We start from the raw sequence: 89,949 nt of genomic DNA, 5'->3' as shown, positions 1-89,949 counted from the left end.
CAGCTAAGGATAAGACAGACGCTAATACTTGGGTAGCATCCTTCACAAATCTTCCACAATACGAAGCTGGTAAAGAAATCACTTACTCTATCAAGGAAGTAGATGTACCAGCTGGATACAAAGCCTCTGTGACTGGTCAAGTGGTGACAAACACCCATGACATAGAAACAGTCGTTCTTTCAGGAACTAAGGTTTGGAAAGATAACAACAACCAAGACGGCAAACGTACTAAATCTGTGAAAGTTCAAATTCTTAATGGCGACAAAGTCGTTCAAGAAATTGAAGTATCAGAAGCAACTGGTTGGAAGTTCGAATCAAAACCACTTCCTAAGTATGAAAATGGTAAACTAATCGAGTACAAAGTCAAAGAAGTGGTTGTCAAAGGATATACTTCAACAATCACCACAGAAAAAGAAGGTAAGTACACCATTACCAATGAATATACACCAGAAAAAATTGCTGTAAGTGGACAAAAGACTTGGATTGACAATAACGACCAAGATCGTATCCGTCCAGCATCTATCACAGTGAAGCTACTTGCGAATGGTAAAGAAACTGGCCAAGAAGCTACAGCCACAGCGGAAACAGGCTGGAAGTATGAATTTACTAATCTGGACCGTTACCAAAATGGTAAGCCAATCGAGTACACAGTCAAAGAAGTTGGTGTTCCTACAGGTTACACAGCTACTGAAACTGGTATGAATGTGACCAACGCTCATACACCAGAGAAAACATCTGTAAAAGGTAAGAAGATCTGGAAAGGTGATGAAAACCATAAAGATGCTCGTCCATCTTCTATCACTGTGAAACTTCTTGCGGATGGTAAAGAAACTGGTAAAGAAGCTACAGTTTCAGAAGCAACTGGCTGGACTTATGAGTTTACAGGACTTGATCGCTACAAAGATCAAGGTACAGAAATTAAATACTCTGTAGTAGAAGTTCCGGTTAAAGGTTACACATCTAAAGTAGAAGGCTTCAATATTACAAATACATACATTCCAGAAAAACCAACACCAGGTAAACCAAATGAACCAGGAAAACCAGGGCCAAAACCTCAACTTCCTAACACTGGTGAAAAAGCATCTAACGCAACAGTAGTTGCAGGACTTGCTTTGATGGCAGTGACCGGTGGATTGTACTTTGTAAGCCGTAAAAATAAATAATCTCTAGATGAGAGATGATTTTCAGTTAGTTCTTAGGAAGTAATTGGAAAGGAAATAGTCCAGAACATTTGTTCTGGACTATTTTTTTATCTTGAGAAATAAGGAAGGTTTTTCAATCGTTCGAGTAGGGGACGGCTAATGAAACTAATGGCAATAATCTTACCAAGATCAGGGAGGATAAAAGGAAAGACGCCAACAGCGAGTGCCTTGTCAAGGGACATACCAGCAAGGAAGTGGAGGCTGAGAATACCTCCGACAAAGACGAGTGAATCACCCAGGAGGTTGGCTAGGAAAATGCGGATATAGCCACTATTTTGATGGATGAGATAAGATGTAAGTCCAGCATAGACAAGGTCGAACCAAAGATAGCCTGAACTTGGACCGACTAAAACGTGAAATCCTGCACCTCCCCCTGCAAAGACAGGTAAACCAATGGCACCCAGCAGGAGATAGAGAGCTACAGATAGGACGGCTTCCCTAGGTCTAAAAACAGTAGCCATCAGACCGATCGCAAAGTTTTGTAGAGTGAAGGGTACAGGACCGATAGGGAGACTGATTTGTGCCAATACGGCGATGAGAGCAGCACCGATAGCGGGGATAGCATAGATATGAGCTTTTTTCAAAACTGTTAACCTCTTTTCAAAATTATAGTAACTATTATACTAATTCAGAAAGAAAAGTCAACCTATTTTTAAAAACAAGGTAACAATTTTGTAACAGCCGATTTTGCAAGTAAAAAGAGACCTCTTGAGGTCTCTTGCGATAATTAGCGCATGGTTACAAATTCTTCTGAAGCGGTTGGGTGGATAGCTACTGTAGCATCAAAGTCCGCCTTGGTTGCCCCCATCTTGATGGCAACAGCGAATCCTTGAATCATCTCATCCACTCCATAACCAAGTCCGTGTAGGCCAATAACTTTTTCGTCTGCACCGGCAGTGATGAGTTTGAAGCGAGATTCTTGACGATGGTTTGTAACGGCTGAGTACATAGATGCAAAGCTTGACTTGTAGACTTTGATGTTATCTTGGCCGTATTCTTTGATAGCTTGATCTTCAGTTAAACCGACTGTTCCGATTGCTGGGTGAGAGAAGACAACAGTAGGGATAGTTGTGTAGTCCATCTTGGCATTTGTTTTTCCGTTGAAAAGGCGTTCAGATAAGGTGCGTCCTGCCTTGATGGCTACTGGGGTTAGTTCCTTCTCACCAGTAACGTCTCCAAGGGCATAGATACCATCTACAACAGTATTTTGATACTCATCCACTTGGATAAATCCACGTTCGTTGAGTGTAACGCCGGCCTTTTCTAACTCAAGACCATCTACATTTGGACGGCGACCGGTAGCCCAGATAACTTGGCTTGCAGTGTGACTAGAACCATCTTCGAAATGAATGGCAATACCTTGCTCAGTTTCTTCGAGCTTGACGGGTACCTTGTGTGTGTGCAAAGGTAGACCTGTTTTTTCCATTTCATTGACAAGACCTTCAACGATGTAGCTGTCAAAAGTGCGCAAGGGACGATCGCGGCGGACAAACAAATCAGTTTTTACTCCGAGTGAGTGGAGAACACCTGCTAATTCAACTGCGATATAGCCAGCTCCAAGAATCGCAACGGATTCAGGAAGTTGCTCCCAAGCAAAGACATCGTCTGAGCTACCACCGAGTTCAGCTCCAGGAATAGTTGGGATGCTTGGGCGAGCACCAGTCGCAATCACGATATGCTTGGCCCGAATCAATTCACCATTAATACTGACGGTGTGGGAATCAACAAAATGAGCACGCCCCTCAATCAAATCAACACCGTTGCGCTTGAAACTTCCATCATAAGATGAGCGAGCGCGATCGATGTAGGCTTCACGGTTTTGACGAAGTTTTGCGAAATCAAATTGAACATCAGAACTTGTAAAACCATAGTCAGGACCGTAGTGGTGGAAGCTTTCAGCGATTTGAGCTCCATACCACATGATTTTCTTAGGAACACAGCCGACATTGACGCAGGTTCCACCTAATTTTTTCTCCTCGATAACAGCTGCTTTAGCACCGTGTTCGCCAGCGCGGTTCATAGTGGCGATACCGCCGCTTCCTCCACCGATGGCGATGATATCATATTCTCTCATAGAAAACTCCTTATAGCTTTGATAGTCATATTCTATCGTTTTTATTTTTTGAATGCAAAAATCTGCTACGATAAAAAAATTATAAAAACGCTTGCCAAATTCAAAAAGATATTGTATTATATATCTAGCACAATAATCCAAAAAACGAATACCGAACGAAATAATGGTCCTGAATTGTCATTGTTTCCATCTGAACTGTCATTGTTTGGGCTTGGTATTTCTGATATAATGGTTTTTGTAAGGCAAAAGAATAAAGGAGCTTAAAAATGAAAAGAAATAAGAAGGCAAAAAAATGGCAATTATACACAGCGATTGGTGTTGCCAGTGCTATTGTTATCGGTGCTGCGGGGATTTTGATTTTTAGACAACCTTCCCAGTCAGCAGTCAAGGATGAAACCTCTCATATCGTTACTGCTAAGGAAGGTTCTGTTGCTTCATCGGTTCTCTTGTCAGGTACGGTTACAGCAAAAAATGAACAATACGTTTATTTTGATGCTAGTAAGGGAGATTTAGATGAAATCCTTGTTTCGGTTGGTGACAAGGTCGAAGAAGGGCAAGCGTTGGTCAAATACAGCAGTGTGGACGCTCAAGCTGCCTACGATGCAGCCGATCGTGCAGTTGCAAAGGCAGACCGTCACATCGAGGAGTTAAACAAAGCTCGTGAAAATGCATCAGTTGCACCAGCTTCTCCACAAGTTCCAACAGAAGCTGGACTCCCAGAACAAGCGCAAGCAGCGACTTCTTCAGTATCCTCTATTGATTCTCAAATCAGTGATGCCAAGGATAACCGTGCAGATGCCGTAGCTCAGCTCAACAAGGCTCAAGCTCAGCTAGATGCTGCAACAGTCCTTAGTACACTAGAAGGGACTGTAGTTGAAGTTAATCGTAATGTTTCCAAATCGCCAACAGGTAATAGCCAAGTGGTAGTACATGTCGTAAGTAATGAAAACTTGCAGGTCAAAGGGGAGTTGTCTGAATACAACCTTGCTAACCTTTCTGTAGGCCAAGAAGTTACCTTTACTTCGAAGGTTTACCAAGATAAGAGCTGGACAGGAAAAATCAGCTATATTTCTGATTATCCTAAAAACAATGGAGAAGCAGCAAATGCAGCCCTTGGAGGGAATACTGGATCTAAGTACCCTTATACTGTTGATGTGACTAGCGATATCAGTGAGTTGAAACAAGGCTTCTCAGTCAGTGTTGAAGTCAAAAACAAAAGTAAAGCCATCCTTGTTCCTTTGACAAGTGTTGTTACCGAAAATGACAAAAACTATGTCTGGCTTTTAGACGACCAGAAAAAAGCGAAGAAGGTAGAAGTTACTCTGGGGAATGCGGACGCAGACAACCAAGAAATTACTTCAGGTTTGACAAACGGTGCCAAGGTCATCAGTAATCCAACATCTTCCTTGGAAGAAGGAAAAGAGGTGAAGGCTGATGAAGAAACTAATTAGTCTCAAAAATATCTGCAGGAGCTATCGAAATGGTGACCAAGAACTGCAGGTCCTTAAAAATATCAATCTAGAAGTTCATGAAGGTGAGTTTGTTGCCATTATGGGACCATCTGGTTCTGGTAAGTCTACGTTGATGAATACCATCGGAATGTTGGATACACCGACCAGTGGAGAGTACTATCTTGAAGGTCAAGAAGTTGCAGGCCTTGGAGAGAAACAACTGGCCAAAGTCCGCAACCAGCAAATCGGCTTTGTCTTTCAGCAGTTCTTTCTCTTGTCCAAGCTCAATGCACTTCAAAACGTCGAATTGCCCTTGATTTACGCTGGAGTTTCGGCTTCAAAACGTCGGAAATTGGCTGAGGAATTTCTGGAAAAGGTTGAGCTGACGGAGCGCAGTCATCATTTGCCGTCTGAGTTATCAGGTGGTCAAAAGCAACGTGTAGCTATTGCGCGTGCCTTGGTAAACAATCCCTCTATCATCCTAGCAGACGAACCCACAGGAGCCTTGGATACCAAGACAGGAAATCAAATCATGCAACTGTTGGTGGAGTTAAACAAGGAAGGGAAGACCATTATCATGGTCACGCATGAGCCTGAGATTGCCGCCTATGCCAAACGCCAAATTGTCATTCGTGATGGGGTTATCTCATCAGACAGTGCTCAGGTAGAAAAGGAGGAAAACTAGATGCAGAATCTGAAATTTGCCTTTTCATCCATTATGGCTCACAAGATGCGTTCTTTCCTGACCATGATCGGGATTATCATCGGAGTTTCGTCTGTCGTAGTTATCATGGCTCTGGGAGACTCCATGTCTCGTCAGGTCAATAAAAACATGACCAAATCACAGAAGGATATCCATGTCTTTTTCTCTCCTATCAAGAGCAAGGATGGCTCCTTTACTCAGCGCCAGTCAGCTTTGACAGTCAGTGGGAAAGAAGAGGATGTTCATGTTGAACCACCAAAACCACTCGAATCTTGGGTCAAGGAGGCTGCCAAACTCAAAGGAGTGGACAGTTACTATGTCACTAACTCGACCAACGTTACCCTATCTTATAAGGATAAGAAGGTTGAACGAGCGACTCTGACAGGCGGAAATAGCACCTACATGAACGCAGTTGAAAATGAAATCGTTGCGGGTAGAAGTCTAAGACCGCAAGACTACAAGGAATTTGCCAGTGTGATTTTGCTGGACGAAGAACTAGCCAAGAGTTTGTTTGATAGTCCAGAAGCTGCGGTTAATCAAGTCATCTCTGTCAATGAATTTAGTTACCGTGTGATTGGCGTTTATACTAGCAATGAAGCTAAAACTGCTAAAGCCTTTGGGATTGGTGGTCTTCCAATTACGACTAATATCTCCCTCGCAGCCAATTTTAATACTGATGAAATTTCGAACATCGTCTTTCGTGTCAATGATACTAGTCTAACGCAGACCTTGGGACCAGAGTTGGCTCGAAAATTGACTGAGATTGCTGGTCTTCAGCAAGGGGAGTACCAAGTTGCGGATGCAACTGCCGCCTTCCAAGAGGTACAACAACTATTTGGTTTTATGACCACTGTTATCAGTGCCATTGCAGGTATCTCTCTTTTTGTTGGAGGAACAGGTGTCATGAATATCATGTTGGTCTCGGTGACAGAACGTACGCGTGAGATTGGTCTGCGGAAGGCTCTTGGAGCAACACGGGCTAATATCTTAGTTCAGTTTTTGATTGAGTCCATGATCTTGACCTTGCTAGGTGGTGTTATCGGCCTTGGGATTGCTGCTGGAATGACCATGTTAGCTGGAGTATTGCTTCAAAACATGATTGCAGGTATCGAAGTTGGGGTTTCCCTCCCAATTGCTCTCTTTAGCTTGGCTGTATCAGCCAGCGTTGGTATGATATTTGGTGTCTTACCAGCCAATAAAGCCTCTAAGCTTGATCCGATTGAAGCCCTTCGTTATGAATAAGATATAGAACAGAAAAAAACAAGATGGACATTTGTCTGTCTTGTTTTTGTATGAATTTCTCTATCGAAAATCACTAAAAATATGATATAATGAAGTGTTAGAAAAACAGGTTTCATTAGCCTGGAAAGGAAAAATTATGTCTGAAAAGAATTTTTATATTACAACACCGATTTACTATCCATCTGGTAAACTTCATATCGGTTCTGCCTACACAACTATCGCATGTGATGTCTTAGCACGTTACAAACGCCTCATGGGCTACGATGTCTTTTATCTGACTGGACTTGACGAGCATGGTCAAAAGATTCAACAAAAAGCAGAAGAAGCTGGGATTACACCACAAGCCTATGTTGATGGCATGGCGGTTGGAGTTAAAGAACTTTGGAAATTATTAGATATCTCATACGATAAATTTATCCGTACAACTGATGACTACCATGAAAAAGTAGTGGCTCAGATCTTTGAACGCTTGCTTGCTCAAGATGATATCTACTTGGGTGAATACTCTGGTTGGTATTCAGTCTCAGATGAGGAATTCTTTACAGAAAGCCAGCTGGCAGAAGTTTTCCGTGACGAAGCTGGAAATGTAACTGGTGGTATCGCTCCATCAGGTCACGAGGTTGAATGGGTTTCTGAAGAGTCATATTTCCTTCGCCTCAGCAAATACCAAGACCGTTTGGTCGAATTTTTCAAATCGCACCCTGACTTCATTACTCCAGATGGTCGCCTTAATGAAATGCTTCGCAACTTCATCGAGCCAGGTTTGGAAGACTTGGCGGTTTCTCGTACAACCTTTACATGGGGAGTACCAGTCCCATCAAATCCAAAACACGTTGTCTACGTTTGGATCGATGCCCTTCTCAACTATGCGACTGCTCTTGGTTACGGTCAAGAGGATCATGCTAACTATGATAAGTTCTGGAACGGAACAGTCTTCCAAATGGTCGGAAAAGACATCCTTCGTTTCCACTCAATCTACTGGCCAATCCTTCTTATGATGTTGGATGTTAAATTACCTGACCGCTTGATTGCCCATGGTTGGTTTGTCATGAAAGACGGCAAGATGTCTAAGTCTAAAGGGAATGTCGTTTACCCTGAAATGTTAGTAGAACGTTATGGACTGGATCCACTTCGTTACTATCTCATGCGTAGCCTTCCGGTTGGTTCAGACGGGACTTTTACTCCAGAGGACTACGTCGGCCGTATCAACTATGAATTAGCAAATGACCTCGGAAACCTCCTCAACCGTACGGTTTCCATGATTAACAAGTACTTTGATGGACAAATTCCTGCCTATGTAGAAGGTGTGACAGAGTTTGACAATGCTCTTGCTCAAGTAGCAGAGCAATCTATCTCTGACTACCATACACACATGGAAGCAGTTGACTACCCACGTGCCCTTGAAGCAGTATGGACTCTTATCTCACGTACCAACAAATACATCGATGAGACAGCTCCATGGGTCTTGGCTAAGGATGAAGCCCTTCGTGACCAGTTGGCAAGTGTCATGAGCCATTTGGCAGCCAGCCTTCGTGTCGTAGCTCACTTGATTGAACCATTTATGATGGAAACTAGTCGCGCTGTATTGGCACAACTTGGTCTAGCAGAAGTTTCTAGCCTAGAAAACTTGAGCTTGGCAGATTTCCCTGCAGGTGTGACTGTTGTTGCCAAAGGAACACCAATCTTCCCACGTCTGGACATGGAAGAAGAGATTGCCTATATCAAGGAACAAATGGAAAGCAACAAACCAGCAGTCGAAAAAGAATGGAATCCAGATGAAGTCGAACTCGAACTAAACAAGGATGAAATCAGGTTTGAAGACTTTGATAAGGTTGAAATCCGTGTCGCAGAAGTCAAAGAAGTGTCTAAAGTAGAAGGTTCTGATAAGTTGCTCCAATTCCGCCTGGATGCTGGTGATGGCGAAGACCGTCAAATCCTCTCAGGAATTGCCAAATACTATCCAAATGAGCAAGAATTGGTCGGCAAGAAGGTCCAAATCGTTGCTAACCTCAAACCTCGCAAGATGATGAAAAAATATGTCAGTCAAGGAATGATCCTCTCAGCTGAACATGATGGACAATTAACCCTTCTCACAGTTGATCCAGCTGTACCAAACGGAAGTGTGATTGGGTAAAAGCAAAAAACCAACGTTAGGCACGTTGGTTTTTCTTGTTATTTACGAGATTTTCTAAGAAGTGGTCCATCTCCTTTTGCGACTTGAGGACAATTACTTTCTCTAGATAGGTTTCTTGAACCTGCTGATAGCGTTCTTTGGCATGTTTTGTACGCCCATCCCAGAGAATCCATCTGATAAAGTCCCAGTCAAAGCGTTCAGGGCAACCTGCAGCCATACTTTCTCGGACCTTGCCTCGGTATGTAAGATACCGTTTAAAGGCTCGAAAGAGACAAGTCCATGGTGAAAAATTGAGAAAGATAATTTGGTCAGCTTCCAGCATTCTTTCTTCATAGCAACACCAAGAGTAGTTGCCGTCGATGACCCAAGCTTCATGCTTTGTGAGAAAGTTTTTCATCTCGGTCAACATCCATTCGCGGTCACTGTCTTGCCAACCAGGTTGAAATTGGAGGGTGTCCATATGCAGTTTGGGTATGGAGTAGTAGCTTGATAATTTTTCAGCTAGGGTTGACTTACCAGCTCCAGAATATCCTATGATTGATATTTTCATTTTCTACCTTTTCTGATTAGAGGACAAAAAAACAGCCTCTATGGACTGTTTCTTATTTAGCAAGTTTAGCTGAAAGACGAGCTTTATCGCGGCTTGCTTTGTTTTTATGAATCAAACCTTTAGTTTCTGCTTTGTCGATAGCTGAGCTAGCAGCACGGAAAAGTTCTTCAGAAGGGTTTGCTTCGAAAGCTTTGATAGCAGTACGCATAGCTGATTTTTGAGCTGAGTTTTTTTCGTTTTGTTTAACGTTCAATTCAGCGCGTTTGATAGCTGATTTAATGTTTGCCAATGTTCTTACCTCCATATTTACTAACTATACCATTATATATGAAAACTTAGGTTTTGACAAGGGGAAATTATTTTTTTAGGTAAATTTCATCGATTTCGTGGTTTTTAGTCTTGTGGAGAATGACCTCGGCGCGATTCCTTGTCGGTTCGATGTAGTTTTGTAGATTTGTGAGATTAATGCTGGTCCAAACCTGATGTGCAAAGGCTTCAACTTCTCCAATCGGCATTTGCGTAAAGCGGTGGTAGTAGCTGTTGGGATCATTTTGGGCAAAGCTGAGGAGTTTTAAGAAACGATCCAGATACCAACTTTCAATGTCCTCGACAGCAGCATCTACATAGATGGAGAAATCAAAGAAATCAGTGATGTAAAGGCGCTCATTTTGAGGGTTTTGAAAGACATTGATGCCTTCGACAATAACAAAGTCAGCAGCTTTGACACGTTGTTTCTCTCCAGGAACGATGTCATACACTTCATGAGAATAGACAGGAATATCGACATCTTGTCCATTCTTTAGGCGATCAAGAAAATCCAGTAAAGCTTCCATATCATAACTTTCAGGAAAACCTTTGCGATTTAATATATCTTGGTCCATCAAGGTTTGATTGGGATAGAGAAAGCCGTCAGTTGTCACCAATTCTACAGTAGCATCAGTAACTGTACGAGAGAGAAGGATTTGCAGAAGTCGGCTAGTTGTTGATTTTCCTACAGCTACACTTCCTGAAACTCCAATAATGAAGGGTTGAGATTTACTCTCTCTTTGGAGAAAAATCCCCTTAGAAAAGGCTAAATCCTCTTTGGTGCGTTTGTAAATTTGGATGAGATGAGCTAAAGGTAAATAAATATCTGTCACATCTTGCAGGCTAATCTGGTCATTGAAACTCTTGATGGATTCTAACTCTTCCTCTGTCAAGGGAGGGGTTGTTTTGCGATGCAATGATTGCCAATTCTGGCGACTGATTTTTTCAAAATGTAAAAATTCGTTGGTCATTTGTTTTCCCCTAGATATTTTGTTTATCATACCATAAAAAGCTAAAAAAATAAAGCGGTTTCTTGATGGTAGTAAGTCAATATCGTATAATAGAGATGGAGGTTGAATAGTTTAATGATTAGATAGGGAATTGTTTTTGATGACTTATCAGTTATTAAAAGTGGGCTTTTTAGTTCGCAACTTATAGGGGGTATACTATGAAAATCTTGAGATGTTACATATTGGAACTCTGTTTTATTTTAAGTTTTACACTACCTTTTATAAGGGGAGCGAATGCGGATAATGGTAGACGCTTTGTAGAAACCTATTACGGTTTTACCTTCTTAATGGATCATCTCCTTGTAACAGCTGTCTTTATCTGTTCGCTCTTGATTGCCTGGCTAGTAAAAAAGCAGTGGACGAAATGGCTTGCTGCTGGTAGTTATCTATTTTTGATTTTGTGGATTGCTACAGAAGGATATCTATTCCGTATGTCACTAGAAGATTTGATACGACTTTGGACAAGTTTGGAAATCTTGACACAAACTTATCAGTTGGGTTTTTATCTAAACATCATATTGGGAATCTTGTTGATAATAAAGTATTTTAAGGTTAAGAAATAGTGATAAAAATGCGCCTGATTGCAGACGAACTGTTTTTTCCTGACTATGATAATTTGTAGTTCCCGATAGATTGTAATGTATTTCTAATCATTGAAAGAGATTGAAGAAAAGGTTTTACTTACTAGCTTTCTTCAGTCTTTTTCGTTTTATCATCAATTTGTAAACGATTTACAATTCAAGCCAAATTATGGTAAAATAGTTTTATGAGTAAAATGTATTATGCAGAAAATCCTGATGCTGCTCACGACATTCATGAGTTGAGAGTGGAGTTGTTGGGAGAAAATATGACCTTTTTAACAGATGCGGGTGTTTTTAGCAAGAAAATGGTTGACTTTGGGAGTCAACTTTTATTGAAGTGTTTGGAGGTTAACAAAGGAGAAACGGTCCTTGATGTAGGCTGTGGTTATGGGCCATTGGGTTTGTCCTTGGCCAAGGCTTATGGAGCTCTGGTAACCATGGTTGATATCAATAATCGTGCCTTGGACTTAGCGCGACAAAATGCTGAACGTAATAAAGTAGAAGTAACGATTTTCCAATCCAATATCTATGAACAAGTTGAAGGGAAATTTGACCATGTTATTTCCAATCCGCCTATTCGAGCGGGGAAACAAGTTGTTCATGAGATTATCGAAAAGAGCAGAGATTTCTTGAAAGATGGAGGTGATTTAACCATTGTCATTCAGAAAAAGCAAGGTGCTCCGAGCGCCAAAAGCAAGATGGAAGATGTTTTTGAAAATTGTGAAATCGTAAAGAAAGATAAGGGATACTATATCCTTAGAAGTGTGAAAGAATGAGAGCAGTTGATTTAATTCAAAAGAAACGAGATGGTCAAAAACTGACTTCAAATGAAATCAAGTGGCTAGTAGAGGGCTATGTAGCGGGAACTGTTCCAGACTATCAGATGTCTGCTTTTGCTATGGCTGTTTATTTTAAAGGAATGACCACACGTGAGATTTCTGATCTAACGATGAATATGGTCAAGACAGGTCAGGAGTTTGATTTGTCAGCTATTGAGGGGGTTAAAGTTGATAAGCATTCGACTGGTGGTGTAGGTGATAAGGTGACCTTGATTTTAGCTCCCCTTGTTGCTAGCTTTGGTGTGCCTGTGGCAAAAATGAGTGGTCGTGGACTAGGGCATACTGGCGGAACCCTAGATAAGTTGGAAGCAATCAAGGGTTACCAAGTGGAGCGCAGTCAAGAAGATTTCATTCGTCAGGTACAGGACATTGGTGTATCTGTTATTGGGCAGTCAGATCAGCTGGTTAAAGCAGACAAACTTCTCTATGCCCTCCGAGATGTGACAGCAACTGTCGACACGATTCCTTTGATTGCTAGTTCGGTGATGAGCAAGAAAATTGCTGCTGGGGCGGATGCTATTTTGCTAGATGTAACAGTCGGTGAGGGTGCCTTCATGAAGACGGTTGATGAGGCGCGTGAATTGGCTCAAACCATGGTCGATTTGGGTAAGGCCGTTGGTCGAAAGACAGTAGCGGTTATTACCGATATGAGCCAGCCCTTGGGACGAGCCATTGGCAATCGTCTCGAAATCCTAGAAGCAATTGAAATTCTTCAAGGAAAGGGTCGAGAAGATATCAGTCACTTTATTTGTGAACTAGCTCAGATTATGCTTGGTTTGGCAAATGTCGAGAAGACGGTTGAAGAAGTCCGTCAACACCTTGAAAACGGCCAAGCGCTGGCTAAGTTTGAAGAAATGGTAGCAGCTCAAGGCGGTGATTTAGAAGATCTCTATCGTCCAGTAAATGTTACGCATGTGGTGGAAATCCCAGCTCAAGAGTCAGGTGTCATTTCAGCCCTTCCAGCGATGGAATTTGGTCTCTATGCCATGAGATTGGGAGCTGGTCGTGCAGTCAAGTCTGATGCTTTAGACTATGAAACTGGAATCGTTTTTGAGAAGAAGGTTGGTGACTCCGTTCAAAAGGGAGAAATTGTCGCAAAAGTTTATACAAATGGAAAAATTTCCCCTCAACTAGTTACAGAATTCCAAAAATATGTTAAAATAAATGATAGTGTGAAACGTTTGCAGGAAATAATTGAAATCATCTCATGAAAAAGAGAGGAATCCGAATATGAAATTAAACAAATACATTGATCATACGCTTTTAAAACAAGATGCAAGTCAAGAACAAATTGATCGTTTGCTATCTGAAGCGCGTGAGTATGACTTTGCCAGCGTTTGTGTTAATCCCACATGGGTTAAACATGCGAAAACAGGACTTGAAGACTCAGATGTAAAGGTTTGTACAGTAGTTGGTTTCCCCTTGGGAGCGACAACTTCAGCTGTAAAAGCTTTTGAAACCAAGGAAGCCATCCAAAATGGTGCAGATGAGATTGATATGGTTATCAATGTTGGTGCTCTCAAATCAGGTAATCTTGATTTGGTTGAATCGGACATCCGTGCTGTCGTAGAAGCAAGTGGTGACAAGTTGGTTAAGGTCATTATTGAAGCTTGCTTGTTGACAGACGATGAAAAGGTGGTGGCTTGCCAATTATCCCAGAAAGCAGGCGCTGACTTTGTCAAAACATCAACTGGATTTTCAACTGGTGGTGCCACTATAGAGGATGTTAAGTTGATGCGTAAAACGGTCGGACCAGATATGGGAGTTAAGGCTGCTGGTGGAACTCGCTCATATGCAGACGCTCTTGCCTTTGTGGAAGCAGGCGCTACTCGTATTGGAACATCAGCTGGTGTGGCAATTTTAAAAGGAGAATTAGCAGATGGCGACTACTGAGTTGATTGACTTAGCAATTGAAACCAGCAAGCAAGCCTATGTACCCTATTCTCACTTTCCTGTTAGTGCTGTTCTAGTGGCGAAAGATGGTAACGTTTATACAGGTGTTAATATTGAGAATGCTAGCTATTCTTTGACAAACTGTGGAGAGCGTACAGCGATTTTTAAAGCAGTTTCCGAAGGCCAAAGAGAGTTTTCAGAGTTGATTGTCTATGGACAGACTGAAAAACCTATATCACCATGTGGCGCTTGTCGCCAAGTGATGGCTGAATTTTTTGAAAAAGATCTAAAAGTGACACTTGTCGCAAAAGATAAATCGACGGTCGAGATGACGGTCGGGGAGTTACTTCCATACTCTTTTACAGACTTAAACTAGTCTGAGTCACTCTTTGAGTGACGCGGTCCTTGTGGCCAACCAATCCATACTTGCAACATCGTTGCACATCTTATTTAGGAGGTTCAGTAATGAACAAGAAACAATGGCTAGGCCTTGGTCTAGTTGCAGTAGCAGCAGTTGGACTTGCTGCATGTGGTAACCGCTCTTCTCGTAACGCAGCTTCATCTTCATCAGAAATGAAGACCAAAGCAGCGATCGTAACAGATACTGGTGGTGTTGATGATAAATCATTTAACCAATCAGCTTGGGAAGGTTTGCAAGACTGGGGTAAAGAACACAACCTTTCTAAAGATAACGGTTACACTTACTTCCAATCAACAAGTGAAGCAGACTATGCGAACCACTTGCAACAAGCGGCTGGAAGTTACAACCTGATCTTCGGTGTTGGTTTTGCCCTTCACAATGCAGTTGAAGAGGCAGCAAAAGACCACTCTGACTTAAACTATGTCTTGATTGATGATGTGATCAAAGATCAAAAGAATGTTGCGAGCGTAACATTTGCTGACAACGAAGCAGCTTACCTTGCTGGGGTTGCGGCAGCTAAAACAACTAAAACAAAACAAGTTGGTTTTGTAGGTGGTATCGAATCTGAAGTTATTTCACGTTTCGCTGCTGGATTTAAGGCTGGTGTTGAGTCAGTAGACCCATCTATCAAAGTACAAGTTGACTACGCTGGTTCATTTGGTGATGCTGCCAAAGGTAAAACAATTGCAGCAGCTCAATATGCTGCAGGTGCAGACGTTGTTTACCAAGCAGCTGGTGGTACAGGTGCTGGTGTCTTTGCTGAAGCAAAATCTTTGAACGAAAGCAAAAATGAAGACGAAAAAGTTTGGGTTATTGGTGTAGACCGTGACCAAGCAGCAGAAGGTAAATACACTTCTAAAGATGGTAAAGAATCAAACTTCGTTCTTGTATCTACATTGAAACAAGTTGGTACAACTGTAAAAGATATTGCTAACAAGGCAGAAAAAGGTGAATTCCCTGGCGGACAAGTTATTGTCTACTCATTGAAAGATAAAGGGGTTGACTTGGCAGTGACAAACCTTTCAGAAGAAGGTAAAAAAGCTGTTGAAGACGCAAAAGCTAAAATCCTTGACGGAAGCGTAAAAGTTCCTGAAAAATAATGGATAAAAGTCATTTCTTAGGAAGCGACCATCGGTCGCTTCTTTAAGAATTGAGGCAATTTTTGTCTCAATAGAACTTGTTAACACGATTAGCAGGTTTTATTGAAACAAAATAAATCTCGGAAAGGAAAAGCATATGGCACACGAAAATGTCATTGAGATGCGGGATATTACCAAGGTGTTTGGTGAATTTGTAGCAAACGACAAGATCAACTTGCAACTGCGAAAAGGTGAAATCCATGCACTTTTAGGAGAAAATGGAGCGGGTAAATCCACTCTGATGAATATGCTGGCAGGACTTCTCGAGCCAACTAGTGGTGAAATTGCGGTGAATGGTCAAGTTGTCAAACTAGATTCACCTTCTAAAGCTGCTAGTCTAGGAATTGGGATGGTTCACCAACATTTTATGTTGGTTGAGGCTTTTACAGTAGCTGAAAATATCATTTTGGGGAGTGAAATCACTAAAAATGGTGTGCTAGATATAGCTGAAGCTACTAAAGAAATCAAGGCTCTTTCTGAACGTTATGGTTTGGCAGTGGATCCTGCTGCCAAGGTGGCAGATATTTCCGTTGGTGCTCAACAACGTGTAGAAATCTTGAAGACACTTTATCGTGGTGCTGATATCCTCATCTTTGACGAACCGACAGCCGTATTGACTCCTTCAGAGATTGATGAGTTGATGGCTATCATGAAAAACCTTGTCAAAGAAGGAAAATCCATTATTTTGATTACCCATAAATTGGATGAAATTCGTGCGGTATCCAATCGAGTGACGGTTATTCGTCGTGGGAAATCAATCCAGACGGTTGAGATTGCAGGGGCAACCAATGCAGACTTGGCAGAGATGATGGTAGGACGTTCTGTCTCCTTCAAAACGGAGAAACAGGCCCCACAACCAAAAGAAGTAGTCTTGTCTATCAAAGACTTGGTTGTCAATGAAAACCGCGGTGTACCAGCTGTGAAGAATCTTTCTTTGGATGTTCGTGCTGGTGAAATTGTCGGTATTGCAGGTATTGATGGCAATGGCCAATCTGAACTCATTCAAGCCATTACGGGTCTTCGTAAGGTTGAGTCAGGTAGCGTTGAATTAAAAGGCAAATCAATCGTGGGGATGCATCCTCGACAAATTACAGAACTAAGCGTGGGACACGTTCCTGAAGACCGCCACCGTGATGGTTTGATTTTGGAGATGATGATTTCAGAAAATATCGCTCTTCAAACCTACTACAAAGAGCCACTCAGCAAGAATGGTATCTTAAACTATGCCAATATCACTTCACATGCCAAGAAATTGATGAAAGAATTTGACGTCCGTGCGGCGAGCGAGTTTGTTCCAGCAGCAGCTCTTTCAGGAGGAAATCAACAAAAAGCGATTATCGCTCGTGAGATTGATCGTGATCCTGATCTCCTTATCGTCAGCCAACCAACTCGTGGTTTGGATGTCGGTGCCATTGAATATATCCACAAACGTTTGATTGAAGAACGTGATAACGGGAAAGCTGTGCTTGTTGTCAGCTTTGAATTGGATGAGATTTTAAATGTTTCAGACCGAATTGCTGTTATTCATGATGGTAAGATTCAAGGTATTGTGTCTCCAGAAACGACTAACAAACAAGAACTTGGTATCTTGATGGCAGGTGGAAACTTGGGAAAGGAGAAGGATGATGTCTAAAAAGTTACAACAAATTTCGGTTCCCTTGATTTCCGTATTCTTAGGAATCTTACTCGGAGCCATCGTCATGTGGATTTTCGGCTACGATGCTATCTGGGGTTATGAGGAGTTGTTCTATACAGCTTTTGGTAGTCTTCGTGGAATTGGTGAGATTTTCCGTGCCATGGGTCCTCTTGTTTTGATTGGTCTGGGGTTTGCAGTTGCCAGCCGTGCAGGTTTCTTTAACGTTGGACTTCCCGGTCAGGCACTAGCAGGTTGGATTCTTAGTGGTTGGTTTGCTTTGTCGCATCCGGACATGCCGCGCCCAATGTTGATTTTAGCGACCGTAGTAATTGCTTTGATTGCAGGTGGGATTGTAGGTGCTATTCCAGGTATTCTCAGAGCCTATTTAGGTACATCAGAGGTTATTGTAACCATCATGATGAACTACATTGTTTTGTACGTAGGGAACGCCTTTATTCATTCTTTTCCGAAAGACTTTATGCAAAGCACGGACTCAACGATTCGTGTGAGTGCCAATGCCACTTATCAGACACCATGGTTATCTGAGTTGACTGGTAATTCTCGTATGAATATCGGGATCTTCTTTGCCATCATTGCTGTTGGCGTGATTTGGTTCTTGCTCAAGAAAACGACTCTCGGTTTTGAAATCCGTGCAGTTGGACTCAATCCCCATGCCTCAGAGTACGCTGGTATTTCAGCAAAACGTACAATCATTCTATCGATGATCATCTCTGGTGCCTTAGCTGGTCTCGGTGGAGCGGTCGAAGGGCTTGGAACCTTCCAAAACGTTTACGTTCAGGGATCATCATTGGCTATCGGATTTAACGGGATGGCAGTTAGTTTGCTTGCTGGAAACTCACCAATTGGAATTCTCTTTGCAGCCTTCTTATTTGGAGTTTTGCAAGTTGGTGCGCCGGGTATGAACGCTGCGCAAGTTCCGTCTGAGCTTGTCAGCATTGTAACAGCGTCCATTATCTTCTTTGTCAGTGTTCACTATATTATCGAGCATTTTGTCAAACCAAAAAAACAAGTTAAAGGAGGTAAGTAAGGATGTCTATTACAACATTACTCACCCTCTTGGTCTCTTCTATGCTGATTTACTCAGCACCACTTATTTTTACGAGTATCGGAGGAGTCTTCTCTGAACGTGGTGGTGTCGTTAACGTCGGTCTTGAAGGAATTATGGTTATGGGAGCCTTTTCTGGGGTTGTCTTTAACCTTGAGTTTGCAGAACAACTTGGAGCAGCGACCCCTTGGATTTCCTTGTTAGTTGCCGGTGTCGTGGGAGCCATTTTCTCCCTCATCCATGCCGTCGCAACGGTTCATTTCCGTGCCGATCATGTTGTTAGTGGTACAGTATTGAACTTGATGGCTCCTGCCCTAGCAGTTTTCTTGGTTAAAGTTCTTTATAACAAAGGGCAAACGGATAACTTAAGCCAGACTTTTGGACGTTTTGATTTCCCAGTTTTGGCTAATATCCCAGTGATTGGAGATATCTTCTTCAAGTCTACCAGTCTACTAGGTTATATCGCAATTACCTTCTCATTCTTTGCTTGGTTTATTCTCTTTAAGACACGCTTTGGTCTTCGCCTTCGCTCTGTCGGTGAACACCCTCAAGCAGCGGATACCTTGGGAATCAATGTCTACAAAATGAGATATCTTGGGGTTATCATTTCAGGTTTCTTAGGGGGGATTGGTGGAGCGATTTATGCTCAATCCATTTCTGTCAACTTCTCAGTGACAACTATTGTCGGTCCTGGATTTATCGCTCTTGCTGCGATGATCTTTGGTAAATGGAACCCAATCGGTGCTATGCTTTCCAGTCTTTTCTTTGGACTTTCACAAAGTTTGGCAGTTATCGGTTCTCAATTGCCTTTCCTACAAGGAGTGCCAGCGGTTTACCTTCAAATCGCCCCTTATGTCTTGACCATCCTTGTCTTGGCAGCCTTCTTTGGAAAAGCAGTTGCGCCTAAGGCAGACGGTATCAACTACATCAAATCAAAATAAGCATGCAAAAAAACGTCAGTTTCAAACTGGCGTTTTATTTGTTAGGATTTTGATGGGTTAGGTTCAATCCCCAAGGGACAAGATTTTCAGTTTTATTTTTGATACGTGTGATATTATCCTTGTGACGAATGATAATCAAGCTAGCAAGTGCTAGGATAATCAAAATGAAGAGAGGGTCATAGCTGTTTAGGATAAATCCAAATAGTGGAAATAGGAGAACTCCGATAACGGCTGCGATAGAAGCGGCAACGCTAGACAAGGAAATCATACTACCAAGATAGAGGGTTCCAAAGAATACGACTGCTAGGTAGAGACAGAAGATAGGCGCGAATCCGAAAACAACCCCAGCACTAGTTGCGACAGCCTTACCACCTTTAAAGCCTGCAAAGATAGGGAAGGTATGTCCAACGACAGCCAAAAGTCCAAAGACAAGAGGTGATACACCTTGTAGGTGGAAAAGAATTGGAAGCAGAGTGGCCAAGGTTCCTTTGAAAAAGTCAATTACAAAGGTTGCCATACCTGCTTTCTTACCCAAAATGCGAAAAGTATTGGTTGTTCCAGTATTTCCAGAACCATGTTCACGCAGATTTGTTTGAAAGAAAATTTGTCCGATCCAAAGACCAGACGGAATCGAACCAAGCAGATAAGCTAAAATTAATAATACAAATGTCATCATATACCCATTATACCATGAAATGGTGTAGAAATGATGAGATATCCTTTAAAATTGTGACAGCTGAACGGGAAAAACTTTGCAAAATCCCTAGAAAACCTGTAAAATAGAAAAGATGAACAAATAGGAGGTTCCTTGTGTCAAAAAAGGAAATCAATATTAATAACTACAATGATGACGCCATTCAGGTGCTAGAAGGGTTGGATGCGGTTCGTAAACGTCCGGGGATGTATATCGGTTCGACCGACGGTGCAGGTCTCCATCACCTAGTCTGGGAAATAGTGGACAATGCAGTCGATGAGGCCTTATCTGGATTTGGTGACCGCATTGATGTGACTATCAATAAAGACGGAAGTCTAACAGTAGAGGACCATGGTCGTGGGATGCCGACTGGTATGCATGCCATGGGAATTCCAACCGTAGAGGTTATCTTTACCATTCTCCATGCCGGAGGGAAATTCGGTCAAGGGGGTTATAAGACATCTGGAGGTCTCCACGGGGTGGGGTCTTCTGTTGTTAATGCCCTTTCTAGTTGGCTAGAAGTAGAAATCACTCGTGATGGTGCTGTTTATAAGCAACGCTTTGAAAATGGTGGAAAACCTGCCACGACTTTGAAGAAAATTGGTACAGCACCCAAGACTAAGACAGGTACCAAAGTCACCTTCATGCCTGACGCGACAATCTTCTCTACGACTGACTTCAAGTACAATACCATTTCAGAACGACTCAATGAGTCAGCCTTTCTCTTAAAAAATGTGACCTTGTCTCTGACAGACAAACGAACAGATGAAGCGATTGAATACCATTATGAAAATGGAGTTCAGGACTTTGTTTCCTATTTGAACGAAGACAAGGAAACCTTGACACCAGTTCTGTACTTTGAAGGGGAAGACAATGGTTTCCAAGTGGAAGTAGCCCTTCAGTACAATGATGGATTCTCAGATAACATTCTATCCTTTGTCAATAATGTTCGTACTAAAGATGGTGGAACACATGAGACAGGACTCAAGTCAGCCATTACCAAGGTCATGAATGACTACGCTCGTAAGACGGGACTTCTCAAGGAAAAAGATAAAAACCTAGAAGGTTCAGATTATCGTGAGGGACTAGCAGCCGTTCTTTCTATCCTAGTTCCGGAAGAACACCTCCAATTTGAAGGTCAGACCAAGGATAAACTGGGGAGTCCACTAGCTCGTCCAGTTGTAGATGGGATTGTGGCTGATAAGTTGACTTTCTTCCTTATGGAAAATGGAGAACTAGCTTCCAATCTCATTCGCAAGGCTATCAAGGCTCGTGACGCTCGTGAAGCAGCACGTAAGGCGCGTGATGAGAGCCGAAATGGGAAGAAAAATAAAAAAGATAAGGGCTTGCTTTCTGGGAAATTGACTCCAGCCCAGTCTAAAAATCCAGCTAAGAACGAACTCTATCTGGTCGAGGGAGACTCTGCCGGTGGTTCGGCTAAACAAGGTCGTGACCGTAAGTTCCAGGCTATTTTGCCTCTTCGTGGTAAGGTCATCAATACAGCCAAGGCCAAGATGGCGGATATCCTTAAAAATGAGGAAATCAACACCATGATTTATACCATTGGTGCTGGTGTCGGAGCAGACTTCTCTATTGAAGATGCCAACTATGACAAGATCATTATCATGACCGATGCGGACACCGATGGTGCCCACATTCAAACCCTTCTCTTAACCTTCTTTTATCGCTACATGCGTCCACTAGTTGAGGCAGGCCATGTCTATATCGCCCTTCCGCCTCTTTACAAGATGTCCAAAGGTAAAGGCAAGAAAGAAGAAGTGGCTTATGCTTGGACGGATGGTGAGCTAGAGGAACTCCGTAAGCAGTTTGGCAAAGGCGCAACACTTCAACGCTATAAAGGTCTTGGTGAGATGAATGCGGACCAACTCTGGGAAACAACCATGAACCCAGAAACTCGCACTCTCATCCGTGTCACGATCGAAGATCTAGCACGCGCTGAACGCCGTGTCAATGTCCTCATGGGAGACAAGGTCGAACCACGCCGTAAGTGGATTGAGGATAATGTCAAGTTTACGCTGGAAGAAGTGACAGTGTTTTAGTATAGTATAGGGAATATTATGGCGAGACAGAATTATTTTGATATTTTGAACCGGATGGAGTTTGATCCACAGAGAGAGTTGAAAAATTTGATGGATTTACTGGAAATGGAGAGAAATTTCAAGAGGAGCTATTATGAAACAAGTTTAAATAGTGCCATTTCTAATAATTTCTTAGATTATCCTAATCGTTCAACATTCACCAGTTATTCACAAATGATAGAATTTGTTGGATCGAATATCTATAATACAACTGAACAACTATTTGTTTTCTCTGAGTTATTAGTTGACATTTTTTGTAATCTTGCAGAAAAATTTACAAAGGAAGAGAGTAGCTTTATTCAAGTTATATTTGATAATATTAAAAGGTTTTTAGAATTATCAAATCATGAATTGATTACATTGGATAATGGTAACAAAATCATTGTTGAAAAGAATGTATATGCCTCAGAAGCTTCTCAGATTGTATCTGAAACTAGTATTGAAGAGGCGATAAAGGTCTTAGAATATAATCATTTTTCAAATAAGGGAAATATTCAGCGTAAGAAAGAAATACTTATTGCTTTAGCGAACTACCTTGAACCGTTTAGAAGAGAACTAAATTATTCTGAAGAATTAAAAGATATTATGAAAGTTAACAATCAAAAGGTTATCGCGTTTGAAAAACTTTTTGAAATGTATAATAATTTTGGTTTAAGGCACAATAATTCAAATCAATATCATCTTGATTTGGCTGATGATGAATTGGAACAATGGTACGATGACATCTATACTTCGACTTTATTTGTTATTTTAAGCATGGATGAATCTAGAATTTTGTCGAAATTAAAAACTTTGAGAGAAGGATAGCTAAATCTGTTATAATTGATTAACTAATCTAACTTGAGAAATAGTATGCTAATAGACAGTAATATCAAATAAAGAACAGGTGTTAATATGAGAACTGAACCCGAAATGCTTGATTTAATTTTACAAACCGCAAAAACTCTAAAAGTCGATGCTGTGGCTCTATCTGGTTCAAGAACAGATGCTCAAGCGCCAAAAGATGAGTTTCAAGATTACGACGTGGTCTATATTGTGGATGATTTTGCTAATCTGACAAGTGACCTTTCTTGGTTGAATCAGTTTGGCAAGCGCATTATTGAGCAGCATAACGTACTTGAACATCGCCATCTGTATCTCATGCTCTTTGAAGATGGCAATCGGATTGATTTGACTCTATGTCCTAAAGAGTATATCAAGGAGTGGGTAGAAAGCGAAGCGGATTTCACGGTGCTAGAGGACACTAAGGGTTTGTTTGCCCCTTATTCACCAAGTCCTCAACGTTACTGGACAAGTCCAGCTAGTCAGACAGATTTTGAAAAAGCCTGCAATGAATTTTGGTGGGTGTCAGCCTACGTAGTCAAAGGAATCTGTCGTAAACAACTACTCTATGCCACTGATCATCTTTATGGTATTTGTCAACAAGAACTCTTGAAGGTCTTGGCTTGGCAGGTAGTAAGCGATAGGGGGAAGGTCAATATCGGCAAGAACTACAAGCATCTCTTTAACTATTTACCTGCTGAGAAAGAGAAGGAATTCTCAAATCTGCTTGATTTCTCAAGTTTAGAAAAAATCACTCAGTCTTTATTTGCAACAATGAAACTTTTCCACCAAGAGGCTCAATCTCTTGCTAACAAGATGGGCTTTGACTATGATAAGGAAGTGGCGGAAAGGATGATTGAGTATGCTGAGGAGAGACTTTCAAATCACTAACTAAATAAAGTATATAATTTAAAAGATTAAACTACAGAAAAGATAGTTTAGTTATATATAGTAACTGAACACGGGACTAATTTCTTAGGAAAAAAGATAAATCGCCTTAGGTTCATCGAACCCTACATCAATTTCCTATTTTTCTACAGAAATTTTCGGCAGGCCGAAATGTCCCTTTGTATCTTAACTGAACATATTTTCTATAAAAACCTACTCTACATTCTTTGAAAGGAGTTGAACACGCCCTAAATGCTGGGTGAAAAAGATAAATTCTCTTGTGAGCATCGCTCACTGCAATAATTTCCTATTTTCACTTTGCATTTTACGGGCTTTGTATCCTATATGAGTAATATTCAAAACATGTCCCTTGAGGACATCATGGGAGAGCGCTTTGGTCGCTACTCCAAGTACATTATTCAAGACCGCGCTTTGCCAGACATTCGGGATGGATTGAAGCCGGTTCAACGCCGTATTCTTTATTCTATGAATAAGGATGGCAATACTTTTGACAAGAGCTACCGCAAGTCGGCCAAGTCTGTCGGGAACATCATGGGGAATTTCCACCCACACGGGGATTCTTCTATCTATGATGCCATGGTTCGTATGTCTCAGGATTGGAAAAACCGTGAGATTCTAGTTGAAATGCACGGTAATAACGGTTCTATGGACGGAGATCCGCCTGCGGCAATGCGTTATACTGAAGCGCGCTTGTCTGAGATTGCTGGTTATCTTCTTCAAGATATCGAGAAAAAGACAGTTCCCTTTGCTTGGAACTTTGACGATACCGAGAAAGAGCCGACGGTTTTGCCAGCAGCCTTTCCAAACCTCTTGGTCAATGGTTCGACTGGGATTTCGGCTGGATATGCCACAGATATTCCACCGCATAATTTGGCTGAGGTTATCGATGCGACGGTTTACATGATTGACCACCCAACAGCCAAGGTGGACAAACTCATGGAATTCTTGCCTGGACCTGACTTCCCTACAGGGGCTATCATCCAAGGGCGTGACGAAATCAAGAAGGCCTATGAAACTGGGAAAGGGCGCGTGGTCGTTCGCTCTAAAACTGAGATTGAAAAGTTAAAAGGTGGTAAGGAGCAAATCGTTATCACTGAGATTCCTTATGAAATCAATAAGGCTAATCTAGTCAAGAAAATCGATGATGTTCGTGTTAATAACAAGGTGGCAGGTATTGCTGAGATTCGTGATGAGTCTGACCGTGACGGTCTTCGTATTGCTATTGAGCTTAAGAAAGATGCTAATACAGAGCTCGTTCTTAACTATCTCTTCAAATACACTGACCTACAAATCAACTACAACTTCAACATGGTGGCGATTGACAATTTCACGCCTCGTCAGGTCGGGATTGTTCCAATCCTGTCTAGCTACATTGCCCACCGTCGTGAAGTGATTTTGGCACGTTCCCGTTTTGACAAGGAGAAGGCTGAAAAACGTCTCCATATCGTCGAAGGTTTGATTCGCGTGATTTCGATTTTGGACGAAGTCATTGCTCTTATCCGTGCTTCTGAGAACAAGGCTGACGCTAAGGAAAACCTCAAGGTCAGCTATGATTTTACAGAAGAGCAGGCCGAAGCTATCGTTACCTTGCAACTTTACCGTTTGACCAATACAGACGTGGTTGTCTTGCAGGAAGAAGAAGCAGAACTTCGTGAGAAGATTGCAATGCTCGCGGCTATCATCGGTGATGAACGAACTATGTACAATCTCATGAAGAAAGAACTTCGTGAGGTCAAGAAAAAATTTGCGACTCCACGTTTGAGTAGTCTAGAAGACACTGCGAAAGTGATCGAGATTGATACAGCTAGTCTTATCGCTGAGGAAGATACCTATGTCAGCGTGACTAAGGCAGGCTATATCAAGCGTACTAGCCCACGTTCCTTTGCGGCTTCCACTCTGGAAGAAATTGGCAAACGTGATGATGATCGTCTGATCTTTGTGCAAGATGCCAAGACAACCCAGCACCTCTTGATGTTCACTACTCTTGGAAATGTCATTTATCGACCAATCCATGAGTTAGCAGATATTCGCTGGAAGGACATCGGAGAGCACTTGAGTCAGACCATTACAAACTTTGAAACTAACGAAGAAATCCTTTATGTAGAAGTCGTGGATCAGTTTGATGATGCGACCACCTACTTTGCAGCTACTCGTCTCGGTCAAATCAAGCGTGTAGAACGCAAAGAGTTCTCTCCATGGCGGACCTACAAGTCTAAATCTGTCAAGTACGCTAAACTTAAAGACGAGACAGACCAGATTATAGCGGTGGCTCCAATTAAACTGGATGATGTTCTTTTGATTAGTCAAAACGGTTATGCCCTTCGTTTCAATATCGAAGAGGTTCCAGTTGTTGGTGCCAAGGCGGTAGGGGTCAAGGCTATGAACCTGAAAGCAGATGATGCACTTCAGGCTGCCTTCATCTGTAATACCTCATCCTTCTACCTCTTGACCCAACGTGGAAGTTTGAAACGCGTTTCCATTGAGGAAATTCCAGCGACCAGCCGTGCTAAACGAGGCCTACAAGTCTTGCGTGAGTTGAAAAACAAACCGCACCGTGTCTTTTTAGCAGGAGCAGTTGCAGAGCGAGGATTCGTTGGTGATCTCTTTAGTACAGAAATGGAAGAAAACGACCAAACGCTGCTTGTCCAATCTAACAAGGGAACAATCTATGAGAGTTGCTTGCAAGACTTGAACCTGTCAGAACGCACTAGCAATGGGAGCTTTATCTCAGATACCATTTCAGATGAGGAAGTTTTTGATGCTTACATCAAAGAAGTCTTTAAAGAGGACAAAACAAATTCGTAAAAAGAATCAGTCCAGAGGGCTGATTTCTTTATGTTGAAAAAATTTTCAGAAAATTACAAATAATACTTGAAATTTTACTAGAAAAGTGTAGAATAGAACACATAGTTTGAATAGTATAAAGGAGAAACACATGACAGTTGCAATTGATTGGGAAAATCTTGGATTTTCTTATATGAAATTACCTTATCGCTATATCGCTCACTACAAAAATGGTCAATGGGATCAAGGAGAATTGACAGAGGATGCGACCTTGCATATTTCAGAGTCTTCTCCAAGTCTTCACTATGGACAGCAAGCATTTGAGGGATTGAAAGCCTATCGTACGAAGGATGGTAGTATTCAACTTTTCCGTCCTGATGAAAATGCCAAGCGTCTGCAACGTACCTGCGACCGTCTCTTGATGCCCCAAGTACCAACAGAAATGTTCGTAGAAGCTTGTAAAGCAGTTGCCCGTGCAAATGAAGAATACGTACCACCATATGGAACAGGTGGAACCCTTTATCTTCGTCCTCTCTTGATTGGTGTCGGAGATATCATCGGGGTAAAACCAGCAGAAGAGTACATTTTCACTATCTTTGCTATGCCAGTTGGAAATTACTTTAAGGGTGGATTGGTTCCAACCAATTTCTTGATTCAGGATGAATACGACCGTGCAGCTCCACATGGTACGGGTGCGGCTAAGGTTGGAGGAAACTATGCTGCGAGTCTTTTGCCAGGGAAGTTGGCCAAATCACGCCATTTCTCAGATGTTATCTACCTAGACCCATCTACACATACAAAGATTGAGGAAGTCGGTTCAGCTAACTTCTTTGGAATCACGGCAGACAATGAATTTGTTACGCCATTGAGTCCATCCATCTTACCATCTATTACCAAGTACTCTTTGCTTTACTTGGCAGAACACCGCTTGAGCTTAACACCGATTGAAGGTGATGTCCCAATCGATAATTTGGATCGTTTTGTAGAGGCAGGTGCTTGTGGTACAGCAGCGGTCATTTCTCCAATTGGGGGGATCCAACATGGCGATGATTTCCATGTTTTCTATAGTGAAACAGAAGTAGGTCCTGTTACACGTAAACTCTACGATGAATTGACGGGTATCCAATTTGGTGATGTAGAAGCACCAGAGGGATGGATTGTCAAAGTGGACTAAAAGACACGAAGTAAAGAAGAACTCCATAGCAGTTGTAATGGCTGAAATGGAGTTTTTTCTTGCTAGTTTGAGTATTTTCTTGTACAATAGAAAAAGTGAAAAGAGGTACAGTATGAGTAAAAAAGATAAGAAAATTGAAATTCAATTAACAGATGCTAAAGTGACTGTTGGAAAAGACAGTTATGAAGGATACGTTTTGACAATCGGGAAAAAGGTCATTGGCGAAATTGCCGAATTAGATAACCAATTTGCCATCATAAAGAATGGAAATGTCGATAGTTTTTATAAAAAACTTGAAAAAGCTGTGGAAATTTTGATTGAAAACTATAATTTGACAAAATAATACTTGTTTTATTGAAAATTTCATGATATAATAGTCTTCGTTGAACATTGGAGAGATAGCGAAGAGGCTAAACGCGGCGGACTGTAAATCCGCTCCTTCGGGTTCGGGGGTTCGAATCCCTCTCTCTCCATTCATCATTGGGGTATAGCCAAGCGGTAAGGCAAGGGACTTTGACTCCCTCATGCGTTGGTTCGAATCCAGCTACCCCAGTTCTTAGGTAATAAGTTCAAGATAAAAAGAAAAATATCTTAGGGTATTTTATTTTTATAATTGAAAGGCGTGAACGATGTGAACATGTCTTTGCGGGTGCTTAGGAAAAAAATTATAAGTATGTCAAGTTTGGAAAGACTTGATTGTTGGAGGATTTTTTAGATGAACGAATTTGAAGATTTGCTAAATAGCGTTAGCCAAGTTGAGCCTGGTGATGTTGTTAGTGCTGAAGTATTGACAGTTGATGCGACTCAAGCTAACGTTGCAATCTCTGGGACTGGTGTTGAAGGTGTCTTGACTCTTCGAGAATTGACAAACGATCGCGATGCAGATATCAATGACTTTGTGAAAGTAGGAGAAGTATTGGATGTTCTTGTACTTCGTCAAGTAGTTGGTAAAGATACTGATACAGTTACATACCTTGTATCTAAAAAACGCCTTGAAGCTCGCAAAGCATGGGACAAACTTGTAGGACGCGAAGAAGAAGTTGTTACTGTTAAAGGAACTCGTGCCGTTAAAGGTGGACTTTCAGTAGAATTTGAAGGTGTTCGTGGATTCATTCCAGCTTCAATGTTGGATACTCGTTTCGTACGTAACACTGATCGTTTCGTAGGTCAAGAATTTGATGCTAAAATCAAAGAAGTTGACCCTAAAGAAAACCGCTTCATCCTTTCACGTCGTGAAGTTGTTGAAGCAGCTACTGCAGCAGCTCGTGCTGAAGTATTCAGTAAATTAGCTGTTGGTGATGTCGTAACTGGTAAAGTTGCTCGTATCACTAGCTTTGGTGCTTTCATCGATCTCGGTGGTGTTGACGGATTGGTTCACTTGACTGAATTGTCACACGAACGTAACGTATCACCTAAATCAGTTGTAACTGTTGGTGAAGAAATCGAGGTTAAAGTCCTTGATCTTAATGAAGAAGAAGGACGCGTATCCCTTTCACTTAAAGCAACAACACCTGGACCATGGGATGGCGTTGAGCAAAAATTGGCTAAAGGTGATGTAGTAGAAGGAACAGTTAAACGTTTGACTGACTTCGGTGCATTTGTTGAAGTATTGCCAGGTATCGATGGACTTGTTCACGTATCACAAATTTCACACAAACGTATCGAAAATCCAAAAGAAGCTCTTACTGTTGGTCAAGAAGTTACTGTTAAAGTTCTTGATGTTAACGCTGACGCAGAACGCGTATCTCTTTCTATCAAAGCTCTTGAAGAACGTCCAGCTCAAGAAGAAGGACAAAAAGAAGAAAAACGTGCTGCTCGTCCACGTCGTCCAAAACGTCAAGAAAAACGTGATTTCGAACTTCCAGAGACACAAACAGGATTCTCAATGGCTGACTTGTTCGGTGATATCGAACTTTAATCAAATTGATAATCACAAAATCCTTTGTTTAAAACAAGGGATTTTTCTTTTGTCTCTTTCCCATTTTTGATATAATAGTTCTATGTTAGATTCAGAAAAACAATCACAATATCAATTGTTAAATGAGGAACTCTCTTATTTACTTGAAGGTGAGAGCAATGTTCTTGCCAATCTTTCGAATGCTAGTGCCCTCCTAAAATCGCGCTTCCCCAATACTGTATTTGCAGGTTTTTATCTGTTTGATGGTAGCGAGTTGGTTTTAGGGCCTTTTCAGGGTGGTGTTTCTTGTATTCGCATTCCGCTTGGAAAAGGCGTGTGTGGAGAAGCTGCTGAGTTTCAAGAGACTGTTTTGGTTGGCGATGTGAGCACCTATCCAAACTACATTTCTTGTGATAGTATGGCCAAGAGTGAAATCGTGGTCCCCATGCTCAAGAATGGTCAATTGCTGGGTGTCTTAGACCTGGATTCTTCAGTTATTGATGATTACAATGCCGTTGACCGTGATTACTTGGAACAATTTGTCGCTATTTTGCTTGAGAAGACAGAATGGGACTTTACGATGTTTGAGGAGAAAGCCTAATGTATCAAGCACTTTATCGAAAATATAGAAGCCAAACTTTTTCACAATTGGTCGGACAAGAAGTTGTGGCTAAAACCCTAAAACAAGCGGTCGAGCAGGAAAAGATTAGTCATGCCTATCTTTTCTCAGGCCCTCGTGGAACTGGGAAAACAAGTGTAGCCAAGATTTTTGCCAAGGCCATGAACTGCCCAAATCAAGTGGATGGAGAACCATGTAATCACTGCTATATCTGTCAGGCAGTGACAGAAGGTAGCCTAGAAGATGTTATTGAAATGGATGCGGCTTCAAATAATGGAGTTGATGAAATCCGTGAAATTCGTGACAAATCTACCTATGCACCTAGCTTGGCACGTTACAAGGTCTATATCATAGACGAGGTTCATATGCTGTCTACGGGAGCCTTTAATGCGCTTTTGAAGACTCTTGAGGAGCCAACTCAAAATGTTGTCTTTATCTTGGCGACCACTGAATTGCATAAGATTCCAGCAACCATTTTATCGCGTGTTCAACGTTTTGAGTTCAAATCGATTAAAACTCAAGATATCAAGGAGCATATTTATCATATTCTAGAAAAAGAAAATATCAGTTCTGAACCGGAGGCTGTGGAAATCATTGCCAGACGAGCTGAAGGTGGAATGCGGGATGCCTTGTCTATTCTGGACCAAGCCTTGAGCTTGACACAGGGAAATGAGCTCACGACTGCTATCTCTGAGGAGATTACAGGCACCATTAGTCTATCAGCACTAGATGACTATGTAGCCGCCTTGTCTCAGCAGGATGTTTCAAAAGCGCTTGATTCTTTGAATCTTTTATTTGAAAATGGTAAGAGTATGACTCGTTTTGTGACGGATCTTTTACAGTATTTGCGTGATCTACTAGTTGTTCAGACAGGTGGCGAAAATACTCATCATAGTCCAGTTTTTATGGACAATCTAGCTCTTTCTCAGGAAAGTCTCTTTGAAATGATTCGAATAGCGACTGTGAGCTTGGCAGATATGAAAGCAAGCCTGCAACCTAAGATTTATGCTGAGATGATGACCATTCGTTTAGCTGAGATTAAGCCTGAGCCAGTGCTTTCAGAAGCTGTCGAAGGAGAAATTTCTGCACTGAGACAGGAAGTTGCTCGTCTCAAACAAGAACTTGCTAATGTTGGAACAGCTCCTAAACAAGTGGCGCCAGTCTCTAGCCGTCCAGCCACTTCCAAGACAGTCTATCGAGTAGACCGTAATAAAGTTCAGGCTATCCTACAAGAAGCTGTTGAAAATCCTGAATTGGCACGGCAAAACTTGATTCGCCTCCAGAATGCATGGGGAGAAGTAATCGAAAGCTTAGCTGGTCCTGATAAGGCTCTGCTTGTTGGTTCTCAGCCAGTTGCGGCAAACGAACACCATGCTATTTTAGCTTTTGAGTCTAATTTCAATGCTGGGCAAACCATGAAACGGGATAATCTTAACACCATGTTTGGCAACATCCTCAGTCAGGCAGCAGGTTTTTCACCTGAGATTTTAGCCATTTCCATGGAGGAATGGAAAGAGGTTCGAGCAGCATTTTCAGCTAAAAACAAGTCTTCTCAAACCAATCAAGAGGTGGAAGAAGAGAGTTTGATTCCAGAAGGATTTGAATTTTTGGCTGATAAAGTGAAGGTAGAGGAAGACTAAAGAAAGATTTCATGATACAATAAGTTTATGAATAGACAACAATTTATTATGATAGCGTTATTTACGGCTGCTGAGACTTATTTTTTCAATGAAGCCTGGATGACCGGGCGTTATTTCATGGCAGCCTTTTGGGCCATTCTACTCTTTCGAAATTTTAGGTTAAGTTACGTGATGGGAAAAATTGTAGACACCATTGATCAGCACCTAAATCGCAAGGACTAGCTCCAAGCTTCTAGACAAAATCAAAGCCTTTTAGGCTTTTTTTTGTTATACTAGTAGAGTATATTTATGGACCTTTTCTTGTATTTTTAGAGAAATGTAAGTAATTTTGCTAAGGATAAAGGAAATAGGCCTGAAAAAGAAAGGAATTATCATGTCAGTATTAGAGATCAAAGATCTTCACGTTGAGATTGAAGGAAAAGAAATTTTGAAAGGAGTCAATCTGACTCTGAAAACAGGAGAAATCGCTGCTATCATGGGACCAAATGGTACTGGTAAATCGACTCTTTCTGCCGCTATCATGGGAAATCCAAACTATGAAGTTACCAAAGGTGAGGTCTTGTTTGATGGCGTAAATATCCTTGAGTTGGAAGTGGACGAACGCGCGCGTATGGGACTTTTCCTTGCTATGCAATATCCATCAGAAATTCCTGGAATTACTAACGCTGAGTTTCTTCGTGCAGCTATGAATGCTGGTAAAGAAGATGATGAAAAGATTTCAATTCGTGAGTTCATCACTAAACTAGACGAGAAAATGGAATTGCTCAACATGAAAGAAGAAATGGCAGAGCGTTACCTCAACGAAGGTTTCTCTGGTGGTGAGAAAAAACGTAATGAAATTCTTCAACTCTTGATGTTGGAACCAACTTTTGCCCTTTTAGATGAGATTGACTCAGGTCTTGATATTGACGCCCTTAAAGTCGTATCGAAAGGTGTCAATGCTATGCGCGGCGAAGGCTTTGGTGCTATGATCATCACTCACTACCAACGTCTCTTGAACTACATCACACCAGACGTGGTACACGTGATGATGGAAGGTCGTGTGGTCCTTTCTGGTGGTCCAGAATTGGCTGCCCGTTTGGAACGTGAAGGATACGCAAAACTAGCTGAAGAACTTGGCTACGACTACAAGGAAGAATTGTAATTCCCTCGTATCTTTTAGGAGAAGTAAATGACTAAAGAAACTATTAAACTTTTTTCAGAAATGCACGCTGAACCAAGCTGGTTGGCTGACCTCCGTCAAAAAGCTTTTGATAAGATTGAGAGTTTGGAATTACCAGTCATTGAGTGTGTCAAATTTCACCGTTGGAATCTGGGGGATGGAACCATTACAGAAAGTGAACCATCAGCAAATGTTCCGGATTTCACAGCTCTAGACAATCACTTGAAATTGGTTCAAGTAGGAACCCAAACTGTTTTTGAACAAATTCCAGTTGAATTGGCTGAACAAGGGGTAGTCTTTACAGACTTCCACTCAGCTTTAGAAGAAATTCCAGAGCTTATCGAGGAATTCTTCATGTCGTCTGTAAAATATGACGATGACAAGTTGGCAGCTTACCATACAGCTTACTTTAACAGTGGTGCTGTTCTCTATATTCCTGATAATGTTGAGATTAAAGAGCCAATCGAAGGGATTTTCTACCAAGACAGCGATAGCGATGTGCCATTTAACAAGCATATCCTTATCATTGCTGGTAAAAACTCTAAGATTAGTTACCTAGAACGTCTAGAGTCACGAGGTGGAGGTAGTGCAAAAGCAACTGCCAATATTACTGTAGAAGTGATTGCTCGTTCTGGTGCGCAAGTGAAATTTGCTGCTATTGACCGTTTAGGTGAAAATGTCACTGCCTACATTAGCCGTCGTGGTAAACTTGGCAACGATGCAAGCATTGACTGGGCAATCGGTGTCATGAACGAGGGAAATGTCGTTGCGGACTTTGATAGCGACTTGATTGGGAATGGTAGCCATGCTGATCTTAAGGTTGTCGCCTTATCAAGTGGCCGTCAGATTCAAGGGATTGATACTCGAGTGACTAACTACGGATGTAACTCAATCGGAAATATCCTCCAACATGGGGTTATCCTTGAAAAAGCAACTTTAACTTTCAACGGTATCGGCCACATTATCAAGGGTGCCAAGGGAGCAGATGCCCAACAAGAAAGTCGTGTTCTCATGCTTTCAGACCAAGCGCGTTCAGATGCTAATCCAATTCTTTTGATTGATGAAAATGACGTAACTGCTGGTCACGCGGCTTCTATCGGGCAAGTAGATCCAGAAGACATGTACTATCTCATGAGTCGTGGCTTGGACAAGGCAACTGCAGAACGTTTAGTTGTCCGCGGTTTCCTTGGATCCGTTATCGTTGAGATTCCAGTCAAAGAAGTTCGCGATGAAATGATTGCAACTATCGAAGAAAAATTGTCAAAACGCTAAGGGGAAGCCTATGTTAGATGTAGAAGCGATTCGCAAGGATTTTCCAATTTTAGACCAGATTGTTAATGATGAACCGTTGGTCTATCTGGACAATGCTGCGACGACACAAAAACCACTAGCAGTACTGGAAACAATCAACCGCTACTATGAGCATGATAATGCCAATGTTCACCGTGGTGTTCATACCTTAGCGGAACGGGCAACAGCTTCTTATGAAGCTGCTCGTGAAACTATTCGTAAGTTTATCAATGCAAGCTCTACAAAGGAAGTTCTCTTCACCAGAGGAACGACAACCAGTCTTAACTGGGTAGCACGTTATGCTGAAGAAGTGTTGACTGAGGGAGATCAGGTCTTGATTTCCGTCATGGAACACCATTCCAATATCATTCCTTGGCAGGAGGCCTGCCGCAAGACTGGAGCGGAGCTCGTCTATGTTTATCTCAAGGACGGATCTCTGGATATGGCTGACTTGCAGGTGAAATTAACTGACAAGGTCAAATTTGTTTCACTAGCTCACGCCTCCAATGTTCTGGGTGTGGTCAATCCTATTAAAGAAATCACGCAAATGGCTCACCAAGTTGGAGCCATCATGGTGGTGGATGGTGCTCAGTCTACGCCTCATATGAAGATTGATGTACAGGACTTGGATGTGGACTTCTTTGCCTTTTCAGGTCATAAGATGGCTGGTCCAACTGGTATTGGTGTTCTTTACGGTAAAGAAAAATATCTCAATCAAATGTCACCAGTAGAATTTGGTGGCGAAATGATTGATTTCGTTTATGAGCAATCTGCTAGTTGGAAGGAATTGCCTTGGAAATTCGAGGCTGGAACTCCAAATATGGCAGGTGCTATCGGACTTGCTGCTGCAGTGGATTACCTAGAAAAGATTGGTATGGATGCTATTGAAGCTCATGAACAAGAACTAATTGCATATGTCTATCCAAAACTGCAGGCAATTGAAGGACTGACTATTTATGGTTCACAAGACTTGGCGCAACGATCGGGTGTTATTGCCTTTAATCTAGGCGAACTCCATCCTCACGATCTTGCGACTGCTTTGGATTATGAAGGAGTAGCCGTTCGTGCGGGTCACCACTGTGCCCAACCCTTGCTCCAGTATTTAGAAGTCCCAGCAACAGCTCGTGCAAGTTTTTATATCTACAACACCAAGGCAGATTGCGACAAGTTGGTCGATGCCTTACAAAAGACAAAGGAGTTTTTCAATGGCACTTTCTAAACTAGATAGCCTTTATATGGCAGTGGTAGCGGACCATTCGAAAAATCCCCATCACCAAGGAAAGTTAGAAGACGCTGAGCAAATCAGTCTCAATAATCCAACCTGTGGGGATGTCATCAACCTCTCTGTCAAGTTTGACGCAGAGGACCGTTTGGAGGATATCGCTTTTCTAAACTCGGGTTGTACCATCTCAACTGCCTCTGCTAGTATGATGACAGATGCCGTTTTAGGAAAAACCAAACAAGAAATTTTAGAACTTGCGACTATTTTTTCTGAAATGGTTCAAGGGCAAAAAGATGAGCGTCAAGACCAACTTGGAGACGCGGCTTTCTTATCAGGTGTTGCCAAATTCCCTCAACGAATCAAGTGTGCAACCCTAGCTTGGAACGCTCTTAAGAAGACAATTGAAAATCAAGATAACAGATAAGACAAGTTTCTTTTGTCTTATAAATCATTAGAAATGAAGAAAGAAAGGATATTATGGCTGAAGAAAGAGTAGAACCAAAACCAATTGATCTTGGTGAATATAAATTTGGTTTCCATGATGATGTAGAGCCTGTCCTATCGACAGGAAAAGGACTCAACGAAGGTGTTATTCGTGAATTATCTGCTGCCAAGGGTGAGCCAGAGTGGATGTTAGAATTCCGTTTGAAGTCTTATGAAACCTTCAAAAAAATGCCTATGCAAACCTGGGGAGCAGACTTGTCAGAGATTGACTTTGATGACTTGATCTATTACCAAAAACCATCTGATAAACCAGCCCGTTCTTGGGATGAAGTTCCTGAAAAGATCAAAGAAACCTTTGAACGTATCGGGATTCCAGAAGCTGAACGTGCTTATCTAGCAGGTGCTTCTGCCCAGTACGAGTCAGAAGTGGTTTACCACAACATGAAAGAAGAGTTCCAGAAATTAGGTATTATCTTTACAGATACAGATTCTGCCCTCAAGGAATACCCAGACTTGTTTAAACAATACTTTGCGAAGTTGGTACCGCCGACTGATAACAAGTTGGCAGCCCTCAACTCAGCAGTATGGTCAGGTGGAACCTTTATCTACGTACCAAAAGGTGTCAAGGTAGATATTCCACTTCAAACCTACTTCCGTATCAACAACGAAAATACAGGTCAGTTCGAACGTACCTTGATTATTGTTGATGAAGGAGCAAGCGTCCACTACGTAGAAGGATGTACAGCACCAACTTATTCAAGCAATAGCTTGCACGCTGCCATTGTAGAAATTTTTGCTTTAGACGGAGCTTATATGCGTTATACAACCATCCAAAACTGGTCTGATAATGTCTATAACTTGGTAACAAAACGTGCCAAAGCTTTGAAAGATGCGACTGTTGAGTGGATTGATGGTAACTTGGGTGCCAAAACAACCATGAAATACCCATCTGTTTACCTAGATGGAGAAGGGGCCCGTGGTACCATGCTTTCGATCGCCTTTGCCAATGCTGGTCAACACCAAGATACGGGTGCCAAGATGATTCACAACGCTCCACATACAAGCTCATCTATCGTGTCTAAATCCATCGCTAAAGGCGGAGGAAAGGTGGACTATCGTGGACAAGTAACCTTTAACAAGAACTCTAAGAAATCTGTTTCTCACATCGAGTGTGATACCATTATCATGGATGACTTATCAGCATCAGATACCATTCCGTTTAATGAAATTCACAACTCGCAAGTTGCATTGGAACACGAAGCCAAGGTATCTAAGATTTCAGAGGAACAACTCTATTACCTCATGAGCCGTGGTTTGTCAGAATCTGAGGCAACTGAGATGATTGTCATGGGATTTGTCGAACCCTTCACCAAAGAACTTCCAATGGAATATGCAGTTGAGCTGAACCGCTTGATTAGCTATGAAATGGAAGGTTCAGTCGGATAAGAATATGCAAAATCTGAACAGGAACTCTTCCTGTTCAGATTTTTTTCAAAAAGGACCTAATAAATATTCACAAAAATGCTTTTATATGGTAAAATAAAACAATTACATTTAGTGGAGATGAAGTATGAATATTTTTAGAACCAAGGATGTCAGTCTGAGACAGGCAGAGATGCGTCGCCATTTGAAATTGTGGGATTTGATTCTATTGGGAATCGGTGCCATGGTAGGAACTGGGATTTTTACCATTACAGGAACTGCAGCAGCAACACTTGCCGGTCCATCACTAGTGGTTTCCATCGTGATTTCTGCCCTGTGTGTTTCTCTATCAGCTCTCTTTTTTGCAGAATTTGCCTCTCGTGTACCTGCAACTGGGGGTGCTTATAGTTATCTCTATGCGATTTTGGGAGAATTGCCAGCCTGGATTGCTGGCTGGTTGACCATCATGGAATTCATGACGGCTGTTTCAGGTGTGGCGTCTGGCTGGGCAGCTTACTTTAAGGGCTTACTCAGTGATTATGGTATTTCCATGCCCCAAGCCTTGAATGGAACCTTTAATCCTGAACAGGGAACCTATATCGATCTTCTACCTATTCTAGTACTTACCTTGGTAACGGGATTGGTTTTATTAAATTCCAAGGCAGCCTTACGCTTTAATTCGCTTCTAGTAATCTTGAAATTTTCTGCTCTAGCCTTATTTATCCTAGTTGGTATTTGGTACATCAAGCCTGAAAATTGGTCGAATTTTGCTCCTTTTGGCTTTGGCCAGATTTATGGAGGAAGCACTGGGATTATGGCAGGTGCATCTTTGATGTTCTTTGGATTTCTCGGATTTGAGTCTATTTCCATGGCAGTTGATGAAATCCAAAGCCCGCAAAAAAATATTCCTCGCGGAATTGTCCTTTCTCTGACAATCGTCACTATTCTCTATGCTTTGGTGACCTTAGTATTGACAGGGATTGTTCACTATAGTAAGCTCAATGTGGACGATGCAGTAGCATTTTCATTACGGAGTATTGGTATCGGTTGGGCAGCCAACTATGTTTCGCTTGTAGCCATTCTCACCCTGATAACGGTATGTATTTCCATGACTTATGCTTTGTCTCGAATGATTTATAGCTTAGCACGTGATGGACTTTTACCTCAAAGTTTTAAACGATTAAGCAAGACTAGTCGCGTTCCTAAAAATGCGACTCTCTTAACAGGAGTTGCTTCAGCTATTGCTGCAGGAGTGTTTCCTCTAGCCAGTATTGCAGCCTTCTTAAATATCTGTACCTTAGCTTATCTCATTTTACTAGCCTACGGAATAATAAAACTCAGAAAAGATAAGGGTATGCCCAAAAAAGGAGAGTTTAAAACTCCTTTGGTACCACTTTTGCCAATCCTTTCCATCCTTATCTGTGTTTCCTTTATGCTTCAATATAGTCTAGATACCTGGATTGCCTTTGGCATTGCTCTTGTAGTTGGTCTAGTCATTTACTTTACTTATGGGTTCCGCCATTCAACTCTCGCAGAAGAAAAATAAAAGCTGGGAAATCCCAGCTTTTTAATCTTTCACATAAGTAAAGCCTTCACCCAGAATTTCATGGGCCTCTGTGATGGTGATAAAGGCTTGAGGATCGACTTGGTGAATCATATCCTTCATTTTGACGATTTCGTTCCGACCGACGATACAGTAAATAATTTTTAAATCTTTCTTACTGTAATAACCTTGACCAGATATAAAGGTCACACCACGTCCAAGCTCCTCATTAATCTTATCAGCCAGTTGGTCAGGATATTGAGTAATAATCATAAATCCTTTACCAGCGTATCCCCCTTCGCCAATCAGGTCAATAACGCGAGCGATGATGAAGTCAAACAAGAGAGTATAGGTCACAAGACGGAGATCTTGGAAAATAAGCAGAATTAACATTAAAATGAAAAAGTCAATTCCAAAAAGCAATTTCCCAATCGAAAGATTGGTGTATTTGTTAAGGATGCGGGCAACGATATCAGAGCCACCAGTGGTCCCACCAGCATTAAAGATAATTCCTAAACCAACTCCCAGTAAAACCCCTGAGACTAAAGCAACGATGATGAGGTCCCCTTGTAAGTCAAATTGCAAGGGGATACGCTCAAAGATTGCGAGCCAAATAGAGAGAGAAATAGAACCCAGAAGGCTGGAGTAGAGGGTCTTGGGACCAAATATCTTCCAAGCCAAAATAAATAAAGGAATGTTGATTAAGAGATTCATCAATGAGACAGGGATTTTAAAAAGATAGTAGGTAATCAAGGTGATACCTGTCGCCCCTCCTTCAAATAGATGATAAGGAACAACAAAGTAGGTGAGACCAAAGGCATAGATAGCTGCTCCAAATATAATTGTAATAATCGGTTGGACTTTTCGAATCATAGCTGTTCCTCGCTTTTCTATAGATAGATTATACCAAAAATTCAGTTGTTTTAATTGGATTACTTATGATTTTTTATCATTTTTTTGATATAATAAGAGTGAAAAATCCCAATCCTATTGAGAAGAATAGAAAGATTGAACTTATGACACAAGTAAAAATTGTAACGGACTCTTCTGTTACTATCGAACCAGAAGTAGTTAAAGAATTAAATATCACTATTGTCCCCTTATCAGTTATGATTGATGGCGTACTCTACTCAGATGCTGATCTAAAAGAGGGGGAATTCCTTCATCTCATGCAACAAAGCAAGAATCTCCCTAAAACGAGTCAACCTCCAGTAGGAGTGTTTGCTGAAGTCTTTGAAGAGCTGGGAAAAGATGGCAGTCAGGTTGTTGCTATTCATATGTCTCATGCCTTGTCTGGGACTGTTGAAGCTGCACGCCAAGGTGCAAGTCTCTCAAGTTCTGATGTGACGGTTATTGATAGTTCCTTTACAGATCAGGCTATGAAGTTTCAAGTAGTTGAAGCCGCAAAACTTGCTAAAGAGGGTAAAGACTTAGAAACGATCTTAGCTCATGTAGAGGACGTCAAAAATCATACAGAACTCTATATCGGTGTTTCGACACTAGAAAACTTGGTTAAGGGTGGTCGTATTGGACGTGTGACAGGATTACTAAGCTCACTCTTGAATATTCGTGTAGTAATGCAGATGAAGAACCACGAACTCCAACCTATCGCCAAAGGACGTGGAGCGAAAACTTTCAAAAAGTGGCTTGAGGAATTAACCAATACTCTTTCCCAAAAATCAGTTGCAGAAATTGGAATTTCCTATGCTGGAACGAATGAATGGGCAAATGAGATGAAGAGTTTATTGCAAGCCTATGTTGAGAAACCAATCTCTGTACTGGAAACTGGCTCTATTATTCAAACTCATACTGGAGAGAATGCTTGGGCAATTCTAATCCGCTATAATTCCTAAAAAATAGAGAAAAATGTTTGAAATGGCGTTTTTGACTTGACCTATGGGCAATTTTAGGATATGATTATATTTGTTAATCAGAAATTATTTGGAGGATTTGTTAACATGGCAAACAAACAAGATTTGATCGCTAAAGTGGCAGAAGCTACAGAATTGACTAAGAAAGATTCAGCAGCAGCAGTTGATGCTGTATTTGCAGCAGTAACTGAATACCTTGCAGCTGGTGAAAAAGTTCAATTGATTGGTTTTGGTAACTTTGAAGTTCGTGAACGTGCTGCACGTAAAGGTCGCAACCCACAAACTGGTAAAGAAATCGAAATCGCAGCTTCTAAAGTTCCAGCATTCAAAGCTGGTAAAGCTCTTAAAGACGCTGTTAAATAATGAATTTTCAAAAAGCCTGTCATATCAAGCATTTGAGCTTGTGTGACAGGCTTTTTTGTGTATAGGGGGCAAAAAGGGGGCAAAGACGAATACTTTTCCATGACATCTGCAACGGTTGATTTCATTTCTTTAGTTATATATGTATAAATTTAGGTGTTTTTCCAACCGAGTATTTGATATGATATATAACTTCTGAGATAAGTAGTCTTTTGAAAAATAGGGTTTAAGCCTTTACAGTAAAAGAAAAAAGGTTCCCATGTTTGGGAACCTTCTTTTCATTAGTTTTTAGAAGCTGCTTGGAATTCAGGGTTTTTCCATGCTTCATCAATGATAGCTTGCAATTCTTTAGCAGATGCTTGCATTTTTTGAGTTTCTGCGTCGTTCAATGGGATGTTTACTGGACGAACGATACCGTGTGCACCAACAACAGCTGGTTGACCGATAAAGACATTCTTAACACCGTATTGACCTTCTTGGAAGACTGAAAGTGGAAGCACTGCATTTTCGTCATCAAGGATTGCTTTTGTGATACGAGCAAGTGCTACTGCGATACCGTAGTATGTAGCTCCTTTTTTGTTAATGATTGTGTAAGCAGCGTCACGAACACCTTCGAACAATTCAATCAATTCAGCTTCTTGAACGTTTTGAGTATCTTTAAGGAATTCTTCTAGGTTTACACCAGCGATGTTAGCGTGTGACCAAACAGCAAATTCAGAATCTCCGTGTTCACCCATGATGTAGGCGTGAACGGAACGAGCATCAACATCCAATTTTTCAGCAAGTGCTTGACGGAAACGTGCTGAGTCAAGTGAAGTACCTGAACCGATAACACGTTCTTTAGGGAATCCAGAGAATTTCCAAGTTGAGTAAGTCAAAACGTCAACTGGGTTAGCTGCAACAAGGAAGATACCATCGAAACCTGATTCAACAACTTGTGTTACGATTGATTTGTTGATAGCCAAGTTTTTACCTACAAGGTCAAGACGAGTTTCACCTGGTTTTTGAGGAGCACCTGCAGTGATAACAACAAGATCAGCGTCTGCACAGTCAGAGTATTGAGCAGCGTAGATTTTTTTAGGTGAAGTGAAGGCAAGGGCGTGGCTAAGGTCAAGCGCATCACCAACAGCTTTTTCGTGTAATTGTGGAATTTCGATAATTCCAAGCTCTTGTGCAATTCCTTGGTTAACAAGTGCAAAAGCGTAAGATGAACCTACGGCACCGTCACCAACAAGGATCACTTTTTTGTGTTGTTTAGTTGAAGTCATTATCTAAACATCTCCTTCATTTTTTTTAGGGGAATCCCCAGACACTTTCATTCTATCACTTTTAAAAAACTTTGTCACGAATATTCTATTCGGTTATCGATGTAAACGTTTTAGTGGTTTTCAAAGACTGAAATGAAGGACAAATTATGGTATAATATATCTAATTACTAATAGTGAAATGAGGCATTTATGAATGCAGGATAGAAATTTAGTGAATGTCAATCTGACAAAGGAGATGAAGACCAGCTTTATCGACTACGCCATGAGCGTTATCGTCGCGCGGGCCCTTCCTGATGTTCGAGATGGCTTAAAACCTGTTCACCGTCGTATTCTTTACGGAATGAATGAACTAGGTGTTACACCAGACAAACCTCATAAAAAATCAGCCCGTATTACAGGGGATGTTATGGGTAAATACCACCCACACGGTGATTCCTCAATTTACGAAGCCATGGTTCGTATGGCTCAATGGTGGAGCTACCGTTACATGCTTGTTGATGGGCATGGAAACTTTGGTTCTATGGACGGGGACGGTGCTGCCGCGCAGAGGTACACTGAGGCACGTATGAGCAAGATTGCTCTGGAAATGCTTCGTGATATCAATAAAAACACCGTTGATTTCGTAGATAACTACGATGCTAACGAACGTGAACCCTTGGTTTTGCCAGCTCGTTTTCCAAACCTTTTGGTCAATGGAGCAACGGGTATCGCCGTTGGGATGGCAACCAATATTCCACCTCACAACTTGGGTGAAACCATTGATGCAGTGAAGTTGGTTATGGACAATCCTGAAGTGACGACTAAGGACTTGATGGAAGTCTTGCCTGGCCCAGATTTTCCAACTGGTGCTCTTGTTATGGGGAAATCAGGGATCCACAAAGCTTATGAGACTGGGAAAGGTTCGATTGTTCTTCGTTCTCGTACAGAGATTGAAACCACTAAGACGGGTCGTGAGCGCATCGTTGTAACGGAATTCCCTTATATGGTTAACAAAACCAAGGTGCATGAGCATATTGTTCGCTTGGTTCAGGAAAAACGAATTGAGGGCATTACAGCCGTACGTGATGAGTCCAACCGTGAAGGCGTTCGCTTTGTAATCGAGGTTAAACGCGACGCGTCTGCCAACGTTATCCTTAACAATCTTTTCAAGATGACCCAGATGCAAACCAACTTTGGTTTCAATATGCTTGCTATTCAAAATGGCGTACCAAAAATCTTATCTCTTCGCCAAATTTTGGATGCTTATATTGAACACCAAAAAGAAGTGGTTGTTCGTCGTACTCGTTTTGACAAGGAAAAGGCAGAAGCGCGTGCGCACATCTTAGAAGGCCTTTTAATCGCGCTAGACCATATCGACGAAGTGATCCGTATCATCCGTGCTAGTGAAACGGATGCGGAAGCACAAGCTGAGTTGATGAGCAAGTTTAAGCTTTCTGAACGTCAAAGTCAGGCCATCCTTGATATGCGTCTTCGTCGTTTGACAGGATTGGAACGCGATAAGATTCAGTCTGAATATGATGACTTGATTGCCTTGATTGCAGACCTAACCGATATTCTTGCTAAACCAGAACGCGTAGTGCAAATCATAAAAGATGAATTAGATGAAGTAAAACGTAAATTTGGTGACAAACGTCGTACCGAGTTGATGGTTGGAGAAGTCTTAACCCTTGAAGATGAAGACTTGATTGAGGAGTCAGATGTCTTAATCACTCTTTCTAACAAGGGCTATATCAAACGTTTGGACCAAGGTGAATTTACTGCTCAAAAACGTGGTGGTCGTGGAGTCCAAGGTACAGGAGTTAAGGATGATGACTTTGTGCGTGAGTTGGTTTCAACCAGCACCCATGATCACTTGCTCTTCTTTACCAATAAAGGTCGCGTATACCGACTAAAAGGTTATGAAATTCCTGAATACGGTCGCACGGCTAAGGGATTGCCGGTTGTCAATCTTTTGAAGCTGGATGAAGGGGAGAGCATACAAACCATCATTAATGTTAAATCTGAACGTAGTGATGACGCTTATCTCTTCTTTACAACTCGTCACGGTGTCGTGAAGAGAACCAGTGTCAAAGAATTTGCTAACATTCGTCAAAATGGACTTAAGGCCTTGAATCTCAAGGATGAAGATGAACTGATTAATGTCTTGCTGACAGAAGAAGATACAGATATCATCATTGGTACCAAATTTGGTTATGCCGTTCGCTTTAATCAATCAGCCGTTCGTGGTATGAGCCGTATCGCGACAGGTGTCCGAGGTGTTAACCTTCGTGATGGAGACACTGTAGTTGGTGCTAGTGTCATCACTGACCAGGACGAGGTCCTTATCATCACTGAAAAAGGGTATGGTAAACGTACTCTTGCAACTGAATATCCAACAAAAGGTCGTGGTGGTAAAGGAATGAAGACAGCCAATGTTGCTGAGAAAAATGGCCCTCTTGCAGGTCTCCTCACTGTTAAAGGAGATGAAGACCTGATGATTATCACGGATACAGGTGTTATGATTCGAACAAATGTTGCCAATATTTCACAAACAGGACGCTCAACTATGGGAGTTAAGGTGATGCGTCTAGACCAAGATGCCAAGATTGTGACCTTTACAACGGTTGATGCGGTAGAAAAAGAAGAAGTTGGGACTGAAAACGAAACAGAAGGTAAAGCATAATGTCTCATAAAAAAACGAAAAGTAAGAAGAATAAGCGTAGGAATCTATTTCTCAATATTTTAGCGGTTTTCTTAATTCTTTTATCCTTAGCTTTGATTTTTAATTCAAAGATTCGAGATCTCTTTATGGTATGGAATACCAATAAATACCAAGTCAATCAGGTTACTAAAGAAAATATAGATGAAAATCTCAAAACAGAAGGAAATTTTGATTTTGATTCGGTTAAATCTATCTCATCTGAAGCAGTTCTAGCCGCTCAGTGGGACGCTCAGAAGCTTCCTGTTATTGGAGGAATTGCTATTCCCGAAGTGGAGATTAACCTTCCTATTTTCAAAGGGTTGGATAATGTAAACTTGTTTTACGGAGCAGGGACCATGAAACCAGACCAAAAAATGGGAGAGGGCAACTATTCTCTAGCGAGTCACCATATCTTTACTGCTGAAAATGCCAGTCAAATGCTCTTCTCACCTTTAGTTAACGCTAAAGCGGGTATGAAAATTTACCTGACCGATAAGGATAAGGTTTATACTTATGAGATTACGGAAGTTAAACACGTTACTCCGGACCGAGTAGATGAAATCGAAGATCGTGAAGGAGTTAAGGAGATTACGCTGGTAACTTGTGTGGACTATAATGCGACAGAGCGGATTATTGTTAAAGGTGATTTTAAAGAAGTTAAAGCTTATTCTGAAACATCTGATGATATCCTAAGCGCCTTTAATAAGCCATATAGACAACGTTATTAACCTCAAAAACCAGTGAAGAAGCAATTTCACTGGTTTTTTGTCAAATTGAGACATCAGTCAAAGGAGAATGATGCATGTTCGAATATTTTTTGTTTGGAATGAAAACGATGTGGGAAAGTCCTGTCTTTAGTTTTGCCTTTTACTTATTAGCCTCTATTCTTTTACTAATCTTTTGGCGACGTTTTATAATTGTCCGTCGTAGTGGTGGTGATTTTTTTGCCCCGTTTCACATTTCCAATGGGAGATTTTATATTCACAATGCTTTTGTATTTGTGAAGAGAATCATTCCGCTGAATAACATCAGAAGGATTGAAGTCAAATATATTCGAAGTGTCAAATTGAATGGGGCAAGTTATCATTTGTGTATCGAAAGAAAAGATGGAAAAGCTGTCAGTTTTTTCTTCGGACAATCAAAACAGAATGATCTCCTTGTGAAGAATCTAAAGAATGAAACTAAAAACTATCATATTAGAATTGTAATAGATGGATAAGTGTTTAGTTTAAGAAAGGAATGATCATGGATAAGCTACAAGAAGTCAGAGAAAATGAACAGTTAAGGACCTTACTGATGACTGAATGTGATATTTATTTTTATGACAAGATAAGTGAAGTCCAGTTTTCAGGGAACAATGAGGAGTACTCTCTTGCCTGTAAGGCTTTTGCTCAAGATGGTAGTGGGGGAGAATATGTTTTTCTCGAAGATAACAGCATAGGCTTTATCGGAAGTGAGGGCCAAGTGGGGAGAGTAGCAGGAAGTCTGGATGACTTACTGACATTCCTACTTCACGCAGGTTGTATTTCAGATTTTAGCTGTCAGTATCTTTATCAGAATACAGACTTATTGAAAACATTTTGTAGGGGCTATGTGTCTAAAATACGAGAAAGCTATCAGGCTAAGCAGGAAAATTGGGATCAGATACGAGGAAATATGGCTCAAAAACTATCACTTGATTTCAATCCCAAAAAACTAGAAAAAGTAGCCATGGCATTTTATCAAGCGGCGACAAGAAAGCCTGTCTTTTCCTGTAAGTATGTAGACGGTGAAGAAGAGTATACCTGCGATTCAGTCTTGTCTGATGTTGTAGGCTTGTGGACGACAGAACTTGTAGGTATGAGTAGAGAAGAAATCGAAAACTGTAAAATTTGATAATGTTTGATGCTTGCAAGATGATCATTCAACTTTAATGGTATCTTTTCAATGTGAAAGGAAACTGGTCAGTAGGTTGAAAGGTTTATCGTAAGTAACCGAAGGATGTCTAGTATAAGAGAGGATAGATAATGAGTCAGTTAAGAGAAAAGTCTTTAGTTAGGCTCAAAGAAGACATAACAAGTAGTTTTCCATTTGACAAGGTTCTTCCTATGATATTCTTGGGAGGAATTGCCAATATGGCTGGACACTGAATCTTCATAGGAAAATCGGGGGAAGTGTTATTTTGGATATCATATTTCACATTTTAGAGAATTAAGTGAAGATGAGATATAGGACTTTCGCAGTAGGAAAAATAGATGAGGAGTTGAGAATGAATAATCAGATTGACTTGGCATTTCCGAACCTATACGCAGAATTCTTGAGTAGAATTGACAAGGCAGGAGAGTTTGTAATAGAGAATACAGGTATCACCTTATATTCGAGGTTAGATTTGCTAGAAAGAAACTTCACCTACCAAATAGAAGAGTGGGAACCTGATTTTTTCCTGATTGGGCAAGATGGGGATGTCGCTTTTTTTATAAAGAAAGATTCTGACGACACTATTTATATGAATGATTTGGGGGCATTAGGTTCACTGGGAATGAAACCCATATCTTTGAATATTTTCGAGTTTGTGCAACAAGCGAGTGAACATTATGATGATATCTTCTAATCATTGCAAGTGTTGTTATTTTATCGTACGCGTGTGTGGAAGACATTTTTATGAAATCATTTGAACATTTTGATTAATGTTAATAAATTTTTAGTAAATGATAATGATTTGGAGAGTGAACAATGAATTTTGATGAGAGTTTACAGCAATACACTTATGAGCATGAGGGAGTGATCTTTGTTTGGGACGAAGAGCCTGATTGTGACTTTATAGATAAAGTTGAACTGTTATCAAAAAATTATCAGGAAAATCTCAATAGAATTATAAACTTTATGCTAGCTGATCTTAAGGAAATGTATGGAGAAGTCAGCGAGGAAGATGTGAAGAACAAGCTGGGGAAACCTATCATTGACTACAATCAAGGAACAGTTAGTTATTGTGAGCAAACCTTCGATGACTGGCACCTATTTGAGTTTGAATTTTTGGATGATCAATTTGAAATATTGAAATGTTTTTCTGTTAATGGGTAAAGGAGAGATTTATGGAATTCCCCAATGCCTTGATTTTCTTTGTAGAAAACGTATACAAGAAAGGCTTTTCAAAATGCGTGCTTTATGTTATAATATTCACAAATAAAAGTTTAGGAGTTTTTTATGGTCTCTTCAGAATTTATTTCAAAGATTGAATTTGCTTGCAAGAAGAAAGAAAGTCTTTATAGCCAAAGCAAGTTTAAGTATGCGATTCGTTCCATGTTTGCAGGTGCTTTTCTGACATTTAGTACGGCTGCGGGTGCAGTTGGGGCTGACTTGATTAATAAAATCGCACCTGGTAGTGGTCGCTTCCTTTTCCCATTCGTTTTTGCTTGGGGATTGGCCTACATTGTTTTCTTGAATGCTGAGCTGGTAACTTCAAATATGATGTTTTTGACAGCTGGTAGTTTCTTGAAAAAAATTTCATGGAGAAAAACAGCTGAGATTTTACTTTACTGTACCTTGTTCAACCTTATCGGAGCTTTGATAGCAGGTTGGGGCTTTGCCCACTCAGCAGCCTATGCAAATCTAACACATGATAGCTTCATTTCAGGGGTTGTAGAGATGAAGTTAGGCCGTTCCAATGAGCTAGTCTTACTTGAAGGTATTTTAGCCAATATCTTTGTAAACATTGCTATTCTTTCCTTTGTTTTGGTGAAAGACGGTGGGGCCAAACTTTGGCTTGTCTTATCAGCAATTTACATGTTTGTATTCTTAACAAACGAACACATTGCTGCGAACTTTGCTTCTTTTGCGATTGTTAAGTTTAGTGTTGCAGCAGATTCAATTGCTAACTTTGACATACCTAATATTCTTCGTCACTGGGGTGTAACCTTTGTCGGGAACTTTATCGGAGGAGGCCTCTTGATGGGCTTGCCATACGCCTTCCTCAATAAAAATGAAGATACTTATGTCGATTAAAGAAATGAGCACGAGTTAATCGTGCTTTTTTGTTTGATGTGTAAGACTAGTCATAGTTGTTCCTTATATCAAAATATAGAAAAACGGTATTGGAAAAGACTAGCACAAGATGATACAATATCCCTAATGAAGCTATTTGGAGGTCGTCTTATGACTCGTGATTTTAAATTTGAAACCCTACAATTACATGCTGGGCAAGTAGTTGATCCAGCGACTAAATCCCGTGCAGTACCGATTTATCAAACAACATCCTTCGTTTTTGATGACACGCAAGAAGGTGCCGATCTGTTTGCCTTGAGAAAACCAGGGAACATTTATACTCGTATTACCAACCCTACAACAGCGGCATTTGAAGAAAGAATAGCTGCTCTTGAAGGTGGTGTTGGAGCGCTAGCGACAGCATCAGGTATGGCTGCTGTAACCTACACTATTTTGGCGCTTGCTCACGCAGGTGACCATGTGGTGGCTGCGTCAACTATTTACGGTGGGACCTTCAACCTCTTGAAGGAAACGCTTCCTCGTTATGGGATCACAACAACCTTTGTGGATGTGGATAATTTGGAAGAAGTGGAAGCAGCTATCAATGACAATACCAAGCTTGTCTTGATTGAAACCTTGGGGAATCCCTTAATTAACATTCCTGACTTGGAGAAATTGGCCGAGATTGCTCATAAACACCAGATTCCTCTCGTTTCGGACAACACTTTTGCCACACCATATTTGATTAACGTCTTCTCTCACGGTGTAGATATTGCCATTCACTCAGCAACTAAGTTTATCGGTGGACATGGTACGACTATTGGAGGAGTGATTGTTGATAGCGGTCGTTTTGACTGGGCAGCTTCAGGGAAATTCCCTCAATTTGTTGAGGAAGATCCAAGTTACCATAACTTGAGTTATACTCGGGATGTTGGTGCAGCAGCCTTTATTATCGCTGTTCGTGTTCAATTGCTTCGTGATACAGGTGCTGCCTTGTCGCCATTTAATGCCTTTCTCTTGCTCCAAGGGCTTGAAACTCTCTCTCTTCGTGTTGAACGTCATGTGCAAAATGCAGAGAAAATTGTTGATTTCCTTGTCAACCATCCTAAGGTAGAGAAGGTAAATTATCCAAAACTAGCTGACAGTCCTTATCATGCCTTGGCTGAGAAATATTTGCCAAAAGGTGTTGGTTCAATCTTTACCTTCCATGTTAAAGGCGGAGAGGCAGAAGCTCGCAAGGTAATTGATAATTTGGAAATCTTCTCTGACCTTGCAAACGTGGCAGATGCCAAATCTCTTGTTGTCCATCCTGCGACAACCACTCACGGTCAGTTGTCAGAAAAAGACCTAGAAGCAGCAGGTGTTACACCAAACCAAATTCGCTTGTCTATCGGTCTTGAAAATGTAGAGGATTTGATTGAAGATTTGCGCTTAGCCTTGGAAAAAATTTAAAGTAACAGATATAAACAGTGGGTTTCGACTCACTGTTTTTGATTTTCCCTCAGGCATGATATAATGGTTACAGAAGTCTAGAAAGAGGAAAGTTATGAACGAAATCAAATGTCCCAACTGTGGGGAAGTCTTTACAGTAAATGAGAGTCAGTATGCCGAACTCTTATCCCAAGTGAGAACGGCTGAGTTTGATAAGGAATTGCACGAGCGAATGAAGCAGGAGCTGGCCTTGGCTGAGCAGAAGGCTATGAATGAGCAACAGACTAAACTGGCTCAAAAAGATCAAGAAATTGCGCAACTGCAGAGTCAAATCCAAAAGTTTGATACAGAGAAGGAATTGGCCAAGAAAGAAGTTGAACAGACTAGCCATGAGGCTTTATTGGCCAAGGACAAGGAAGTACTTGCCTTGGAAAACCAACTGGCTACCTTGCGTTTGGAGCATGAAAATCAACTGCAAAAGACCCTTTCTGACATAGAAAAAGAACGCGATCAAGTCAAAAATCAGCTCCTCTTGCAAGAAAAGGAAAATGAGTTATCTTTGGCTTCTGTTAAGCAAAATTACGAAGCTCAGCTTAAGGCAGCTAGTGAACAAGTCGAGTTCTACAAGAATTTCAAAGCCCAACAATCCACAAAAGCTATCGGTGAAAGTTTGGAACAGTATGCAGAGAGTGAGTTTAACAAGGTACGCAGTTTTGCCTTTCCAAATGCCTACTTTGAGAAGGATAACAAGGTTTCTGCGCGTGGGTCTAAAGGCGACTTTATCTTCCGTGAATGTGATGAAAATGGAGTGGAAATCATTTCCATCATGTTTGAGATGAAAAATGAAGCGGATGGAACAGAGAAGAAGCATAAGAATGCGGACTTCTACAAGGAATTGGACAAGGACCGTCGGGAGAAGAACTGTGAGTATGCCGTTTTGGTGACTATGTTAGAAGCAGATAACGACTACTTTAACACAGGGATTGTTGACGTCAGTCACGAGTATGAAAAGATGTATGTGGTTCGTCCCCAGTTCTTTATCCAGTTGATTGGTCTCTTGCGAAATGCGGCGCTTAATTCTTTGAAATATAAGCAAGAGTTGGCACTTGTCCGTGAACAAAACATTGATATCACTCACTTTGAGGAAGATTTGGATGCCTTTAAACTAGCCTTTGCCAAGAACTATAACTCCGCTTCGACCAACTTTGGTAAAGCTATTGATGAAATCGACAAGGCCATCAAACGCATGGAAGAGGTCAAGAAGTTCCTAACCACATCTGAAAACCAACTCCGCCTCGCTAATAACAAATTGGAAGATGTTTCTGTTAAAAAATTGACTCGAAAAAATCCAACTATGAAAGCGAAGTTTGAAGCGCTGAAGGGGGGGTGAGGAAGCAGTGGAAAATGAATTATTAGTATTGGGTACTGAAGAAGTAGATGAGTCTAAAAATATAAACTATGACGAATTAGAAGAACTATTGGAACAGCAATTTACAATGGAGTTTTCTAATCTCGAAAAATTAGAACTAGAATGTAAAGAGATTAGTTCACCAGATAAATTAGGAGATGTTATTTTAGATGAAATCTGGGATCGATTTGCGAATCAAATTGGTTTAGATATGACAAGTGACACGCTTCTTAAGCAGTATAACGATAAACATCCTAATGGTTATACAAAAGAAGAGGGTGCTAAAATAATGAAAGATAAAAGGTATACTGATGCAAAGAATGCTATGAAAGAAAAGCAAAAATCTGGAAATTTAAAGGATGAATATACTGGAAAAACTTTAAAATTAAATGAAAACGCAAATTTGGATCACGTTGTAGCACGTAAACAAATTTTTGAAAATTCTTGGAGAAAGATTGCTGATATAGATACTGCAGATTTAGCAAACAAAAAGGAAAATTTAGCAGCAACTAATGAATCGCTTAATAAAAGTAAAGGTGCAGAATCTAATAGCGAGTATATAAAGGACAGAGAAGTAAGAGAAAAAAATCTAAAAGAACAAGTTGAAAGAGCTAATAAAAAAATTGACAAGAAGGATATTTCAGATTTCGAAAAACGAAATCTGAAAGCTATAAACGAAAAAAGATTAAATGATAAATACATTTTGCATGATTCTGCAAAAGAAACATTTAAAAAATATTTAGAATTACATAGTAACAATCCTGAAAATAAAAATGCAAATGGGCGATTTGCAAGAAATGTATTTGATAGGATAGCACGTTCTAGCGCACGTGTAAAAAAATGCTACAAAGTCAAATTGAGCAATTGCGCGATGATTTTGAGCGTGAACGTACTCAACTAGTGGATCAAATCGATCAAAAAGACAAGCAGATTGCTGACATGATCGGAATCTATCATTTAGAGGTAAAAGTAATGGAGGGAATTTAAATGGGATTTAGGATATTCATGCTAATCGTAGTTTTACTTATTCCGTTAACTATGCTTTTATTTGGCTGGCTATTTTTTAGGAGAACACCGAAAGAAATCAATTATGTATTCGGATACCGAACAAAAAGGTCCATGAGGAATGAAGAAACATGGAAGTTTGCGAATCAATATTTTGGGAAAGTATGGTATCTTTGCGGACTACTTTCAGCACCTCTCTCCGTGATTGCCATGGCCATTGTTTTTGAAAAGGGAACGGAGACAATGAGTACTGTTGGCTTTATTATCACGATGATTCAGACAATCCCTTTAGTTGGCGCGATGATTTCAACAGAGATTGCATTGAAGAAAAACTTTGATGAAAACGGGAGAAGGAAATAAACGAGGTATATCCATCACTAGAAGAAAAGCAGCAAATCTTTTGTTACAAAAGATAATTACATTACAATTCTTGAAGAAGATATTTCATGAATGAAATCAGAAAGCAACACATGAACGGTATTATCAACTTAAAAAAAGAAGCGGGGATGACCTCGCATGATGCGGTTTTTAAACTGCGTAAGATTTTGGGAACCAAGAAAATTGGTCATGGTGGGACCTTAGATCCTGATGTAGTAGGTGTTTTACCTATTGCGGTTGGTAAGGCGACACGCATGGTCGAATTTATGCAGGATGAGGGCAAGGTCTATGAGGGAGAGATTACTCTGGGATATTCAACGACGACCGAGGATGCTAGTGGGGAAGTGGTTGCAGAGACCCCTGTTTTGTCGCCCTTGGATGAAACCATTGTCGATGAAGCGATTGCGAGTCTGACTGGGCCTATTACTCAGATTCCGCCTATGTACTCGGCTGTCAAGGTCAATGGCCGTAAGCTCTATGAGTATGCGCGTGCAGATCAGGAAGTGGAGCGTCCAGAACGTCAGGTCACTATTTATCAATTTGAGCGAACAAGTCCGATTTCTTATGAGGACGAACTTGCACTTTTTACCTTTCGTGTGAAATGTAGTAAGGGGACTTATATCCGTACCTTGTCTGTTGACTTGGGAGAGAAGCTGGGTTATGCGGCCCATATGTCCCATTTGACACGGACTAGTGCTGCAGGGTTACAACTGGAGGATGCTCTTACCTTGGACGAAATTGCTGAAAAAGTGGAGGTCGGGCAACTGGACTTTCTCCATCCTCTTGAAATTGGAACAGGGGACCTTGTCAAAGTTTTCCTAACTCCAGAAGAGGCTACAGAAGTGCGCTTTGGTCGTTTTATCGAGCTAGACCAAACAGAACAAGAATTGGCTGCTTTTGAGGGAGATACATTGCTTGCCATTTTAGAAAAAAGGGACAATTTCTACAAACCAAGAAAGGTTTTTAGCTAGTTTAACTGGAGTGTGGGGATAGATTTGTGTTTCCCCTAGACTATCCAAATCAGACTATAAATTTTGCAAAAAATGTGATAGAATAGACGACGGATAAAAAAACGGAGGATAGCATGCAAAATAGACCAATCATTATCGGAGTGACAGGTGGTTCTGGTGGTGGCAAGACCAGTGTTTCAAGAGCCATTTTATCGCATTTTCCTGATGAAAAGATTTCCATGATTGAGCATGATTCATACTACAAGGATCAGTCTCACTTGACTTTTGAAGAGCGTGTCAAAACCAACTACGACCATCCATTTGCCTTTGATACAGATTTGATGATTGAGCAGATTAAGGAATTGTTGGCAGGGTGCCCGGTGGACATCCCGACTTATGACTATACAGAGCACACACGGAGTAGCAAGACCTATCGTCAGGAGCCTCAGGATGTCTTTATCGTTGAGGGGATTCTGGTCTTGGAGGACAAGCGCTTGCGCGATTTGATGGACATCAAGATTTTTGTGGATACGGATGATGATGTGCGCATTATTCGTCGTATCAAGCGTGATATGGAAGAGCGTGGTCGTAGTCTGGATAGTGTGATTGACCAATATCTTGGTGTGGTAAAACCTATGTACCACCAGTTTATCGAGCCGACCAAACGGTATGCCGATATCGTCATTCCTGAGGGAGTCAGCAATACCGTTGCTATCGACCTTTTGACCACCAAAATTGCAAAGATTTTGGAAGAAGCACGAAACAGCAAATAATCAGATGAGGAGGCCATGCCTCCTTTTTCTATTTTTCCTTTGGTTTCAGTATGCAAAAGGAGATTTTTAATCATCTTTTTGGTATAATAATACCCATGGAAAAGCAAGAAAATGAATAGTAGGTGGAGATGGAAAAGTATTTATCGGTAACAACTTTGACCAAGTATCTGAAAATGAAATTCGATAAAGACCCTTACTTGGAACGGGTCTATTTAACTGGTCAAGTTTCCAACTTTCGTAAACGACCTACTCACCAATATTTCTCCTTAAAAGATGATCATGCAGTCATTCAAGCGACCATCTGGTCTGGGATTTATCAAAAATTAGGTTTCGACTTGGAAGAGGGAATGAAAATCAATGTGATTGGGCGTGTGCAGGTCTATGAACCCAGCGGGAGCTACTCTATCATCATTGAAAAGGCTGAGCCTGATGGGGTCGGGGCTCTCGCGATTCAGTTTGAACAACTCAAGAAGAAACTGACGGAAGAAGGCCTGTTTCAAGAACGTTTCAAACAACCTCTTCCCCAATTTGCTAAGCGAATCGGTGTGGTAACCAGTCGCAGTGGAGCTGTTATTCGAGATATCATCACGACTGTCAGCAGGCGCTTTCCAGGTGTTGATATCCTTCTCTATCCGACCAAGGTACAAGGTGATGGAGCTGCGGAGGAAATTGCTCGAAATATTGCGCGTGCCAATCAACGTGAGGACCTAGATGTTCTCATCATTGGTCGTGGTGGGGGTTCCATCGAGGATCTCTGGGCCTTTAACGAAGAGATCGTGGTACGGGCTATTTTTGAATCCCGTTTGCCCATCATCTCTAGTGTTGGTCATGAGACGGATGTGACCTTGGCGGATTTTGTGGCAGATAGACGGGCTGCGACGCCAACAGCTGCGGCTGAATTGGCAACGCCTGTGACCAAGTTGGATCTCTTGAGCCATTTGCAAAATCAAGAAAAACGAATGGCAACAGCAGTCCGAAATGTCATATCTAAGAAACAAGAAGCTCTGAAAAAATGCAGTCAGTCAGTCATCTTTAGACAGCCAGAGCGCTTGTATGATGGCTATTTGCAACGCTTGGACCAACTACAACTGCGCTTAAAACAAAGTTTGCGAACACGGATTTCTGATAACAAGCAATTAGTCCAAGCAAGGACGCATCAATTGGTCCAAATATCACCTATTACCAAAATCCAACGCTATCAAGACCGGCTTGGTCAGTTGGATAGGCTCTTACGTAGCCAAATGGCTCTTGTTTATGATGCTAAAGTTGCTGAAGTGAAGCGACTTTCAGAAGCTCTGCTGATGTTGGATACCAGTCGAATCGTGGCGCGTGGTTATGCTATTGTCAAAAAGGAAGAGTCCGTAGTAGACTCGGTTGAGAGTTTGAAGAAAAAAGATCAAGTAACGCTTTTGATGCGAGATGGTCAAGTAGAATTAGAGGTTAAAGATGTCAAAACAAAAGAAATTTGAGGAAAATCTAGCAGAACTGGAAACCATTGTCCAAAGTTTGGAAAATGGTGAAATTGCTTTGGAAGATGCGATTGCTGCCTTTCAAAAGGGAATGGTCTTGTCAAAAGAGCTCCAAGCGACGCTGGACAAGGCTGAAAAGACCTTGGTTAAGGTCATGCAAGAAGACGGAACAGAAAGTGATTTTGAATGAAGAAGCAAGAAAAATTATCTCTTGTCGAGTCTGCCTTGGAAGATTTTTATGGAGACCAGCAGTTTGCCTCTAGTTTGCGAGAGTCTGTTCTCTATTCCATTCATGCTGGTGGCAAGCGTATTCGGCCTTTTCTCTTGTTAGAAGTTTTGGAATCCCTGAGAGTGGTTATCCAACCAGCTCACGCGCAGGTGGCTGCGGCTTTGGAAATGATTCATACAGGAAGCTTGATTCATGATGATCTTCCTGCCATGGATGATGATGATTATCGTCGGGGGCGTTTGACCAATCATAAGAAATTTGGCGAAGCTATGGCAATATTGGCAGGTGATGCCTTGTTCCTAGATCCCTATGCCTTGATAGCGCAGGCAGATTTGCCAAGTCAGATCAAGGTGGATTTGATTGCCAACTTATCCCTTGCTTCAGGGAGTCTAGGTATGGTTGCAGGGCAGGTTTTAGATATGGAAGGCGAACACCAGCATTTGTCCTTGGAAGAACTCCAGACCATTCATGCCAATAAGACTGGAAAATTGCTAGCTTATCCCTTTCAAGCAGCTGCTATCATAGCTGAATTAGCACCAGAAATCCAAACAAAATTGAAAACGGTTGGTGAATTGATTGGGCTGGCCTTTCAAGTTCGAGATGATGTGCTGGATGTGACAGCTAGTTTTGAGGAAATCGGCAAGACTCCGCAAAAGGATTTACAAGCTGAAAAATCAACCTATCCTGCCTTACTGGGCTTGGAAGAGGCGACTGCCTTTTGTAACCAAACTCTTGATCAAGCCGAGGCTAAATTAGAAGAAATTGCCCAGCAAGTCAGCTTTGAAACAGCGCCGATTGTGAAAGTAGTAGAAAGTTTGAGAATCAATGGCTAAGGAAAGAGTGGATGTACTAGCTTATAAACAGGGCTTGTTTGAAACACGAGAACAGGCTAAACGCGGTGTCATGGCTGGACTTGTCGTAGCAGTCCTTAATGGAGAAAGATTTGACAAGCCAGGAGAGAAAATCCCAGATGATACTGAACTAAAACTCAAGGGTGAAAAACTCAAGTATGTCAGTCGAGGTGGTCTAAAACTGGAAAAGGCTTTGCAGGTCTTTGATTTATCAGTGGATGGCGCAACCACGATTGATATTGGGGCCTCCACTGGAGGATTTACTGACGTCATGTTGCAAAATGGTGCTGAGTTGGTCTTTGCAGTCGATGTCGGTACCAATCAGTTGGCTTGGAAATTGCGCCAAGACCCACGAGTTGTCAGCATGGAGCAGTTTAATTTTCGTTATGCTGAAAAGACTGATTTTGAGCAGGAACCAAGCTTTGCCAGTATTGATGTGAGTTTCATTTCCCTCAGTCTAATCCTACCTGCCTTGCATCGTGTCTTGGCTGATCAAGGGCAGGTGGTGGCTCTGGTTAAACCCCAGTTTGAAGCAGGTCGTGAGCAGATTGGAAAGAATGGAATCATTCGAGATGCCAAGGTTCATCAAACTGTCCTTGAATCGGTTACTGCTATGGCAGTTGAACAAGGTTTTTCAGTATTTGGATTAGACTATTCACCAATCCAAGGTGGACATGGAAACATCGAATTTCTGGCATATTTGAAAAAGGAAGAGGGAGCAAGTAACCAAGTTGCTCCTGAAATAGAAAAAGTTGTAGAGAGAGCACATAGAGAATTTAAAGATGAATAAAAAAGAGAGACTTGAAAAAATTAGAAGATTTGTTACGGATTATCAGATTGGGACTCAGGAAGAAATTGTTGAGTACTTGAGGGAAGCAGGTATTTCTGCTACTCAAGCCACTGTCTCAAGGGACATCAAGGAGCTTGGTATTGTTAAAATTCCTTTGAAAAACAACACTTATATCTATGAATTGCCAAAATCAATTGTTAAGAGTTTGCAGTTGGCTGAGGACAATATTGTGAGTTCTGAGTTAATGGGAAATATGATCAACCTTTCTGTCATTCCTGGAAATACTATTTTTGTGAAGAGTCAGTTGGTCGAAGCATTTCCTGAACAGATTTTTAGCTGTCTAGCTGATGATGATTCTATCTTAATTGTAGCTAGAACAGCAGAGGCAGCTGAAGAAATTGTTGAACAAGTTAAAAAATGGTAGGTCAGTATGTTACTTGAAATTTCAATAAAAAACTTTGCCATTATTGAGGCGATTTCGCTCAATTTTGAAAAGGGTATGACTGTTTTGACTGGGGAAACGGGTGCCGGAAAGTCTATCATTATCGACGCTATGAATCTCATGTTGGGGGCTCGTGCAACGACAGACGTTATTCGTCACGGTGCTCCTAAGGCAGAGATAGAGGGGCTTTTCTCGGTTGAAAATAGTCGCCTTTTACAGGAACTTTTTGATGAGCAAGGTTTGGAAATGGGTGATGAAATCATCATCCGCCGTGAAATTCTTCAAAATGGGCGAAGTGTTAGTCGCGTCAATGGCCAGATGGTCAATCTTTCTGTCTTGCGTGCAATCGGCCAGCATCTTGTCGATATTCATGGGCAACATGACCAAGAAGAGTTGATGCGTCCTCAACTGCACATCCAGATGTTGGATGAGTTTGGTGATGCAGCTTTCTTGGAGTTGAAGGAGACCTATCAGACGAGTTTTGATGCCTATCGCAAAATGCGTAAACAAGTTCTTGAAGTCAAGAAAAACCAGCAGGAACACAAGTCTCGCATTGAGATGTTGGAATTTCAAATGGCAGAGATTGAGGCAGCGAACTTGCAGGCTGGTGAAGACTTGGCTCTCAACCAAGAACGAGATAAACTCCTCAATCATAAAAATATTGCGGATACGCTAACCAATGCCTATAGCATGTTGGACAATGAGGAGTTTTCTAGCCTAGCTAATGTTCGTTCAGCCATGAATGACATGGAAAGTGTTGAAGAATACGATCCTGAATACCGTGAAATTTCAAGTTCTCTATCAGAAATCTACTATGTTTTAGAAGATATTAGCAAGCGTTTGGAAGATATTATTGAAGACTTGGATTTTGATGGCAATCGCCTCATGCAGGTCGAAAATCGTTTAGACCTTCTGAATACTATTACCCGCAAGTATGGTGGGACTGTAGACGATGTCTTGCTTTATTTTGCTAAGATTACAGATGAGTATAATCTCTTGACGGGTAATAATCTTTCTTCCGAAGACATGGAAGCAGAGCTCAAGAAATTGGAAATTAATCTTGTTGGTTTGGCAGGTCAGCTTGCATCTGCTCGCCATGACTTGGCCCAGCAGCTTGAAGCAGAGATTAAACAAGAACTGCAAGACCTCTATATGGAGAAGGCGCAGTTCCAGGTTCGTTTTAGCAAGGGTAAATTTAGTCGTGAGGGGAATGAAACGGTCGAGTTTTTCATTTCTACCAACCCAGGTGAAGACTTTAAACCCTTGGTCAAAGTTGCGTCCGGTGGGGAACTATCTCGCCTTATGTTGGCTATCAAGTCAGCCTTTTCTCGTAAGGAAGGGAAGACTAGTATTGTCTTTGATGAGGTGGATACGGGAGTTTCAGGTCGTGTGGCCCAAGCCATTGCTCAAAAGATTCATAAGATTGGTCAGCATGGTCAGGTTCTTGCTATTTCTCACCTTCCACAAGTGATTGCCATCGCGGATTATCAATTCTTTATTGAGAAGATTAGTGATGAGCAATCAACGGTGTCGACGGTTCGCCTTTTGACTTTAGAAGAGCGAGTAGAGGAAGTCGCTAAGATGTTGGCAGGAGAGAATGTAACCCAAGCAGCCCTTACCCAAGCGAGAGAATTATTGCAAACGAGGGAGAAATAAATGACAGACTATTATGTAATTGGAGATGTCCATGGAAAAGCGGGTATGCTGGAAGACCTTCTCAAAACATGGGATGGTCACACCCAGTTGCTTTTTCTAGGGGATTTGATTGACCGAGGTGAAGATAGTCGCCGTGTTCTAGAAATGGTCAAGGACTTGGTGGACAATCAAGGGGCTATCTGTCTATCAGGAAACCACGAGTATATGTTTTTGACTTGGTTGGACAATCCTGAAGAAAGCTATGACCACTATCGTCGCAATGGTGGTGATACAACCATTAACTCAATCCTAGGTCGTCCCTTGGATGCACCTGTGGATGCTGTTGAAGACGCTAAACGCGTCGAGACGGAAGCAACCGATTTAGTCGATCTTATTCGTCAAATGCCTTTTGTTGTTGAGACAGACAAGTATATCTTTGTTCATGCTGGTATTGATTTGACCTTGGATGATTGGCATGAAACCACAGATTACAAGAAAGTCTGGCTCAGAAAACCATTCCACGAAGCGGCCAATCATACTGGGAAAACTATTGTCTTTGGGCATACACCGGTTTATGGTTTGCTCAAGCAAGACCGAGGTACAGCTGAGCTTTGGATAACAGATGATGGCAAGATTGGTATGGATGGAGGAGCTGTCTATGGTGGTGTCCTTCATGGAATCGTCTTTACTGACCAAGGAATGACAGAACACCACTTTATTGAAAATGATGGCTTTATTGCCGAAGATTAGTACTCCTAGCAGGGTATGGTCTTGTCAAAATGTTAAAAACAATTTATAATTAATAGATACCCTGAAAGGAAGAGCAGCATGAACTTAGAAGAATTAAAGAAACGACAGGAGAAGATTAGAAACTTCTCTATTATCGCCCATATTGACCATGGGAAGTCAACGCTTGCAGACCGAATTTTGGAAAAGACAGAGACGGTTTCAAGCCGTGAAATGCAGGCCCAGCTTCTGGATAGCATGGATCTAGAACGGGAACGTGGGATTACCATTAAACTCAATGCTATCGAGCTCAATTACACTGCAAAAGATGGCGAGACCTATATTTTCCACTTGATTGACACGCCAGGGCACGTGGACTTTACCTATGAAGTGTCGCGTTCGCTAGCTGCCTGTGAAGGAGCGATCTTGGTGGTTGATGCGGCCCAAGGGATTGAGGCTCAAACACTTGCCAACGTTTATCTAGCCTTGGATAATGATTTGGAAATTCTGCCCGTCATTAACAAGATTGACCTACCAGCAGCTGATCCAGAGCGTGTTCGTACAGAGATTGAGGATGTCATTGGACTGGATGCCAGCGAAGCGGTCTTAGCTTCTGCTAAGGCTGGTATTGGGATCGAAGAAATTCTCGAACAAATCGTAGAAAAAGTGCCAGCGCCAACGGGTGATGTGACGGCGCCACTCAAAGCCTTAATTTTTGACTCAGTTTATGATGCCTATCGTGGGGTTATCCTCCAAGTGCGTGTTATGGACGGAGTTGTCAAACCTGGCGATAAGATTCAGCTTATGAGCAATGGCAAGACCTTTGATGTGACGGAAGTTGGTATTTTCACGCCGAAAGCAGTAGGGCGTGATTTCCTAGCGACAGGTGACGTTGGTTATATTGCGGCTTCTATCAAGACAGTTCAAGACACTCGTGTGGGTGATACAGTTACCTTGGCAACCAATCCTGCGGCAGAGCCATTACATGGCTACAAGCAGATGAATCCTATGGTCTTTGCAGGTCTTTATCCAATCGAATCAAACAAGTACAATGACCTTCGTGAAGCCCTTGAAAAATTGCAGCTCAACGATGCCAGTCTGCAGTTTGAACCAGAAACATCGCAGGCGCTGGGATTTGGTTTCCGTTGTGGATTCCTTGGGCTTCTCCATATGGATGTTATCCAAGAGCGTTTAGAACGTGAGTTTAACATCGACCTCATCATGACAGCTCCGTCTGTTATCTATAAGGTTAACCAAACTGATGGTGAGTCTATGGATGTGTCTAACCCCTCTGAATTTCCAGACCCAACTAAGATTGCGACTATTGAAGAGCCATATGTCAAGGCGCAAATCATGGTACCGCAGGAGTTTGTTGGAGCGGTGATGGAACTGGCTCAGCGCAAACGTGGGGATTTTGTGACCATGGACTATATTGATGACAATCGTGTCAATGTTATCTATCAAATTCCACTTGCTGAAATCGTCTTTGACTTTTTTGATAAGCTCAAGTCTTCGACGCGTGGATATGCAAGCTTTGACTACGAATTGTCAGAGTACCGTTCATCTAAGCTGGTCAAAATGGATATCCTTCTCAATGGAGACAAGGTTGATGCCCTTAGCTTTATCGTTCACAAGGACTTTGCCTACGAACGTGGAAAACTCATCGTTGATAAGCTTAAGAAAATCATCCCTCGTCAACAATTTGAGGTTCCAATTCAAGCAGCAATTGGGCACAAGATTGTGGCCCGTACTGATATCAAAGCCCTTCGTAAGAACGTACTTGCCAAGTGTTACGGTGGTGACGTTTCTCGTAAACGCAAACTCCTTGAAAAACAAAAGGCAGGTAAGAAACGGATGAAAGCTATCGGATCAGTAGAAGTCCCACAAGAAGCCTTCCTTAGCGTCTTAAGCATGGATGAAGAATAGAAATAAAACTCTTGAAGATTATTCAAGAGTTTTTACTTTAAATGTGAGCTATAAAACCGTAAACTGACAAAATAGATCAGGTTAGAATTTGACAGAAGTTCTTATTTTTCTTATAATGCAGATGGAAAGGTGGTAGGATGAAAAAATTATTAATTTTAGGAACTGTTGTTACTGCTAGTGTTTTTCTAGCTTCATGCTCTAATAAATCGCAAACAGCAACCGAAGAAAGTTCGACTGCGGCTGTTAGTTCTTCTAGCAGTCAGGAAACGAGTAGCTCTAGCTCTACTGTTTCTGAAGCGAAAAAGGAAGAGACGCAAATCATCGGTTCGAATGAATATGGTTTTGTCAAGGTACCCAAATCATGGGTTCGATTCCATGAAGTAGAAGGTGGAAATGATATACAGTATTGCGATGGAACAGATATCAACATTGTTACGCTGAATACCTTCAAGGCTGAGCAGTTTAATATCAGCGAAGAAGAATATGCTAAACTGGATGTTGTGACTGTCTCATCTAGTATTTTAACTTCCAAAGAACAAAGCTCTGATTTCAGTAAGGTTTGGGGCTCCAAATCGACCATTGGAGGTTATGAAGCCTATGTTGTCAATGCAATTGCTAAGTCAGGGAAATACCTCGTTACTTGGGTTTTCCGATCAAATGATGGTAAAATCCGCTATGTTTCACTTGAAGGGGATGGGGAAACTTTAAAAACAATCTTACCGATGGTTGAAAGTGGCTGGTCAACTACTAAATCTGAATAAATGAAAAAAAGAAGATCCTTGGTCTTCTTTTTATTTTTTTACGAATAGATAGATGAGTAGAAAAAGAAATGGAGTTGTATATGAAGATCACAAACTATGAGATTTACAAATTGAGAAAAGCTGGGCTGACAAATCAACAAATTTTAACTGTTCTTGAATACGATGAGACTGTAGATCAGGAGCTCTTGCTAGGTGATATTGCAGAACTATCGGGGTGTCGTAATCCTGCTGTCTTTATGGAACGCTATTTCCAGATAGATGATGCACAGTTGGAGAAGGAGTTCCAAAAATTTCCATCCTTCTCGATTCTTGATGACTGTTATCCTTGGGATTTGAGTGAGATTTATGATGCTCCAGCACTCTTGTTTTATAAAGGGAATCTAGACTTGCTGAAGTTTCCAAAGGTTGCTGTTGTAGGGAGTCGTTCATGTTCTAGTCAAGGAGCAAAGTCTGTTCAGAGGGTCATTCAAGGTTTGGAAAACGAGTTAATCGTGGTCAGTGGTTTAGCCAAAGGGATTGATACGGCTGCTCATATGGCTGCACTCCAAAATGGTGGAAAAACCATTGCAGTGATTGGAACAGGTTTGGATGTGTTTTATCCTAAAGCCAATAAACGTTTGCAAGACTACATTGGCAATGACCATCTGGTTCTCAGTGAATATGGACCTGGCGAGCAACCTCTGAAATTTCATTTTCCAGCTCGAAATCGTATCATAGCAGGACTGTGTCGTGGGGTTATTGTAGCAGAGGCAAGGATGCGTTCGGGCAGTCTCATCACCTGTGAGCGTGCTATGGAGGAAGGGCGCGATGTCTTTGCCATTCCAGGGAACATTTTAGATGGCCATTCAGATGGCTGTCACCACCTGATCCAAGAGGGAGCAAAACTGATTGCCAGTGGTCAGGATGTGCTGGCTGAGTTTGAATTTTAAGGAGAAATTGTTCCCTCAGATAAACTTTTCTTCTTATATATAAGACTTAGGTCTTGACAGCTATAGAAAAATGGTTTACACTTTATAAAGTTTATTACTTTGAAAAGGTGTGATAGTGTGGCTACGGCAACAAAGAAGAAAAAATCAACAGTTAAAAAAAATCTAGTCATCGTAGAGTCGCCTGCTAAGGCGAAAACGATTGAAAAATATCTAGGCAGAAATTATAAGGTTTTAGCCAGTGTCGGGCATATCCGTGATTTGAAAAAATCCAGTATGTCAGTTGACATTGAAAATAACTATGAACCGCAGTATATCAATATCCGTGGAAAAGGTCCTCTCATCAATGACTTAAAAAAAGAAGCCAAAAAAGCTAATAAAGTCTTTCTGGCGAGTGACCCGGACCGTGAAGGAGAAGCAATTTCCTGGCATTTGGCTCATATCCTTGATCTGGATGAGAATGATGCCAACCGTGTGGTTTTTAATGAAATCACCAAAGACGCAGTAAAAAATGCCTTTAAAGAACCTCGCAAGATTGATATGGACTTGGTCGATGCCCAACAAGCTCGTCGTGTCTTGGACCGCTTGGTAGGCTATTCGATTTCGCCAATTTTGTGGAAAAAGGTCAAGAAAGGCTTATCAGCAGGGCGCGTGCAGTCTGTTGCCCTTAAGCTCATCATTGACCGTGAAAATGAGATCAATGCCTTCCAACCAGAAGAATACTGGACAATTGATGGTGTCTTTAAGAAGGGAACCAAGCAATTTCAGGCTTCTTTCTATGGTATGAATGGCAAAAAGATGAAATTGACCACCAATGAAGAGGTCAAAGAAGTCTTGTCCCATCTGACTAGCAAAGATTTCACAGTAGACCAGGTAGATAAGAAAGAACGCAAACGCAATGCGCCCCTACCTTATACGACCTCAACCATGCAGATGGATGCTGCCAACAAAATCAATTTCCGTACTCGTAAGACCATGATGGTTGCCCAACAGCTCTATGAAGGAATCAATATCGGATCAGGCGTGCAAGGTTTGATTACCTATATGCGTACAGACTCGACCCGTATCAGCCCTGTGGCTCAGAATGAAGCGGCAAGCTACATTAACGACCGTTTTGGTAGCAAGTATTCCAAGCATGGTAGCAAGGTCAAGAATGCCTCAGGTGCTCAAGATGCCCACGAAGCCATTCGTCCATCAAGCGTCTTTAATACACCAGAGAGCATCGCTAAGTACTTGGACAAAGACCAGCTCAAACTCTATACCCTTATCTGGAACCGTTTTGTAGCGAGCCAGATGACGGGAGCTATCTTTGATACCATGGCTGTCAAGCTCTCTCAAAATGGAGTTCAGTTCGCAGCAAATGGTAGCCAAGTTAAGTTTGATGGTTATTTAGCAATTTACAATGACTCTGACAAAAACAAGATGTTGCCAGATATGGCTGTTGGAGATGTAGTCAAGCAGGTGAATAGCAAGCCAGAACAACATTTCACTCAACCGCCAGCTCGCTATTCGGAAGCGACCCTTATCAAGACCTTGGAGGAAAATGGTGTTGGACGTCCTTCAACTTACGCTCCGACTATTGAAACTATCCAAAAACGCTACTACGTTCGTCTGGCAGCCAAACGTTTTGAACCAACAGAATTGGGAGAAATTGTTAACAAGCTCATCGTTGAATATTTCCCAGACATCGTAAACGTGACCTTTACAGCTGAAATGGAAGGAAAACTGGATGATGTCGAAGTTGGAAAAGAGCAGTGGCAACGCGTTATTGATGAATTTTATAAACCATTCTCCAAAGAAGTAGCCAAGGCTGAAGAGGAAATGGAAAAAATCCAGATCAAGGATGAGCCAGCTGGATTTGACTGTGAGGTTTGTGGCAGTCCGATGGTGATTAAGCTCGGTCGTTTTGGTAAATTCTATGCTTGTAGCAATTTCCCAGACTGCCGTCATACGCAAGCGATTGTCAAAGAGATTGGAGTCGAGTGTCCAAGCTGTCATCAAGGACAAATCATCGAACGCAAAACCAAGCGCAATCGTATCTTCTATGGTTGCAATCGCTATCCTGAATGTGAGTTTACTTCTTGGGACAAACCAATTGGCCGTGATTGTCCAAAATGCGGACACTTCCTTGTGGAGAAAAAAGTCCGTGGTGGTGGCAAGCAGGTTGTATGTAGTAATGGCGACTACGAAGAAGAGAAAATTAAATAAAATGAAGAGTCCTGAAAATGAATTTCAGGCTCTTTTTTGTTGATGCTTGACAAATTTCCCCCTTGTATGCGAAACTAGAGGAAGAGTAATTTATCTAGGAGAAATCATGCGTATTATTTATCTCTGTATTGGCTTTATTTCACTGGCTTTAGCTGTTATTGGAGTTGTCCTACCACTTTTGCCAACAACACCCTTTCTTTTGTTAGCTATCGCTTGCTTTTCAAAATCTTCTAAGCGTTTTGAAGACTGGCTTTATCATACAAAGCTTTATCAGACCTATGTGGCTGATTTTCGGGAAACCAAGTCTATAGCGCGTGAACGCAAGAAAAAAATCATCGTATCTATCTATATCTTGATGGGAATTTCTATTTATTTTGCCCCTCTTTTGCCAGTCAAAATCGGTCTGGGAGCCCTGACTGTCTTTATCACCTATTATCTCTTTAAAGTCATTCCTGACAAAGAATAGATAAAAATAGTAGTTATTTGCCTTGATAAAAATGAAAGCCTATTTAAAATAATATGATATAATAAATTCAAAGAAAACATCAAGGAGAATCAAATGATTTACGAATTTTGTGCTGAAAATGTGACCTTGCTAGAAAAAGCGATGCAGTCTGGAGCTCGTCGAATCGAACTTTGTGACAATCTAGCAGTGGGTGGAACAACACCTAGCTATGGAGTGACCAAGGCAGCGGTTGAACTGGCAGCTAACTACGACACGACCATTATGACCATGATTCGTCCCCGTGGTGGCGACTTTGTCTATACTGATCTTGAAATAGCGATCATGCTAGAAGACATTCGTTTGACTGCTCAGGCTGGAAGTCAAGGTGTTGTATTTGGTGCTTTAACTGCTGATAAGAAGTTGGATAAGGCTAATCTTGAAAAGCTGATTGCCGCATCTAAAGGAATGGAAATTGTCTATCACATGGCCTTTGATGAATTGAGTGATGAAGACCAGTTGGAAGCCATTGACTGGCTCAGCCAAGCCGGAGTCACTCGTATCTTAACTCGTGCTGGTGTGTCTGGAGACTCGCTAGAGAAACGTTTCGCTCATTATCACAGAATTTTGAAACATGCAGCTGGTAAAATTGAAATTCTACCAGGTGGGGGGATTGACTTGGACAACCGTCAAACCTTTATCGACCAGCTGGGTGTGACACAATTGCATGGAACTAAGGTTGTCTTTTAAAAAATAGAAAGGAACTGCTAGCTTTTGGTAGCAGTTTTCACTTATGTTTGAAATTTTTAAATCCTATCAGTTTAATAAAGAAAAAGCCCATGCCTATGGTTTTGTAGAAGATGAGCAAGTTTGGACTTATAGTTGCCAGATTTTGCAAGGTGACTTTTCCATGACAGTCTCTATCACTCCTGATAATGTGAGCTTTCAGGTTTTTGACCAGGAAACGGGTGACCTCTATCCTCAAGTACATATGGAAAGTATGCGGGGAAGTTTTGTCGGAAGTGTTCGTGAGGCTTGTTTGGAGATTCTCTACCAGATTCGGAAGGATTGCTTTGATGTGCAGGATTTTATCTGTCCTCAGACTAAGCGAATCATGTCTAAAGTTCAGGAAAAGTATGGTAATCAGTTGGAGTATCTGTGGGAAAAGTCGCCTGATACAGCAGTGTTAAGACATGAAGGAAATAAGAAGTGGTATGCTGTTATGATGAGAATCCCATGGGATAAGCTGGAAAAGGGCAGAGAAGGGCTAGTCGAAGCAGTCAATATCAAACACGATCAAGTGGCTGACTTGCTTTCAAAAAAAGGCATTTATCCAGCCTTTCATATGAACAAACGCTACTGGATTAGTCTGGCGCTTGATGATAGTTTGCTAGATGAAGAAGTGTTAGAACTCATCGAAAGAAGTTGGAATTTGACTGTGAAAAAATAAGGAAAGTTACTTGAGTTTTCAAATACTTTCAATTAGCAAAATATTCTTTACTGAAGAAATTTTCAGAAAATAATGGATTTTTTCTTGACAAGTGTTTTTAGCTATGCTAAAATACTAAACAAGATATCAAACGAAGGAGAAAGTCAAACATGAAACCAGCTAAGTTTAATCAATTTGCTTTGTTGTTGAGGTACTCGGGCTAGTGCAGAAGCATTAGTCCTGTTTGGCTTACCAAGCGGGAGTAAATCAACATCTCGCTTGGGTTCCCGAGCGAGATGTTTTTTCTATACTGAAATTTTGAAGGGGGAATTCTTATGCGTAGAGTTGAGTTTCTAGACACCAGTCTCCGTGATGGTGAGCAGACACCAGGTGTTAATTTTTCAATCAAGGAAAAGGTTGCCATCGCAAGACAGCTGGAGAAATGGGGTATTTCAGCCATCGAAGCTGGTTTTCCGGCAGCGAGTCCAGATTCATTTTTGGCAGTTCAGGAAATTGCCAAGGTCTTAAAGAAAACTGCTGTAACTGGTTTGGCACGTTCGGTCAAGTCTGATATAGATGCTTGTTACGAGGCGCTTAAGGATGCCAAGTATCCACAGGTTCATGTCTTTATCGCTACCAGTCCGATTCACCGCAAGTATAAGCTAAATAAGAGCAAGGAAGAGATTTTAGAAGCTATTAAGGAGCATGTTTCTTACGCACGTTCTAAGTTTGAAATTGTCGAATTTTCTCCAGAGGATGCGACCAGGACAGAGTTGGATTTCCTCTTGCAAGTCGTTCAAACAGCAGTTGATGCAGGTGCGTCTTATATCAATATCCCTGACACGGTTGGATTTACCACGCCAGAAGAGTACGGAGCTATTTTCAAACACTTGATTGAGAATGTCAAGACGAATCGTCAGATTATCTATTCACCTCACTGTCATGATGACCTCGGAATGGCAGTGGCTAACAGCCTTTCTGCTGTCAAGAATGGTGCAGGACGAGTCGAAGGGACCATCAATGGTATCGGGGAGCGAGCCGGTAATGCAGCCCTTGAAGAAATAGCAGTGGCCCTCAATATTCGCCAAGATTACTACCAAGCAGAAACAAGTATTGTCCTAAATGAAACCATTAATACGTCAGAAATGGTTTCTCGCTTCTCTGGTATTCCAGTTCCTAAAAACAAAGCGGTGGTTGGTGGAAATGCCTTCTCTCACGAGTCTGGTATTCACCAAGATGGAGTTCTTAAAAATCCTCTTACCTATGAAATCATCACACCTGAATTGGTTGGTGTTAAGAGTAATAGTCTTCCGCTTGGAAAATTGTCAGGTCGCCATGCTTTTGTTGAGAAACTAAGAGAATTGGCTCTAGACTTTGCAGAAGAGGATATCAAACCACTCTTTGCTAAGTTCAAGGCGTTAGCGGACAAGAAACAAGAAATCACAGATGCAGATATTCGAGCTCTGGTAGCTGGAACCATGGTTGAAAATCCAGAAGGCTTCCACTTTGATGATTTACAACTTCAAACTCATGCAGATAATGACATTGAAGCACTTGTTAGCCTAGCCAATATGGATGGTGAAAAAGTCGAATTTAATGCAACAGGGCAAGGTTCCGTTGAAGCAATCTTTAACGCTATCGATAAGTTCTTCAACCAATCTGTCCGCTTGGTGTCCTATACCATTGATGCTGTGACAGATGGGATCGATGCCCAGGCTCGGGTTTTGGTTACTGTTGAAAACAGAGATACAGAAACCATTTTTAACGCAGCAGGGCTTGATTTCGATGTACTGAAGGCTTCGGCTATTGCCTACATCAATGCCAATACCTTTGTTCAAAAGGAGAATGCTGGTGAGATGGGGCATAGTGTTTCCTACCGCGATATGCCTAGTGTGTAAAGGAGAAGGCTATGACAAAGAAAATAGTGGTCCTAGCAGGGGACGGAATCGGTCCAGAAATCATGGAAGCTGGTTTGGAAGTTTTGGAGGCCCTAGCTGAAAAAACAGGCTTTGACTATGAGATAGAAAGGCGACCTTTTGGTGGTGCTGGGATTGATGCTACGGGGCATCCCCTACCTGATAAAACCCTCAAGGCATGTAGGGAAGCAGATGCTATCCTTCTGGCGGCTATCGGTAGTCCCCAGTATGATGGGGCAGCGATTCGGCCTGAACAAGGACTGCTGGCGCTTCGTAAGGAACTCAATCTCTATGCTAATATTCGCCCCGTAAAAATCTTTGACAGTCTCAAGCATTTGTCACCTCTCAAACCGGAACGAATTGCTGGTGTAGACTTTGTCGTGGTGCGTGAGTTGACAGGTGGTATCTACTTTGGGGATCATATCCTTGAAGAGCGAAAAGCGCGTGATATCAACGACTACAGCTATGAGGAAGAGGAGCGAATTCTTCGCAAGGCATTTGAAATCGCAAGAAGTCGCAGAAAAATCGTTACTAGTATCGATAAGCAAAATGTTCTAGCCACATCAAAACTCTGGCGCAGAGTGGCGGAGGAAGTCGCACAGGATTTTCCAGATGTGATCTTGGAACACCAGTTGGTGGACTCAGCTGCCATGCTCATGATTACCAATCCTGCTAAGTTTGATGTCATCGTGACAGAAAATCTTTTCGGAGATATCTTATCTGATGAATCAAGCGTTCTATCTGGCACACTTGGGGTTATGCCATCAGCCAGTCATTCTGAAAATGGCCCAAGTCTCTATGAACCCATTCACGGTTCAGCACCTGATATTGCAGGTCAAGGAATTGCCAATCCTATTTCCATGATTTTATCAGTGGCCATGATGCTGAGAGATAGTTTTGGACGTTTTGAGGATGCGGAGCGTATCGAACATGCAGTAGAAGCCAGTTTGGCAGCAGGAATTTTAACGCAAGATATAGGAGGTCAGGCTTCGACCAAGGAAATGACGGAAGCTATTATTGCAAGGTTATGAAGTTAGATGAAAAAATTACTCTAGTCCTTTTGATTTGGAATGTCATGGTTTTCTTGATTTACGGCATTGACAAATCCAAGGCAAGAAGAGGTGCTTGGCGCATCCCAGAGAAAATATTATTGACTTTAGCACTTGTCTGCGGTGGTTTTGGTGCTTGGTTGGCAGGAATCACCTTTCACCATAAAACTAGAAAATGGTACTTTAAAACAGTTTGGTTTCTCGGGATGGTAACTACACTAGTAGCCTTATATTTTATTTGGAGGTAACGGATGGCAGGAAAATCGATTTTTGATAAATTATGGGACCGTCATGTCATCACTGGAGAAGAAGGGCAGCCCCAACTCATGTATGTGGATCAGCACTATATCCACGAGGTGACCAGTCCCCAAGCTTTTCAAGGATTGCGAGATGCAGGTCGAAGATTGAGACGACCAGACTTGACATTTGGAACCTTTGACCACAATGTCCCGACTGTCAATATCTACGATATTCGAGATGTCATTTCGAAAGCGCAAATCGATAAGCTTGCTGAAAATGTTGAGGAGTTTGGGATCGAACATGCGGCCCACGGCTCTGAAAAACAAGGAATCGTTCATATGGTTGGTCCAGAAACAGGACGGACTCAACCAGGAAAATTCATCGTCTGTGGAGACAGCCATACAGCAACTCACGGAGCCTTCGGAGCTATCGCCTTTGGGATTGGAACCAGTGAGGTCGAGCATGTCTTCGCTACTCAGACACTCTGGCAAGTTAAACCCAAGAAAATGTTAGTAGAATTCACTGGTGTTCCTCAAAAAGGAGTCTATTCCAAGGATTACATTCTCGCCTTGATTGCCAAGTACGGCGTTGCCTGTGGTGTTGGCTATGTAGTTGAATATCGTGGGCAAGCGATTGATGCACTGACCATGGAAGAGAGGATGACCATCTGCAATATGTCCATCGAGTTTGGCTCTAAGATGGGAATCATGAATCCAGATCAGAAGACTTATGACTATTTAAAGGGTCGCGAGTGTGTTCCCAAGGATTTTGATGTGGCAGTAGACGATTGGAAAAGACTGGTTAGTGATGATGATGCTGTCTATGATAAGGTTATCCAGATGGATGTCTCAGACTTGGCTCCTATGGTGACTTGGGGAACCAATCCTGCTATGGGTGTTGACTTTGACAGTAGCTTCCCAGAAATTAAGGATATGAATGATGAGCGAGCCTACAATTACATGAACTTGGAGCCTGGTCAAAAGCCAGCAGATATTGAACTAGGCTATATCTTTATTGGATCTTGTACCAATGCTCGTCTCAGCGATTTACAACTGGCTGCGCGATTTGTCAAAGGGAAGAAAATTGCTCCTAACTTAACGGCTATCGTAGTCCCGGGCTCTCGTCCTGTGAAACGAGCTGCTGAGAAGTTGGGCTTGGATAAAGTATTCTTAGATGCTGGTTTTGAGTGGAGAGATCCAGGTTGTTCTATGTGTCTAGGGATGAATCCTGACAAGGTTCCAGATGGTGTCCACTGCGCTTCAACTAGCAACCGTAACTTTGAGGACAGACAAGGTTTTGGTGCTAAGACCCATCTCTGCAGTCCAGCCATGGCAGCTGCGGCAGCTATCGCAGGGCGTTTCGTAGATGTTCGACAGATGCCAGAAGCCCAGTAAGGAGAGGATATGGAGAAATTTACAGTTTATACGGGAACTACCGTTCCTCTTATGAATGATAACATTGATACTGACCAAATCCTTCCCAAGCAGTTTCTCAAGTTAATTGATAAGAAAGGTTTTGGTAAGTACCTTATGTACGCTTGGCGTTATCTGGACGACAAGTATACTGAGGACCCAGACTTTGTCTTTAACCGACCAGAATACCGTAAAGCTAGTATTCTCATCTCAGGGGATAACTTTGGCGCAGGATCGTCTAGGGAACACGCAGCTTGGGCATTAGCTGACTATGGTTTTAAGGTCGTGATTGCAGGGTCTTTCGGTGATATTCATTACAATAATGAACTCAATAATGGTATGTTACCTATTGTCCAACCCAGAGAGGTTAGAGAGAAACTAGCCCAGTTACAACCAAGCGATCAGATAACCGTGGACTTGGAACAACAGAAAATCATCTCACCAGTTGGAGTCTTCACTTTCGAAATCGATAGCGAATGGAAACACAAGCTCTTAAATGGTTTGGATGATATCGGTATTACCTTGCAGTATGAAGATTTGATTGCTGCTTATGAAAAACAACGCCCAGCCTACTGGCAGGATTAGAAAAAATAGAAAAGGAAATAGAACTATGACAAAACACATTCAATGGAACGGAACACTTTCACAAGAAGGCTATGACATTTTAAAAGGTGAGGGCGGATGTATCGTTTGTCCTACCAAGGTTGGTTATATCATCATGACTAGCGATAAGGCAGGACTTGAACGCAAGTTTGAAGCCAAAGAGCGTAACCGTAACAAACCAGGGGTTGTTCTCTGTGGTAGCATGGACGAGCTTCGCGCTTTAGCACAACTCAATCCAGAAATTGAAGCCTTCTACCAAAAACATTGGGACGAAGACATTCTCCTCGGTTGTATCCTTCCTTGGAAACCAGAAGCCTTTGAAAAATTGAAAGCATACGGTGATGGTCGTGAAGAACTCATGACAGACGTGCGTGGTACTAGCTGTTTTGTCATCAAGTTTGGTAAAGCTGGTGAACAGTTGGCTGCTAAACTTTGGGAAGAAGGTAAAATGGTATACGCATCATCAGCTAACCCATCTGGAAAAGGAAATCGTGGTAAGGTGGAAGGTATCGGAGAACGTATCGAAGGAGCAGTGGACCTTGTCATTGAAGCAGACGACTACGTGGCATCAATCCAGCCTGACAAAACGATTGAAACTCGCTACGAACAAGGGGTGATGGTTTCTATGGTTGATAAAGATGGTAAACTCATCCCAGAACAAGGAGGAGCTCGCTCAATCTCACCAGCTCCAGTTGTGATCCGTAAAGGGCTTGACATTGATAAGATTATGATGCACCTGTCAGATACCTTTAACTCATGGGATTATCGTCAAGGGGAGTATTATTAATATTGAAAAGAAGTCTAGTGTTGAGAGGGAATAAAGTCTCTACACTGGACTTTTCTTTAGAAATTCTTTTCTTTTTTTATAGGATATGATATTCTATATATGAAATAGGATTTTGAAATATTAAATACTGACTAGTCTATATATGAAAATGGAGCTACAAAATGGAAGAAAAATTAAATTATTGGATGATAGTTGCAGGAGGAGGTGGAAAAGTTTGGTCCCTATTTAAAGAAGAGAATATAGCTTGTATAGATTTTGATTCTAATTTGTCTAGTATTCTAGATTATAAAAATCCTCAAGAATTGAAACAGGGAAAACAGAGAGATAAATTTATTTGGAAATTTGCTCATGACATAAAAAAAGATGATTACATAATAGCTACCACAGGGGTTAAGGAAATTTTAGGAATTGGTCAATGTGTGAAACCTTATTATTTTGACGAATCTAAAAAAACATTTAAACATTGTATTGGTGTTAAATGGTTGAAAGTAGATGGTGGATGGGAATACCAAGGTAAAAAAGGTACAAGACAAACCATCAACTGGGATAGAAATTCAGAACGTATCAATTTATATAAATCTATTATAAATGGTACATACAGAAAAAATATAGAGAAAATTGTTATGTATAAAAATATTAACGATTATTTAGATAAATTAAAAAAATCCAAAAACCTCATCCTCCGTGGTGCTCCTGGCACAGGAAAAACTTATCTTGCTAAAGAAATTGCCAAAGAATTAACGGGTGGCAACGAAGACCAAATCGAATTTGTACAGTTTCACCCTTCCTATGATTATACGGATTTTGTAGAGGGGTTGAGACCAATCCTGGTAAATGATGGACAGATTAACTTTGGCTTGCAGGACGGCATTTTTAAGAAGTTTTGTCAGAAGGCTAAAGAAGCTCAAAAAACTGGAGGCCAAGATAATTTTGAGGAAACGTGGACTAGGCTAACGGATGCTATCAATGAAAAGCAAGGACAATACTTCTTTCCTCGTAGTTCTGTTCCAGCCAGTCTAAACAGTCAAGGGAATGTGAAGTTTGATTCTCCTGTTGCTACCAAAGAAAAAGTGTATCTTTTGTACAAGGGTGAAGAGACTAATTTAAAGTACGAAACTTATCAAAAAATTGTTTTGGATCACATGAAAGAAAGTTATGGATTATGTGATTATGTATCTCCAACGATTGACACAGACAAGAAATTCGTTTTCATCATCGATGAAATCAACCGTGGGGAGATTTCTAAGATTTTTGGGGAACTCTTTTTCTCTATTGATCCTGAATATCGTGGCGAAAGGGGGAGTGTTTCCACCCAGTATGCTAATTTACATGAGACGGATGAGAAATTTTATATCCCTGAAAATGTCTACATCATCGGAACAATGAATGATATTGACCGTTCAGTAGATACCTTTGATTTTGCTATGCGTCGTCGTTTCCGTTTTGTTGAAGTTACTGCTGAAAGCCAGTTATACATTCTAGATAAGAAACTAGATGGACATGAGGAAGAAGCGAAAAAACGTTTAAGAAACTTGAACGCTGCTATCAAAAACGTTCAGGAGTTAAACAGTCATTATCATATCGGACCAAGTTATTTCCTTAAGTTGGAAGAAGTGGATTTTGACTATGAGTTACTCTGGTCTGATTACCTCAAACCTCTATTGGAAGATTACTTACGTGGTTCTTATGAGGAGGCCGAAACTCTGGATACATTGAAAAAAGCATTTGATCTGACAAATAAAGAGCAAACAGATCAGCAAGATACTGGTGATAATGATGCGGATAACTGATAATCAGCATAGAATTGCTAGAGAAGACTTTGTCGCAGAATTTCCCAACCTAAGTCAAGCGCTCCTTGATAGAACACTAGATAACCTATCTCAAGAGGACAATATTTTTATTTTTCCAAATGATTTGATGAATTCTCCTGATTTAGACAAGGACCAAAAGATTTTGGAAACAGTTAATCAGGAAATCAAGACAGGCAATGTGATTGGTTTTCTGGGATGCGGTCAGGAAAGATTAACGATTTCCTCTCGTTTTTCTGATGAAAGTAACGACCATTTTTTACATTATCTTTTACAAAAGGTTCTCAATATCAATCTGAATAGTTTGGATGTCGGTCTATCTCAAGAGGATAGACTCTATCAACTTTTGATTTACCTCTTTCCAAAATATCTGCAAGCGGCTCTCCGAAAAGGTCTTTATAAGGAATACCAGAGATTTTCTCATAACGACAGTCATGTAAAGGGAGTGATAGATGTAGGAAATCATCTTAAGAGGAATGTTCCTTTTATGGGAAATATCGCCTACACAACGAGAGAGTTTACCTATGATAATTCACTCATGCAATTGATTCGGCATACGATTGAGTACATTAAGAATCAGAAAATCATTGGGCAAGGGCTCCTTGATAATCTCTTAACTAGTCGTGAAAATGTGGCAGAAATCGTGCGAGTAACACCATATTATAAACTAGCTGATCGTGCTAAGATTATTCGGGGAAATCAATCTAAACCTATACGTCATGCATACTTTCACGAGTACAGAAAGTTGCAAGAGCTTTGCCTGATGATTCTAAATAGAGAGAAACATGGGTTAGGATATCAAGAGCAAAAAATCCATGGTATTCTTTTTGATGTTTCCTGGCTTTGGGAAGAGTATGTTTATACCTTGTTGCCAAAAGTTTTCATCCATCCACGAAATAAGGATAAGACGGACGGAATTTCAGTATTTTCTGACCGTGAAAGAAAAGTATTTCCAGATTTTTATCATAAAGAGTTAAAAATAGTTTTAGATGCTAAATATAAAGAACTGGAGTTCACTGAAAAAGGAATCAACCGTGAGGACTTATTCCAGCTGATTTCCTATTCTTATATTTTAAAAGTTGAGAAAGCTGGTCTTGTTTTTCCGAGCAAGCAAAAGGTTGTTGATAATGAGATAGGAAAGCTAGCAGGTTATGGAGCTTTGTTGAAGAAATTGTCTATACAAATTCCTCAAAAGGCTTCATCTTATAATGAATTTTGTGAAATGATGGAAAGCTCCGAAGAAACTTTTAAAAGGAATATTACTAAGGAAGTGGGGAGAAACTAATCTCCTCACTTTTTATATTTAAACAAGAAACCGAACATTATTATTTTATAATTGAAATTATTTGACAAAAACTGTACTTTGGTTTATAATGATTCAAGGAAACGTCGTAAAAGACGTAGGGATGCGCAAGCATAGGTAGGTCATTACAAAAGAAACGAGACATCGATATGTTAAATGAATTTCCAATTTTTGATTACGAAGATATTCAGTTGATCCCTAATAAATGTGTCATTAAGAGCCGTGCAGAAGCGGATACAAGTGTCACACTTGGAAATCACACTTTCAAACTACCTGTTGTACCAGCCAACATGCAGACGATTTTGGATGAGAATGTTGCAGAGCAATTGGCTAAAGGCGGTTACTTCTACATTATGCACCGTTTTGATGAGGCTGGGCGCATTCCTTTTATCAAACGCATGCACGATCAAGGGCTCATTGCTTCCATTTCTGTCGGTGTCAAGGACTATGAGTATGATTTCGTTAGCCAACTCAAGGCTGATGCTCCTGAGTATATCACGATTGATATTGCTCATGGTCATGCAGACAGCGTGATTTCTATGATTCAGCACATCAAGAAAGAATTGCCAGATACTTTTGTCATTGCTGGGAATGTGGGAACACCAGAAGCTGTACGTGAATTGGAAAATGCTGGTGCGGATGCTACTAAGGTTGGAATCGGTCCTGGGAAGGTTTGTATCACCAAAGTGAAAACAGGTTTTGGTACAGGTGGTTGGCAGTTGGCTGCCCTACGCTGGTGTGCTAAGGCTGCGCGCAAACCAATCATCGCTGATGGTGGGATTCGTACCCATGGTGACATTGCCAAGTCTATCCGTTTCGGTGCTAGCATGGTCATGATTGGTTCCCTTTTTGCAGGACACATCGAAAGCCCAGGAAAAACGATTGAAGTTGAAGGTGAACAGTTCAAAGAATACTATGGTTCAGCTTCTCAATACCAAAAAGGAGCTTATAAAAACGTGGAAGGAAAACGCATCTTACTTCCTGCCAAAGGACATTTGCAAGATACCCTCACTGAGATGGAGCAGGATCTGCAAAGTGCCATTTCCTACGCAGGTGGACGCAAGGTTGCTGACCTCAAGCACGTTGATTATGTGATCGTGAAAAACTCTATCTGGAACGGGGATGCATCCCACTAAGACGGGCTATACGGCTAGAAAAAAACTTGTTATTAGAGCAAATTTTTGTTATAATGGAACAAGTTTCCACCCTTAGTGTAATGGATATCACGTAAGATTCCGGTTCTTGAGATGGGGGTTCGATTCCCTCAGGGTGGATGTAAATAGCCCAAGAAAGCCTTAAATAAGGCTTTTTCTTTATCTCGCCCCAAATTTGCCCCTAAAATTAAAAATTTTATTCTAAAAAATGCTCAAATCCCCTCTAGTCCCGTTTTAAAGTGACTCAGGGGGCTTTTTTTGATATAATAAAAGAGACTGTTATCAGTTAGAAAGAGGTTGGTATGAAAGAATTACAAACTGTACTAAAGAAGCGTTTTGCAATCGAATTTGCAGACAAAAACTTACTGGAAACTGCCTTTACTCATACGAGTTATGCCAATGAGCACCGCCTCTTAAAAATTTCACACAATGAGCGCTTGGAATTTTTAGGAGACGCTGTTCTGCAATTATTGATTTCAGAATATCTGTATAAAAAATATCCTAAGAAACCAGAGGGAGATTTGTCTAAACTCCGTGCCATGATTGTCCGTGAGGAGAGTTTGGCTGGTTTTGCGCGTGATTGCCAGTTTGATCAGTTTATCAAGCTGGGGAAAGGGGAAGAAAAGTCTGGTGGGCGCAATCGTGACACCATTCTTGGAGATGCCTTTGAAGCCTTTTTGGGAGCATTGCTTTTAGACAAGGATGTTGCTAGGGTAAAAGAGTTCATCTATCAAGTCATGATTCCCAAGGTTGAAGCAGGTGACTTTGAAATGATTAAGGATTACAAGACACACCTGCAAGAGCTACTCCAGGTCAATGGCGATGTGGATATTCGCTACCAGGTGACCTCTGAGACGGGCCCTGCCCATGATAAGGTTTTTGATGTAGAAGTTCTAGTTGAGGGCAAGAGTATCGGAAAAGGACAAGGCCGTTCTAAAAAATTGGCAGAACAAGAGGCCGCCAAAAATGCAGTTGAGAAAGGGCTGGATTCATGTATTTAAAGGAAATTGAGATCCAGGGATTCAAGTCCTTTGCTGACAAGACTAAGGTCGTATTTGACCAAGGCGTGACAGCTGTCGTTGGGCCCAATGGTTCTGGAAAGTCAAATATCACAGAAAGTTTGCGATGGGCCTTGGGAGAGTCCAGTATCAAGAGCCTTCGTGGTGGTAAGATGCCCGACGTTATCTTTGCTGGAACTGAAAGTCGTAAGCCGCTCAATTATGCCTCTGTTGTCGTGACCTTGGACAATGAAGATGGCTTTATCAAGGATGCAGGGCAAGTCATTAAGGTAGAACGCCATATCTATCGTAGTGGGGATAGCGAGTATCGAATTGATGGCAAGAAAGTGCGCTTGCGTGATATTCATGACCTTTTCTTAGATACCGGTTTGGGACGGGATTCCTTCTCCATCATTTCCCAAGGGAAGGTTGAGGAGATTTTTAATTCCAAGCCTGAAGAGCGCCGAGCTATTTTTGAAGAAGCTGCTGGAGTTTTAAAATACAAGACTCGTCGAAAAGAAACAGAAAGCAAACTGCAACAAACTCAGGACAATCTCGACCGCTTAGAGGACATTATCTATGAGTTGGACAATCAAATCAAGCCCCTTGCAAAACAAGCCGAGAATGCTCGCAAGTTTCTCGACTTGGATGGTCAACGCAAGGCGATTTACTTGGATGTACTGGTTGCCCAAATCAAGGAAAATAAGACTGAACTAGAGCTAACAGAAGAAGAGCTAATGCAGGTTCAGGAACTCTTGACTAGCTATTACCAAAAGCGTGAAGAGTTAGAAGAGGAAAATCAAACTCTTAAAAAGAAACGTCAGGATCTCCAGGCTGAAATGGCCAAGGATCAAGGAAGCTTGATGGATTTGACTAGTTTGATCAGTGACTTAGAGCGAAAACTAGCCCTTTCAAAACTGGAATCCGAGCAAGTAGCTCTCAATCAACAAGAAGCACAAACCCGTTTGGCGACTTTGGAAGATAAGAGAAAGGCTCTGAGTAAAGAAAAATCTGAAAAAGAAGCGAACTTGGAACAGTTAGAGGAAAGTCTAGCTGAAAATAACAAGGAACTCAATCGCCTAGAGGCAGAATTGCTGGCTTTTTCAGATGATCCTGACCAGATGATTGAGCTCCTGCGTGAACGTTTTGTGGCGCTTTTACAAGAAGAAGCGGATGTCTCAAACCAACTGACCCGCATCGAGAATGAACTGGAGAACAGCCGTCAACTATCTCAAAAACAAGCAGATCAACTTGAGAAATTGAAAGAACAGCTGGCTACAGCTAAAGAGAAGGCCAGTCAACAACAGGCTGAGCTTGAAACTGCCAAGGAGCAGGTTCAGAAATTATTGGCAGACTACCAAGCTAGTGCCAAGGAACAAGAGAAGCAGAAAGTTTCTTACCAAGCCCAGCAGAGTCAACTCTTTGACCGTCTGGATAGTCTCAAAAACAAGCAGGCTAGAGCCCAAAGTTTGGAAAACATCCTAAGAAATCATAGTAATTTTTATGCGGGTGTTAAGAGTGTTCTTCAAGAAAAAGACCGTCTTGGTGGGATCATTGGTGCAGTCAGTGAACACTTGACCTTTGATGTACATTATCAAACTGCTTTGGAGATTGCACTTGGAGCTAGTAGTCAACATATCATCGTAGAAGATGAAAACGCGGCAACCAAGGCGATTGATTTCCTCAAACGTAACAGAGCTGGTCGTGCGACCTTCCTTCCTTTGACAACGATCAAAGCGCGTACGATTTCGAGTCAGAATCAAGATGCTATCGCTGCAAGCCCAGGATTTCTGGGCATGGCAGATGAGTTGGTGTCGTTTGATAAGAGACTAGAAGCCATTTTCAAAAACTTGCTTGCTACGACGGCTATCTTTGATACTGTAGAACATGCGCGTGCCTCAGCTCGTCAAGTTCGTTACCAGGTTCGTATGGTGACGCTTGATGGTACCGAATTGCGTACAGGTGGTTCCTACGCGGGTGGTGCCAATCGTCAAAACAACAGTATTTTCATCAAGCCAGAACTGGAGCAATTACAAAAAGAAATTGCTAAAGAAGAAGCTGACTTGCGGTCAGAAGAAGCGAATTTGAAGGCCTTGCAAGATGAGATGGCAGTATTGGCAGAAAGATTAGAAGCTATCAAGTCTCAGGGTGAGCAAGCTCGTATTCAGGAGCAAGGTTTGTACCTTGCTTATCAACAAACCAATCAGCAGGTCGAAGAACTGGAAACGCTTTGGAAACTTCAAGAAGAGGAATTAAATCGTCTTTCTGAAGGAGATTGGCAAGCGGATAAGGAAAAATGCCAAGAGCGCCTTTCTACTATCGCAAGTGAAAAGCAAAATCTGGAAGCTGAGATTGAAGAGATTAAGTCTAACAAAAACGCTATTCAAGAACGTTATCAAAACTTGCAGGAACAGATTTCTCGAGCGCGCTTGCTTAAGTCAGAACTGCAAGGACAAAAGCGGTACGAAGTGACTGATATAGAACGCTTAGGTAAGGAACTGGATAATCTGGATATCGAACAAGAGGAAATTCAGCGCCTTCTCCAAGAAAAGGTTGATAATCTTGAGAAGGTTGATACGGATCTGCTAAGTCAGCAGGCGGAAGAGGCCAAAACTCAGAAAGCCAATCTTCAACAAGGTCTGATTCGCAAGCAGTTTGAATTGGATGATATCGAGGGTCAACTGGATGATATTGCCAGCCATTTGGATCAGGCTCGCCAGCAGAACGAAGAGTGGATTCGCAAGCAAACACGTGCTGAAGCCAAGAAGGAAAAGGTCAGCGAACGCTTGCGCTATCTACAAGCTCAATTAACAGACCAGTACCAGATTAGCTATAATGAGGCGCTAGAAAAGGCTCATGAACTGGAAAATCTCACTCTGGCGGAGCAAGAGGTTAAGGATTTAGAGAAGGCTATTCGCTCGCTGGGCCCTGTCAACTTAGACGCTATTGACCAGTACGAAGAAGTTCACAACCGTCTGGACTTCCTCAATAGTCAACGAGATGATATTTTGTCTGCGAAAAACCTACTCCTTGAGACCATCACAGAGATGAATGATGAGGTTAAGGAGCGCTTCAAATCAACCTTTGAGGCTATTCGTGAGTCCTTTAAAGTGACCTTTAGACAGATGTTTGGCGGTGGTCAGGCAGACTTGATATTGACTGAGGGCGATCTTTTAACAGCTGGTGTGGAGATTTCTGTTCAACCACCAGGTAAGAAAATCCAGTCTCTCAACCTCATGAGTGGTGGTGAAAAAGCCCTATCTGCTCTGGCTCTGCTCTTCTCAATCATCCGAGTTAAGACTATTCCTTTCGTCATCTTGGACGAGGTAGAGGCGGCGCTGGATGAAGCTAATGTCAAACGTTTTGGGGATTATCTCAACCGCTTTGATAAGGATAGTCAGTTTATCGTCGTGACCCACCGTAAGGGAACGATGGCGGCAGCGGACTCTATCTATGGAGTTACCATGCAAGAATCAGGTGTATCTAAAATTGTTTCGGTTAAGTTAAAAGATTTGGAAGAAACAATAGACTAGTTACCAAATGATAGCATCTCTTAGGAGGTGCTATTTTTTAAAACTAAAGTGCTAAATCTTCTCTTACGGTCAGTTCAGGCGCAAAAACGACATTTGGGATTTCCTCTTAGCGAAAAGACTTGCTCTATGATATAATAGTTTCATGATTACAACAGTACCTATTAAGAACGAAAAAGATATTGCAGTACCAGGGAAAACAGTCCTTGTACTAGGTTATTTTGATGGTATCCACAAGGGACATCAGAAACTCTTTGAAGTGGCCAGCAAGGCTTCGATGAAGGATTATCTGCCAGTTGTCGTGATGACCTTTACAGAATCGCCGAAACTTGCCTTACAACCTTACCAACCTGAGCTCATGCTTCATATTGTCAACCATGAGGAACGGGAGCACAAGATGAAGTGGCACGGAGTAGAGGCTCTCTTCTTACTTGACTTTAGTAGCAAGTTCGCCAATCTAACAGGGAAAGAATTCTTTGATACCTATATCAAGGCTTTAAAACCGGCTATCATCGTGGCAGGATTTGATTACACGTTTGGGTCTGATAAGAAAACTGCGGATGACCTGAAGGACTATTTTGATGGAGAGATCATCATTGTTCCTCCAGTTGAGGATGAAAAGGGCAAGATTAGTTCTACACGGATTCGTCAGGCAATTCTTGATGGAGATGTAAAGGAAGTCAATCATTTGCTCGGCACTCCGCTCCCATCTCGTGGGATGGTCGTTCACGGAAATGCTCGTGGGCGTACTATCGGTTATCCAACAGCAAATCTGGTCCTAAGAGACCGAACTTATATGCCAGCGGACGGTGTTTACGTAGTCGATGTGGAAGTGCAGCGTCAGAGATATCGTGGAATGGCGAGCGTTGGCAAAAATGTCACCTTTGATGGAGAAGAACCACGTTTTGAAGTCAATATTTTTGACTTTTCAGATGATATTTACGGTGAGACCGTCATGGTCTACTGGCTGGACCGTGTCCGAGATATGGTCAAATTTGACTCCGTAGAGGAACTGGTAGACCAACTCCAGAAAGACGAAGAGATTGCTCAGAATTGGAAGGATGGAGAGTGAGAGTTAAAAAAGTAAACCAATTTTGTGTTTGCTTTTTTATTTTTGAAAGAAATTTTAATAGAAAGAAACATAATTGAAGGTTGATTGAAAATCTGTTAAAATAGTGATATTCATAACTTTAAAACCAAAGAAAAGAGACTAGTATGATTACAGGCGAATTAAAAAATAAAATTGATCAGCTGTGGGAAATGCTGTGGACTGAAGGAAATGCAAATCCTCTAACAAATATTGAACAATTGACTTATCTTCTGTTTATGAAGGATTTGGATAGTGTCGAGCTTGGACGCGAAAGCGATGCTGAGTTTCTAGGAATTTCTTATGAGGGAATTTTTCCAAAAGACAAACCTGAATACCGTTGGTCGACTTTTAAGAATATGGGAGATGCTCAGGAAGTCTATCGTTTAATGACACAGGAGATTTTTCCATTTATGAAGAATCTCAAGGGTGATACTGATGATACAGCTTTTTCACGTTATATGCGTGAAGCTATCTTTCAAATAAATAAACCTGCTACTCTCCAAAAGGTGATTTCTATATTAGATGAATTTCCAACCAGAGATTCAGGTATAGACTTTGATAGTGACACACAGGGGATTAATGATATTGGCGATATCTATGAATATCTGCTATCAAAATTGTCAACCGCAGGTAAAAATGGACAATTTCGTACACCTCGTCACATCATCGATATGATGGTTGAGTTGATGCAACCAACTATCAAGGATATTATCTCAGATCCTGCTATGGGGTCTGCGGGTTTCTTAGTATCTGCTAGCCGTTACTTAAAGCGTAAAAAAGATGAATGGGAAACCAATCCAGATAATATCAACCATTTTCATAACATTATGTTTCATGGGAATGATACGGATACAACTATGCTTAGACTTGGTGCAATGAACATGATGCTGCATGGAGTGGAAAATCCACAAATTAGTTATCTTGACTCACTATCTCAAGATAATGAAGAAGCAGATAAATACACTTTAGTGTTAGCAAATCCTCCATTTAAGGGATCGCTTGACTACGATTCAACTTCAAATGATCTTCTTGCGACTGTAAAAACCAAAAAAACAGAATTACTTTTCCTTGCTCTTTTCTTGCGTACATTGAAACCAGGGGGACGTGCAGCAGTTATTGTACCTGACGGTGTCCTCTTTGGTTCTTCTAAAGCCCATAAAGGAATTCGTCAGGAAATTGTAGAGAATCATAAATTGGATGCTGTAATATCAATGCCAAGTGGTGTTTTCAAACCTTATGCTGGAGTTTCAACCGCCATTCTCATCTTTACAAAAACTGGAAATGGTGGAACGGATAAGGTCTGGTTTTACGATATGAAAGCAGATGGTTTAAGTTTGGATGATAAACGACAACCGATCAGTGACAATGATATTCCAGATATTATTCAACGTTTCCATCAACTTGAAAATGAAGCAGAACGTAAGAGAACGGACCAGTCTTTCTTTGTTCCAGTCGATGAGATAAAGGATAATGATTATGATTTATCGATCAATAAATACAAAGAAATTGAGTATGAAAAAGTTGAGTATGAACCAACAGAAGTCATCTTAAAGAAAATTAATGATCTAGAAAAAGAAATTCAAGCTGGCTTGGCAGAGTTAGAAGAATTACTCAAGTAGGGAGATGGATGTATGAAAAAAGTGAAGTTGGGGGAAGTTTGTGAGATATTAAATGGATTTGCCTTCAAGAGTTTGCTATATGTTAATGAAGGCATTCGTATTATAAGAATTACTAATGTTCAAAAAGGATACATCGAAGATAGTGATCCCAAATACTATCCAATTGAATATACAAATTCAATCGAGAAGTATATTTTAAAAGAAAATGATTTGCTTATGTCTTTAACAGGAAATGTTGGAAGAGTAGGATTAATAAGTAAAACAATGCTTCCTGCTGCGTTAAATCAACGGGTTGCCTGTTTAAGAACTATTGATAGTTTAATTTCCAAAGAATATGTATTTCAATTTCTTAATTCAGATCTGTTTGAGCAGTCAGCAATAAGAAGTTCTAATGGTGTTGCTCAAAAAAATTTAAGTACAGACTGGTTAAAAAAAGTAGAGATTACTTATCCTTCAGTTGAGCAACAAGAGTTGATTACTAGTACGTTAAATTTGATTGAACGATTAATTTGCTGTCGTAAAGAACAAAATAAAAAATTGAACGAGCTCGTCAAATCCCGATTTAACGAGATGTTTGGGGATCCTGTTTTGAATGAAATGGGTTGGGAAAAACATAGATTATCAAAATTAACATTAAAAATCGGTTCAGGGGCTACACCTAGAGGAGGAAGAGAAAGTTATGTCAACGAAGGGATAGCACTTATTAGAAGTATGAATGTATATGATGGTAAATTTATGTTCAAAGATTTAGCTTATCTAACTAATATTCAGGCTGAAAAATTAAATAATGTAATTGTTGAATCCGACGATGTTTTGCTTAATATTACAGGTGCATCTGTATCTCGTTGCTGTATTGTTCCTCAAAATATTTTGCCTGCAAGAGTTAATCAGCACGTTTCTATAATTCGTTGTAAAAAGCATTTATTATCACCAATATTTTTAAATCAACTTCTAATAACTTCAGAGTTTAAGAGTTTGTTACTGAAAATAGGAGAAAGTTCAGGCGCCACCCGTCAAGCTATAACAAAAAATCAGATTGAAGAATTATACGTCCCCCTCCCCCCTCTTTCCCTCCAAAACGAATTCGCAGACTTTGTGGCTCAAGTCGACAAATCACAATTGGCAATTCAAAAATCTCTGGAAGAATTGGAAACCTTGAAAAAATCACTTATGCAGGAATATTTCGGTTAAGATTTGAGATGAAATAGCAGTTTTACACTATCGTTGTAATTACCGTGATTATTTGTTATAATACTTCAAAGGAGGAAATTAGATGGTCGTAAAAACAAGAAAACAAGGAAATTCAATCACTATTACGATTCCAAGCGAGTTCAATATTCCAAGTGGTGTTAAATACGAAGCAAAATTGTTACCAAGCGGTGAAATTATCTTTACTCCTGAAGAATTGGATCATCAGGTCTCTTATGTTTCTGATGATGCCTTTAACTTAAAATTGGATACAATTTTTGATGAATACGACGATGTTTTCAAAGCTTTGGTGGAAAAATGACAGTCTATCTAACAGAAAAGCAAATTGAAAAAATCAATGCTTTAGTAATTCAACGGTATTCTCCAAAGGAGCAAATTCAAACAGTTAGTCCTTCAGCGTTAAATATGATTGTGAACTTACCAGAACAATTTGTTTTTGGCAAACCTCTTTATCCAACAATTTTTGATAAAGCAACAATATTATTTGTCCAATTGATAAAGAAGCATGTTTTTGCCAATGCCAATAAACGAACGGCCTTCTTTGTTTTGGTGAAGTTTTTACAATTAAATGGTTATCACTTTACTATTTCCGTGGAAGAAGCGGTTGATATGTGCGTGACTATAGCGGTAGAAGCTTTAACTGATGAAAAAATGATAAGCTACTCTAAATGGGTTTCTCAATATTCTGTCAGAGAAAAAATAAGCTAGTGTGTTGGATTTGAATGAGTATTAGAAAATAAACAGACAATATTAGAATTCTGAAATGCAGAAACTGATATTGTCTCTTTTTATTGATGAGTAATAATGAAAGTGAGAATTTATGGAATCAAAAGTTACAATTATCATACAAGAAATGTTACCCTTTTTAAACAATGAACAATTACTAGCATTGCGAGAGAGTTTAGAACGCCATCTAGTGGATGGAAAAAAGAAGCAGAAGCATTCGAATAATAATCTGTTGCAACTATTCATAACTGCTAAGCAGGTGGAGGGCTGTAGCGCAAAAACAATACGTTATTATCAGAGAACAATTGAAAATTTGTTTCATCATATTAAGGAATCTGTGACACAACTGACAACAGATGATTTAAGAAGTTATCTAGCAAATTATCAATCTGAAAAGGGCTGTAGTAAGGCGAATTTGGACAATATTCGGCGTATATTGTCCTCTTTTTTTGCTTGGCTTGAGCAAGAGGAATATATCATCAAGAATCCTATTCGAAGGATTAAAAAAATTAAAACAGAACAAACTGTGAAAGAAACTTATACGGACGAACATCTCGAAATTATGAGAGATAATTGTGAAAATTTAAGAGATTTGGCAATGATTGACCTACTAGCATCGACAGGTATGCGTGTAGGAGAACTGGTCCAGTTGAATCGTTCTGATATTGATTTTGAAAACAGAGAGTGCGTTGTTTTCGGAAAAGGAAAAAAAGAAAGACCCGTATATTTTGATGCTCGTACGAAAATCCATTTAAGAAACTATCTCAATGATAGAAAAGATGGTCATCCAGCTCTTTTTGTAACGCTAGTTGGAAAAGCCCAGAGACTTGGAATTGCTGGTGTCGAGATTCGATTGAGAAAGTTAGGACATAAACTTGGAATACAAAAGGTTCATCCACATAAATTCAGAAGAACCCTAGCGACTAAGGCGATTGATAAAGGAATGCCTATTGAACAAGTCCAAAAGCTACTTGGTCACAGCAAAATTGATACAACCCTGGCCTATGCCATGGTAAACCAAAGCAACGTTAAATATTCGCATCAAAAATTCATCTCTTAACTGCAAATCCCGATATTTCGAGGAGGTTGTTGCATGAAGAAAGTGAAGTTAGGGGAAGTGGCTACTTTTATTAATGGCTATGCTTTTAAACCTCAGGATTGGTCATCTGAAGGAAAAGAGATTATTAGAATACAGAATTTGACTAAAACTTCAAAAGAGATAAATTATTATTCGGGTACGATTGATAAAAAATATATTGTTGAAGATGGTGATATTCTTATTTCTTGGTCGGGGACATTAGGGGTTTTTCAGTGGTGTGGAAAATCCGCAGTGTTAAATCAGCACATTTTTAAAGTTGTTTTCGATAAGATGGATATCGATAAATCATATTTCAAATATGTTGTTGAAAAAGGTTTGCAAGATGCTATAAAACATACTCATGGTTCCACAATGAAACATTTAACTAAAAAATATTTCGATAATATTATGGTTTCATATACAAATTTGAGAGAGCAACAAAGAATTGCAAGTGAACTGGATTTGTTAAGCAAGCTGATTTTAAGGAGACAAGAACAACTTGAAGAGTTTAATATACTTGTAAAATCCCGATTTAACGAGATGTTTGGGGATCCTGTTTTGAATGAAATGGGTTGGGAAAAACATAGATTATCAAAATTA

Annotated in this window: 85 protein-coding genes and 3 tRNA genes; 80 read left to right on the top strand and 8 right to left on the bottom strand. The window is 41.0% G+C overall.

Features of this window, described 5'->3' with window-relative positions:
* Positions 1-1,163: Cna B-type domain-containing protein (locus tag HMPREF1516_RS08805; RefSeq protein WP_033606367.1), on the top strand; the 1,163-nt coding region annotated here is incomplete at its 5' end.
* Positions 1,164-1,249: 86 nt separating this feature from the next.
* On the opposite strand, the gene HMPREF1516_RS08800 is transcribed toward HMPREF1516_RS08805, so the two are convergent.
* Entirely contained in the window at positions 1,250-1,786 is a 537-nt protein-coding gene (locus HMPREF1516_RS08800; RefSeq protein ID WP_000709022.1) for a biotin transporter BioY, read from the bottom strand.
* 143 nt (positions 1,787-1,929) lie between these two features.
* Positions 1,930-3,276: a glutathione-disulfide reductase gene (gene gor / locus HMPREF1516_RS08795; protein ID WP_033606366.1), complete on the bottom strand. Its 1,347-nt coding sequence runs from the start codon at positions 3,274-3,276 to the stop codon at positions 1,930-1,932.
* 266 nt (positions 3,277-3,542) lie between these two features.
* On the opposite strand from gor, the gene HMPREF1516_RS08790 reads away from it, so the two are divergent.
* The 4 genes from HMPREF1516_RS08790 (at position 3,543) to metG (ending at position 8,806) form a co-directional block, all read left to right on the top strand.
* Positions 3,543-4,727: an efflux RND transporter periplasmic adaptor subunit gene (locus tag HMPREF1516_RS08790; RefSeq protein WP_033606365.1), complete on the top strand. Its 1,185-nt coding sequence runs from the start codon at positions 3,543-3,545 to the stop codon at positions 4,725-4,727.
* Positions 4,711-5,412: an ABC transporter ATP-binding protein gene (locus tag HMPREF1516_RS08785; RefSeq protein ID WP_000733788.1), complete on the top strand. Its 702-nt coding sequence runs from the start codon at positions 4,711-4,713 to the stop codon at positions 5,410-5,412. Before HMPREF1516_RS08790 ends, HMPREF1516_RS08785 begins: the two co-directional genes overlap by 17 nt.
* Positions 5,413-6,672 carry an ABC transporter permease gene (locus HMPREF1516_RS08780; RefSeq protein ID WP_033606364.1) on the top strand — a complete coding sequence of 420 codons (1,260 nt, stop codon included), beginning with the start codon at positions 5,413-5,415 and terminating at the stop codon, positions 6,670-6,672.
* Positions 6,673-6,808: 136 nt separating this feature from the next.
* Positions 6,809-8,806, top strand: a complete 1,998-nt coding sequence (gene metG, locus HMPREF1516_RS08775; protein ID WP_033606363.1) for a methionine--tRNA ligase — start codon at positions 6,809-6,811, stop codon at positions 8,804-8,806.
* A gap of 16 nt (positions 8,807-8,822) precedes the next feature.
* Here the strand turns inward: metG and HMPREF1516_RS08770 are convergent, their stop codons facing one another.
* The 3 genes from HMPREF1516_RS08770 to coaA form a co-directional block, all read right to left on the bottom strand.
* The gene (locus HMPREF1516_RS08770) at positions 8,823-9,356 is read right to left on the bottom strand and encodes a DNA topology modulation protein (RefSeq protein ID WP_000703239.1); all 534 of its coding nucleotides are present in this window, start codon (positions 9,354-9,356) and stop codon (positions 8,823-8,825) included.
* Positions 9,357-9,408: 52 nt separating this feature from the next.
* Positions 9,409-9,645, bottom strand: coding sequence for a 30S ribosomal protein S20 (gene rpsT, locus HMPREF1516_RS08765; RefSeq protein WP_001274000.1), 237 nt, complete (start codon positions 9,643-9,645; stop codon positions 9,409-9,411).
* A gap of 67 nt (positions 9,646-9,712) precedes the next feature.
* The gene (gene coaA, locus HMPREF1516_RS08760; protein ID WP_033606362.1) at positions 9,713-10,633 is read right to left on the bottom strand and encodes a type I pantothenate kinase; all 921 of its coding nucleotides are present in this window, start codon (positions 10,631-10,633) and stop codon (positions 9,713-9,715) included.
* A gap of 197 nt (positions 10,634-10,830) precedes the next feature.
* Here coaA and HMPREF1516_RS08755 point away from each other — a divergent pair, with 197 nt between their 5' ends.
* The 9 genes from HMPREF1516_RS08755 (at position 10,831) to HMPREF1516_RS08715 (ending at position 19,188) form a co-directional block, all read left to right on the top strand.
* Positions 10,831-11,235 carry a hypothetical protein gene (locus HMPREF1516_RS08755; RefSeq protein ID WP_033606361.1) on the top strand — a complete coding sequence of 135 codons (405 nt, stop codon included), beginning with the start codon at positions 10,831-10,833 and terminating at the stop codon, positions 11,233-11,235.
* A 203-nt stretch (positions 11,236-11,438) separates the two neighbouring features.
* A complete protein-coding gene (locus HMPREF1516_RS08750) occupies positions 11,439-12,029 on the top strand; it encodes a class I SAM-dependent methyltransferase (RefSeq protein ID WP_002878387.1) in 591 nt (196 codons plus the stop codon).
* Complete coding sequence (locus HMPREF1516_RS08745) at positions 12,026-13,303, top strand: pyrimidine-nucleoside phosphorylase (protein WP_001202988.1); 1,278 nt, start codon at positions 12,026-12,028, stop codon at positions 13,301-13,303. Before HMPREF1516_RS08750 ends, HMPREF1516_RS08745 begins: the two co-directional genes overlap by 4 nt.
* A gap of 19 nt (positions 13,304-13,322) precedes the next feature.
* Positions 13,323-13,985: a deoxyribose-phosphate aldolase gene (gene deoC / locus HMPREF1516_RS08740; RefSeq protein WP_000773697.1), complete on the top strand. Its 663-nt coding sequence runs from the start codon at positions 13,323-13,325 to the stop codon at positions 13,983-13,985.
* Positions 13,972-14,361 carry a cytidine deaminase gene (locus HMPREF1516_RS08735; RefSeq protein WP_000246081.1) on the top strand — a complete coding sequence of 130 codons (390 nt, stop codon included), beginning with the start codon at positions 13,972-13,974 and terminating at the stop codon, positions 14,359-14,361. The genes deoC and HMPREF1516_RS08735 overlap by 14 nt, the downstream gene beginning before the upstream one ends.
* Positions 14,362-14,450: 89 nt before the next feature.
* Positions 14,451-15,506, top strand: coding sequence for a BMP family lipoprotein (locus HMPREF1516_RS08730; RefSeq protein WP_001036155.1), 1,056 nt, complete (start codon positions 14,451-14,453; stop codon positions 15,504-15,506).
* Positions 15,507-15,642: 136 nt separating this feature from the next.
* Positions 15,643-17,178 (top strand): ABC transporter ATP-binding protein, encoded by a 1,536-nt coding sequence (locus tag HMPREF1516_RS08725; protein WP_000929827.1) that lies wholly within the window; start codon positions 15,643-15,645, stop codon positions 17,176-17,178.
* Entirely contained in the window at positions 17,171-18,229 is a 1,059-nt protein-coding gene (locus HMPREF1516_RS08720; RefSeq protein ID WP_000038677.1) for an ABC transporter permease, read from the top strand. The genes HMPREF1516_RS08725 and HMPREF1516_RS08720 overlap by 8 nt, the downstream gene beginning before the upstream one ends.
* A 2-nt stretch (positions 18,230-18,231) precedes the next feature.
* Positions 18,232-19,188: an ABC transporter permease gene (locus tag HMPREF1516_RS08715; RefSeq protein WP_025169599.1), complete on the top strand. Its 957-nt coding sequence runs from the start codon at positions 18,232-18,234 to the stop codon at positions 19,186-19,188.
* Positions 19,189-19,222: 34 nt separating this feature from the next.
* On the opposite strand, the gene plsY is transcribed toward HMPREF1516_RS08715, so the two are convergent.
* Positions 19,223-19,864: a glycerol-3-phosphate 1-O-acyltransferase PlsY gene (gene plsY / locus HMPREF1516_RS08710; protein ID WP_002878372.1), complete on the bottom strand. Its 642-nt coding sequence runs from the start codon at positions 19,862-19,864 to the stop codon at positions 19,223-19,225.
* 134 nt (positions 19,865-19,998) lie between these two features.
* On the opposite strand from plsY, the gene parE reads away from it, so the two are divergent.
* The 18 genes from parE (at position 19,999) to HMPREF1516_RS08620 (ending at position 38,912) form a co-directional block, all read left to right on the top strand.
* Positions 19,999-21,942, top strand: a complete 1,944-nt coding sequence (gene parE, locus HMPREF1516_RS08705) for a DNA topoisomerase IV subunit B (protein WP_033606360.1) — start codon at positions 19,999-20,001, stop codon at positions 21,940-21,942.
* An 18-nt stretch (positions 21,943-21,960) separates the two neighbouring features.
* Positions 21,961-22,788, top strand: coding sequence for a hypothetical protein (locus HMPREF1516_RS08700; protein WP_000113754.1), 828 nt, complete (start codon positions 21,961-21,963; stop codon positions 22,786-22,788).
* Positions 22,789-22,875: 87 nt separating this feature from the next.
* Positions 22,876-23,694, top strand: a complete 819-nt coding sequence (locus HMPREF1516_RS08695; RefSeq protein ID WP_001258592.1) for an aminoglycoside 6-adenylyltransferase — start codon at positions 22,876-22,878, stop codon at positions 23,692-23,694.
* A gap of 342 nt (positions 23,695-24,036) precedes the next feature.
* Positions 24,037-26,517, top strand: a complete 2,481-nt coding sequence (gene parC / locus HMPREF1516_RS08690) for a DNA topoisomerase IV subunit A (RefSeq protein WP_084647668.1) — start codon at positions 24,037-24,039, stop codon at positions 26,515-26,517.
* Between the two features lie 115 nt (positions 26,518-26,632).
* Positions 26,633-27,670 (top strand): branched-chain amino acid aminotransferase, encoded by a 1,038-nt coding sequence (locus tag HMPREF1516_RS08685; protein WP_321141206.1) that lies wholly within the window; start codon positions 26,633-26,635, stop codon positions 27,668-27,670.
* Between the two features lie 112 nt (positions 27,671-27,782).
* The gene (locus HMPREF1516_RS08680) at positions 27,783-28,013 is read left to right on the top strand and encodes a DUF2969 domain-containing protein (protein WP_000037105.1); all 231 of its coding nucleotides are present in this window, start codon (positions 27,783-27,785) and stop codon (positions 28,011-28,013) included.
* Positions 28,014-28,062: 49 nt separating this feature from the next.
* Positions 28,063-28,143, top strand: a tRNA-Tyr gene (locus tag HMPREF1516_RS08675).
* A gap of 8 nt (positions 28,144-28,151) precedes the next feature.
* Positions 28,152-28,223, top strand: a tRNA-Gln gene (locus tag HMPREF1516_RS08670).
* A gap of 162 nt (positions 28,224-28,385) precedes the next feature.
* Positions 28,386-29,588 (top strand): 30S ribosomal protein S1, encoded by a 1,203-nt coding sequence (gene rpsA / locus HMPREF1516_RS08665; protein ID WP_001001615.1) that lies wholly within the window; start codon positions 28,386-28,388, stop codon positions 29,586-29,588.
* 82 nt (positions 29,589-29,670) lie between these two features.
* Entirely contained in the window at positions 29,671-30,168 is a 498-nt protein-coding gene (locus tag HMPREF1516_RS08660; protein WP_000887140.1) for a GAF domain-containing protein, read from the top strand.
* Positions 30,168-31,826 carry a DNA polymerase III subunit gamma/tau gene (gene dnaX, locus HMPREF1516_RS08655; protein WP_033606358.1) on the top strand — a complete coding sequence of 553 codons (1,659 nt, stop codon included), beginning with the start codon at positions 30,168-30,170 and terminating at the stop codon, positions 31,824-31,826. The genes HMPREF1516_RS08660 and dnaX overlap by 1 nt, the downstream gene beginning before the upstream one ends.
* 27 nt (positions 31,827-31,853) lie before the next feature.
* Entirely contained in the window at positions 31,854-32,048 is a 195-nt protein-coding gene (locus tag HMPREF1516_RS08650; protein ID WP_001081611.1) for a DUF3272 family protein, read from the top strand.
* Positions 32,049-32,199: 151 nt separating this feature from the next.
* Complete coding sequence (sufC, locus tag HMPREF1516_RS08645) at positions 32,200-32,970, top strand: Fe-S cluster assembly ATPase SufC (RefSeq protein ID WP_033606356.1); 771 nt, start codon at positions 32,200-32,202, stop codon at positions 32,968-32,970.
* Positions 32,971-32,997: 27 nt separating this feature from the next.
* Positions 32,998-34,260, top strand: coding sequence for a Fe-S cluster assembly protein SufD (gene sufD, locus HMPREF1516_RS08640; RefSeq protein WP_033606355.1), 1,263 nt, complete (start codon positions 32,998-33,000; stop codon positions 34,258-34,260).
* 10 nt (positions 34,261-34,270) lie between these two features.
* A complete protein-coding gene (locus tag HMPREF1516_RS08635; protein ID WP_033606353.1) occupies positions 34,271-35,497 on the top strand; it encodes a cysteine desulfurase in 1,227 nt (408 codons plus the stop codon).
* Positions 35,484-35,924, top strand: a complete 441-nt coding sequence (gene sufU / locus HMPREF1516_RS08630) for a Fe-S cluster assembly sulfur transfer protein SufU (protein WP_033606351.1) — start codon at positions 35,484-35,486, stop codon at positions 35,922-35,924. The genes HMPREF1516_RS08635 and sufU overlap by 14 nt, the downstream gene beginning before the upstream one ends.
* A gap of 53 nt (positions 35,925-35,977) precedes the next feature.
* Complete coding sequence (gene sufB, locus HMPREF1516_RS08625) at positions 35,978-37,390, top strand: Fe-S cluster assembly protein SufB (protein WP_000797071.1); 1,413 nt, start codon at positions 35,978-35,980, stop codon at positions 37,388-37,390.
* Positions 37,391-37,514: 124 nt separating this feature from the next.
* A complete protein-coding gene (locus HMPREF1516_RS08620; protein ID WP_033606349.1) occupies positions 37,515-38,912 on the top strand; it encodes an APC family permease in 1,398 nt (465 codons plus the stop codon).
* A 21-nt stretch (positions 38,913-38,933) separates the two neighbouring features.
* Here HMPREF1516_RS08620 and HMPREF1516_RS08615 read toward each other — a convergent pair whose 3' ends face one another.
* Positions 38,934-39,782: a YitT family protein gene (locus HMPREF1516_RS08615; protein WP_033606346.1), complete on the bottom strand. Its 849-nt coding sequence runs from the start codon at positions 39,780-39,782 to the stop codon at positions 38,934-38,936.
* Positions 39,783-39,925: 143 nt separating this feature from the next.
* On the opposite strand from HMPREF1516_RS08615, the gene HMPREF1516_RS08610 reads away from it, so the two are divergent.
* On the top strand, positions 39,926-40,762 hold the full coding sequence (locus tag HMPREF1516_RS08610) for a DegV family protein (protein ID WP_033606344.1): 837 nt from the start codon (positions 39,926-39,928) through the stop codon (positions 40,760-40,762).
* A gap of 105 nt (positions 40,763-40,867) precedes the next feature.
* Positions 40,868-41,143 (top strand): HU family DNA-binding protein, encoded by a 276-nt coding sequence (locus HMPREF1516_RS08605; RefSeq protein ID WP_001284635.1) that lies wholly within the window; start codon positions 40,868-40,870, stop codon positions 41,141-41,143.
* Positions 41,144-41,421: 278 nt separating this feature from the next.
* Here HMPREF1516_RS08605 and HMPREF1516_RS08600 read toward each other — a convergent pair whose 3' ends face one another.
* Positions 41,422-42,408: an L-lactate dehydrogenase gene (locus HMPREF1516_RS08600; RefSeq protein ID WP_000204722.1), complete on the bottom strand. Its 987-nt coding sequence runs from the start codon at positions 42,406-42,408 to the stop codon at positions 41,422-41,424.
* A 193-nt stretch (positions 42,409-42,601) separates the two neighbouring features.
* On the opposite strand from HMPREF1516_RS08600, the gene gyrA reads away from it, so the two are divergent.
* The 46 genes from gyrA to HMPREF1516_RS08370 form a co-directional block, all read left to right on the top strand.
* The gene (gene gyrA / locus HMPREF1516_RS08595) at positions 42,602-45,070 is read left to right on the top strand and encodes a DNA gyrase subunit A (RefSeq protein WP_033606343.1); all 2,469 of its coding nucleotides are present in this window, start codon (positions 42,602-42,604) and stop codon (positions 45,068-45,070) included.
* A complete protein-coding gene (locus HMPREF1516_RS08590) occupies positions 45,070-45,816 on the top strand; it encodes a class A sortase (RefSeq protein ID WP_033606342.1) in 747 nt (248 codons plus the stop codon). Before gyrA ends, HMPREF1516_RS08590 begins: the two co-directional genes overlap by 1 nt.
* A 74-nt stretch (positions 45,817-45,890) precedes the next feature.
* A complete protein-coding gene (locus HMPREF1516_RS08585; RefSeq protein ID WP_000464445.1) occupies positions 45,891-46,307 on the top strand; it encodes a hypothetical protein in 417 nt (138 codons plus the stop codon).
* Between the two features lie 26 nt (positions 46,308-46,333).
* A complete protein-coding gene (locus HMPREF1516_RS08580) occupies positions 46,334-46,963 on the top strand; it encodes a hypothetical protein (RefSeq protein ID WP_033606341.1) in 630 nt (209 codons plus the stop codon).
* Between the two features lie 373 nt (positions 46,964-47,336).
* Positions 47,337-47,678, top strand: a complete 342-nt coding sequence (locus HMPREF1516_RS08575) for a hypothetical protein (RefSeq protein ID WP_033606340.1) — start codon at positions 47,337-47,339, stop codon at positions 47,676-47,678.
* A 122-nt stretch (positions 47,679-47,800) separates the two neighbouring features.
* Positions 47,801-48,148 (top strand): hypothetical protein, encoded by a 348-nt coding sequence (locus HMPREF1516_RS08570; RefSeq protein ID WP_033606339.1) that lies wholly within the window; start codon positions 47,801-47,803, stop codon positions 48,146-48,148.
* A gap of 123 nt (positions 48,149-48,271) precedes the next feature.
* The gene (locus tag HMPREF1516_RS08565) at positions 48,272-49,069 is read left to right on the top strand and encodes a formate/nitrite transporter family protein (RefSeq protein ID WP_000254787.1); all 798 of its coding nucleotides are present in this window, start codon (positions 48,272-48,274) and stop codon (positions 49,067-49,069) included.
* Between the two features lie 150 nt (positions 49,070-49,219).
* Positions 49,220-50,500 carry an O-acetylhomoserine aminocarboxypropyltransferase/cysteine synthase family protein gene (locus HMPREF1516_RS08560; RefSeq protein WP_000196319.1) on the top strand — a complete coding sequence of 427 codons (1,281 nt, stop codon included), beginning with the start codon at positions 49,220-49,222 and terminating at the stop codon, positions 50,498-50,500.
* 94 nt (positions 50,501-50,594) lie between these two features.
* On the top strand, positions 50,595-51,869 hold the full coding sequence (locus HMPREF1516_RS08555) for a DUF2130 domain-containing protein (protein ID WP_033606338.1): 1,275 nt from the start codon (positions 50,595-50,597) through the stop codon (positions 51,867-51,869).
* A gap of 7 nt (positions 51,870-51,876) precedes the next feature.
* Entirely contained in the window at positions 51,877-52,788 is a 912-nt protein-coding gene (locus HMPREF1516_RS08550) for a hypothetical protein (protein WP_033606337.1), read from the top strand.
* Between the two features lie 86 nt (positions 52,789-52,874).
* A complete protein-coding gene (locus HMPREF1516_RS08545) occupies positions 52,875-53,252 on the top strand; it encodes an SdpI family protein (RefSeq protein ID WP_000506904.1) in 378 nt (125 codons plus the stop codon).
* Between the two features lie 110 nt (positions 53,253-53,362).
* On the top strand, positions 53,363-54,241 hold the full coding sequence (gene truB / locus HMPREF1516_RS08540; RefSeq protein ID WP_033606368.1) for a tRNA pseudouridine(55) synthase TruB: 879 nt from the start codon (positions 53,363-53,365) through the stop codon (positions 54,239-54,241).
* A gap of 113 nt (positions 54,242-54,354) precedes the next feature.
* Entirely contained in the window at positions 54,355-54,993 is a 639-nt protein-coding gene (gene udk, locus HMPREF1516_RS08535) for a uridine kinase (RefSeq protein ID WP_033606336.1), read from the top strand.
* A gap of 128 nt (positions 54,994-55,121) precedes the next feature.
* On the top strand, positions 55,122-56,462 hold the full coding sequence (xseA, locus tag HMPREF1516_RS08530) for an exodeoxyribonuclease VII large subunit (protein WP_033606335.1): 1,341 nt from the start codon (positions 55,122-55,124) through the stop codon (positions 56,460-56,462).
* Positions 56,440-56,652 (top strand): exodeoxyribonuclease VII small subunit, encoded by a 213-nt coding sequence (locus HMPREF1516_RS08525; RefSeq protein ID WP_000043226.1) that lies wholly within the window; start codon positions 56,440-56,442, stop codon positions 56,650-56,652. The genes xseA and HMPREF1516_RS08525 overlap by 23 nt, the downstream gene beginning before the upstream one ends.
* Positions 56,649-57,524 carry a polyprenyl synthetase family protein gene (locus tag HMPREF1516_RS08520; protein WP_033606334.1) on the top strand — a complete coding sequence of 292 codons (876 nt, stop codon included), beginning with the start codon at positions 56,649-56,651 and terminating at the stop codon, positions 57,522-57,524. Before HMPREF1516_RS08525 ends, HMPREF1516_RS08520 begins: the two co-directional genes overlap by 4 nt.
* A complete protein-coding gene (locus tag HMPREF1516_RS08515) occupies positions 57,517-58,332 on the top strand; it encodes a TlyA family RNA methyltransferase (protein ID WP_033606333.1) in 816 nt (271 codons plus the stop codon). The genes HMPREF1516_RS08520 and HMPREF1516_RS08515 overlap by 8 nt, the downstream gene beginning before the upstream one ends.
* The gene (locus HMPREF1516_RS08510; protein ID WP_001034408.1) at positions 58,325-58,756 is read left to right on the top strand and encodes an arginine repressor; all 432 of its coding nucleotides are present in this window, start codon (positions 58,325-58,327) and stop codon (positions 58,754-58,756) included. The genes HMPREF1516_RS08515 and HMPREF1516_RS08510 overlap by 8 nt, the downstream gene beginning before the upstream one ends.
* Positions 58,757-58,762: 6 nt before the next feature.
* Complete coding sequence (gene recN, locus HMPREF1516_RS08505; protein ID WP_033606332.1) at positions 58,763-60,430, top strand: DNA repair protein RecN; 1,668 nt, start codon at positions 58,763-58,765, stop codon at positions 60,428-60,430.
* Entirely contained in the window at positions 60,431-61,159 is a 729-nt protein-coding gene (locus tag HMPREF1516_RS08500; RefSeq protein WP_033606331.1) for a metallophosphoesterase family protein, read from the top strand. It begins immediately after the preceding gene.
* Between the two features lie 78 nt (positions 61,160-61,237).
* Positions 61,238-63,061: a translation elongation factor 4 gene (gene lepA, locus HMPREF1516_RS08495; RefSeq protein ID WP_033606330.1), complete on the top strand. Its 1,824-nt coding sequence runs from the start codon at positions 61,238-61,240 to the stop codon at positions 63,059-63,061.
* 137 nt (positions 63,062-63,198) lie between these two features.
* Positions 63,199-63,822: a hypothetical protein gene (locus HMPREF1516_RS08490; RefSeq protein ID WP_033606329.1), complete on the top strand. Its 624-nt coding sequence runs from the start codon at positions 63,199-63,201 to the stop codon at positions 63,820-63,822.
* Between the two features lie 80 nt (positions 63,823-63,902).
* Positions 63,903-64,751, top strand: coding sequence for a DNA-processing protein DprA (gene dprA / locus HMPREF1516_RS08485; RefSeq protein WP_033606328.1), 849 nt, complete (start codon positions 63,903-63,905; stop codon positions 64,749-64,751).
* A 117-nt stretch (positions 64,752-64,868) separates the two neighbouring features.
* A complete protein-coding gene (gene topA / locus HMPREF1516_RS08480; RefSeq protein ID WP_033606327.1) occupies positions 64,869-66,956 on the top strand; it encodes a type I DNA topoisomerase in 2,088 nt (695 codons plus the stop codon).
* A gap of 106 nt (positions 66,957-67,062) precedes the next feature.
* Complete coding sequence (locus HMPREF1516_RS08475; RefSeq protein ID WP_001220351.1) at positions 67,063-67,422, top strand: YbaN family protein; 360 nt, start codon at positions 67,063-67,065, stop codon at positions 67,420-67,422.
* A 93-nt stretch (positions 67,423-67,515) separates the two neighbouring features.
* Positions 67,516-68,148 (top strand): copper homeostasis protein CutC, encoded by a 633-nt coding sequence (locus tag HMPREF1516_RS08470; protein ID WP_000638819.1) that lies wholly within the window; start codon positions 67,516-67,518, stop codon positions 68,146-68,148.
* A 43-nt stretch (positions 68,149-68,191) separates the two neighbouring features.
* Positions 68,192-68,848 (top strand): MmcQ/YjbR family DNA-binding protein, encoded by a 657-nt coding sequence (locus HMPREF1516_RS08465; RefSeq protein ID WP_000461557.1) that lies wholly within the window; start codon positions 68,192-68,194, stop codon positions 68,846-68,848.
* A 314-nt stretch (positions 68,849-69,162) separates the two neighbouring features.
* Positions 69,163-70,725, top strand: a complete 1,563-nt coding sequence (locus tag HMPREF1516_RS08460; RefSeq protein ID WP_001255109.1) for a 2-isopropylmalate synthase — start codon at positions 69,163-69,165, stop codon at positions 70,723-70,725.
* Positions 70,726-70,736: 11 nt separating this feature from the next.
* On the top strand, positions 70,737-71,774 hold the full coding sequence (gene leuB, locus HMPREF1516_RS08455) for a 3-isopropylmalate dehydrogenase (RefSeq protein ID WP_000162565.1): 1,038 nt from the start codon (positions 70,737-70,739) through the stop codon (positions 71,772-71,774).
* The gene (locus HMPREF1516_RS08450) at positions 71,771-72,040 is read left to right on the top strand and encodes a DUF1294 domain-containing protein (RefSeq protein ID WP_000762442.1); all 270 of its coding nucleotides are present in this window, start codon (positions 71,771-71,773) and stop codon (positions 72,038-72,040) included. The genes leuB and HMPREF1516_RS08450 overlap by 4 nt, the downstream gene beginning before the upstream one ends.
* Before the next feature lie 3 nt (positions 72,041-72,043).
* Complete coding sequence (leuC, locus tag HMPREF1516_RS08445; protein ID WP_000907568.1) at positions 72,044-73,426, top strand: 3-isopropylmalate dehydratase large subunit; 1,383 nt, start codon at positions 72,044-72,046, stop codon at positions 73,424-73,426.
* A gap of 9 nt (positions 73,427-73,435) precedes the next feature.
* A complete protein-coding gene (leuD, locus tag HMPREF1516_RS08440) occupies positions 73,436-74,029 on the top strand; it encodes a 3-isopropylmalate dehydratase small subunit (protein ID WP_000410623.1) in 594 nt (197 codons plus the stop codon).
* A gap of 25 nt (positions 74,030-74,054) precedes the next feature.
* A complete protein-coding gene (locus HMPREF1516_RS08435) occupies positions 74,055-74,834 on the top strand; it encodes an L-threonylcarbamoyladenylate synthase (RefSeq protein ID WP_000160503.1) in 780 nt (259 codons plus the stop codon).
* Between the two features lie 161 nt (positions 74,835-74,995).
* Positions 74,996-76,624 carry an AAA family ATPase gene (locus tag HMPREF1516_RS08430; RefSeq protein WP_033606326.1) on the top strand — a complete coding sequence of 543 codons (1,629 nt, stop codon included), beginning with the start codon at positions 74,996-74,998 and terminating at the stop codon, positions 76,622-76,624.
* Complete coding sequence (locus tag HMPREF1516_RS08425) at positions 76,608-77,927, top strand: McrC family protein (protein ID WP_084647667.1); 1,320 nt, start codon at positions 76,608-76,610, stop codon at positions 77,925-77,927. The genes HMPREF1516_RS08430 and HMPREF1516_RS08425 overlap by 17 nt, the downstream gene beginning before the upstream one ends.
* A 167-nt stretch (positions 77,928-78,094) precedes the next feature.
* A complete protein-coding gene (locus tag HMPREF1516_RS08420) occupies positions 78,095-79,081 on the top strand; it encodes a GMP reductase (protein WP_000931165.1) in 987 nt (328 codons plus the stop codon).
* Between the two features lie 66 nt (positions 79,082-79,147).
* Positions 79,148-79,219, top strand: a tRNA-Arg gene (locus HMPREF1516_RS08415).
* 182 nt (positions 79,220-79,401) lie between these two features.
* Positions 79,402-80,100 carry a ribonuclease III gene (gene rnc, locus HMPREF1516_RS08410; RefSeq protein ID WP_000661472.1) on the top strand — a complete coding sequence of 233 codons (699 nt, stop codon included), beginning with the start codon at positions 79,402-79,404 and terminating at the stop codon, positions 80,098-80,100.
* Complete coding sequence (gene smc / locus HMPREF1516_RS08405) at positions 80,091-83,630, top strand: chromosome segregation protein SMC (protein WP_000280890.1); 3,540 nt, start codon at positions 80,091-80,093, stop codon at positions 83,628-83,630. The genes rnc and smc overlap by 10 nt, the downstream gene beginning before the upstream one ends.
* A gap of 142 nt (positions 83,631-83,772) precedes the next feature.
* A complete protein-coding gene (locus HMPREF1516_RS08400) occupies positions 83,773-84,699 on the top strand; it encodes a bifunctional riboflavin kinase/FAD synthetase (RefSeq protein ID WP_033606324.1) in 927 nt (308 codons plus the stop codon).
* Positions 84,700-84,842: 143 nt separating this feature from the next.
* Positions 84,843-86,336: a type I restriction-modification system subunit M gene (locus HMPREF1516_RS08395; RefSeq protein WP_000627758.1), complete on the top strand. Its 1,494-nt coding sequence runs from the start codon at positions 84,843-84,845 to the stop codon at positions 86,334-86,336.
* Positions 86,337-86,348: 12 nt separating this feature from the next.
* The gene (locus HMPREF1516_RS08390) at positions 86,349-87,527 is read left to right on the top strand and encodes a restriction endonuclease subunit S (RefSeq protein ID WP_033606323.1); all 1,179 of its coding nucleotides are present in this window, start codon (positions 86,349-86,351) and stop codon (positions 87,525-87,527) included.
* Between the two features lie 82 nt (positions 87,528-87,609).
* A complete protein-coding gene (locus HMPREF1516_RS08385; RefSeq protein ID WP_000260600.1) occupies positions 87,610-87,846 on the top strand; it encodes an AbrB family transcriptional regulator in 237 nt (78 codons plus the stop codon).
* Positions 87,843-88,253, top strand: a complete 411-nt coding sequence (locus HMPREF1516_RS08380) for a type II toxin-antitoxin system death-on-curing family toxin (protein ID WP_033606322.1) — start codon at positions 87,843-87,845, stop codon at positions 88,251-88,253. Before HMPREF1516_RS08385 ends, HMPREF1516_RS08380 begins: the two co-directional genes overlap by 4 nt.
* 112 nt (positions 88,254-88,365) lie before the next feature.
* Positions 88,366-89,331, top strand: coding sequence for a site-specific tyrosine recombinase/integron integrase (xerA, locus tag HMPREF1516_RS08375; RefSeq protein WP_033606321.1), 966 nt, complete (start codon positions 88,366-88,368; stop codon positions 89,329-89,331).
* A gap of 33 nt (positions 89,332-89,364) precedes the next feature.
* A partial coding sequence (locus HMPREF1516_RS08370) for a restriction endonuclease subunit S (RefSeq protein ID WP_033606320.1) occupies positions 89,365-89,949 on the top strand: 585 nt, incomplete at its 3' end.

The sequence above is a fragment of the Streptococcus sp. CM6 genome (assembly GCF_000526095.1).
In the GTDB taxonomy this organism is placed as follows: domain Bacteria; phylum Bacillota; class Bacilli; order Lactobacillales; family Streptococcaceae; genus Streptococcus; species Streptococcus oralis_BW.
The sequence above is the reverse complement of the archived record's forward strand: the minus strand, read 5'-3'. Positions and strand labels throughout refer to the sequence as shown.

Bases quoted from the DNA above. Each gene is read 5' to 3' on its own strand.
- HMPREF1516_RS08390 (WP_033606323.1), top strand. From the start codon at position 86,349: ATGAAAAAAGTGAAGTTGGGGGAAGTTTGTGAGATATTAAATGGATTT.
- HMPREF1516_RS08545 (WP_000506904.1), top strand. From the start codon at position 52,875: ATGGGATTTAGGATATTCATGCTAATCGTAGTTTTACTTATTCCGTTA.
- leuC (WP_000907568.1), top strand. From the start codon at position 72,044: ATGGCAGGAAAATCGATTTTTGATAAATTATGGGACCGTCATGTCATC.
- HMPREF1516_RS08510 (WP_001034408.1), top strand. From the start codon at position 58,325: ATGAATAAAAAAGAGAGACTTGAAAAAATTAGAAGATTTGTTACGGAT.
- HMPREF1516_RS08585 (WP_000464445.1), top strand. From the start codon at position 45,891: ATGTTCGAATATTTTTTGTTTGGAATGAAAACGATGTGGGAAAGTCCT.
- plsY (WP_002878372.1), bottom strand. From the start codon at position 19,864: ATGATGACATTTGTATTATTAATTTTAGCTTATCTGCTTGGTTCGATT.
- HMPREF1516_RS08615 (WP_033606346.1), bottom strand. From the start codon at position 39,782: ATGATTCGAAAAGTCCAACCGATTATTACAATTATATTTGGAGCAGCT.
- smc (WP_000280890.1), top strand. From the start codon at position 80,091: ATGTATTTAAAGGAAATTGAGATCCAGGGATTCAAGTCCTTTGCTGAC.
- HMPREF1516_RS08660 (WP_000887140.1), top strand. From the start codon at position 29,671: ATGTTAGATTCAGAAAAACAATCACAATATCAATTGTTAAATGAGGAA.
- HMPREF1516_RS08590 (WP_033606342.1), top strand. From the start codon at position 45,070: ATGTCTCATAAAAAAACGAAAAGTAAGAAGAATAAGCGTAGGAATCTA.
- metG (WP_033606363.1), top strand. From the start codon at position 6,809: ATGTCTGAAAAGAATTTTTATATTACAACACCGATTTACTATCCATCT.
- HMPREF1516_RS08565 (WP_000254787.1), top strand. From the start codon at position 48,272: ATGGTCTCTTCAGAATTTATTTCAAAGATTGAATTTGCTTGCAAGAAG.
- HMPREF1516_RS08650 (WP_001081611.1), top strand. From the start codon at position 31,854: ATGAATAGACAACAATTTATTATGATAGCGTTATTTACGGCTGCTGAG.
- HMPREF1516_RS08785 (WP_000733788.1), top strand. From the start codon at position 4,711: ATGAAGAAACTAATTAGTCTCAAAAATATCTGCAGGAGCTATCGAAAT.
- udk (WP_033606336.1), top strand. From the start codon at position 54,355: ATGCAAAATAGACCAATCATTATCGGAGTGACAGGTGGTTCTGGTGGT.
- HMPREF1516_RS08755 (WP_033606361.1), top strand. From the start codon at position 10,831: ATGAAAATCTTGAGATGTTACATATTGGAACTCTGTTTTATTTTAAGT.
- dnaX (WP_033606358.1), top strand. From the start codon at position 30,168: ATGTATCAAGCACTTTATCGAAAATATAGAAGCCAAACTTTTTCACAA.
- recN (WP_033606332.1), top strand. From the start codon at position 58,763: ATGTTACTTGAAATTTCAATAAAAAACTTTGCCATTATTGAGGCGATT.
- truB (WP_033606368.1), top strand. From the start codon at position 53,363: ATGAACGGTATTATCAACTTAAAAAAAGAAGCGGGGATGACCTCGCAT.
- sufU (WP_033606351.1), top strand. From the start codon at position 35,484: ATGGCACTTTCTAAACTAGATAGCCTTTATATGGCAGTGGTAGCGGAC.
- HMPREF1516_RS08570 (WP_033606339.1), top strand. From the start codon at position 47,801: ATGAATTTTGATGAGAGTTTACAGCAATACACTTATGAGCATGAGGGA.
- HMPREF1516_RS08475 (WP_001220351.1), top strand. From the start codon at position 67,063: ATGCGTATTATTTATCTCTGTATTGGCTTTATTTCACTGGCTTTAGCT.
- parC (WP_084647668.1), top strand. From the start codon at position 24,037: ATGAGTAATATTCAAAACATGTCCCTTGAGGACATCATGGGAGAGCGC.
- deoC (WP_000773697.1), top strand. From the start codon at position 13,323: ATGAAATTAAACAAATACATTGATCATACGCTTTTAAAACAAGATGCA.
- HMPREF1516_RS08770 (WP_000703239.1), bottom strand. From the start codon at position 9,356: ATGAAAATATCAATCATAGGATATTCTGGAGCTGGTAAGTCAACCCTA.
- HMPREF1516_RS08560 (WP_000196319.1), top strand. From the start codon at position 49,220: ATGACTCGTGATTTTAAATTTGAAACCCTACAATTACATGCTGGGCAA.
- xseA (WP_033606335.1), top strand. From the start codon at position 55,122: ATGGAAAAGTATTTATCGGTAACAACTTTGACCAAGTATCTGAAAATG.
- HMPREF1516_RS08425 (WP_084647667.1), top strand. From the start codon at position 76,608: ATGATGCGGATAACTGATAATCAGCATAGAATTGCTAGAGAAGACTTT.
- HMPREF1516_RS08635 (WP_033606353.1), top strand. From the start codon at position 34,271: ATGTTAGATGTAGAAGCGATTCGCAAGGATTTTCCAATTTTAGACCAG.
- HMPREF1516_RS08465 (WP_000461557.1), top strand. From the start codon at position 68,192: ATGTTTGAAATTTTTAAATCCTATCAGTTTAATAAAGAAAAAGCCCAT.
- rnc (WP_000661472.1), top strand. From the start codon at position 79,402: ATGAAAGAATTACAAACTGTACTAAAGAAGCGTTTTGCAATCGAATTT.
- HMPREF1516_RS08555 (WP_033606338.1), top strand. From the start codon at position 50,595: ATGAACGAAATCAAATGTCCCAACTGTGGGGAAGTCTTTACAGTAAAT.
- xerA (WP_033606321.1), top strand. From the start codon at position 88,366: ATGGAATCAAAAGTTACAATTATCATACAAGAAATGTTACCCTTTTTA.
- HMPREF1516_RS08460 (WP_001255109.1), top strand. From the start codon at position 69,163: ATGCGTAGAGTTGAGTTTCTAGACACCAGTCTCCGTGATGGTGAGCAG.
- HMPREF1516_RS08490 (WP_033606329.1), top strand. From the start codon at position 63,199: ATGAAAAAATTATTAATTTTAGGAACTGTTGTTACTGCTAGTGTTTTT.
- HMPREF1516_RS08520 (WP_033606334.1), top strand. From the start codon at position 56,649: ATGAAGAAGCAAGAAAAATTATCTCTTGTCGAGTCTGCCTTGGAAGAT.
- HMPREF1516_RS08450 (WP_000762442.1), top strand. From the start codon at position 71,771: ATGAAGTTAGATGAAAAAATTACTCTAGTCCTTTTGATTTGGAATGTC.
- coaA (WP_033606362.1), bottom strand. From the start codon at position 10,633: ATGACCAACGAATTTTTACATTTTGAAAAAATCAGTCGCCAGAATTGG.
- sufD (WP_033606355.1), top strand. From the start codon at position 32,998: ATGACTAAAGAAACTATTAAACTTTTTTCAGAAATGCACGCTGAACCA.
- HMPREF1516_RS08435 (WP_000160503.1), top strand. From the start codon at position 74,055: ATGACAAAACACATTCAATGGAACGGAACACTTTCACAAGAAGGCTAT.
- HMPREF1516_RS08700 (WP_000113754.1), top strand. From the start codon at position 21,961: ATGGCGAGACAGAATTATTTTGATATTTTGAACCGGATGGAGTTTGAT.
- lepA (WP_033606330.1), top strand. From the start codon at position 61,238: ATGAACTTAGAAGAATTAAAGAAACGACAGGAGAAGATTAGAAACTTC.
- HMPREF1516_RS08515 (WP_033606333.1), top strand. From the start codon at position 57,517: ATGGCTAAGGAAAGAGTGGATGTACTAGCTTATAAACAGGGCTTGTTT.
- HMPREF1516_RS08715 (WP_025169599.1), top strand. From the start codon at position 18,232: ATGTCTATTACAACATTACTCACCCTCTTGGTCTCTTCTATGCTGATT.
- gyrA (WP_033606343.1), top strand. From the start codon at position 42,602: ATGCAGGATAGAAATTTAGTGAATGTCAATCTGACAAAGGAGATGAAG.
- HMPREF1516_RS08735 (WP_000246081.1), top strand. From the start codon at position 13,972: ATGGCGACTACTGAGTTGATTGACTTAGCAATTGAAACCAGCAAGCAA.
- HMPREF1516_RS08600 (WP_000204722.1), bottom strand. From the start codon at position 42,408: ATGACTTCAACTAAACAACACAAAAAAGTGATCCTTGTTGGTGACGGT.
- HMPREF1516_RS08780 (WP_033606364.1), top strand. From the start codon at position 5,413: ATGCAGAATCTGAAATTTGCCTTTTCATCCATTATGGCTCACAAGATG.
- HMPREF1516_RS08470 (WP_000638819.1), top strand. From the start codon at position 67,516: ATGATTTACGAATTTTGTGCTGAAAATGTGACCTTGCTAGAAAAAGCG.
- HMPREF1516_RS08695 (WP_001258592.1), top strand. From the start codon at position 22,876: ATGAGAACTGAACCCGAAATGCTTGATTTAATTTTACAAACCGCAAAA.
- leuB (WP_000162565.1), top strand. From the start codon at position 70,737: ATGACAAAGAAAATAGTGGTCCTAGCAGGGGACGGAATCGGTCCAGAA.
- HMPREF1516_RS08525 (WP_000043226.1), top strand. From the start codon at position 56,440: ATGTCAAAACAAAAGAAATTTGAGGAAAATCTAGCAGAACTGGAAACC.
- HMPREF1516_RS08395 (WP_000627758.1), top strand. From the start codon at position 84,843: ATGATTACAGGCGAATTAAAAAATAAAATTGATCAGCTGTGGGAAATG.
- HMPREF1516_RS08680 (WP_000037105.1), top strand. From the start codon at position 27,783: ATGAGTAAAAAAGATAAGAAAATTGAAATTCAATTAACAGATGCTAAA.
- rpsA (WP_001001615.1), top strand. From the start codon at position 28,386: ATGAACGAATTTGAAGATTTGCTAAATAGCGTTAGCCAAGTTGAGCCT.
- HMPREF1516_RS08580 (WP_033606341.1), top strand. From the start codon at position 46,334: ATGGATAAGCTACAAGAAGTCAGAGAAAATGAACAGTTAAGGACCTTA.
- HMPREF1516_RS08430 (WP_033606326.1), top strand. From the start codon at position 74,996: ATGGAAGAAAAATTAAATTATTGGATGATAGTTGCAGGAGGAGGTGGA.
- HMPREF1516_RS08420 (WP_000931165.1), top strand. From the start codon at position 78,095: ATGTTAAATGAATTTCCAATTTTTGATTACGAAGATATTCAGTTGATC.
- HMPREF1516_RS08500 (WP_033606331.1), top strand. From the start codon at position 60,431: ATGACAGACTATTATGTAATTGGAGATGTCCATGGAAAAGCGGGTATG.
- leuD (WP_000410623.1), top strand. From the start codon at position 73,436: ATGGAGAAATTTACAGTTTATACGGGAACTACCGTTCCTCTTATGAAT.
- HMPREF1516_RS08620 (WP_033606349.1), top strand. From the start codon at position 37,515: ATGAATATTTTTAGAACCAAGGATGTCAGTCTGAGACAGGCAGAGATG.
- HMPREF1516_RS08380 (WP_033606322.1), top strand. From the start codon at position 87,843: ATGACAGTCTATCTAACAGAAAAGCAAATTGAAAAAATCAATGCTTTA.
- HMPREF1516_RS08575 (WP_033606340.1), top strand. From the start codon at position 47,337: ATGAATAATCAGATTGACTTGGCATTTCCGAACCTATACGCAGAATTC.
- HMPREF1516_RS08385 (WP_000260600.1), top strand. From the start codon at position 87,610: ATGGTCGTAAAAACAAGAAAACAAGGAAATTCAATCACTATTACGATT.
- HMPREF1516_RS08750 (WP_002878387.1), top strand. From the start codon at position 11,439: ATGAGTAAAATGTATTATGCAGAAAATCCTGATGCTGCTCACGACATT.
- HMPREF1516_RS08400 (WP_033606324.1), top strand. From the start codon at position 83,773: ATGATTACAACAGTACCTATTAAGAACGAAAAAGATATTGCAGTACCA.
- HMPREF1516_RS08730 (WP_001036155.1), top strand. From the start codon at position 14,451: ATGAACAAGAAACAATGGCTAGGCCTTGGTCTAGTTGCAGTAGCAGCA.
- HMPREF1516_RS08605 (WP_001284635.1), top strand. From the start codon at position 40,868: ATGGCAAACAAACAAGATTTGATCGCTAAAGTGGCAGAAGCTACAGAA.
- gor (WP_033606366.1), bottom strand. From the start codon at position 3,276: ATGAGAGAATATGATATCATCGCCATCGGTGGAGGAAGCGGCGGTATC.
- dprA (WP_033606328.1), top strand. From the start codon at position 63,903: ATGAAGATCACAAACTATGAGATTTACAAATTGAGAAAAGCTGGGCTG.
- HMPREF1516_RS08720 (WP_000038677.1), top strand. From the start codon at position 17,171: ATGTCTAAAAAGTTACAACAAATTTCGGTTCCCTTGATTTCCGTATTC.
- HMPREF1516_RS08725 (WP_000929827.1), top strand. From the start codon at position 15,643: ATGGCACACGAAAATGTCATTGAGATGCGGGATATTACCAAGGTGTTT.
- HMPREF1516_RS08745 (WP_001202988.1), top strand. From the start codon at position 12,026: ATGAGAGCAGTTGATTTAATTCAAAAGAAACGAGATGGTCAAAAACTG.
- HMPREF1516_RS08610 (WP_033606344.1), top strand. From the start codon at position 39,926: ATGACACAAGTAAAAATTGTAACGGACTCTTCTGTTACTATCGAACCA.
- sufB (WP_000797071.1), top strand. From the start codon at position 35,978: ATGGCTGAAGAAAGAGTAGAACCAAAACCAATTGATCTTGGTGAATAT.
- sufC (WP_033606356.1), top strand. From the start codon at position 32,200: ATGTCAGTATTAGAGATCAAAGATCTTCACGTTGAGATTGAAGGAAAA.
- HMPREF1516_RS08790 (WP_033606365.1), top strand. From the start codon at position 3,543: ATGAAAAGAAATAAGAAGGCAAAAAAATGGCAATTATACACAGCGATT.